Annotated in this window: 100 protein-coding genes (2 of these 100 only partly in view); 42 read left to right on the forward strand and 58 right to left on the reverse strand. The window is 68.7% G+C overall.

What is annotated here, in order from left to right; genetic code table 11:
• Together katG and O5M90_RS17145 are read right to left on the reverse strand one after the other, a co-directional pair.
• A protein-coding gene (katG, locus tag O5M90_RS17140; protein WP_269839694.1) for a catalase/peroxidase HPI crosses the window boundary here: on the reverse strand, window positions 1-766 show its 5' portion. Its footprint begins 1,385 nt before the window's first position; the window shows 766 of its 2,151 coding nt (coding positions 1-766); the start codon lies at window positions 764-766; its stop codon lies beyond the left edge, outside the window.
• 172 nt (window positions 767-938) lie between these two features.
• Entirely contained in the window at window positions 939-1,859 is a 921-nt protein-coding gene (locus O5M90_RS17145; RefSeq protein ID WP_137944289.1) for a LysR substrate-binding domain-containing protein, read from the reverse strand.
• Between the two features lie 35 nt (window positions 1,860-1,894).
• Between O5M90_RS17145 and panB the strand changes: the two genes are divergently transcribed.
• Window positions 1,895-2,785 carry a 3-methyl-2-oxobutanoate hydroxymethyltransferase gene (gene panB, locus O5M90_RS17150; protein WP_440402206.1) on the forward strand — a complete coding sequence of 297 codons (891 nt, stop codon included), beginning with the start codon at window positions 1,895-1,897 and terminating at the stop codon, window positions 2,783-2,785.
• Between the two features lie 9 nt (window positions 2,786-2,794).
• A complete protein-coding gene (gene panC / locus O5M90_RS17155) occupies window positions 2,795-3,622 on the forward strand; it encodes a pantoate--beta-alanine ligase (protein ID WP_269839696.1) in 828 nt (275 codons plus the stop codon).
• Window positions 3,623-3,649: 27 nt separating this feature from the next.
• Here panC and O5M90_RS17160 read toward each other — a convergent pair whose 3' ends face one another.
• From O5M90_RS17160 to O5M90_RS17170, 3 genes are all read right to left on the reverse strand, one after another.
• Complete coding sequence (locus tag O5M90_RS17160) at window positions 3,650-3,997, reverse strand: FKBP-type peptidyl-prolyl cis-trans isomerase (RefSeq protein ID WP_440402516.1); 348 nt, start codon at window positions 3,995-3,997, stop codon at window positions 3,650-3,652.
• Between the two features lie 225 nt (window positions 3,998-4,222).
• On the reverse strand, window positions 4,223-6,289 hold the full coding sequence (recG, locus tag O5M90_RS17165; protein ID WP_269839697.1) for an ATP-dependent DNA helicase RecG: 2,067 nt from the start codon (window positions 6,287-6,289) through the stop codon (window positions 4,223-4,225).
• 71 nt (window positions 6,290-6,360) lie between these two features.
• Complete coding sequence (locus tag O5M90_RS17170) at window positions 6,361-6,783, reverse strand: YbaY family lipoprotein (RefSeq protein ID WP_269839698.1); 423 nt, start codon at window positions 6,781-6,783, stop codon at window positions 6,361-6,363.
• Between the two features lie 101 nt (window positions 6,784-6,884).
• Here O5M90_RS17170 and O5M90_RS17175 point away from each other — a divergent pair, with 101 nt between their 5' ends.
• From O5M90_RS17175 to O5M90_RS17205, 7 genes are all read left to right on the forward strand, one after another.
• Window positions 6,885-8,033: an aminotransferase class V-fold PLP-dependent enzyme gene (locus O5M90_RS17175; protein WP_269839699.1), complete on the forward strand. Its 1,149-nt coding sequence runs from the start codon at window positions 6,885-6,887 to the stop codon at window positions 8,031-8,033.
• 119 nt (window positions 8,034-8,152) lie between these two features.
• The gene (locus O5M90_RS17180) at window positions 8,153-9,586 is read left to right on the forward strand and encodes a circularly permuted type 2 ATP-grasp protein (RefSeq protein WP_269839700.1); all 1,434 of its coding nucleotides are present in this window, start codon (window positions 8,153-8,155) and stop codon (window positions 9,584-9,586) included.
• A 3-nt stretch (window positions 9,587-9,589) separates the two neighbouring features.
• Window positions 9,590-10,528 (forward strand): alpha-E domain-containing protein, encoded by a 939-nt coding sequence (locus O5M90_RS17185; RefSeq protein WP_262972106.1) that lies wholly within the window; start codon window positions 9,590-9,592, stop codon window positions 10,526-10,528.
• A gap of 42 nt (window positions 10,529-10,570) precedes the next feature.
• Window positions 10,571-13,993, forward strand: coding sequence for a transglutaminase family protein (locus O5M90_RS17190; protein WP_269839701.1), 3,423 nt, complete (start codon window positions 10,571-10,573; stop codon window positions 13,991-13,993).
• Window positions 13,994-14,059: 66 nt separating this feature from the next.
• Window positions 14,060-16,699 (forward strand): circularly permuted type 2 ATP-grasp protein, encoded by a 2,640-nt coding sequence (locus tag O5M90_RS17195; protein WP_269839702.1) that lies wholly within the window; start codon window positions 14,060-14,062, stop codon window positions 16,697-16,699.
• Window positions 16,696-17,628, forward strand: coding sequence for a transglutaminase family protein (locus tag O5M90_RS17200; protein WP_269839703.1), 933 nt, complete (start codon window positions 16,696-16,698; stop codon window positions 17,626-17,628). Before O5M90_RS17195 ends, O5M90_RS17200 begins: the two co-directional genes overlap by 4 nt.
• Before the next feature lie 108 nt (window positions 17,629-17,736).
• Window positions 17,737-18,510 carry a substrate-binding periplasmic protein gene (locus O5M90_RS17205; protein ID WP_269839704.1) on the forward strand — a complete coding sequence of 258 codons (774 nt, stop codon included), beginning with the start codon at window positions 17,737-17,739 and terminating at the stop codon, window positions 18,508-18,510.
• On the opposite strand, the gene O5M90_RS17210 is transcribed toward O5M90_RS17205, so the two are convergent.
• A complete protein-coding gene (locus O5M90_RS17210) occupies window positions 18,489-19,409 on the reverse strand; it encodes a LysR substrate-binding domain-containing protein (protein ID WP_272645821.1) in 921 nt (306 codons plus the stop codon). The two genes, O5M90_RS17205 and O5M90_RS17210, sit on opposite strands and share 22 nt — an antisense overlap.
• A 143-nt stretch (window positions 19,410-19,552) precedes the next feature.
• Here O5M90_RS17210 and O5M90_RS17215 point away from each other — a divergent pair, with 143 nt between their 5' ends.
• The 4 genes from O5M90_RS17215 (at window position 19,553) to queA (ending at window position 21,874) form a co-directional block, all read left to right on the forward strand.
• Window positions 19,553-19,978: a DoxX family protein gene (locus O5M90_RS17215; RefSeq protein WP_269839705.1), complete on the forward strand. Its 426-nt coding sequence runs from the start codon at window positions 19,553-19,555 to the stop codon at window positions 19,976-19,978.
• Window positions 19,975-20,286: a hypothetical protein gene (locus tag O5M90_RS17220; RefSeq protein ID WP_137944274.1), complete on the forward strand. Its 312-nt coding sequence runs from the start codon at window positions 19,975-19,977 to the stop codon at window positions 20,284-20,286. Before O5M90_RS17215 ends, O5M90_RS17220 begins: the two co-directional genes overlap by 4 nt.
• A 219-nt stretch (window positions 20,287-20,505) precedes the next feature.
• Window positions 20,506-20,745 (forward strand): hypothetical protein, encoded by a 240-nt coding sequence (locus O5M90_RS17225; protein WP_137944273.1) that lies wholly within the window; start codon window positions 20,506-20,508, stop codon window positions 20,743-20,745.
• 85 nt (window positions 20,746-20,830) lie between these two features.
• The gene (gene queA, locus O5M90_RS17230) at window positions 20,831-21,874 is read left to right on the forward strand and encodes a tRNA preQ1(34) S-adenosylmethionine ribosyltransferase-isomerase QueA (RefSeq protein ID WP_269839706.1); all 1,044 of its coding nucleotides are present in this window, start codon (window positions 20,831-20,833) and stop codon (window positions 21,872-21,874) included.
• Between the two features lie 30 nt (window positions 21,875-21,904).
• On the opposite strand, the gene O5M90_RS17235 is transcribed toward queA, so the two are convergent.
• On the reverse strand, window positions 21,905-22,456 hold the full coding sequence (locus tag O5M90_RS17235; RefSeq protein WP_269839707.1) for a DUF5655 domain-containing protein: 552 nt from the start codon (window positions 22,454-22,456) through the stop codon (window positions 21,905-21,907).
• Window positions 22,457-22,765: 309 nt separating this feature from the next.
• Between O5M90_RS17235 and sigJ (O5M90_RS17240) the strand changes: the two genes are divergently transcribed.
• From sigJ (O5M90_RS17240) to O5M90_RS17255, 4 genes are all read left to right on the forward strand, one after another.
• Entirely contained in the window at window positions 22,766-23,698 is a 933-nt protein-coding gene (gene sigJ, locus O5M90_RS17240) for an RNA polymerase sigma factor SigJ (protein WP_269839708.1), read from the forward strand.
• Between the two features lie 69 nt (window positions 23,699-23,767).
• Complete coding sequence (locus O5M90_RS17245) at window positions 23,768-24,379, forward strand: hypothetical protein (protein ID WP_269839709.1); 612 nt, start codon at window positions 23,768-23,770, stop codon at window positions 24,377-24,379.
• Window positions 24,376-25,380: an RNA polymerase sigma factor SigJ gene (gene sigJ / locus O5M90_RS17250; RefSeq protein ID WP_269839710.1), complete on the forward strand. Its 1,005-nt coding sequence runs from the start codon at window positions 24,376-24,378 to the stop codon at window positions 25,378-25,380. The genes O5M90_RS17245 and sigJ (O5M90_RS17250) overlap by 4 nt, the downstream gene beginning before the upstream one ends.
• Window positions 25,381-25,430: 50 nt before the next feature.
• On the forward strand, window positions 25,431-25,913 hold the full coding sequence (locus O5M90_RS17255; RefSeq protein ID WP_269839711.1) for a carboxymuconolactone decarboxylase family protein: 483 nt from the start codon (window positions 25,431-25,433) through the stop codon (window positions 25,911-25,913).
• Between the two features lie 30 nt (window positions 25,914-25,943).
• On the opposite strand, the gene O5M90_RS17260 is transcribed toward O5M90_RS17255, so the two are convergent.
• The 5 genes from O5M90_RS17260 to O5M90_RS17280 all read right to left on the reverse strand — a co-directional run bounded on the left by O5M90_RS17260 (window position 25,944) and on the right by O5M90_RS17280 (window position 29,278).
• On the reverse strand, window positions 25,944-26,519 hold the full coding sequence (locus O5M90_RS17260; protein ID WP_269839712.1) for a YdeI/OmpD-associated family protein: 576 nt from the start codon (window positions 26,517-26,519) through the stop codon (window positions 25,944-25,946).
• Between the two features lies 1 nt (window position 26,520).
• Complete coding sequence (locus O5M90_RS17265; protein WP_269839713.1) at window positions 26,521-27,009, reverse strand: DUF1579 domain-containing protein; 489 nt, start codon at window positions 27,007-27,009, stop codon at window positions 26,521-26,523.
• Window positions 27,010-27,096: 87 nt separating this feature from the next.
• Window positions 27,097-27,675, reverse strand: coding sequence for a dihydrofolate reductase family protein (locus tag O5M90_RS17270; RefSeq protein WP_269839714.1), 579 nt, complete (start codon window positions 27,673-27,675; stop codon window positions 27,097-27,099).
• A gap of 95 nt (window positions 27,676-27,770) precedes the next feature.
• Window positions 27,771-28,811 (reverse strand): RNA polymerase subunit sigma-70, encoded by a 1,041-nt coding sequence (locus O5M90_RS17275; RefSeq protein ID WP_269839715.1) that lies wholly within the window; start codon window positions 28,809-28,811, stop codon window positions 27,771-27,773.
• Window positions 28,812-28,819: 8 nt separating this feature from the next.
• Window positions 28,820-29,278, reverse strand: coding sequence for a hypothetical protein (locus O5M90_RS17280; protein WP_269839716.1), 459 nt, complete (start codon window positions 29,276-29,278; stop codon window positions 28,820-28,822).
• Between the two features lie 309 nt (window positions 29,279-29,587).
• On the opposite strand from O5M90_RS17280, the gene O5M90_RS17285 reads away from it, so the two are divergent.
• On the forward strand, window positions 29,588-30,742 hold the full coding sequence (locus O5M90_RS17285) for a hypothetical protein (protein ID WP_269839717.1): 1,155 nt from the start codon (window positions 29,588-29,590) through the stop codon (window positions 30,740-30,742).
• A gap of 135 nt (window positions 30,743-30,877) precedes the next feature.
• On the opposite strand, the gene O5M90_RS17290 is transcribed toward O5M90_RS17285, so the two are convergent.
• The 4 genes from O5M90_RS17290 to O5M90_RS17305 all read right to left on the reverse strand — a co-directional run bounded on the left by O5M90_RS17290 (window position 30,878) and on the right by O5M90_RS17305 (window position 34,241).
• Entirely contained in the window at window positions 30,878-31,294 is a 417-nt protein-coding gene (locus tag O5M90_RS17290) for an excalibur calcium-binding domain-containing protein (protein WP_269839718.1), read from the reverse strand.
• Between the two features lie 148 nt (window positions 31,295-31,442).
• On the reverse strand, window positions 31,443-32,786 hold the full coding sequence (argG, locus tag O5M90_RS17295) for an argininosuccinate synthase (protein WP_137944263.1): 1,344 nt from the start codon (window positions 32,784-32,786) through the stop codon (window positions 31,443-31,445).
• A 36-nt stretch (window positions 32,787-32,822) separates the two neighbouring features.
• Window positions 32,823-33,431, reverse strand: coding sequence for an IMPACT family protein (locus O5M90_RS17300; RefSeq protein WP_269839720.1), 609 nt, complete (start codon window positions 33,429-33,431; stop codon window positions 32,823-32,825).
• Window positions 33,432-33,467: 36 nt separating this feature from the next.
• Entirely contained in the window at window positions 33,468-34,241 is a 774-nt protein-coding gene (locus O5M90_RS17305; RefSeq protein WP_269839721.1) for a substrate-binding periplasmic protein, read from the reverse strand.
• A 74-nt stretch (window positions 34,242-34,315) separates the two neighbouring features.
• Between O5M90_RS17305 and tgt the strand changes: the two genes are divergently transcribed.
• A complete protein-coding gene (gene tgt / locus O5M90_RS17310; RefSeq protein ID WP_262972084.1) occupies window positions 34,316-35,443 on the forward strand; it encodes a tRNA guanosine(34) transglycosylase Tgt in 1,128 nt (375 codons plus the stop codon).
• A 16-nt stretch (window positions 35,444-35,459) separates the two neighbouring features.
• Window positions 35,460-35,954, forward strand: coding sequence for a hypothetical protein (locus O5M90_RS17315; RefSeq protein WP_269839722.1), 495 nt, complete (start codon window positions 35,460-35,462; stop codon window positions 35,952-35,954).
• A 57-nt stretch (window positions 35,955-36,011) separates the two neighbouring features.
• Here the strand turns inward: O5M90_RS17315 and O5M90_RS17320 are convergent, their stop codons facing one another.
• The 3 genes from O5M90_RS17320 to O5M90_RS17330 form a co-directional block, all read right to left on the reverse strand.
• Window positions 36,012-36,707, reverse strand: coding sequence for a PEP-CTERM sorting domain-containing protein (locus tag O5M90_RS17320; RefSeq protein ID WP_269839723.1), 696 nt, complete (start codon window positions 36,705-36,707; stop codon window positions 36,012-36,014).
• 24 nt (window positions 36,708-36,731) lie between these two features.
• Entirely contained in the window at window positions 36,732-38,900 is a 2,169-nt protein-coding gene (locus O5M90_RS17325) for a PhoX family protein (RefSeq protein WP_269839724.1), read from the reverse strand.
• A gap of 144 nt (window positions 38,901-39,044) precedes the next feature.
• On the reverse strand, window positions 39,045-40,883 hold the full coding sequence (locus tag O5M90_RS17330; protein WP_269839725.1) for a S8 family serine peptidase: 1,839 nt from the start codon (window positions 40,881-40,883) through the stop codon (window positions 39,045-39,047).
• A gap of 195 nt (window positions 40,884-41,078) precedes the next feature.
• On the opposite strand from O5M90_RS17330, the gene O5M90_RS17335 reads away from it, so the two are divergent.
• From O5M90_RS17335 to O5M90_RS17395, 13 genes are all read left to right on the forward strand, one after another.
• Complete coding sequence (locus O5M90_RS17335; RefSeq protein ID WP_269839726.1) at window positions 41,079-42,773, forward strand: secretin N-terminal domain-containing protein; 1,695 nt, start codon at window positions 41,079-41,081, stop codon at window positions 42,771-42,773.
• A gap of 178 nt (window positions 42,774-42,951) precedes the next feature.
• Window positions 42,952-43,815 carry a LuxR C-terminal-related transcriptional regulator gene (locus O5M90_RS17340; protein ID WP_269839727.1) on the forward strand — a complete coding sequence of 288 codons (864 nt, stop codon included), beginning with the start codon at window positions 42,952-42,954 and terminating at the stop codon, window positions 43,813-43,815.
• 282 nt (window positions 43,816-44,097) lie between these two features.
• Complete coding sequence (locus tag O5M90_RS17345) at window positions 44,098-44,844, forward strand: PEP-CTERM sorting domain-containing protein (protein WP_262972077.1); 747 nt, start codon at window positions 44,098-44,100, stop codon at window positions 44,842-44,844.
• A gap of 134 nt (window positions 44,845-44,978) precedes the next feature.
• Entirely contained in the window at window positions 44,979-46,403 is a 1,425-nt protein-coding gene (locus O5M90_RS17350; protein ID WP_262972076.1) for a hypothetical protein, read from the forward strand.
• Window positions 46,404-46,556: 153 nt separating this feature from the next.
• A complete protein-coding gene (locus O5M90_RS17355) occupies window positions 46,557-47,720 on the forward strand; it encodes a PEP-CTERM sorting domain-containing protein (RefSeq protein ID WP_269839728.1) in 1,164 nt (387 codons plus the stop codon).
• A gap of 155 nt (window positions 47,721-47,875) precedes the next feature.
• Window positions 47,876-49,582, forward strand: coding sequence for a ShlB/FhaC/HecB family hemolysin secretion/activation protein (locus O5M90_RS17360; protein ID WP_269839729.1), 1,707 nt, complete (start codon window positions 47,876-47,878; stop codon window positions 49,580-49,582).
• A 35-nt stretch (window positions 49,583-49,617) separates the two neighbouring features.
• Window positions 49,618-61,011: a filamentous hemagglutinin family protein gene (locus O5M90_RS17365; protein ID WP_269839730.1), complete on the forward strand. Its 11,394-nt coding sequence runs from the start codon at window positions 49,618-49,620 to the stop codon at window positions 61,009-61,011.
• A 44-nt stretch (window positions 61,012-61,055) separates the two neighbouring features.
• On the forward strand, window positions 61,056-62,747 hold the full coding sequence (locus O5M90_RS17370) for a DUF2341 domain-containing protein (protein ID WP_269839731.1): 1,692 nt from the start codon (window positions 61,056-61,058) through the stop codon (window positions 62,745-62,747).
• Window positions 62,748-62,749: 2 nt separating this feature from the next.
• Window positions 62,750-63,160 (forward strand): ExbD/TolR family protein, encoded by a 411-nt coding sequence (locus O5M90_RS17375; RefSeq protein WP_269839732.1) that lies wholly within the window; start codon window positions 62,750-62,752, stop codon window positions 63,158-63,160.
• 19 nt (window positions 63,161-63,179) lie between these two features.
• Complete coding sequence (locus O5M90_RS17380) at window positions 63,180-63,581, forward strand: ExbD/TolR family protein (RefSeq protein WP_269839733.1); 402 nt, start codon at window positions 63,180-63,182, stop codon at window positions 63,579-63,581.
• 11 nt (window positions 63,582-63,592) lie between these two features.
• A complete protein-coding gene (locus O5M90_RS17385; RefSeq protein ID WP_269839734.1) occupies window positions 63,593-64,306 on the forward strand; it encodes a TonB C-terminal domain-containing protein in 714 nt (237 codons plus the stop codon).
• Window positions 64,307-64,338: 32 nt separating this feature from the next.
• Window positions 64,339-66,000, forward strand: a complete 1,662-nt coding sequence (locus O5M90_RS17390) for a putative porin (protein WP_269839735.1) — start codon at window positions 64,339-64,341, stop codon at window positions 65,998-66,000.
• Between the two features lie 11 nt (window positions 66,001-66,011).
• Window positions 66,012-66,641 (forward strand): hypothetical protein, encoded by a 630-nt coding sequence (locus O5M90_RS17395; RefSeq protein WP_269839736.1) that lies wholly within the window; start codon window positions 66,012-66,014, stop codon window positions 66,639-66,641.
• Window positions 66,642-66,662: 21 nt separating this feature from the next.
• Here O5M90_RS17395 and O5M90_RS17400 read toward each other — a convergent pair whose 3' ends face one another.
• Genes O5M90_RS17400 through O5M90_RS17420 form a run of 5 tightly spaced genes read right to left on the reverse strand, consistent with a single transcriptional unit; the run spans window position 66,663 to window position 71,590 of the window.
• Window positions 66,663-68,552, reverse strand: a complete 1,890-nt coding sequence (locus O5M90_RS17400) for an MFS transporter (protein WP_269839737.1) — start codon at window positions 68,550-68,552, stop codon at window positions 66,663-66,665.
• A gap of 27 nt (window positions 68,553-68,579) precedes the next feature.
• Window positions 68,580-69,386, reverse strand: coding sequence for a DUF2145 domain-containing protein (locus O5M90_RS17405; protein WP_269839738.1), 807 nt, complete (start codon window positions 69,384-69,386; stop codon window positions 68,580-68,582).
• A complete protein-coding gene (locus O5M90_RS17410; protein WP_137945074.1) occupies window positions 69,383-69,787 on the reverse strand; it encodes a hypothetical protein in 405 nt (134 codons plus the stop codon). Before O5M90_RS17410 ends, O5M90_RS17405 begins: the two co-directional genes overlap by 4 nt.
• 9 nt (window positions 69,788-69,796) lie before the next feature.
• Window positions 69,797-70,252 carry a YiaA/YiaB family inner membrane protein gene (locus tag O5M90_RS17415; RefSeq protein ID WP_269839739.1) on the reverse strand — a complete coding sequence of 152 codons (456 nt, stop codon included), beginning with the start codon at window positions 70,250-70,252 and terminating at the stop codon, window positions 69,797-69,799.
• A gap of 60 nt (window positions 70,253-70,312) precedes the next feature.
• A complete protein-coding gene (locus tag O5M90_RS17420) occupies window positions 70,313-71,590 on the reverse strand; it encodes an amidohydrolase family protein (protein WP_269839740.1) in 1,278 nt (425 codons plus the stop codon).
• 102 nt (window positions 71,591-71,692) lie between these two features.
• Between O5M90_RS17420 and O5M90_RS17425 the strand changes: the two genes are divergently transcribed.
• Together O5M90_RS17425 and O5M90_RS17430 are read left to right on the forward strand one after the other, a co-directional pair.
• Window positions 71,693-72,445 carry a helix-turn-helix domain-containing protein gene (locus tag O5M90_RS17425; protein ID WP_269839741.1) on the forward strand — a complete coding sequence of 251 codons (753 nt, stop codon included), beginning with the start codon at window positions 71,693-71,695 and terminating at the stop codon, window positions 72,443-72,445.
• Between the two features lie 189 nt (window positions 72,446-72,634).
• Entirely contained in the window at window positions 72,635-73,951 is a 1,317-nt protein-coding gene (locus O5M90_RS17430) for a reverse transcriptase family protein (RefSeq protein ID WP_269839742.1), read from the forward strand.
• A 173-nt stretch (window positions 73,952-74,124) separates the two neighbouring features.
• Here O5M90_RS17430 and O5M90_RS17435 read toward each other — a convergent pair whose 3' ends face one another.
• The 25 genes from O5M90_RS17435 to O5M90_RS17555 all read right to left on the reverse strand — a co-directional run bounded on the left by O5M90_RS17435 (window position 74,125) and on the right by O5M90_RS17555 (window position 96,458).
• Entirely contained in the window at window positions 74,125-74,445 is a 321-nt protein-coding gene (locus tag O5M90_RS17435) for a hypothetical protein (RefSeq protein ID WP_269839743.1), read from the reverse strand.
• Between the two features lie 55 nt (window positions 74,446-74,500).
• Complete coding sequence (locus O5M90_RS17440) at window positions 74,501-75,007, reverse strand: hypothetical protein (protein ID WP_269839744.1); 507 nt, start codon at window positions 75,005-75,007, stop codon at window positions 74,501-74,503.
• A 123-nt stretch (window positions 75,008-75,130) separates the two neighbouring features.
• A complete protein-coding gene (locus tag O5M90_RS17445) occupies window positions 75,131-75,607 on the reverse strand; it encodes a hypothetical protein (RefSeq protein ID WP_269839745.1) in 477 nt (158 codons plus the stop codon).
• 23 nt (window positions 75,608-75,630) lie between these two features.
• Window positions 75,631-75,999, reverse strand: coding sequence for a type II toxin-antitoxin system HicB family antitoxin (locus O5M90_RS17450; protein WP_269839746.1), 369 nt, complete (start codon window positions 75,997-75,999; stop codon window positions 75,631-75,633).
• A gap of 94 nt (window positions 76,000-76,093) precedes the next feature.
• On the reverse strand, window positions 76,094-76,762 hold the full coding sequence (locus O5M90_RS17455) for a CAAX prenyl protease-related protein (protein WP_269839747.1): 669 nt from the start codon (window positions 76,760-76,762) through the stop codon (window positions 76,094-76,096).
• Window positions 76,763-76,796: 34 nt separating this feature from the next.
• Entirely contained in the window at window positions 76,797-77,552 is a 756-nt protein-coding gene (locus O5M90_RS17460; RefSeq protein ID WP_269839748.1) for an SDR family oxidoreductase, read from the reverse strand.
• The gene (locus tag O5M90_RS17465) at window positions 77,549-79,168 is read right to left on the reverse strand and encodes a GGDEF domain-containing protein (RefSeq protein ID WP_137945081.1); all 1,620 of its coding nucleotides are present in this window, start codon (window positions 79,166-79,168) and stop codon (window positions 77,549-77,551) included. The genes O5M90_RS17460 and O5M90_RS17465 overlap by 4 nt, the downstream gene beginning before the upstream one ends.
• Before the next feature lie 84 nt (window positions 79,169-79,252).
• Window positions 79,253-80,119 (reverse strand): formate dehydrogenase accessory sulfurtransferase FdhD, encoded by an 867-nt coding sequence (locus O5M90_RS17470; RefSeq protein ID WP_269839749.1) that lies wholly within the window; start codon window positions 80,117-80,119, stop codon window positions 79,253-79,255.
• Window positions 80,116-80,721 carry a molybdenum cofactor guanylyltransferase MobA gene (gene mobA / locus O5M90_RS17475; RefSeq protein ID WP_269839750.1) on the reverse strand — a complete coding sequence of 202 codons (606 nt, stop codon included), beginning with the start codon at window positions 80,719-80,721 and terminating at the stop codon, window positions 80,116-80,118. The genes O5M90_RS17470 and mobA overlap by 4 nt, the downstream gene beginning before the upstream one ends.
• Window positions 80,722-80,748: 27 nt before the next feature.
• Window positions 80,749-81,588 carry a substrate-binding domain-containing protein gene (locus O5M90_RS17480; protein WP_440402213.1) on the reverse strand — a complete coding sequence of 280 codons (840 nt, stop codon included), beginning with the start codon at window positions 81,586-81,588 and terminating at the stop codon, window positions 80,749-80,751.
• Complete coding sequence (locus O5M90_RS17485; protein WP_269839751.1) at window positions 81,576-82,283, reverse strand: ABC transporter ATP-binding protein; 708 nt, start codon at window positions 82,281-82,283, stop codon at window positions 81,576-81,578. Before O5M90_RS17485 ends, O5M90_RS17480 begins: the two co-directional genes overlap by 13 nt.
• Entirely contained in the window at window positions 82,280-82,993 is a 714-nt protein-coding gene (locus tag O5M90_RS17490) for an ABC transporter permease (protein ID WP_137945086.1), read from the reverse strand. The genes O5M90_RS17485 and O5M90_RS17490 overlap by 4 nt, the downstream gene beginning before the upstream one ends.
• Entirely contained in the window at window positions 82,990-84,060 is a 1,071-nt protein-coding gene (locus O5M90_RS17495; RefSeq protein WP_269839752.1) for a DUF6352 family protein, read from the reverse strand. The genes O5M90_RS17490 and O5M90_RS17495 overlap by 4 nt, the downstream gene beginning before the upstream one ends.
• Window positions 84,061-84,113: 53 nt before the next feature.
• Complete coding sequence (locus O5M90_RS17500) at window positions 84,114-84,506, reverse strand: hypothetical protein (protein WP_269839753.1); 393 nt, start codon at window positions 84,504-84,506, stop codon at window positions 84,114-84,116.
• 24 nt (window positions 84,507-84,530) lie between these two features.
• Window positions 84,531-85,682 (reverse strand): formate dehydrogenase subunit gamma, encoded by a 1,152-nt coding sequence (locus O5M90_RS17505; RefSeq protein ID WP_440402215.1) that lies wholly within the window; start codon window positions 85,680-85,682, stop codon window positions 84,531-84,533.
• Window positions 85,683-85,701: 19 nt separating this feature from the next.
• Complete coding sequence (locus tag O5M90_RS17510; protein ID WP_269839754.1) at window positions 85,702-85,932, reverse strand: hypothetical protein; 231 nt, start codon at window positions 85,930-85,932, stop codon at window positions 85,702-85,704.
• The gene (gene fdh3B / locus O5M90_RS17515) at window positions 85,929-86,549 is read right to left on the reverse strand and encodes a formate dehydrogenase FDH3 subunit beta (RefSeq protein ID WP_262972051.1); all 621 of its coding nucleotides are present in this window, start codon (window positions 86,547-86,549) and stop codon (window positions 85,929-85,931) included. Before fdh3B ends, O5M90_RS17510 begins: the two co-directional genes overlap by 4 nt.
• Window positions 86,550-86,567: 18 nt before the next feature.
• Window positions 86,568-89,525, reverse strand: a complete 2,958-nt coding sequence (locus tag O5M90_RS17520; RefSeq protein ID WP_262972050.1) for a formate dehydrogenase subunit alpha — start codon at window positions 89,523-89,525, stop codon at window positions 86,568-86,570.
• A 51-nt stretch (window positions 89,526-89,576) separates the two neighbouring features.
• Complete coding sequence (locus O5M90_RS17525) at window positions 89,577-89,813, reverse strand: formate dehydrogenase (RefSeq protein ID WP_137945093.1); 237 nt, start codon at window positions 89,811-89,813, stop codon at window positions 89,577-89,579.
• 155 nt (window positions 89,814-89,968) lie between these two features.
• Entirely contained in the window at window positions 89,969-90,598 is a 630-nt protein-coding gene (locus O5M90_RS17530) for a TorD/DmsD family molecular chaperone (protein ID WP_137945094.1), read from the reverse strand.
• On the reverse strand, window positions 90,595-92,742 hold the full coding sequence (locus tag O5M90_RS17535; protein ID WP_269839755.1) for a 4Fe-4S dicluster domain-containing protein: 2,148 nt from the start codon (window positions 92,740-92,742) through the stop codon (window positions 90,595-90,597). Before O5M90_RS17535 ends, O5M90_RS17530 begins: the two co-directional genes overlap by 4 nt.
• Window positions 92,666-93,223 (reverse strand): DUF3306 domain-containing protein, encoded by a 558-nt coding sequence (locus tag O5M90_RS17540; RefSeq protein WP_269839756.1) that lies wholly within the window; start codon window positions 93,221-93,223, stop codon window positions 92,666-92,668. The genes O5M90_RS17535 and O5M90_RS17540 overlap by 77 nt, the downstream gene beginning before the upstream one ends.
• Window positions 93,223-93,741 carry a DUF3305 domain-containing protein gene (locus O5M90_RS17545; RefSeq protein WP_269839757.1) on the reverse strand — a complete coding sequence of 173 codons (519 nt, stop codon included), beginning with the start codon at window positions 93,739-93,741 and terminating at the stop codon, window positions 93,223-93,225. Before O5M90_RS17545 ends, O5M90_RS17540 begins: the two co-directional genes overlap by 1 nt.
• Before the next feature lie 18 nt (window positions 93,742-93,759).
• Window positions 93,760-94,851 carry an iron-sulfur cluster carrier protein ApbC gene (apbC, locus tag O5M90_RS17550; RefSeq protein WP_262972045.1) on the reverse strand — a complete coding sequence of 364 codons (1,092 nt, stop codon included), beginning with the start codon at window positions 94,849-94,851 and terminating at the stop codon, window positions 93,760-93,762.
• Between the two features lie 86 nt (window positions 94,852-94,937).
• Entirely contained in the window at window positions 94,938-96,458 is a 1,521-nt protein-coding gene (locus tag O5M90_RS17555) for a CoA-acylating methylmalonate-semialdehyde dehydrogenase (protein WP_269839758.1), read from the reverse strand.
• 94 nt (window positions 96,459-96,552) lie between these two features.
• Between O5M90_RS17555 and O5M90_RS17560 the strand changes: the two genes are divergently transcribed.
• Window positions 96,553-97,494 carry a LysR family transcriptional regulator gene (locus O5M90_RS17560; RefSeq protein ID WP_269839759.1) on the forward strand — a complete coding sequence of 314 codons (942 nt, stop codon included), beginning with the start codon at window positions 96,553-96,555 and terminating at the stop codon, window positions 97,492-97,494.
• 147 nt (window positions 97,495-97,641) lie between these two features.
• On the opposite strand, the gene O5M90_RS17565 is transcribed toward O5M90_RS17560, so the two are convergent.
• Window positions 97,642-98,202 carry a flavodoxin family protein gene (locus O5M90_RS17565; RefSeq protein WP_269839760.1) on the reverse strand — a complete coding sequence of 187 codons (561 nt, stop codon included), beginning with the start codon at window positions 98,200-98,202 and terminating at the stop codon, window positions 97,642-97,644.
• Between the two features lie 41 nt (window positions 98,203-98,243).
• On the opposite strand from O5M90_RS17565, the gene O5M90_RS17570 reads away from it, so the two are divergent.
• The gene (locus O5M90_RS17570; RefSeq protein WP_269839761.1) at window positions 98,244-98,996 is read left to right on the forward strand and encodes a YecA/YgfB family protein; all 753 of its coding nucleotides are present in this window, start codon (window positions 98,244-98,246) and stop codon (window positions 98,994-98,996) included.
• 3 nt (window positions 98,997-98,999) lie between these two features.
• On the opposite strand, the gene O5M90_RS17575 is transcribed toward O5M90_RS17570, so the two are convergent.
• Both O5M90_RS17575 and O5M90_RS17580 read right to left on the reverse strand, forming a co-directional pair.
• On the reverse strand, window positions 99,000-100,307 hold the full coding sequence (locus O5M90_RS17575; RefSeq protein WP_137945101.1) for an Hsp70 family protein: 1,308 nt from the start codon (window positions 100,305-100,307) through the stop codon (window positions 99,000-99,002).
• Window positions 100,308-100,367: 60 nt separating this feature from the next.
• A complete protein-coding gene (locus tag O5M90_RS17580; protein ID WP_137945102.1) occupies window positions 100,368-101,681 on the reverse strand; it encodes a D-amino acid dehydrogenase in 1,314 nt (437 codons plus the stop codon).
• Window positions 101,682-101,836: 155 nt separating this feature from the next.
• Here O5M90_RS17580 and O5M90_RS17585 point away from each other — a divergent pair, with 155 nt between their 5' ends.
• Window positions 101,837-102,769: a LysR family transcriptional regulator ArgP gene (locus O5M90_RS17585; RefSeq protein WP_137945103.1), complete on the forward strand. Its 933-nt coding sequence runs from the start codon at window positions 101,837-101,839 to the stop codon at window positions 102,767-102,769.
• Here the strand turns inward: O5M90_RS17585 and O5M90_RS17590 are convergent.
• Window positions 102,766-102,930: a hypothetical protein gene (locus tag O5M90_RS17590; protein WP_269839762.1), complete on the reverse strand. Its 165-nt coding sequence runs from the start codon at window positions 102,928-102,930 to the stop codon at window positions 102,766-102,768. The two genes, O5M90_RS17585 and O5M90_RS17590, sit on opposite strands and share 4 nt — an antisense overlap.
• A 291-nt stretch (window positions 102,931-103,221) precedes the next feature.
• On the opposite strand from O5M90_RS17590, the gene O5M90_RS17595 reads away from it, so the two are divergent.
• Entirely contained in the window at window positions 103,222-103,446 is a 225-nt protein-coding gene (locus O5M90_RS17595) for a hypothetical protein (protein ID WP_137945104.1), read from the forward strand.
• A 19-nt stretch (window positions 103,447-103,465) separates the two neighbouring features.
• Here O5M90_RS17595 and O5M90_RS17600 read toward each other — a convergent pair whose 3' ends face one another.
• The 4 genes from O5M90_RS17600 to O5M90_RS17615 form a co-directional block, all read right to left on the reverse strand.
• A complete protein-coding gene (locus tag O5M90_RS17600) occupies window positions 103,466-103,888 on the reverse strand; it encodes a universal stress protein (protein ID WP_269839763.1) in 423 nt (140 codons plus the stop codon).
• A gap of 74 nt (window positions 103,889-103,962) precedes the next feature.
• A complete protein-coding gene (locus O5M90_RS17605) occupies window positions 103,963-104,742 on the reverse strand; it encodes a metallophosphoesterase (protein WP_269839764.1) in 780 nt (259 codons plus the stop codon).
• Between the two features lie 4 nt (window positions 104,743-104,746).
• Window positions 104,747-105,523, reverse strand: coding sequence for a YecA/YgfB family protein (locus O5M90_RS17610; protein ID WP_269839765.1), 777 nt, complete (start codon window positions 105,521-105,523; stop codon window positions 104,747-104,749).
• Window positions 105,520-106,461 carry a LysR family transcriptional regulator gene (locus tag O5M90_RS17615; RefSeq protein ID WP_262972036.1) on the reverse strand — a complete coding sequence of 314 codons (942 nt, stop codon included), beginning with the start codon at window positions 106,459-106,461 and terminating at the stop codon, window positions 105,520-105,522. The genes O5M90_RS17610 and O5M90_RS17615 overlap by 4 nt, the downstream gene beginning before the upstream one ends.
• 131 nt (window positions 106,462-106,592) lie before the next feature.
• Between O5M90_RS17615 and O5M90_RS17620 the strand changes: the two genes are divergently transcribed.
• Window positions 106,593-106,832: a hypothetical protein gene (locus O5M90_RS17620; RefSeq protein ID WP_137945109.1), complete on the forward strand. Its 240-nt coding sequence runs from the start codon at window positions 106,593-106,595 to the stop codon at window positions 106,830-106,832.
• An 80-nt stretch (window positions 106,833-106,912) separates the two neighbouring features.
• Here the strand turns inward: O5M90_RS17620 and O5M90_RS17625 are convergent, their stop codons facing one another.
• A complete protein-coding gene (locus O5M90_RS17625) occupies window positions 106,913-108,781 on the reverse strand; it encodes a phosphoenolpyruvate carboxykinase (GTP) (RefSeq protein WP_269839766.1) in 1,869 nt (622 codons plus the stop codon).
• Window positions 108,782-109,118: 337 nt separating this feature from the next.
• Here O5M90_RS17625 and O5M90_RS17630 point away from each other — a divergent pair, with 337 nt between their 5' ends.
• Both O5M90_RS17630 and O5M90_RS17635 read left to right on the forward strand, forming a co-directional pair.
• Window positions 109,119-110,762, forward strand: a complete 1,644-nt coding sequence (locus tag O5M90_RS17630; protein WP_269839767.1) for an MCP four helix bundle domain-containing protein — start codon at window positions 109,119-109,121, stop codon at window positions 110,760-110,762.
• A protein-coding gene (locus O5M90_RS17635; protein ID WP_137945112.1) for an MOSC domain-containing protein crosses the window boundary here: on the forward strand, window positions 110,759-111,024 show its beginning. Its footprint extends 310 nt past the window's final position; the window shows 266 of its 576 coding nt (coding positions 1-266); it begins with the start codon at window positions 110,759-110,761; its stop codon lies beyond the right edge, outside the window. Before O5M90_RS17630 ends, O5M90_RS17635 begins: the two co-directional genes overlap by 4 nt.

Consider the following 111,024-nt stretch of genomic DNA (forward strand, 5'->3'; position numbering starts at 1 on the left):
CGCCGGCGATCAGCGCGACGATCTCCTCGTCGTCCATCGCCATGCGGTAGAAGGTGGCGCGGATGTCCTTGGCGGCGGCCATGTAATCGCCGCTGGCATTGGGGCCCTCGGGGTTCACATAGATCAGGCCCATATGGGTGGCGCCGAGGTTGGCGTCCAGCTCGCGATCACCGTGGAAGCGCTTGTCGGTGGCCAGCCAGGTGCTCTCGGCGCCCCAGTTGACGTCCATGTCCGGTTCCCAGACATCGGCGCGGCCGCCGGCGAAGCCGAAGGTGCGAAAGCCCATCGACTCCAGCGCCACATTGCCGGCCAGGATGAAGAGGTCGGCCCAGGAGATCTTCTGGCCGTACTTCTGCTTGATCGGCCACAGCAGGCGGCGCGACTTGTCGATATTGACGTTGTCGGGCCAGGAGTTCAGCGGGGCGAAGCGCTGCTGGCCGCGGCCGCCGCCGCCGCGGCCGTCGAGCGTGCGGTAGGTGCCGGCCGAGTGCCAGGCCATGCGAATCATCTGCGGGCCGTAGTGGCCGAAATCGGCCGGCCACCAGTCCTGGCTGTCGGTCATCAGCTTGACCAGATCGGCCTTCAGCGCCTTGTAGTCGAGCTTCTTGAATTCTTCGGCGTAGTTGAAGGTTTCGCCCAGCGGGTCGGACTTGCTGGAATGCTGGTTCAGCAGATCGACGCGCAGCTGGTTGGGCCACCAGTCCTTGTTCGTCGTGCCGCCGCCGGCAGCATGGTGGAAGGGGCACTTGTTCGCTTCACTGGTCATGGCTTATCTCCTCGGGTGTGGCCAGCCGTGGCTGGAATGGAAGGGAGAAGACTAAATTTCGGCTACCAATAGATCAATTTGTTTGAATCAAAGTCGGCGATAGCTAAAACAAACTTCTCCAGGCGATACCCATGTTCGCCGGACGGCGCGGCCGCTTCAAGCCCCTTTAGAGTCAGGACAGCCGTGTCACCCCGTCCAGCGCGCAGTCATAAATCGCATTGCGCAGCGCCGCGATGGCCTCGTAGCGGGTGAAGGTGCGGCGCCAGGCCAGCACGACGCGGCGGCTCGGCACCGGGTCGGCGAAGGGGACGAAGCGCAGATGGGTCTGCGGCTCCTTGGGCACGCTCAGGCCCGGCACCACGGTGACCCCCATGCCCGAGGCCACCATATGCTTGATGGTCTCCAGCGAGCTGCCCTCGAAGCTCTTGCGTATGCCCTCGGCATCGCTGGAGAAGCGCGCGAACTCGGGGCAGACCTCCAGCACATGGTCGCGAAAGCAGTGGCCGGTGCCCAGCAGCAGCATGGTCTCGCTCTTGAGCTCCTGCGAGCTGATCGAGGGGCGCTGGGCAAAGGGGTGACTGGCCGGCACGGCGATCACAAAGGGCTCGTCGTAGAGCGGCGCGATCGCCAGGCCGGTGTCGGGAAAGGGCTCGGCCATGATGGCGCAGTCGAGTTCGCCGGTGCGCAGCATTTCCAAGAGCTTGACGGTGAAGTTCTCCTGCAGCATTAGCGGCATCTGCGGGTAGTGCGCGATCACGCTCTTGACCAGCTGGGGCAGCAGATAGGGGCCTATCGTGTAGATCAGCCCCAGGCGCAGCGCGCCGGCCAGCGGGTCCTTGCCACGCTTGGCGATCTCCTTGATTGCGCTGGCCTGCTCGATCACCGACTGGGCCTGGCGCACGATGTCCTCGCCCAGCGGCGTCACCGTGACCTCGGCGGCGCCGCGCTCGAAGATCTTGACGTCCAGCTCCTCCTCCAGCTTCTTGATCGCGACGCTCAGCGTCGGCTGGGACACATGGCAAGCCTCGGCGGCGCGGCCGAAATGCCGTTCGCGGGCGACCGCGACGATGTAGCGCAGCTCGGTCAGGGTCATTGTTTTCTCCTATCAAGGGCGAAGCCTACATTGCCTTGACCGGTTCTGTGGAGATGGCCGACCCCGCTACACTGCGCCCGCCTGCGCCCTGCGGGCATTCGCCAATCGCACAAACCATGAGTACCGAGCGCAAACCCCTGAGCCTGCCCCGCCTCCAGCAGATGCACGCCGACGGCGAGAAGATCGCGATGCTGACCTGCTATGACGCGGCTTTTGCGAGCCTGCTGGACGGCGCCGGCGTGGACATCCTCCTGATCGGCGACTCGCTGGGCAATGTGCTGCAGGGCCGCGGCTCGACCGCACCGGTCAGCCTGGAGGACATGGTCTACCACACCACCTGTGTGCGGCGTGGCGTCAAGACGGCCTGGGTGCTGGCCGATCTGCCTTTCGACAGCTACCACGCGTCAAAGGAAGAGGCCTGGAAGAGCGCCGCCGCCCTGGTCAAGGCCGGTGCTCAGATGGTCAAGCTGGAGGGCGGCGGCTGGACGGTGGAGACGGTGCGTTTTCTCAGCGAGCGCGGCATTCCGGTCTGCGCCCATCTGGGTTTCACGCCGCAGACCGTCAACGCGCTGGGCGGTTTCAAGGTGCAGGGGCGCGACGAGGCCGGCGCCGCGCGCATCAAGCGCGAGTCGCAGGAACTGGTCGAGGCCGGCGCGGCCATGCTGCTCTACGAGATGGTGCCGGCCACGCTGGCCGCCGAGATCACGGCCGCCTCGCCCGTGCCGGTGATAGGCATCGGTGCCGGCGTCGGCTGTTCGGGCCAGGTGCTGGTGCTGCACGATATGCTGGACGTCACGCCGGGCCGTCGGCCCCGCTTCGTCAAGAACTTCATGGCCGGCGCGGCCTCGATCCAGGACGCGGTGGGCCGCTATGTGGCCGAGGTCAAGGCGCAGACCTTTCCCGACAACCAACTCCACAGCTATTGATTGAGCGCGATGCAAGTCATTCACACCATCGCGGAGCTGCGCCAGGCGCTGGTCGGCCGCCCCAACGCCTTTGTCCCGACGATGGGCAATCTGCATGAGGGCCATCTGTCCCTGGTGCGCCAGGCCAAGGCGGCCTCGCAGGACGGCCCGGTGGTGGCCAGCATCTTCGTCAACCGCCTGCAGTTCGCGCCGCACGAGGACTTCGACCGCTACCCGCGCACCTTGGCGCGCGATGCCGAGCTGCTCGAAAGCGCTGGTTGCGACTATGTGTTTGCGCCCGACGAGGCCGAGCTCTACCCCGAGCCGCAGGGCTACAAGGTGCAGCCGCCGGCAGAGCTGGCCGACATCCTCGAAGGCCATTTCCGCCCCGGCTTCTTCACCGGCGTCTGCACCGTCGTGGCCAAGCTGTTCAACATCGTGCAGCCGCGCTGGGCGGTGTTCGGCAAGAAGGACTATCAGCAGCTGATGGTGCTGCGCCGCATGGTGGCCCAGCTGGCCCTGCCCATCGAGATCCTGGCCGGCGAGACCACGCGCAGCGAACAGGGCCTGGCCCTGTCCTCACGCAACGGTTATCTCAGCGAGGCCGAACGCGAGGAGGCCTTGCGCCTGAGCCGCACGCTGAAGGCCATGATCGCGCGCTGGCAGGGCGGCGAGCGCGATGTCGCCGCCATCGAGGCCGAGGCGATGGCGACGCTACAGGCAGCCGGCTGGGCGCCCGACTATCTGGTGCTGCGCCGCCGCGTCGATCTGGGTGCGCCGGCCGAAGGGCAGCCGCTGGTGGCGTTGGCAGCCGCCCGGCTGGGGCAGACGAGGTTGATCGACAACCTGGAGTTCTGACCGCCCCCGGCGGCGTTTGCGTGCTTCTTACTGGACGCCCACCAGTTCGACTTCAAAGATCAGCGCGGCATTGGACGGAATGGCCGTGCCGGAGCCGTTGGCGCCATAGCCCAGCGATGCCGGCAGCAGCAAGGTGCGTTTACCGCCCACCTTCATGCCGTTGAAGCCTTGATCCCAGCCCTTGATGACGGCGCCCGCGCCCAGTGTGAAGACAAATGGCGTCTTGCCCACCGAGCTGTCGAACTGCGTGCCCTTCTGGTTGGCGGTGACGCGCTTGTCATAAAGCCAGCCGGTGTAGTGCACGGTCAGCTTCTTGCCGGCGGTGGCCTCGATGCCGGTGCCCACCGTGGTGTCGGTGGTTTTCAGCGCGGTGATGGCGGAGGAGCCGGACACTTCGGCCCAGCTGCCGACAGGTTCGCCGGCGTCGCCGCCACCACCACCACAGGCACTCAGGCCCAGCAGGGTGGCAAAGCTCAGCGCGAGAACCGGGCGACGGGAGAGCACAGATTTCATGATCGTGGGGGTGTTTGAAAGTGGCCGGAGTGTAGCGAGGTCGTTTGTAGAGAAATCACCCAGCAATATTTATTTACCTGAGCGCACTCAGGCCTTCAGAAACTCCGCCTTCGAGCCCAGCCAGCGCTCCACCTGCCGGCTCGCCGCCTCCGGGTGGCGGTCCAGCAGCTGGGGCGCCAGTTCGCGCGCCGCCTTCAAGAGCGGCGCGTCCTCCTGCAGATCGGCGAAGCGCAGGAGCTCGGCGCCGCTCTGGCGCGCGCCCATGAACTCGCCTGGGCCGCGGATGTCGAGGTCGCGGCGCGCGATCTCGAAGCCGTCATTGGTCTCGGCCATCGCGCGCAGCCGGTCCTTGCCCGTGGGCGACAGCGGGCCGGTGTAGAGCAGCACGCAGACGCTGGCCACCGCGCCCCGGCCGACGCGGCCGCGCAGCTGGTGCAGCTGGCTCAGGCCGAAACGCTCGGCATGCTCGATCACCATCAGGCTGGCGTTGGGCACATCGACACCGACCTCGATCACCGTGGTCGCCACCAGCACGCTCATCTGCCCGGCGCTGAACTGCGCCATCACCGCCGCCTTCTCGCTAGGTGCCATGCGGCCGTGCAGCAGGCCCACGACCTTGCCCTCCAGCGCGGCGCTCAGCTCGGCATGGGTCTCGGTCGCGTTCTTCAGGTCCAGCGTCTCCGACTCCTCGATCAGCGGGCAGACCCAGTAGACCTGGGCCCCCTTGGCCACCTCGTCGCGGATCTTGGCGATCACGTTGTCACGCTTGCTGTCGGCGAACACCTTGGTGACGATGGGTGTGCGGCCGGGCGGCAGCTCGTCGATGGTGGAGACATCGAGGTCGGCGAAGTAAGTCATCGCCAGCGTGCGCGGTATAGGTGTCGCGCTCATCATCAAGAGGTGCGGCTCCAGTGCCTGCGAGGCCAGCTTTTTGCGCAAGGCTAATCGCTGCGCGACGCCGAAGCGGTGCTGCTCGTCGATGATGGCCAGGCCCAATTTCTTGAACTGCACCTTGTCCTCGATCACCGCATGGGTGCCTATCACCAGCTGGGCTTCTCCGGACGCCGCCGCATCCAGCATCTTCTGCCGCGCCTTGCCCTTGACGCTGCCGGTCAGCCAGGCGACCTTCAGGCCCAGCGGTTCCAGCCAGCCGAGCAGTTTCTTGAAATGCTGTTCGGCCAGGATCTCGGTCGGCGCCATCAGCGCGCACTGCCAGCCGGCGTCGATGGCCACCGCCGCCGCCAGCGCGGCCACCACGGTCTTGCCCGAGCCGACATCGCCCTGCAGCAGGCGGTGCATCGGGGCGGGGCGTGCCAGGTCTTGCGCGATCTCCTCGCCGACGCGCTGCTGCGCGCCGGTCAGGCCAAAGGGCAGGGTGGCCAGCAGCCGCTCATGCAGACCGCCGCGCGCGGCCCGCAGTGCCGGGGCTCTCAGCCGGGCCCGCTCGCGCTGGGCGCGCTGCTGGCTCAGCTGCTGAGCCAGCAGCTCCTCGAACTTCAGTCGCTGCCAGGCCGGGTGGCTGTGGTCTTCCAGCGTGCTCAGGCTCGCGGCCGGTGGCGGGTGATGCAGAAAGTCCAGCGCCTCGCGCAGGCTGGGCAGCCGGGCCGGCACCGTGCCGGGCGGCAGCAGCTCCTCCAGCGCGGCCCGCTTCAGGCCCGAAGCCACGGCCTTGCGCAGATAGACCTGGGGCAGGCTGGCGCTGCTGGGGTAGACGGGGGTCAGGCTTTGCGCCAGCGGGGTGTCCTCGCTGACCGCCTTGAAGCTCGGGTGCACCATCTCGCGCCCGAAGAAGCCGCCACGCAGCTCGCCGCGCACCCGCAGCCGGTTGCCCTCGGCCATGGTCTTCTGATGCGAGGGGTAGAAGTGGATGAAGCGCAGAAGCAGCCATTCGCCGCTGTCATCTGCCATCTTCACCAGCAGCGAACGCCGCCCGCGCAGTTCGACCCGGCACTCGATCACCACCCCCTCGCACTGCACCGTCTCGCCCTCGCGCGCCTCGGCGATCGGCGTGATGCGGGTCTCGTCCTCGTAGCGATGCGGCAGATGCAGCGCCAGGTCGATATCGCGCACGAGGCCCAGCTTCTCCATGGCCTTTTGCGGGGCGGATTTGGGCTTGGATGCGCTGGTGGGGGTGGCGGGGCTGGCCTCGGGCATGGGCGGGATTCTGCCTTGCGGCATCCGCCACCGCAGTGGGGCGCGGATGACAGGCCTGGGCCTGCCCGCGCCTACGGCCGCGCCGGCTCCACCCGCTTGAGCAACAGCTCGACCTGCTGCACGCCGCTGTCGCCAAGCACCGGGTGGGCGGTGTCGGTGATGAACAGCAGCTGCTCATTGAGCCGGATCGAGGCGCTGACGATGTAGCGGTGGCGGGCCTGGATGCGGGCCGGGTCATAGGCAATCGAGAAACTCAGCGGCACGCGCGGGTCGACGACGCGCGTGCTGCCCACCGTCACGGACGGTGCGTCGGCCAGCGACACATCGAGCAGCCTGGCCTCGAACACGGCGCCCGGGGGCAGCATCATGCGCTCGCGATAGGTGGCAGTGCCGCCGACGGAGGCGCTGGCGCCGCCGCCCGACGCGCAGCCGGACAACAGCAAAGCTGCACCCAACAGGGGCAGCATATGGCGCAAAAGGATTCTGGGGGACATGGGGGAACTCCCGGTGTTTACGCAGGATGAATGAGCCTAGCAGAGCGCCGGTTGCTCGGTGATAAGCTGGCCTGCCCATCCGTATGCTGCGAGGACATGCCATGCCCGGATTGCTCCCCGACGTCGACCCCGACGGTCTGCTCGAATACTCGGTGGTGTTCACCGACCGTGCGGTGAACCATATGTCGCAGAAGTTCCAGCGCGTGATGCGGGACATCTCCGCTGTGCTGAAGGAGGTCTATCGCGCCCGCTCGGCCATCGTCGTGCCGGGCAGCGGCACTTTCGGCATGGAGGCGGTAGCGCGTCAGTTCGCCAGCGGCCGCAAGACCCTGGTGATACGCAATGGCTGGTTCAGCTACCGCTGGACCCAGATCTTCGAGATGGGCAAGATCCCGGCCGAACAGCGGGTGCTGAAGGCAAGACCTGTCACCAGCGCGCGGCAGGCGGCGTTTGCGCCGGCGCCGATCGAGGAGGTGGTGGCGACGATACGCACCGAGCGGCCCGAGATCGTGTTCGCGCCCCATGTCGAGACCGCCGCCGGCCTGCTGCTGCCCGACAGCTATCTGCGCGCGGTGGCCGAGGCGGCCCATGAGGTCGGCGCGCTCTTCGTGCTGGACTGCATCGCCTCGGGCGCGCTTTGGGTGGACATGGCCGCCACCGGCGTCGATGTGCTGATCAGCGCGCCGCAAAAGGGCTGGAGCGGCTCGCCCTGCTGTGCTTTCGTGATGCTCAGCGAACGGGCGCGGGCGAAGATCGATGGCACGACCAGCAGCAGCTTCGCGGCCGATCTGAAGAAATGGCTGCAGATCATGGAGACTTACGAGGGCGGCGGTCATGCTTATCACGCCACCTTGCCGACCGATGCGCTGACCCGCACCCGGGACGTGATGCTGGAGACGCGTGAGTACGGCTTCGAGCGCCTGCGCAGCGAGCAACTGGAACTGGGCCAGCGGGTGCGCGCGCTCTTGCAGTCCAAGGGCTTGCGCAGCGTCGCGGCCGAAGGCTTCCAGGCCCCGGGCGTGGTGGTCAGCTTCACCGACCACGAGGGCCTGCACAGCGGCAAGGCCTTTCTGGCCGAAGGCGTCCAGAGCGCCGCTGGCGTGCCGCTGCAGTGCGACGAGGGCCCGGACTTCAAGACCTTCCGCATCGGCTTGTTCGGCCTGGACAAGCTGCACCAGCCCGATCGCACGGTGGCCAGTCTCGGCGCAGCGCTGGAGCGCATCCTTGGTGCCAGTGCGGCTGCCGCCTGACTGACCGGGCGCGCCCCGCCCTGGTGCATCGACGGCGCGCCGCAGCGGCTCTTGGTGCATCGCCCCTGGCTCAAAGCTGGTGCGCTTATTGCTCTGTATCCCGGGAGAGGAGAGCCTCGATGAGATCCGGTTTCGATGAGATGCATGGCGGCGACGCCCGGGCGCGCCCGCAGTACCAGGCCTATGAACGCTGGCTGGCCCAGCAGCCGGTCGAGACCATGTATGCGCGGCGCGAGGAAGCGGAGCTGATCTTCCGCCGTGTCGGCATCACCTTCGCGGTCTACGGTGACAAGGATGGCGGCGAGGGCACCGAGCGCCTGATCCCCTTCGATCTGATCCCGCGCGTGATCCCGGCCCATGAGTGGCGCGAGCTCGAAGCCGGCCTGCGCCAGCGCGTCACCGCGCTGAACCGCTTCATCCGCGATGTCTATCACGAGCAGGCCATCCTGAAGGCCGGCATCGTGCCGGCCGAACAGATCCTGCGCAATGCGCAGTTCCGGCCCGAGATGATGGGCGTGGCGGTGCCCAAGAACATCTACTCGCACATCGCCGGCGTCGACATCGTGCGGGCCGCCAACCCGGATGGCTCGGGCAGCTACTACGTGCTCGAAGACAATCTGCGCGTGCCCTCCGGCGTGTCCTACATGCTGGAAAACCGCAAGATGATGATGCGGCTGTTTCCCGAGCTGTTCTCGCAGCACCGCATCGCGCCGGTCGCCCATTACCCGGACCTGCTGCTGGAGACCCTGCGCAGCGTGGCGCCGCAGGGCGTGGTCGATCCCACCGTGGTCGTGCTGACGCCGGGCATGTACAACTCGGCCTATTTCGAGCATGCCTTCCTGGCCCAGCAGATGGGCGTCGAGCTGGTGCAGGGCCAGGACCTGTTCGTCGACAAGGACTGCGTCTTCATGCGCACGACGCGCGGGCCGAAGCGGGTCGATGTGATCTACCGCCGGCTCGATGACGACTTCCTCGACCCCCAGGTCTTCCGCGCCGACTCCACGCTGGGCTGCCCGGGCCTGATCGCCGCCTACAAGGCCGGCAATGTGACCCTGTCCAATGCGGTGGGCACCGGCATCGCCGACGACAAGTCCATCTACCCCTATGTGCCCAAGATGGTCGAGTTCTACCTGGGCGAGAAGCCCATCCTGAACAATGTGCCCACCCATCTGTGCCGCGACAAGGACGACCTGTCCTATGTGCTGGACCATCTGGGCGAGCTGGTCGTCAAGGAGGTGCATGGCGCCGGCGGCTACGGCATGCTGGTCGGCCCGGCCGCCACGCAGCAGGAGATTGCCGACTTCCGCGCCCAGCTGCTGGCCAAGCCGTCCAACTACATCGCCCAGCCGACCCTGAGCCTGTCCACCTGCCCGACCTTTGTCGACTCGGGCATAGCGCCCCGTCATATTGATCTGCGACCCTTTGTGCTGTCGGGCAGCACGGTGCAGATGGTGCCGGGTGGCCTGACCCGGGTGGCGCTGAAGGAGGGCTCGCTGGTGGTCAACAGCAGCCAGGGCGGTGGCACCAAGGACACCTGGGTCCTGGAGGACTGAGCAATGCTGTCAAGAACCGCCGATCATCTGTTCTGGCTGGCCCGCTATATGGAGCGGGCCGAGAACACCGCGCGCATGCTGGACGTCAACTACCAGACCTCGCTGCTGCCGCAATCGCCCGAGGTGGCCGAGCAGGGCTGGCGCGCTCTCTTGTCAATCTCGGAGCTCACCCAGGACTACCAGGACCGCTATGGCGAGATCGACGCCAAGCGGGTCAAGGACTTCATCGTGCGCGACGAGCGCAACCCCTCGTCCATCATCAGCTGCCTGCGTGCGGCTCGCGAGAACGCCCGCGCGGTGCGAGGCGCGCTGACCACCGAGGCCTGGGAGACCACCAACCAGACCTGGCTGGAGTTCAAGCGCCTGATCGCCGATGGTCTCTTGCTGCGCGATCCCTCGGCGCTGTTCGAGTGGGTCAAGTTCCGCTCGCATCTGTCGCGCGGGGTCACGGTCGGCACGATGCTGCAGGATGAGGCCTTCAACTTTCTGCGCATCGGCTCCTTTCTGGAGCGGGCCGACAACACGGCCCGGCTGCTGGACGTCAAGTTCCAGGCGCCCGAGGGCGGCGCCGGCAGCAGCGCCTACGATTTCTATCACTGGTCGGCCATCCTGCGCTCGGTCTCGGCCTTCGAGATCTACCGCAAGGTCTACAGCAATGTGATCCAGCCCGAGAAGGTGGCCGAGCTGCTGATACTGCGCAGCAATATGCCCCGCTCGCTGGCCCATTGCCTGTCGCGACTGGTCGACAACCTCGACCGGGTCGCCAACGAACACTCCGGCGAGACCCAGCGCCAGGCCGGGCGACTGCACGCCGAGCTGGCCTATGGCCGCATCGACGAGATCCTGGCCGGCGGCATGCACGAGTTTCTTGATCAGTTCCTGAACCGCGTCGGCGAACTGGGTGCGGGCATCAGCCGCGACTTCCTGATGCCGGCGGCCTGACCGGCGCCTCGGACCCCCACATAAAGCCTCAAAGGAATCGCCTTGTCCATCCACGTCGCGCTCAAGCATGTCACGCATTACCGCTATGACCGGCGCATCAGCCTGGGCCCCCAGGTCGTGCGCCTGCGTCCGGCGCCGCACAGCCGCACGCCCATCCTCTCGTACTCGCTGCGGGTCGAGCCCGAGGGCCATTTCATCAACTGGCAGCAAGACCCCTTCGCCAACTATCTGGCGCGCCTGGTGTTCCCGGAGCAGACCCGCGAGTTCAAGGTCACGGTCGATCTGGTGGCCGAGATGTCGGTGTTCAACCCCTTCGACTTCTTCCTCGAACCCCATGCCAAGCACTTCCCCTTCACTTACGAAGCGGAGCAGCGCGCCGAGCTGGCGCCCTATCTGATCGCCGATGAAGCCACGCCTCTGGTCGCGGCCTATCTGGCCGGGATCGACCGGGAGCCGCTGCCGACCATCGACTTTTTGGTGATGCTGAACCAGCGCCTGCAGCAGGACATCTCCTACCTGATACGCATGGAGCCCGGCGTGCAGACGCCCGAGGAGACGCTGGCCAAGGCCTCCGGTTCCTGCCGCGACTCGGGCTGGCTGATGGTGCAGCTGATGCGCCATCTGGGCCTGGCTGCGCGCTTCGTCTCCGGCTATCTGATCCAGCTGGCCCCCGACCAGAAGGCGCTCGACGGCCCCAGCGGCACCGAGGTCGACTTCACCGATCTGCATGCCTGGTGCGAGGTCTTCCTGCCCGGCGCCGGCTGGGTGGGCCTGGATCCCACATCCGGACTGTTCGCCGGCGAGGGTCATATCCCGCTGGCCTGCACGCCCCAGCCCTCCAGCGCCGCGCCGATCAGCGGCGCGGTGGACAAGTGCGAGGTCGAGTTCGGCCATGAGATGAGCGTCACCCGCATCTGGGAGTCGCCGCGCGTTACCAAGCCCTATACCGAAGAACAGTGGACCGAGGTGCTGCAGCTCGGCGAGCAGGTCGATGCGGATCTGCTGGCCGGCGATGTGCGCCTGACCATGGGCGGCGAGCCCACCTTTGTCTCGGTCGACGACCGTGACGGCGCCGAATGGAATATCGACGCGTTGGGCCCGACCAAGCGCAGCTACGCCCAGGCCCTGCTGCAGCGCCTGCGCGCCGAATACGGGCAGGGCGGCTTTCTTCATTTCGGCCAGGGCAAGTGGTACCCGGGCGAGCAGCTGCCGCGCTGGGCGCTGTCCATCTTCTGGCGTGCCGACGGTGAGCCCTGCTGGCAAGACCCGACCCTGATCGCCGACGAGCGCGATCCGCACGCCTACACCAGCGCCGATGCCCAGCGCTTCATGCAGGGCCTGACGGCGCGCCTGGGCCTGGATGAAGGCTTCGTCCAGCCCGGCTACGAGGACACCTGGTATTACCTGTGGCGTGAGCGCCGCCTGCCGGTCAATGTCGACCCCTTCGAGTCCAGGCTCGACGACGAGATGGGGCGCAGCCGGCTGCGTCGCGTCTTCGCCCAGGGCCTGGACCATGTGGTCGGCTATGTGCTGCCGATCAAGAAGGGCGATGCACCCGGCCTGGCCGGCGCGCCCTGGGTCAGCGGCCCCTGGTTCTTCCGCGACGAGCGCATGTATCTGTTCCCCGGCGACTCGCCGATGGGCTACCGCCTGCCGCTGGATTCGCTGCCCTGGGTCAGCGAGGCGGAGTTCCCCTTCCATATCGAGCAGGACCCGTTCGCGCCGCGCGACGCCTTGCCGGCGGCTGCCCAGCTGCGCGCGCAGACACCGACCTTCCCGGCCTGGCCGGCACCGGGCCATGGGCTGCCGCCGGCCGCGCCAACCGCATCTGCCGCCTCAGGCAGCGCCGTGCCGCTGAGCCAGCGCCCCGAGCGCTTCCAGAGCGCCCACTGGATCACCCGCAGCGCGCTGTGCGTCGAGGTGCGCGACCCACGTCGCGCCAGCGGCCCGAAGGCGGAGAAGGTCGGCCAGGCCAGCGGCGTGCTCTATGTCTTCATGCCGCCGCTGCAAAAACTGGAGGACTATCTGGAGCTGCTGGCCGCGGTCGAGGCCACGGCCGCCGCGCAGCGCGTCAAGATCGTGCTGGAGGGCTATCCGCCGCCGCGCGACCCGCGCCTGAAGATGCTGCAGGTCACACCCGACCCCGGCGTCATCGAGGTCAACATCCATCCCGCCCACAACTGGGGCGAGCTGGTCGCGCACACCGAATTCCTCTACGACGCGGCCTGGAAGACCCGGCTCTCGACCGAGAAGTTCATGCTCGATGGCCGCCACACCGGCACCGGCGGCGGCAACCATTTCGTGATGGGCGGCGCCACGCCGGCCGACTCGCCCTTTCTGCGCCGGCCCGATCTGCTGGCCTCCTTGCTGGCCTACTGGCACAACCATCCAAGCCTGAGCTATCTGTTCTCGGGCATGTTCATCGGCCCGACCAGCCAGGCCCCGCGCGTCGACGAGGCCCGCAACGACCAGCTGCGCGAGCTCGAGATCGCGCTGGGCGAGATCGAGCGCAGCAAGGCGGTCTATGGCGATGCGATGCCGCCCTGGCTGGTGGACCGCTCGCTGCGCAATGTGCTGGTCGATGTGACCGGCAACACCCATCGCAGCGAGTTCTGCATCGACAAGCTCTACTCGCCCGACAGCTCGACCGGCCGCCTGGGTCTGCTGGAGCTGCGCGCCTTCGAGATGCCGCCGCATGCGCGCATGAGCATCGTCCAGCAGCTGCTGCTGCGCGCGCTGGTGGCGCGCTTCTGGAAGGAACCCTACCGCGCGCCGCTGGTGCGCTGGGGCACCGAGCTGCATGACCGCTTCCTGCTCCCCAGTTTCGTCAAGATGGATTTCGACGACGTCATCGAGGATATGGGTCTGGCCGGCTACGGCTTCGATGCGCAGTGGTTCGCGCCGCATTACGAGTTCCGCTTCCCCAAGGCCGGCGAGATCAGCGTGGCCGGCGTGCATCTGGAGATGCGCAATGCGCTGGAGCCCTGGCATGTGATGGGCGAGGAGGGCTCGGCCGGTGGCACGGTGCGCTATGTCGACTCCTCGCTGGAGCGCATCGAGGTCAAGGTGACGGGCCTGGTCGAGCCGCGCCACCGCGTCACCGTCAACGGCATCACGCTGCCGCTGCAGCCCACCGGCCGGGTCGGCGAGTATGTGGCCGGCGTGCGCTACCGAGCCTGGCACCCGCCCTCGGCCCTGCATCCGACCATCGGCGTCCATGTGCCGCTGACCTTCGATCTGGTCGACACCTGGATGAAACGCTCGCTGGGCGGCGGCCAGTACCACGTTGCGCACCCGGGCGGCCTCAGCTACGAGACCCTGCCGGTCAACAGCTACGAGGCCGAGAGCCGGCGCCTGTCGCGCTTCTCGGTGCTGGGCCACACGCCCGGCACGGTGGACGCCCGGCCGCCGCAGCGCAGCCTGGAATTCCCGTTCACGCTGGACCTGCGCCGGGTCGGTCGCTGAGCATGACGACACCCGAATGGGCGGCCCCCGCTGCCAGGCGGGCCGCCCACAGGGCATGATGTGCACATGTCCTCCAGTCTTTTCAGCGCCCGGGCGCAGCAATCCAGCCTGCTGCCCGAGGACGAACTCCTCCCCGATGCGGTCGCCCTGGCCGCTGCCGCCGCCTTGCGCGGCAAACCCGGCCACCATGACGAGCTGCGTGGCCGCCTGAGCGCCGCCGGCAATGGCGCGGCGGAGATGGCGCCGCTGTGGCAGCGCTTCTTCCAGGCCACCGGCGTGGCCGGCTGGCAGGATCTGGAGGCCCGCGCCGCCCGCGTGCAGCGCCGCGTCCAGGAGGATGGGGCCACTTACAACGTCTATAGCGAGGGCATGTCGGGCGAGACCTCGGCCCGGGTCTGGCCGCTGGAGCTGCTGCCGATGCTGGTCGATGCCGACGAGTGGCAGGGCATCGAGCGCGGCGTGATCCAGCGCGCCCATCTGCTCAACAAGACCCTGGCCGATGTCTATGGCGAGCGCCGCCTGCTCGACGCCGGCCTGCTGCCGCCCTCGCTGGTGTTCGCCCATCCGCAGTACCTGCGCCCCATGCACGGCTGCCAGCCGCCCGGCGGCGTGCACCTGCATGTGGTGGCCTTCGATCTGGCGCGCTGCGAGGACGGTCTGTGGTGGGTGGTGGGCCAGCGCACGCAGGCGCCGTCGGGGCTGGGCTATATGCTGGAAAACCGGCTGATCATCGCCCAGCAGTTCCCGGAGGCCTTCCGCGAGCTCTCGGTGCAGCGCGTCGGCGCCAGCTTCCAGGCCCTGCTGCAGGGGCTGATGCGGCTGTCGCCCGAGGGCGAGCGCTCGCGCGTCGCGTTGCTGACGCCGGGCCCGCACAACGAAACCTATTTCGAGCACGCCTTCCTGGCCCGCTATCTGGGCATCAGCCTGGTCGAGGGCGGTGACCTGACGGTGCGCGACAACCGCGTGTTCCTGAAGACGCTGCACGGGCTGGAGCCGGTCCATGTGCTCTTGCGCCGGGTTGACGACGACTACCTGGACCCGCTGGAACTGCGCTCCGATTCGACGCTGGGCGTGCCGGGCCTGCTGCAGGCGCTGCGCGCCGGGGGCGTGGTGCTGGCCAATGCGCCAGGCTCGGGCTGGCTGGAGAGCCCCGGCCTGGCCGGCTTCTGGCCAGCCGTGGCCCGCGAGCTGCTGGGCGAGGAGCTGCTGCTGCCGGCCACCACGGCCTGGTGGTGCGGCGAGGACGCCGCCTGGCGCGCCCACGAGGACCAGCTCGATGACTATGTGGTCGCGCCGACCTTTCCGGCCAGCGAGACCACCCAAGGCTTCGCGCCCAAGGCGGTGGCCGCGCTGAGCGCCAGCGAGCGCGCCGCACTGCGGGCCCGCATCGCCGCCGATCCGGCCGCCCATACCCTGCAGGCGCGGCTGCGGCCCTCGGAAACCCCGGTCTGGCGTGACGGCCACCTGCAGCCGCGCGATGCGGTGCTGCGTGTTTTCGCGGTGGCCGACGGGGCCGGCAGCTGGCATGTGATGCCCGGCGCGCTGACCCGGGTGGCGAGCCGGCGCGACGGCGGCGCCGATCCCTGGCTGTCGATGCGCAATGGCAGCGCCAGCGCCGACACCTGGGTGCGCACCGAGGACGAGATCGACACCACCAGTCTGCTGCCCAAGCCCCTGACCGCGGCCGACCTGACCGGCGCGCACTGGACCGTCACCAGCCGCTCGGCCGAGAACCTGTTCTGGCTGGGCCGCTACACCGAGCGGGCCGAGAACAGCGTGCGCCTGGCCAAGCTGAGCCTGGAGGCCCTGGCCACCGCCGCGCGCGACGACCGCGCCGCCGAGCTGCTGCCGCTGCTCGACGAGCTGGCGCGCCGCCATGGCCTGGTCGGCGATAGCGTGCCGGCGGCCGAGCAGGCGCCGCGCGTCTTCGAGCGCTCGCTGCTGCATGCGCTGGCCGACACCAAGGCCTCGACCAGCGTGGCCTGGAACCTGCGCGCCCTGCAGTCCTGCGGCCAGACCCTGCGCGAGCGCCTGTCGACCGAGCACTGGAAACTGATCCATGAGGTCGGCGACCACTTCAGCCAGCATATGAAGGCGGTGCTGGACAAGGGCGCGGCCGACCCGCGCGCCGATGCGCTGGGCCTGCTGGCGCGCGCCGCCACCCATCTGGCCGCGATCACCGGCGCCCAGACCGACCGCATGACGCGCGACGACGGCTGGCGCCTGCTCAGCGTCGGCCGCCAGGTCGAGCGCCTGGACTTTCTCGCCCATGCGCTGGCCGCCGGCTTCGAGCGCGGCCTGCAGCGCAGCGATGAGGGTTTCATGCTCCTGCTGGGCCTGTTCGATTCGACGATGACTTACCGCGCCAAGTTCCAGGCCCGTCGCGAGGTGCCGCCGCTGCTGCATCTGCTGGTGCAAGACACCGACAACCCGCGCTCGCTGGCCTGGGTCGCACGCACGCTGCGTGGCCGCTTCGTCAAGCTGGCGCGCCATGAGCTGGGCTGGGCCGCCGAGGTCGTCGCGCCGCTGCCGCAGCCCGACGAATGGCTGCTGGAGCGCCTGTGCACGCCCGATGCCGCCGGCGCCTACCCCGAGCTGGTGGCCCAGCTGCAGGGCTGCAGCGAGCAGGCGCAGGCGCTGTCGGTGGCGCTGGGCCGCAAGCTGTTCTCTCATGTGGGCACGCACGACCAGCGGGTGTGGCAATGAGCGCGCCCAGCACCGCTGCGATCGCCGCCCCCGAGCGCTGGCTGCGGGTCCAGCACGACACCGTCTACGACTACGACTCGCCGGTCGAGCTGGCCCATCACCTGGCCTGCCTGAGCCCGCGCAGCACGGCGCAGCAACAGGTGCGCGGCTGGCGGCTAACGGTGGAGCCGGCGCCCGATGGCTGGCCGGCTGCGGAGGTGCCGCCCGAGCTGTTCAGCACCGACCCCTGGGGCAATGCGCGCCTGGTGTTCAGCCATGCCCAGGTACATGAGCGGTTGGCGGTCTGCAGCGGCTTCGAAGTGGGACTGAGCGCGCCGCCGCCCATCGATCCGCTGGCCAGCCCGGCCTGGGAAGCGGTGGCCGAGTCGCTGCGCTACCACGCCGGCGCGGTGCGCAGCGAGGCGGTGGAGTTCACGCTGGCCTCGGAATTCGTGCCGCGCGACGCCGCGCTGGCCGCCTTCGGCCGCCAGGCCTTCAGGCCCGGCCGGCCGCTGGCCGAGGGCGCGCTGGCGCTGATGCAGCTGATCTACCGCCAGTTCGCCTACAAGCCGCTGGCCACCCATGTCGGCACCCGTGCGACCGAGGCGCTGGCGCTCAAGCGCGGCGTCTGCCAGGATTTTGCCCATGTGATGATTGGCGCCTGCCGCTCGCTGGGCCTGGCGGCCCGCTATGTGAGCGGCTATCTGCTGACCCGCGCGCCCGAGGGCAAGACCAAGCTGGTCGGCGCCGACGCCTCGCATGCCTGGGCGGCCGTCTGGTGCCCCGAGCAGGGCTGGCTGGCGCTGGACCCGACCAACAACATCCCCGTGGGCCTGGACCATGTGACGCTGGCCTGGGGCCGCGACTACGCCGATGTCGCGCCGCTGCGCGGCGTGATCCGCGGCGGCCAGGCGCACCCCAAGGTGGCGGTGACGGTCGAGCCCTTGTGAGCCGGTTCGTGGCATCGGTCCGCTTCCGGCGCTTTGATGTGGCGCGCTGACCGCGAGCTTTCATCAACTTCCGCTACGCTTGCCGCACAAATCGTTGGGGATTGTGTGATGAGTAGTTCGCGTCGGGACGGCCTGCGGCAGATCGCGGCGCTGGCACTGACGGCCGGTGCGGCGTTGCTGCCGCCTGCGGCACGCAGTGCGCCGCCGCATGCCCGCCTGGTGGCCACCGAGTTTCCGCCCTATACCTCGGCCACCCTGCCCGGGGGCGGCATCGCCTGCGCGATCACCCGCGCGGCGCTGGAGCGCTCGGGCTGGACCATGAGCCTGGCGTTCCGGCCCTGGGCGCGGGCGCTGTCGGAATTTCGCCAGGGCCTGCACGACGGCGTGATCGGCACCTGGCACAGCGCCGAGCGGGCCGCCACGATGCACTTCCCGCGTGACCTGGGCCTGATCAACCGGATCGGCTTCATGGCGCGCGCCGGCAGCGGCCTGAAGGTCGACGAGCTCTCGCAGCTGGCCGGCCTGCGCGTCGGCACGGTGCTGGGCTATGCCAATCCCGAGCGTTTCGAGCGCGCGCGGCTGACGGTGGACCCGGCCGTCGACGACCTGGCCAATCTGCGCAAGCTGCTGGCCGGCCGGGTCGAGCTGGCCCTGATCGACAAGGGCGTGGCCTTCCATCTGCTCGACACCGAGTTGCGCGAGCAGGCCGCCCGCCTGGTCTGGCTGGAGCCGGCGCTCAGCGAGGTGCCGCTGTACACGGTGTTCGCCAGGGGCCGCACGGAAACCGAGCGCATGGCGGCGGCCTTCGATACCGGCCTGGCCCAGCTGCAGAGCGGCGGCCGCATCGCCGAGCTTCTGCGTCAGGGCGCGCGCTGGCAGTGAGACGCCGCGTCGCTGGCATCGCGCAGCAACGCATCGCGCACCCAGGCCACGGCCTCGTCCGGTTCGTCCTTGCACATCAGGAAGTAGGGGTGGGGCGCGTCCAGGGCCGGGCCGGGGATGGGCACCAGGCTGCCCTGGCGCAGCGCGTCGCCGCACAGATAGTCCGGCAGCAGCGCCACGCCGGCGCCCAGCAGGCAGGCCGAGGCCGCCAGATGGGCGAGATTGAAGCGCAGGCCGGGCAGCGCGGCCGGCACCGCGACGCCGGCCTGCTCGAACCACTCGGCAAAGCCCGGTGAGGGCCAGCCCCGGTCTTCGGCGCTGAGGTGCAGCAGCGGCAGCGCCGCGACATCGGCCGGCCGCAGGTCCTGGGCGCGGCCGATCAGCGACGGGGCCGCATAGGCGCGAAACTGGCCGGTCAGCAGCGGCAGCTGGCTGTGGCCGGGCAGATCGTCGCGCCGGAAGTAGATGCCGATATCGGCGTTCATGCCGCCGCTGGCGCGGTGCAGCGCGGCGATCAGGCGGATCTCGACTTCGGGGCGCTGGCGGCTCAGCGCCGCCACGCGCGGCGTCAGCCACAGGGCGGCGACGCTGAACTGGGTGCGAATCCTGACCACCGGCCGCTGCTGATGATCACGCACCGCGCAGCTGGTGCTGACCAGGCGCTCGAAGGCGTCGCGGATGCGCAGCGCGTAGTCGCTGCCGGCGGCCGTCAGCAGCACGCCATTGGCGCTGCGCCGGAACAGCGACAGGCCCAGCCACTGCTCCAGCTGCTTGATCTGGTGGCTGACCGCGGCGGGCGTGACATGCAGCTCGCTGGCCGCGCGCGCGAAGCTCATATGCCGGGCGGCGGCCTCGAAGGCGCGCAGCGCCGGCAGCGGGGGGAGGCGTTGAGGGTTCATAGCTCGGTGCTCGATCGCTGGTGGCCAGGCCAAATGAAATTAAGCCTGAGCATCAAGAAGTTCCGTTTGCTCCCATGAGACCCTGCTTGAGATGATGCAAAAGCTGTCACACAGGCATAGAACCAGTATCCCATCGCCACCCCATGCCCCAGCTTCCGCTCCGTCACGAACAACGCCAGGCCCTGGCCTGGACCCTGCTGCGCTTCACGCTGGCGGGGCTGATCGCGGCGCATGGGCTGGCCCGGGCCTGGTTCGGCGCGGTCCAGCCCTTCGGCCTCTGGCTGCAGGGGCAGGGCTGGCCGGGCGGCATGGCGCTGGCCATAGGCATCACCGGTCTGGAGATCGTCGGCCCCGTGCTGCTGGTGCTGGGCCGCTGGGTGCCGCCGCTGTGCCTGGTGCTGGCCGGCCTTTACGCCATGGGTATTGCACTGGTGCATGCGCAGGCGGGCTGGTTCGTCGTGGGCCTGGGTCGCAACGGTTCGGAGTACTCGGTGCTGCTGATCGTCTGCCTGCTTGCGCTCGCCTTGCAGCATCCACCCTCATCAAACAGGACGTCTCCGAACCCATGAAAACAACACGCCTCGCACGCTCACTGACACTCGCCGCCGGCGCCACCCTTCTGCTGCTGCAGATGGCCGGCTGCTCAACGGTCGCCGGCAGCACCAATATGCTCAGCGACGAACGCGTCATCGCCGAATCGGCTGGCACCCTGGGCCTGGCACCGGCCGATCTGAAGCTGCAGTCGCGCACCACCTCGGGCACCAACACCTATGCCATCCTGCGCGGCCGCGATGGCAAGGAATACAGCTGCACCATCAACGGCGGCAACCTGCTGTCCTTCGGCATGACCAATCCGCCGGCCTGCCAGCGCAAATAGCCCTTTGTTGCGGCGCACAAAAATGGCCGCTCCCTGCCGCCCTTGCGAGCGCCTTGCGTCAAGCCGGTGCGCAAAAGCCTGCCGTCATGGCTGTTTCGGGCCTGAATCCGGGGGTAACCGGCCTGGCATGAGATATGCAATCCGCTATCGGTAGAAACCATCTGTTTGTTCTACCGGGAGGTATCTATGCGAGCGTTGGCAGTTCGGAAACTGATCGTCATGGCGGCCCTCACGATGGCCGGCGCTGCATGGGCGGCGGCCGGGGACACGGCCTTGGTGTCCACCACGGGACTCGAATCCCCGCAGTCTTTCACGGCGCAGAGCCGCGTTGACAACAACAAGGCCGGCGCACAGTCCGCCGCCGAGGCTCGGGCTGAGCAGGAGTCGCCGAACTATGCGCTGGCGCTGGCCGGGCTTGGGGCGGTGGGCTTTCTGCTGGGGCGTCGCCGGGGCCAGTAGGGCGGTGGCCCGAGGGGAGGGGCGGCCATGTGACAATCCGGCCCCCAGCGTTTGGCACGGGTCTGTCCGGCCCTCAACCCCCCTTATGTCCACTCCCGCCCGCTACACGGTCGCCGACTTCGATTTCGAGCTGCCGCCCGAGCTGATCGCCCAGCACCCCGCCGCCGAGCGCAGCGCCTCGCGCCTGCTCGATGGTCGTGCGGCCGCCCCGGTGGACCGCGTGTTCCGCGAGCTGCCCGAGTTGCTGAACCCCGGCGATCTGCTGGTCTTCAACAACACCAAGGTGATCAAGGCGCGGCTGTATGGCGCCAAGAGCAGCGGCGGTGCGGTCGAGGCCCTGATCGAGCGGGTGCTGCCGGGCACGCTGGAGGTCTGGGCCCATCTGCGCGCCAGCAAAAGCCCCAAGCCCGGCGCCGTCGTGCGCTTTGCCGATGCCTTCGATGCCGAGGTGCTGGGCCGCTGCGGCCCGGACAACGGGCTCTTTCATCTGCGCTTCCCCGCAGATCCCTTCGCGCTGCTCGATGCCCACGGCCATGTGCCGCTGCCGCCCTATATCGAGCATGGCGACAGCGCCGACGATGTGCGCCGCTACCAGACCGTCTTCGCCAAGGAGCCCGGCGCAGTGGCCGCGCCGACGGCGGCCCTGCATTTCGACGAAGCCCTGCTGGCGCGGCTGGCCGAGCGCGGCGTGGCCACCGCCCATGTGACCCTGCATGTGGGCGCCGGCACCTTCCAGCCGGTGCGGGTCGACAACCTGGCCGAGCACAAGATGCACAGCGAATGGTTCCAGGTTTTGCCCGAGACGGTGGCGGCCATCGCGCGCTGCAAGGCCGCCGGCGGCCAGGTCGTCGCGGTCGGCACGACCACCCTGCGGGCGCTGGAGTCGGCGGCCCAGGGCGGCGTGCTGCAGGCCGGTGCGCGCGAGACCGAGATCTTCATCACGCCGGGCTTCGAGTTCCGCGTCGTCGACCGCCTGGTGACCAACTTTCACCTGCCCAAGAGCACCTTGATGATGCTGGTCTCGGCCTTTGCCGGCTATGAGCCCATCATGGCGCTGTACCGGCATGCGATCGCGCAGAGGTATCGCTTTTTCAGCTACGGCGATGCGATGCTGCTGCGTCGCTCCTGAGCTGTTTCATCCCGCTGGCCGAGCGAGGTCTCAGGCGGCGGCGTCAAAGGCCGCGCGCAGCCAGCCCAGCAGGTCGGCGTCGATCTCGTCTGGCCGGCCCAGCCGGGTGGTGTACTGACACATGCCGCCCGGCGGCATGGGCTTGAGTCTGGCGTGCGCCGGCAGCTGCTTGATATTGAGGCCCAGTTCCAGCAGGTCCTTGGTGGCCGGGCCCAGGGTGGCGAACTGCTTTTTGCGGCGCAGGCTGACATTGGCCTTTTTCGGCGCGATCTCGAAACTGCCGAAGGCCTCAATGGCGGTGATCAAGCTCTCATGCAGGGACCGCAGATGGGCCTTGGGCCCGGCATAGATCGCGTCGAGCGGGTCACCGACGGCCGGGGCCAGGTCTTGCGAGACCAGGGTGACGACGGTGTTGGCATCGCCATAGCCCAGCCCCAGCGTCTGCATCAGCATGCTGCGCTTCTCGCCATGCTTGGCCAGCCCGCTGGCGGCGATCAGCTGTCGAAAGCTCTCCAGATTGTGACCGGTCCTGGCCTCGATATTGCGCATCTGGGTTTGCGTCGCGGTGTCGGGATCGCTCATCGGACTCTCCTGTGACGGGTCTTGGCCGGCTCGCTCCAGCGTTTCCAGCGGGCAAGGGCCTGGCTCGGAAGCCACTACAAAGGACAGCCCATCAAGTCGGCCAGCATCGTTGCCGATGCCCTTGTCTGCCTCGATGCTCATCTATTGGCGGATGGAGTGTCAAGCGATCCACGCGTGGCGATCAACAATCGCCGATGTCACAAAGCGCGAGGCCATATCGTCCTGCGTTTGTCATCCACCCATATAGCAAAGGCAGGGCAGAGCCATGCAGACCACTTCGACGATCCCCGCTTGCCGGATGCGGCGCGCATGACGACGCCGGCCGAACGCGCGCTGCGCTATGACCGCGACCATGCGCGCAGCTTGCGTGCCTTGGCCTACCGCATGCTCGGCTCGCGGGCCGAGGCCGAGGACATCGTGCAGGAGGCCTGGCTGCGCTGGGCCGAGGTGGACGAAAGCGCGGTTCAGCATGCCGGCGCCTATCTGTCACGCCTGGTCACCAATCTGTGCCTGGACAAGCTGGGTTCGGCCGCCGCGCGGCGCGAGCGCTATGTCGGCGTCTGGCTGCCCGAGCCGCTGCTGGATGAGGAGGCCGGCTGGTCGCCCAGCCCCGAGAGCCAGGCCGAGTTCGCCCAGGATGTGTCGGTGGCCTTCATGCTGACCCTGGAGCGGCTGTCGCCGCTGGAGCGCGCGGCCTTTTTGCTGCACGAGGTCTTTGATCTCGATTTCGACGAGATCGCCCGGCGCCTGGAGCGCAGCCCGGCCGCCTGCCGCCAGCTGGCCAGCCGGGCGCGCAAGCATGTGAGTGCCGACTACGCACGCCGCGAGGTCGAGCAGGAGGAGCGCGATCGCCTGTTCGGCGCTTTCAGCGAGGCGCTGCGCAGCTTCGATGTCGAGGCGCTGGCCCGGGTGCTGACCGAGGATGCGGTGCTGCTGTCCGATGGTGGCGGCAAGGTCAATGCCGTGCCTTATCCGCTGCACGGTGCCGCCCTGATCGCCAAGACCTTCATCGGCTTTGCCCGGCTGCCCGGCAGCCGCGACTGGCGCCTTCAGCCGGCGCGCATCAACGGCCTGCCGGGCTGCCTGATCATCGACGGCGCCAGCGGCCGGCTGGTGCAGACGGTGGCGCTGGCACCCTCGGCCACCGAGCCGGGCCGCATCGGTGCGATCTATATCCAGCGCAATCCGGACAAGCTGCGGGGCGTGGTGGCGGCGTTGCAGCGGCAGGCATCCGGGGGCTGAGGGCGCGCTTGTCGAATTCCGCAGCGCGGCCTCGTCTTGAGGGTGTCAACCCGAAAAGGAGCCGCCTGCATGCCTTCGATAAGTGATCCCCTGGTCCTGCCGCTGCGCCGTGGCGGGCTGCTTGCCGCGCTGCTGCGCCCGCTGCTGATGCGGCGCATCGCCGCCTTCGAGCGCCGCTACCACTACGACATGGGCTATGCCCGGCTGCTGTATGACGCCAGCCCGCGCGCCTTCTGGCAGCTGGCTCGGCTGTTCGGCATGGCCGGTGGCGCGCCGACGCTGAGCCCGGCGATGCTGGTGGCCGCCAAGTTTGCCGCCACCCGACGCGAGGATTGCGGCCCCTGTGCCCAGCTGGTGCTGGACCTGGCGCTGGAGGCCGGTGTACCGGCTGCGGCCTTGCGTGCGCTGATCGCCGGCGAGGTGGCTGCGATGCCCGAGGACATGGGCCTGGCCTGGTGCTATGCCGAGGCCGCGCTGGCCCGCGGGCCGGAGCTGGACCGGCATGCGCAGCGCCTGGCCGAGCGCCACGGCCCGGGCGTCGTGGCCGAGGTCGCGCTGGTGCTGAGCGTGGCACGCTGCTTCCCGACACTGAAGTACGCGCTGGGCCATGGCCACAGCTGCCAGCGCCTGCGCGTCGGGGCCGACAATGCGGCGCAGCAAGAGGAGGCGAGGACACGATGAGTACCCCAGGGCAGCCGGCCGACTCCGAGGACGGCGGCACGCCGGACCGCAGCGCGGCCGCGCGGGCCTGGCGCTTCGACCGCGAGCAGGCGCGCTCGCTGCGCGCGCTGGCCTACCGCATGCTGGGCTCGCGCGCCGAGGCCGAGGACATCGTCCAGGAGGCCTGGCTGCGGTGGGCCGAGGTCGATGAGGGCCAGATCCGGCACGCCGGCGCCTTCTTGTCGCGCCTGGTCACCAATCTCTGCCTGGACCGGCTGCGCAGCGCGGCGCTGCGGCGCGAGCTTTATGTCGGAACCTGGCTGCCCGAGCCGCTGGTGGACTCGCTGCAGGACTGGCAGCCCGACCCGCAGAGCCAGGCCGAGTATGCCCAGGAGCTGTCGCTGGCCTTTTTGCTGGCGCTGGAGCGGCTGACGCCGCTGGAGCGTGCCGCCTTTGTGCTGCACGACGTGTTCGGGATGGAGATCGAGCGGGTGGCCGAGCACCTGTCGCGCAGCGTCGCGGCCAGCCGCCAGCTCTCGCTGCGGGCACGCGCCCATGTGAAGGCCGGCCATGCGCGGGTGACGCTGGCCGAGTCGGAGCGCCAGCGCCTGCTGCAGGCCTTTCTGGGCGCGCTGGCCAGCGGTGATGTGCAGGCGCTGGCCCGGGTGCTGAGCGAGGACGCGGTGCTGCTGGCCGATGGTGGCGGCAAGGTCCAGGCCGTGCCCTCTCCGCTGCAGGGCGGTGCGCGCATCGCCAAGGCCCTGGTGGGCTTTGCCCAGCTGGTGGATCTGGGCCAGATGCGACTGCAGCTGGCGCCCGTCAACGGTCTGCCGGGCTATGTGCTGTTCGATGCCCAGGGCCGCCCGATCCAGAGCGTGGCGCTGGTGCCGCAGGCCGGTGGTCGGGTGTGCGAGGTCTATGTGCAGCTCAACCCCGACAAGCTGCGCCATCTTGTGCTGCCGGACGCGCTGAGGGCCATTTCGGCGCGCGATGTCACAAGCGCCCTGGTCGCGTCGTCTTGAGGGTGTGATCACCAATTGATCCATTCTCAACCACGCAAGGAAAGACGATCATGAGCCCACGCATCAACTACATGCAGCAATCCCCCGCACTGTTCAAGAAGTTCCTCGACTTCAGCATGGCCATCGCCAAGGACGGCGTGATCGAGGAGGGCCTGTCCTATCTGGTGGACATTCGCGCCTCCCAGCTCAACGGCTGTGCCTTCTGCCTGGACATGCATATCAAGCAGGCCAAGATCCACGGCGAGCGCGAGCTGCGCCTGCACCATGTGGCGATCTGGCGCGAGTCGGCGCTGTTCAGCCCGCGCGAGCGCGCCGCGCTGGCCTGGACCGAGGCCCTGACCCAGTTGGCCCCCGAGGGCGTGTCCGACGTGGTCTATACCGAGGTGCGCGAGCAGTTCAGCGAGAAGGAACTCAGCGACCTGACCTTCCGCGTGATGGCCATCAACGGCTGGAACCGCGCCAATGTGGCCTTCCGCAATGTGCCCGGCTCGCAGGACAAGGCCTTCGGGCTGGACAAGGCCGGGCTGGCCTGAGCGGGCCGGCAGCGAGCTTTCCTCGCCGGCTCACCAGCCCAGCTGTTCGCCGCGCTCGCAGGCCGCGATCAACTTGGCGAGGCGGGCCGCGCGGGTTGGGTCCTTCTTGGCGCTGCAGACCCAGTGCAGCAGCCGCTTGCGGTAGCTCGGCGGCGTTTTGCCCTCGAAGAAGTCCCAGGCTGCGGCGGCGCGACGAAACTCGCGCAGCTCGGCGGGCCGCAGCTCGGCGGTCTCGGCCTGCTCGTGCGAATAGATGGCCGAGCGCTCGGCGCTGCGCAGCGCAAAGGCCGCCAGCCCGGCCGGCCTCATGCGGCCCTCGGCCTGCAGCCGTGCGACCTTGTCGATATTGACCTGGCTCCAGATCGAGCCGGGCCGGCGCGGCGTGAAGCGGATCTGGTAGTGCGCGTCGTCGATGCGCTTGCGCACCCCGTCGATCCAGCCGAAGCACAGCGCCTCGTCGACCGACTCGGGCCAGCGCAGGCCGGCCACGCCCGTGCCGACCTTGCGAAAGCCCACCAGCAGCTCGGTGGCGGTCTCGGCATGGGCTTCCAGCCAGGCGCGCCAGGCCAGCGCATCGGGGAAGAACTGCGGGGCGGCGGTGCTCATCTCAGGCAGTGTCGGTGGGGGCGGGGCTGAAGTCCATGGTCCAGTTGGTTTCCCAGGTCTGGCCGGCATCGGCCGAGAAGGCCTGCTCCCAGCGCGGCAGCCCCGAGGCCGGCACCGACCAGAGGAAGCGCACCCGGATCGGCCGACCGTCCAGTGCGTCGTCGGCGAAGAAGCTGCCGACGCCCTCGGCGAAGCGGCCGACCACAGGCACATCCAGCCCCTGCGGTCGGCGGGCGTCCAGCCACCAGATCGACCATTGCCCGCTGGCCGGATCGAAGGAGCGCAAGGCCGCAGCCCGGTACTCGCCCTCCGGCAGGGCCAGCAGGTTGTCCTCGATATTGCCGAAGCCGCCGAGGATTTTCCGCGTGCTCGAGCTGCCGCTGAATTCCTGCCACTCGCTGCAGCCCGCCAGGCGCTCTCTCAGGCGGCGATGGCGAACGGCCCAGCGGCCGATGATGAAATCGAAGTCGGCGGCGCTGGGCTGGCTCATGGTCGGATGCCTGCTAAATCGGGAACCGCAGTGTGCATGGGGCTACGGACAGCGTTGTGGCAGCAGGCTCAGACCGCGCCGCGCTGCCTAGCAGGCGTAGCGCAGGCGCAGGGTGTCCGAGCCGTCGAGCCGGCGCGCATCGAGCAGGCGCAGCGGTGCCGGCAGGCCCGTGCGCAAGGCCGGCAGCCCTTCGCCCAGCAGCGCCGGGCCGATCAGCAGGTTCAGCTCGTCGACCAGACCCCGGGCCAGCAGATCGCTGGCCAGCAGCGGGCTGCCGTAGATCAGCAAATCTTGCGCGGCGCTGGCTTTCAGGGCCTGGATGCGCGCATGCGCCTGGGCGCGCCGCACGATCTCCGTCTCCGGCCAGGGCCCGGAATCCTCCGGCGCCAGCCCGTCGCTGACGACCAGCTTGCCCATCGGCGCGATCAGGCGGGCGATCTCGCGCACCGCCGGCGAGAGCTCGGGGTCCTGTGGGTTCTGCTGCGGCCAGAAGTCGCGGAACAGCGCGAAGGTGGTCGCGCCGAACAGCAGTGTGCCGGCATGGCGCATCAGTTCGAGGTTGTGGGTATCGAAGGCCGCATCCATAGGCAGGGCGTCGAGGACGCCGCCGGGCCCGGCGCAGTAGCCGTCGAGGGAGCAGAGGGTGCTGATGATGAGCTTGGCCATGAGGTTTCTTTCCTTCTCCAGGGAGGTTTGCTTGAGCCACGGCCCCGAGGGATTCGGGGCGTGTCAGCTCTTGAGAGACAAACCCTCGGCCGAACTCATCGCTCCTGCTCGACAAAAAGTTCGGCGGCCAGGCCGAAGCGCCGCTGCAGCGCCGGGTCTAGAAAGCTGTGCAGGCCCGCGATGAGGCCGCCGCGCAGATGCAACAGCAGGATCCCGCCGAGGCGGAAGTGGGAGTCGCCGGCCGATTTCATATAGCAGGCGTAGCCCGGCTGGCCGTTGGCGCGCAGCGGCAGCAAGCGCCACGGCGTCTCGAACACCCGCTCGGCCAGAAAGCGCTGCACGAAGTGCCGGCCCTCGAACCAGGCCGGCAGCGGCGGCATCGTGAAGCGCACATCGTCGGTCAGCAAGGCCACCAGCCCGTCCACATGTCGGGCCTCCCAGGCCTGCACGAAGGCCGCGAGCAGGCGATTCAGATCCGCTGTGCCTAGCGCCTGCTGCTCGGCCGCCTGAGACACCGCCGGCAGCCGCTGCCGCAGCGACTTCTGCGCCCGCTGCAGCGCGCTGTTCACCGCGGCGACGCTGCCGCCCAGCATCGCGGCCGTCTCGGCCGCCGAATACTCCAGCACCTCGCGCAGCAGCAGCACGGCGCGCTGGGTGGCGGGCAGGTGCTGCAGCGCGGCGACGAAGGCGAGCGCGACCTGCTCGCGCCGCTGCAGCCGCAGGACCGGGTCGGCCTGATCCGCCCCCTCTTGCTCTTCATCCAGCAGCGGCTCCAGCCAGACCGGCCCGAGCACCATCTCGCCCAGTTCGGCGGTGGTCTCGAACGGCCGGCCGTAATCGGGCGAGGTGAGACGGCGCCGGCGCTGCTGCGCGAGCAGGCGCAGACAGGCGTGGGTGGCGATCTGGTACAGCCAGGTGGCCAGCGCGCTGCGGCCCTCGAACGAGGCCAGCCCGCGCCAGGCCGCCAGCAGGGCGTCCTGCAGCGCATCGTCCGCATCATGGGGCGATCCCAGCATGCGGTAGCAATGGGTGTGGAGGCGCCGCCGGTGCGGCGCGATCAGCGCGTCGAACGCGCCGGCATCACCGCCGCGCGCCCGCGCGAGCAGTTCCTCGGACGTGGCGGTCGGCGGGTGCATGCAGGCCCTCAGTCGTCGATGCCGCAGCCGACCGGCTGCCCGGCCTGGAAGTGCACCTTCCAAACGGCCTCGCTGTCACCGTTCGTGAAGGTGATGGTGTAGACGCCCTCGGCCAGATGGTGGCCGTAGGACTCCAGGCCCTGGACCCGGAAGGCCTGCGGGTCGGCCAGCCAGTCATCGATGTCCATGTTCTTGCACAGATAGTCCTGGGCGAGCGGCGTCAGCTGCCAGAACTCCCGGTATGGCGGTCGCAGCAGATCGAGCATCGCTTCGGCCGGGTAGGTCCCGGCCGAGCCGGCGCCGAGATGCAGGCGTGCCGCGCTGCCGGCCTCGGGCCGCGCGATCTCGCCCACCCAGCCCTCGGCGTCCTCGTCCCAACGCAGCAGGCCCAGCGTCGGATCGAGCAGCGGCGCCAGCGGTTCTTCGGCGGGCCGGTGCCCGAACAAGCGATTCAGCAAACCCGTCATGCTCGTCCTCCTCAAGGTGTGACCCTCGCGACGGACAGTATGGCCACCTGCGGCATGGCAAGGAATCACCCTTTGGGGTTGTTGCATCGAAGAGTCGGGGTCAGGTCTTGAGCGAGGATGCGGCGACAACCTGGCCTGGTGCTGGCGCTCCATCACACCGAAGTTTCTTGTGAAATGGGAGGCCTGACCCTCTTCCCGGAAAATGCGAAAACCCGGTCTGGTCTGCAGATCCAAACCTCAGCCAGCTGCCAGTCCTTCAAGCCTGCCCATGAGTTTCCTGTCAACACCGAGGCCTAGCGAGTGCAAGCAATGAAGCAGTGGCCACTCGCCGGCCCTGGCCGGCCTCTTCAGGCGCTGTTGTCTGGCGCGCTCCTCTGTGTGCTCCTCAGCGCCTGCGGCAACGGCAGCCTTGCAAGAAAACCCGAAGCCGACCGAGGAGATGCCGCACCATTCGACCATGCGTCCATTCATGTGGTGGGCCGTGTCAGGCAGCATCGCGATGCGGTCGAGTACAGCTGGCCGGGCATCTATTTTGAAGGGCGCTTCGCCGGGTCAGCGATCGGCCTCAAGTTTGCCGACAGCGGCAGTCATTTCAATATTGAAATCGACGGCCAGCACAAGGAAGTGATCTCTGAGCCTGGCAACCGGACCGTCTGGGTGCAAGGCCTCGGCGGCGGCGAGCATCGCATCAAGGTGTTCAAGCGAAATGAGTCGGCCCATGCCAGCGGACGCTTTTTCGGCTTCGAAGTTCGACCTGGCGACAAGCTGCTGCCTGCTCCAGGACCTCGTGCGGAGCAGATGGTCTTTATTGGCGACTCCCTGACGCTCGGCTATGGCAACGAATCGATCAAAAGAGACTGCACCGATGCGGAGGTTTCAGCCTCTACCAACAGCGCCTTGTCCTTTGCCGGCTTGACCGCCAAACACTATGACGCCGAGCTCCACCTCAATGCCTACGCCGGTCTTGGCCTGGTGAGGAACTATGCAGACGGGTTCCCGGGCACCGACTACCGGACCTATGCCGGCAGAACCATCCTCCACGATCCCCTGAGTGTGTGGGTCAAGCCCGAACACTGGAATCCGAGCGTGGTGGTGGTGACGCTCGGGGGGCCCGACTTTGCATCCATCGATGACAGCAAGCGATGGAATATGGGGACGCTGGCGCCGAAGTTCGAAGAGGCCTATGTTGACTTCCTGAGTGCACTCAGAAGCCAATACGGAAGCCATGCATTGTTCGTGCTCGGCGTTCCTGAAACGGCCGATCCTCGCCTGCGGGACAGCGTGCGCGAAGTCATGGCCCGTCACAAGCTGGCGGGATATTCACGAGTCGACTACTTCGGCATTGACATGGCGGCCCTCGATGTCCAGGGCTGTCATTGGCATGCCTCCCTGCAAGATCACCGGGCAATTTCCAAGTGGCTGATCAAGGTCATTGACCGCTGGCGCCCGAAAGCATCCCACTAGGCTGGTCTGCGCGCTGGGATTCAAGTTGGGGGCCGGTGGGGCGGTAGGGGGCGGTGCAGTAGTGATCAGCTGCAGGTCACCCAGTTGCAAGAGCCTAGGCATTCTGGGAAATGGCAGGCCCGACCCTTAGCTTGCTCAACGGCATACATCGAGCTCGCAGGGCATGCCGTCCCTGTCGCCATCCATCTTCACCCCAGGGCAATGGGCCAGAAAGTACTTGGCCTCGGCGCAGGACTTCATCTGCGAGCAATGCTGCCTACCATCGCATCGGAAGCCGGTGAGGGCGGCTGGCGACGCGGGTGCGCTGGTGGTCGTGGCAAGCGGCGTGCTTGTCTTCGTTGCAGCAGCAGCGCGGCGCTGCTTCTCTTGGGCATTGAGTTCCTCCACCGTCGGCGGCCTGCGCACCTGGCCTGTGGGACAAGGTCCTTGCTGGTAGCTGACCTGGCCGTCAATCACGCATTTGTTGGCTGGGGCGGCGAGGGAGTGGCTGGTGGCGAATAGCAGCAAGGCCATCGTCGCGCCAAGGCGCGCAAGGAGGGTGTGATGATGCATGGTCTGTGGGCGCAACGGTGGGCGTACATGCTGCTTGGGTTGCGCTCAGTATGCCGCCACGCACGCCAGGCCTAGGGCTCGCCTGGATCTCAGACGCAAACGGCCGCCCACAGGCGGCCGTCGTTCATTGCAGGGTGCGAACTGAAATTCAGTCCTTCCCGCCCCCCGTCAGCAGCTTCACGCTGCCTTCGCTCTGGCTGCCCAGCAGCCCGGTGGCGCTGTAGATGCCCAGCTTCTGGCGGGTGTCGATGATGTCCAGATTGCGCATGGTCAGCTGGCCGATGCGGTCGGCCGGGGTGAAGGCGGCGTCTTCGACCTTTTCCATCGACAGGCGCTCGGGCGCATAGGTCAGGTTGGGGCTGACGGTGTCCATGATGCTGTAGTCGTTGCCGCGGCGCAGCTCCAAGGTCACCTCGCCGGTGATGGCGCGGGCCACCCAGCGCTGGGCGGTTTCGCGCAGCATCAGGCATTGCGGGTCGAACCAGCGGCCCTGGTACAGCAGGCGGCCCAGCTTCATGCCGTTCATGCGGTACTGCTCGATGGTGTCCTCGTTGTGGATGCCGGTCACCAGGCGCTCGTAGGCGATGTGCAGCAAGGCCATGCCGGGGGCTTCGTAGATGCCGCGGCTTTTCGCTTCGATGATGCGGTTCTCGATCTGGTCGCACATGCCCAGGCCGTGGCGGCCGCCGATCACGTTGGCCTCGGCGAACAGCTCCACCGCGTTGGCGAAGGTGCGGCCGTTCAGCGCGACGGGCACGCCTTCCTCGAAGCGCACGGTCACGGTCTCGGCCTTGACGACCACGTCCTCGCGCCAGAAGGCCACGCCCATGATGGGCTTGACGATGTTCATGCCGGCGTTCAGGAACTCCAGGTCCTTGGCCTCATGGGTGGCGCCCAGCATGTTGCTGTCCGTGCTGTAGGCCTTCTCGACGCTCATCTTGTAGTCGAAGCCGTGGGCGATCAGGTACTCGCTCATCTCCTTGCGGCCGCCCAACTCGTCGATGAAGCTCTGGTCCAGCCAGGGCTTGTAGATCTTCAGCGCCGGGTTGGCCAGCAGGCCGTAGCGGTAGAAGCGCTCGATATCATTGCCCTTGTAGGTCGAGCCATCGCCCCAGATGTTGACGCCGTCGTCGCGCATCGCCACCACCAGTGCGGTGCCGGTCACGGCACGGCCCAGCGGGGTGGTGTTGAAGTAGGTGGCGCCGCCGCTCTTGATATGGAAGGCGCCGCACTGGATCGCGGCAATGCCCTCGGCCACCAGCTGCGCGCGGCAGTCGATCAGGCGGGCGATTTCGGCACCGTAGGCCAGGGCCTTGCGCGGGATCTCGTCGTAGTCGCTCTCGTCGGGCTGGCCCAGATTGGCCGTGTAGGCGCAGGGCACGGCGCCCTTGCCGCGCATCCAGTGCACGGCGGCGCTGGTGTCCAGGCCTCCGGAGAAGGCGATACCGACGCGGTCGCCGGCGGGGATCTTTTGCAGGATGGTTGCGGACACGATCAGACTTCTCGCGCTAAAGGAGGAGCCAGTATTCTAGGTGGCCGGGGCCTCGCCCTCGGGCGCCAGCCAGCCGATGCGGCCCTGGCCCGATTCACCCAGCCGCGCGACCAGCGCCGCCGCCGCGTCTTCGGCCAGGCTGAACTGCAGCTCCACCTGGCTGCCATGGCGCATCTCCAGCAGCTGCGCGCCGGCGGCCTCGAGCTCGCGGCGCAGCAGGCCTTCCATCGCATAGGGCAGGGTGCAGCGCAGCGTTTTCAGCTTGAGCAGCGGCACCTTGTCGGCCTTCAGCAGGGCCTGCGCAACCGCATCGGTATAGGCCCGCACCAAGCCGCCGGCGCCCAGCTTGACGCCGCCCCAGTAGCGCACCACGGTGGCCAGCACGGCGTCCAGGTCCTGGTGGCGCAGCACCTCCAGCATCGGCCGCCCGGCAGTGCCGCCGGGTTCGCCGTCGTCATGGGCGGCGCTCTGGCCACCGGCCAGCAGGGCCCAGCAGACGTGAACGGCACCCGGGTGCCGTTCACGAAGTTCTGCGACCTTCGCCAGCGCCAGCGCCCGGTCCGCGCAGGGCTCGACCCTGCCGATGAAGCGGCTCTTCTTGATGATCAGTTCGCTGTCGACGGGGTGGGCGAGGCTGGAGGGCATGGCGGCATTGTCCCCGCCCGTCCGTTCGGCGATCGATCAGGGCTTGCCGGCCAGCAGCTCGCCCAGATGGCGGCGCTTGAGCGCGGCCAGGCTGCCGTCGCGCTGCATCTCCAGCAGGGTCTGGCGCAGCAGCGCGCGGTCGGCCGCCGAGACGCGCTCGCGCGACAAGGCCAAGGCGCCGACCGTGTGCTCCTGCGGCGCATAGGGCAGGGCGGCAAAGGCGGCAAAGGCGCGGTCGTTGCGGCGCGCGGCGGCCAGGCTGTTGGCGCCCAGAATCATCGCGTCGGCGCGCTGGGCCTTGAAGGCGCGCATCGCGCTGGGCTGGTCGGGCGCCTCGACGACGCGGCCCTGGGCGCGCAGCGTGTCGACCCAGGCCTGCAGGCTCGGCGTGTGCACATAGCCGCGCACCACCAGCAGCTTGCGCCCGGCATCGGCCGAGAAGGCCGTGGTGCTGCCCAGTCGGTCGGCCAGCTCGGGTTGCAGCAGCACATACTGGCGCGACTCGATATAGGGCAGGAACTCGACCAGGCGCTCGCGCTCGGGCGTGGGCAGGGCCGAGACGGTGGCGTCGAGCTGGCCCTCGGCCAGCTGGGCCCAGATCCGCACCCGGGATTCGAGCCGCGTCTCGAAGCGGCAGCCGCTGCGCCGCGCCAGCTCCTCGACCAGATCCTTGTCCAGCCCCTCCCAGCGACCGTTCTCGCCGCGGTAGTACAGCGCGCCGTACTCGTAGAAGCCCAGGGTGTAAGGGCCGCAGGCCAGCACCGAAGGCAGGGCCAGCAGCAGCGTCATCGCCAGGAACAGGGTTCGCATAGGTCTGGTCTCGTTGGGCCGACTCCCTGGCTGGCAGTCTAGGCCCGCGCCCGTGCTGCGACAATCGCCCCATCATGCTGAAGTTCGACCTGCTCAAGACCGAAGGCCGCGCCCGCCGCGGCACGCTCACCCTCAACCATGGTGTGGTGCAAACCCCCATCTTCATGCCGGTGGGCACCTATGGCACGGTGAAGGGCGTGATGCCGCGCTCGCTCGAAGAGATGGGCGCGCAAATCATCCTCGGCAACACCTTCCATCTGTGGATGCGGCCGGGCCTGGACATCATGAAGCAGTTCGGTGGCCTGCATCAGTTCGAGAGCTGGAACAAGCCCATCCTGACCGACAGCGGCGGCTTCCAGGTCTGGAGCCTGGGCGAGATGCGCAAGATCAGCGAGGAGGGTGTCAAGTTCGCCTCGCCGGTCAATGGCGACAAGCTGTTCCTGACGCCCGAGATCTCGATGCAGATCCAGACGATTCTAAACAGCGACATCGTGATGCAGTTCGACGAGTGCACGCCCTACGAAAGCAAGGGCCACATCACCACCGAGCTGGAAGCCCGCAAGAGCATGGAGATGAGCCTGCGCTGGGCCAAACGCTGCCAGGACGAGTTCGCCAAGCTGGAGAACCCGAACGCGCTGTTCGGCATCGTGCAGGGCGGCATGTTCGAAGGCCTGCGCGATGAATCGCTGGCCGGCCTGGCCGCGCTGGATCTACCCGGCTATGCGATCGGCGGCCTGTCGGTCGGCGAGCCGAAGGCCGATATGCAGCGCGTGCTGGCCCATATCGGTCATCAGCTGCCGGCCGAGAAGCCGCGCTATCTGATGGGCGTGGGCACGCCCGAGGATCTGGTCGAGGGCGTCAGCCAGGGCATCGATATGTTCGACTGCGTGATGCCCACCCGCAATGCGCGCAACGGCCATCTGTTCACCCGCTTCGGCGATCTGCGCCTGCGCAATGCCCGCTACAAGACCGACGCCGCTCCGGTCGACGCGACCTGCTCCTGCTACTGCTGCGCCAACTTCAGCCGTGCCTATCTGCATCACCTGGACCGCTGCGGCGAGATGCTGGGCCCGATGCTGACCAGCGTGCACAACCTGCACTACTACCTGAACCTGATGAAGGAAGTGCGCGAGTCGCTGGACGCGGGCAACTTCGCGGGCTTCCAGAAGAAGTTCGCCGAGGACAGGGCGCGCGGGGTCTGAGACCGGCGCCGAGGCCATGTTCATCAAGGCCTTGATCGCGCCGCTGCGCTGGCTGGTCCGGCTGCTGCTGGCTCTGGCCATCCTGTTCGAGGAATGGGGCTGGGCACCGCTGCTGCGCGCGATGGCGGCGCTGGGCCGGCTGCCGCTGCTGCGGCAGATCGAGGCGGGCATAACGCGGCTGCGGCCCTATCCCGCCCTGCTGGTTTTCCTGCTGCCCAGCCTGCTGCTGATCCCGGTCAAGCTCGTGGCGCTGTGGCTCATCGGGCGTGGCGAGGCGCTGCTGGGGCTGGCGGTGATCGTGGTGGCCAAGCTGCTGGGCACGGCGGTGCTGGCCCGGCTGTTCCATCTGACCGAGCCGGCACTGCAAAGCCTGCCCTGGTTCGCGCGGCTGTATGCGCGCTGGGCGGCCTGGAAAGAGGGGCTGTTGCTGTGGGTGCGGGCCAGCCCGGTCTGGCGCTGGGCGCGGGCCTTCAAGCGGCGGCTGCGCCGGGCGTGGCGGCTCGGGCACTGACACCAACAAAAAAGCCCCGAGGCGAACCCCGGGGCCTGCGCGATCAGTTTTGAGTTCTTACTCGGCGCGGCGGCGGCGCACCAGCAGGCCGACGACACCCAGGCCGGCCAGCAGCAGCGCATAGCTCTCGGGCTCGGGCACGGCGGTCGTGAAGCTCAGGTTGTCCAGCACGATGCCGTTGCCGGCGACGCCGAAGCCGTAGATGTCGGCGGCGGCGCGCTGGAAGCCGAGGAAGCGGCCCTCGTTATAGCCGTCCCAGTCGGTGTCGACGGACACATTGAAGGACTCCAGCACATTGCCGCTCTGGCCATAGGCCAGCACGGTGAAGTTGTTGCTGATGCCGTCGATCTGGAACTGGTTCAGATAGGCGCCGACGCCGGCCACGCCGCTGCCGAAGCGAAAGCCCAGCTCGCCGCTGTTGCCGATGAAGCCGCTGGCGATGAAGTTGCCGTTGCCGGTGGGCGTGTCGACCAGGCCGTCGACCGGGTTGCCGCGGGCGCCCCAGAGACCGTTCTCGCCGAGGTCGCGGGCATTGGCACCGAGCTCGGTGAAGGGCGCCGAGGTGAACAGCACGGACGCGCCGACTTCGGCGCCGACGTCCTCGGGGCCGGTGCCGATCAGGCCGTCATAGCTGTTGAAGGTGATGACCTTGCTGTCGACCAGGCCGGCGTTGGTGTCGATGCGGGCCGCATGGGCGGGCAGCAGGGCCAGCAGGGCCAGCGCGGCGGCGGCCAGGGGGGTGTGTTGACGCATGAAAGTTCTCCTTGGAAGCTGGAATCAGGAACCGACGATGCCGCCGTCGTTCTTGGTGATCACGACCACGCCCGAGCGCGGGCGGCCGAAGGGCAGCGGGGTGACGCCGTCCGAGGCCAGGCCCCACTGGCTGGCGGGCCAGCGCGAATAGAGCTCGGGGTTGCTGGCCGGCGCGTCCTCGCCCGGATGCTGGATGCCGACGAACAGGGTCTTGCCGTCCGGCGTCATCGCGATGCCGGTGACTTCGGCGTTCGGCGGTGCGGTCAGGAAGCGGCGGGTGGCGCCGCTGTTGGGGTCGACGCAGACCATGCAGTTGGCACCGATATTGACCCAGTCGCCGGCGGCATTGCCGGCCTGGTCGGTCTGCACCCAGAGGCGGCCGAATGGGTCGAACCACAGACCGTCCGGCGCGCCGTAGTCGGCGCTGCCCTGCGGGTCGTCGACGATGGTGCCCTTGTAGTCGTTGGTGCCGGACGGATGCGGGCTCTTGCTGGTCTTGCTGTCGCCGTTCTGCACGAACAGGTTCCAGTCGAAGCCGGTGGCCAGCACGCTGTCGCCGTCCTCGGTCCAGCGGATGATGTGGCCGTAGAGGTTGTTGGCGCGCGGGTTGGCGGCATCCGGGGCCGGGCGGGCGGCGCCGGCGGCGGTGCTGCCGTCGGCCGCGTTGTTCGACACCGGGCTGGCGCCGCGGCGGTTGTTATTGGTCAGCGTGCAGTAGACCTCGATCTTCTGGAAGCCGCCGATGCGCGGGCGGGCGCCGGTCCACTCGGGGCGGTCCATCATCGTCGCGCCGACCGCGTCGGCGGCCATGCGGGTCTTGATCAGGATCTTGGCCAGCACCTCGGCATCGTCGGCGCCCTGGAAGTGCGGGTTGTCGCGCAGTGCCTGGCCGTTGACACCGATGGTGCTCGGCAGCAGCGCGATCCACTGGCCGCGCAGCGTGGCGTCGAAGCGGGCCACATAGAGCACGCCCTGGTCCAGCAGATCGCGGTTGGCCGCGCGGTTCTTCGGGTCGTACTTGCCGGCGCTGACGAATTTGTAGATGTACTCGTTGCGCTCGTCGTCGCCCATATAGACGGCCAGATGGCCGTTCTTGTCGACCACGTACTGGGCGCTCTCATGCTTGAAGCGACCCAGCGCGGTGCGCTTGACCGGCACGCTCTTCGGATCGTAGGGATCGATCTCGACCACCCAGCCGAACAGATTGGGCTCCTTGGGGTTCAGCGCCAGATCGAAGCGCGGGTCCTGCTTGTCCCAGGCATAGCCGAAGCCGGCGGCGACCACGCCGTAGCGGTTGTTGATAGCGGCCTGCTCGCCACCGGGCATCGCGCCGGCGGTGCCGAAGTTGCCGTTGAAGTTTTCTTCGCAGGTCAGGTAGGTGCCCCAGGGCGTGATGCCGTTGGCGCAGTTGTTGATCGTGCCGTAGGCAATGCGGCCGTCGCTGAGTTGGCCGCTCGGCACGGTCTCGGTCGGCTTGATCAGGTACTCGTTGGACTTCAGCAGCGCATGGCCGGCGGCCGGGCCGGAGATGCGCATCTTGCTGTTGGCCGTCAGGCGGCGGCCGTAGGGCGAGTTCTTCACCACCATCCAGCGGCCGTTGCGACGGCGCGCCTCCAGGATGGAGACGCCGTGCGCGGCCTGCGACTTGCGCACATGCTCGATGCTGGCGCCGGGCACGCCTTGCGGGGTCAGGATTTGCTCATGCGTGTATTCGTTGTTGGCGCACAGCAAGCCGCGGTCGCTGACCGGCTTGCCGTCGGCGCCGGCGAAGGGCATGAAGGCCATGCCGTCGGTGTGCTCGCCGTACTGGCGCTCCTGGTCGGCGGCGCTGTTGCTGGCGTCACCGGCGAAGGCCGGGCCGCCGGCCACGATCGCGTCGCCCCATGCGACGAACAGCTCGGCGCTGTAGCCGGCCGGTACGGTGACGCGGTCGGCCACCGGCGCCACCATCGCGGGCACGCTCTCGAAGCCGATGCCCGGGAAGCCCAGGCCAGGCGCCACCGGTGCGGCCTGCACCGTGGCGGTCAGGCCCGACAGCGTCAGGCCGCCGGCCGCGCTCAGCGCGGTGGCGCTGACCGAACCCTTGACGAACAGGCGCCGGCTGTCGTCGACGGCATCGATGACCTCGTGGATGGATGCATTGCCGGACGGGTTGAGCGTCTCGTCGTTGCGCGGATGGTTGATGCCCTTCATGCGTAGCTCCTGCCTGGTAGGTGGGGGTGTCGGGCCGCCCAACGCGGCCTGCAACAGCCCACTATGCGAGGCGCCAGCGACGCGCTAATGACGCGGCAGAGCCGTTCGGCTCATGCGCTCACCCCCTTGCATGCGGGGTCGGACTCAGCGCTTGGGGGTGCCGTCTTGCTCGCGCCGCCGCCGTGCCAGGCCCAGCGCTGGCAGGCTCAGCGACAGAGCCAGCAGCCACAGCGGCGAGCTTGCACCGCCACCGCCGCCACCTTCAGGTGCCGGCGCCGGCGCCGGCGCCGGAGTGGGCGTTGGCGTCGGAGTAGGGCTCGGCGTCGGTGTCGGCGTGGGGGTCGGTGTTGGCGTTGGCTCCGGAATCGGCTTGCTGCCTTGCAGCGCGCCGCAGCTGTCCAGCGCGGCGCCGCTGAGGCTGGCCGGCGTGCGGGTCGGGGCGGTGTAGCTGGCTGGCGCCTGGGCATAGCGCAGCGCCTGCTCGGCGTCGAGCAGGCCGGCGCCGCAGCTGCTGGTGCTGCAAGTGCAGCGGCTCGGATTGGCAGCGCTGCAGGCGCCCAGCGCGGCGGCCACGGCATGCGGGCGGGCGCTGATCTTCAGGCCGGCCTCGACCTGGGCCAGGGTCAGCGCCGGATTGGCGGCCCACATCAGCGCGGCCGTGCCGGCCACCTGGGGCGCGGCGAAGCTGCTGCCGCTGACGGCGCCATAGCCCCAGCCGCCGGCTTGCACAGCGGTCGTGCCCTTGTTGGTTGTCGAGGCGATGCCGCTGTCGGCCAGCAGGCTGTCGCAGGTCTTGCCGCTGTCGGCGTCGCCGCCGGTGGTGGCCAGCTGGATCTCGCTGCCGAAGTTCGAGTAGTAGGCCTTGAAGCCCTGGCGGTTGACCGCCGCCACGCCGAACACCCCGGCGCAGTTGGCCGGCCGGCCCACCGCGCTGCGCAGATTGCCGGCCGCCGCGACGATCATCACGCCACGGCTGCGCAGCTCGGTAATGGTGTCGCTGTAGAGCTTGGCGGCGGCGGCCACATCGGCATTGGCGTCATTGACATTGCAGGAGTACAGGCCGGCGAAGCCGATCACCAGGATCTTGGCCGGCGTCGGGTTGGCCGGCACGCCCGCCACCGGCAGGCCGGCGGCCCAGCGCATGCCGTCCACCATATCGGGCACGGCGGCACCGCATTTGCCCGACACCCGCACCGGCAGGATGCGGGCGTTCCAGTTGATGCCGGCCACGCCGGCGGCGTTGTTGGTCACCGCGCCGAGCTGGCCGGCCACCAGGGTACCGTGCCAGCTGCTTTTCGGGTTGACGATGCAGCCATCCCACAGCGTCGGGTTGGCATTGAACTCGGCCTGGGTCAGCGCGTCGCCCGTATCGTCGGCGCTGTTGCTGCGGCCGACGCCGTTGTTCGCGTACTCGGCCTTGCTGACGAAGTTGTAGCCGGGCAGGGTGTTGGCCTGCAGGTCCGGATGGGCCGTCAGGCCCGAGTCCAGCACCGCGATCACCGGGTCGGTGCTGCCCTTGCTGATGTCCCAGGCCTTGGGGAAGCCGGCCAGGCCGGCGCTGCCGGCCGTCGCGGGATCGCCCAGCCACCATTGCTCGCTGGCGAACAGGGTGTCGTTGGGCACCGCCGCGCGCTGCTCGCGCATCTGGCCCAGCACGGCCTCGACCTCGGGCTCGCGGCGCAGCGCCGCCGTCAGCCGGGCGAGCTGGGCCGCGTCGAGTCCACCGCGGCTCTCCAGCACCCACCAGCCCGAGCCCAGCGGCCGGACCTGGTGCAGGCCGTGCGCGCGCAAGAGCGCGGGTGCCGGCTGCGGCGCATGCAGCTTGACGACCAGCTCGCGCGCCAGCGGCGCGGCCAGGGCTTGCTGGGCGCGCTGCGGCGCCAGCGCGCCGCTGAGCATCGCGACGGCGGCCGCCGCGATCAGCGTGGGAACAAGGCGGGGCGCGATGGCGCGCAGCGAAGAGGGGAGGTGTCGGGTCAGCATGGACGACACCCTATTGCGCTGGCGTGAACAGCGCGTGACAGGACGGCGTCGCGGCGAAGCGTTGGTGGCCTGTCATCGCAACGTCACCGGCGGCGCCCAGCATGCGCAGTTTCGGCGAATGCCCCCAGCCCCGTGCGCTCCAGACCTCTTGTGCTGCCCTCATGCCTGCGCCGGGCCTGTCTCGCGCTGCTGCTGATGTGCGCCGTTCTGGCCTGGGCCGCACCGGCCGCGCAGCAAGGCCTGGCGCTGAACTTCCGCGACACCCGGCTGGGCGCCGTCTTCGAGACCCTGTCGCGCCACAGCGGTCTGAACTTCGTGTTCGATCAGGAGGTGCGCAGCGACACCCGGCTGTCGCTGTCGCTGCGCCATGCCAGCGTCGACGAGGCCCTGCGCCTGATCCTCGCGTTGCAGCAGCTGGAGCAGAAGTGGCTGACGCCCAACACGGTGCTGATCTACCCGGCCACGCCGGCCAAGCGGCGCGAGCATCAGGAGCTGCAGACCCGCAGCTTCTATCTAAACAGCGCCGATCCCAAGCAGGTGCAGGCCTTGCTGCGCGGCCTGCTCAAGACCCGCGATCTGGTGGTCGACGAGCGCCTCAACCTGGTGATGATGCGCGACACGCCGGAGACGGTGGCGCTGGCCGAGCAGCTGATCGCCGGCCTGGACCGGCCCGACGCCGAGCTGCTGGTGGAGCTGGAGCTGCTCGAGGTCGCCAGCAGCCAGAGCAGCGAGCTGGGCATAGACTGGCCCAGCTCGCTGCAGCGCGGCCTGGCCGGCGATGTCAGCCGGGTGCCCTGGGGAGCCGGCCGTGAGCTGCTCAGCAGCATCGCCAACCCGGCGCTGGTGGCCCGGCTGCGCGGCAATCGCGAGCTGGCGACCCTGATCGCGAAACCGCAACTGCGCCTGCGCAACCGCGACAAGTCCCGTATCGAGCTGGGCGGCAAGCTGCCGGTGTTCGGTAGCAGCGCCAGCCCGGACATCGGCGTGACGACCAATATCAGCTACCAGGACATCGGGCTGAAGCTGGCGCTGCAGCCGCAGGTGCAGTCCGATGGCGAGGTCGTGCTCAAGCTCGATCTGGAGCTCAGCTACCTGCTGGCCGAGGTTCGCTCCGGCGGCAACCCGCCGGCCACCGCCTACCGCATCGGCCAGCGCAGCACCAGCACCGTCGTGCGTCTGCGCGATGGCGAGACCCAGTTGCTGGCCGGCCTGATCGGCGACAGCGAGCGCCAGACGGCGCGCGGCCTGCCCGGGCTCTCCGGTCTGCCGGTGCTGGGGCGTCTGTTCGGCGTCGGCGAGGACAGCCGCAGCAAGTCCGACATCGTGCTCTTGATCACGCCGCGGCTGCTGCGGCTGGCGCCGCTGTCCGGCCCCGAGTTGCTGCGCCTGGCCAGTGGGCGCGATGCCGATCCGGGCGCCGCGAGCCTGCGGCTGCGGCGCGGCGTGGTGGCGGCCTCGGGTGCGCCGTCCGGTGGCGGCGCCGAGCTGGTGCCGGAGACTGCTGCTGAGGCGAGCGCGGACGGCAACGGGGTCGATAGCGAGGCCGACAGTGAGGCCGTCGCCGAGCTGCAGACCAGTGGCAGCGCGGCGGTCGGCGAGACCCTGTCGGTGTCGCTGCACAACAAGTCCTTCCATCTGCTGCGTGGCGAGTTGCGCTACGACCTGAGCTTGTTCGCGCCCGCCGAGGGCGGCGCGGCGGCCAACACCGGCAGCGTCGCGTTCGAGCTGCCGCCGCAGGGGCAACTCTCGCTGCCGCTGCGCGTGCACTCGGGTGCGGCCGGCGTCAGCTCGACGATCGAGGTGCTCAATCTGCGCGGCCGCAATGCCGCCGGCGATGCGCTGCCGGCGCGCGTGGAGGGCGACGGTCAGGTCGAGATCCGGGCCGAATGAAGCGGGAGTGAGGCGTTCGGCCCATGCCGGCGCCTGCGCCATGAGCCGAACGGCCTATCTGCCGGCATTCCCTTCAACAGATGGTCATCAGCGCTCTTTACATTGCGCAACATTCAGAGCCGCGGGCCCAGAAAGCGGGCCCGTGGTCTGCCCTGTTGTCAACCGCGTCCCTGTCCCCATGAACAACCATGACCCGAGCGACATCCCGATGTCGCAGGAGAGTCTGAAGGCCGAGGCCTTGATGCGTGCGGCTGATTCTGCGCTGGAGGTGAGGCGGCGCTATCAGTTCTTTGTCTGGATGCAGAGCCATCTGCAGCCGCTGCTGCCGCATCAGCTGGCCATCTGCGGCGCCTACCAGCGCGCGGCGCGCGAGCTGGTGTTCGATGTCTTCAACACCGTGCCGCTGCCCGAGCCGCTACTCACCGAGCTGACCCGCAGCGGCAGCGCGCTGATGCAGCGCCTGCAGCTGATGTGGCTGCAGGCGCGCGGCCGGCCGGTCTGCACCAGCGTCGATGCCGAGGGTGGCGCGACGCCCGATGCGCTGGCCCTGGTCGAGGCCGGCGTCGGCGATGTGCTGCTGCACGGCCTGTCGCGGCCGCAGCGGCCCAGCGAGATCGAGGGCTTCTATGTGTTCGCCCGCGTCGGTGCCCCGGCCACGCCGGCACAGTGCCGCCATCTGGAGCTGCTGCTGCCGCATATCCACGCCACCTGGCAGCGGGTGCAGTACGTCGAGCACGACCTCAGCCCGCTGCCCTCATCGATGATGACGCCGCGCAGCAGCCACCCGACCGGCATCACCGAGCGCGAGCGCCAGATCCTGAGCTGGCTGCGCGAGGGCAAGAACAACCAGCAGATCGGCGAGGGTCTGGGCATCAGCGCGCTGACGGTGAAGAACCATGTGCAGAAGATCCTGCGCAAGCTCAATGCCAGCAACCGCGCCCAGGCCGTGGCCTGCGCGATGACGCTGAATCTGCTGGACCACCGGCCACCCCAGGGTTTTCCCATGCTCGAACCGGCCAACCATAGTCCGAAAGGGCTGTGAACTGCATCACGTTTCCCGTAACGCCTGTCACCTTGGGCTGCGAAAGTGCGAGCTGTCGAAAGGACAGATAGTCGTTCTTTAAGCCAGGGTCAGCCCCAGCGACCCGACGCCCAAGGCCGCCTCCCGGCGCAGCGCTCCCACGCTGCGCCCCGGCAGCGGCAACCCAGGCGCAGCTGCGGATAGAGGGAGGAGTTCGCCACGGGCTCCGCTTATCCAGGCATCAGTGAACCAACGAGCACAACTCATCAACTGCCTTCTTCTTTTTCCAATCGGAGAAAACACATGAAATTCAAGACGATCGCCCTGGCCGCCCTGCTGGCCACCACCGGCTCCGCCTTCGCCGAGATCCAGACCGGCCAGACCGGCACTTTCGGCGAAGCCGAACTGGTGTTCATCGCCACCAACGCCAAGGGCTCCTTCATCAAGGACCTGGGCATCACCGCCAACGCCTTCCAGGCCAATGGCAACTTCAATATTTCGGTGCAAGGCGCCGAGTGGGACAAGTTCGTCGGCTTCGGTGGCAGCGACACCAAGTGGACCGTGCTGGCCGCCAACCCGATCGGCTTCGGCTTTGAGCCGGGCGAGATCAATCTGTTCACGACGGTTGGCGCTGGCCAGGCTGCCAACGGCATCAACAACCAACTGTTCAACGATGCCGTGAACAATCTGGCCACGGCCTTTGCCATCAGCGACGACATCTCGACCAACGCCGGCAATGGCGTGGCCAACATCGAACTGGCGCAGGCCTCCGGCACCGACGGCTATCTGGATGGCTACGTCAATCTGGCCGGTTTCTACAAGCAAGTCGGTTTGGTCGGTGAAAGCCTGACGATGTCCTACCTGACCTCGTCCAGCGCCGATTCCACCGCTCTGGTTCTGGCCTCGTCCTACGCAAACGCCAGCACCCAGGTGACTTTCAACGGCACGAACATCGCCGCCGTCACCGCCGTGCCCGAGCCGAGCACCTATGCCCTGCTGTTGGCCGGCCTGTGCGCCGTCGGCTTCATGGTCCGTCGCCGTCAGTCCTGAGCCGGCCTGACCGCTCAGTAAGAAGCAGACAAGCAAGTACGCAAGCGAGTCCTCGTTCCCGGCGCCCATCTTCTGTGGTGGGTGGCGTGGGCGGAGCTCTGTCCGAATTCCTCATTTTTGGAAGTAAACCCATCATGAAGATCCGCAACACCGTCATCGCCCTGGCCTCGCTGGCCGCCCTGGGCTCGGCCCACGCCCTGACCCCCGCCGAGATCGTTGCCGAGCGCAATGCCGGCACGCTGAAGGAAGTCCGCATCGCCGGCGCCTCGGCCCTGCGCCTGGCCCTGGGTGGCTATCTGCAGGAAGTTGCCAACCCGGCCACCCTGGACGTGTTCTTCAACGACGCTACCGGCGCCAACCACCGCGCCTACTCCTTCCGCCTGGCTGTCCAGGTCGGCAACTGGCCCGCCGGCACCGCCGTACTGGTGACCAAGCGCGACGCTGGCGGCTCCGGCCAAGGCGTGGGCCCCATCATCACCGCTGATGCGACCCAGGCTCATATGCTGGTCGACGCGTCCTGCGCCGCCACCGCCAAGGCCTCGCCGGCCACCGACATCCAGACGCCTACCTTCACCTGCGCGGGTACCGCTCCCGCACTGGCCGACGCTGGCCTGTCCGACGTCGAGCCGGCCCTGCTGGAAGCCAATATCAACGCCGGTGCCGGCCGCGCTGTCGACAACCTCGATTCGGCCGGCTTTGTGCAGAACGTGTTCGGCGTGGCCGTCAACAAGAAGCTTTACCTGGCCCTGCAAAAGGCCCAGGGTCTGGTCGATTCGAGCGCCGCCGCCATCGACGAAGACGCTGCCAAGCAGCCCAGCATCCCCACCACCTTTGTGCGCGGCGCCTTGACCGGCCAGCTGCTCGGCAGCAACGCCCAGAAGAAGGGTTGGAATCTGCTGATCCCGGCCTCGGTCGAAGCGAACATCAACAACAAGAAGATCAACGTCTGCCGCCGCACCGCCGGCTCGGGCACACAGGCTGCGTCCAACGCCTTCTTCGCCAACAACCCCTGCGGTGGCACTGCGGCTTACACGCCGACGGGTGCTGGTGGCGGCGCAGTCTCCGCGACTGGTGCGCTGACCGTGGTTGCCGGTGCCAGCACCGGCAACGTCGAGACCTGTCTGGGCACGACGGCCGAAGGAGCCGCCGGCGGCGCCTTTGCGCTGGGTGTGATCGGCCGCGAGAACAACCCGCGCGCCAATGGTGGTGACAAGGGCTATCGCTTCGTCAAGCTCAGCGGCGTCGCCCCGGAGCGCGAGAACGTGATCAACGGCAGCTACGAGTTCGTCACCGAGTCCACGATGCAGTGGGCCAAGACCGGCGCCAACGCTCCGACCGGCGACAAGCTGGAGTTCCTGAAGACCCTGCGCGCCAATATCGGCAAGGCCAGCGTGTTGGCCCAGCTGGACCCGGACCTGCAAGCCGGCCTGGTAGCAACACCCGACACGATTCCGGCCGGCACCGCCTGGGCCGATCTGCCGGAATCGGTGCGCAGCTTTACCGCTCACACCGCCCGCACCGCTGCCAAGACTTGCACTCCGGTGCGCATGTTCAAGTAAGCCGGGCCTAGCCTTGAGAAAGATTGCCGGTGGCTAGCTCAGCCAGCGGCAGCCGGGTCCGGGGAGACAGGTCTCCCCGGACTTATTTACTAAGTTGTCATGTGGTTCCCTGGGAGGAGCCGCAGTAGATCGAACTGGATTGAGGATCGAGTCATGAAGCTGTATGCAGAGTTCCCGGTGATCATGCGTCACATGGCTTTGACAGCGTTTGCTGCGCTGACTCTGGGCGGTACGGCTCAGGCGGCCATCCGTGGGGGCGCCGACGGTATTGACCCAGCTTTTTCCTCGTTTCCCGAGCTTTTCCTGGTGATCTACGACCCGGTCGCCGAGGTCTCATACACCAAGGATCTGGGGCTGTCGGCCAAGGCCTATGTCGAGGACCAGGATCAGAAAGACAATTTCTTCACCTATGCGCAACAGGATGCGGGCTACCAGAAGTTTTTCGACCCGCTGAACAGCGACCCCAACTTCCAGACCTTTTCAGCGGTCTCGACCGACAAGGCCAATCAGCGCTGGGCCGTGTATGGTTTCGGCGCGCCGGGTTTCGGGTTCGAGCCCGGCGAGATTTTCGCGTTCAGCACCCTGCGGCATGAAACTGCGGCGGGAGTTATCAATCCGCACTGGGGATTGCTGAAGGGAATGGGCAATAAGAACTTCAATGATGACGTTCAAACCCCGCTCGGCACTCTCAAGTTGAAATCGTTTAACGAGGCTTGGGGCCTGGGGAGCACAGCCAACGGCACCAATCCGAACAACAGTCACTACAAACCGGGGGTAATTGCTGCTGATCTGGTGGAGGCCGACTATCTGGTCAATGGCTCCAGTGTCGATTTCAAGGGCTTCCCGGGCTATTTTGGCCAAGAGGGCCCCACACCGGGTGGACTGGACAATGGGCTCTGGAACGGTAACGGTGCCGATTCGATGAATCGGGTCGGTAGCTCGTCATGGTTTTACTACATGACGTCATCCAACGCCGACGGCTTAGACAAAATCCTCGTCGACGAATTTGACAACGCCGGCCACGATGGCTACTGGGGCCTGGCGATTAACGGTAACGGCGAGTACATCCTCAGCTTCACGATGGAAGCGGCGGTGACCCAGGTCAGCACGGTGCTGGGCATGCAGCGCCGCGCGCGCACGGACTTTGCCGCCGGCGTCGGCGGCATTCGCTTCATCGCCGCGCCGCTGGGCGAGTTCACCGGCTGGACGCCGGGTGGCAGCCCCTTGGTGTCGGCCGTGCCCGAGCCATCCAGCTGGCTGATGCTAGCCCTGGGCTTGGCGGCTTTGGGCTGGCGCGCGCGGCGCAACAGCCGCTGAGTCGCCGCCCCGCAAGTCCTTGCCAAAGACACGCCGCCCCACTGGGCGGCGTGTGCACTTTTATTCCGGAGATTTGTCATTCGCCTCGCCCGACATGAGCCGTTCGGCCCATGCCGGGTCACCACCGTTTCACCGGTCACCGGGACACTGAGTTCATGGAAAATTTCACGTTCCGCGCCTGCGGTCAGGTGCGGCTTCCCCTGTCTTTGCTGCTGCTTGCGGCGACGCTGTCGGCCATGCCCGCGCAGGCCCAGCCGAGCGCGCCACCGGCCGCCGATGCCACCGCCGCTGCGGGCGATGCTGCTGCCCCGCGCTTTGACATCCTCGAGTTCCAGATCGAGGGCAACACCCGGCTCTCCGATGTGCAGATCGAGGCGGCGGTGCTGCCCTTTCTGGGCGAGGGCCGCAGCATGGTGGATGTCGACGGCGCGCGCGCCGCGCTGGAGAAGGTCTATCAGGGGGCCGGCTATCTGACTGTGTTCGTCGATGTGCCGGAGCAGCGCGTCGAGGGCGGGGTGGTGCGGCTGGCGGTGCTGGAGGGTCGGGTCGAGCGGCTGGCGGTGACCGGCTCGCGCTACTACGCCCAGGGCCGCATCCGCACCGCGGTCAGCGAGCTGGCGGCCGGTCAGGTGCCCAACTTCAATATCGTGCAGCAGCAGCTGGCCTCGGTCAGCCGTGGCGAGGAGCGGCGCGTGCAGCCGGTGCTGCGGCCGGGCCGCCAGCCGGGCACGGTGGAGGCGGAGCTAAAGGTGGAGGACAAGCTGCCGCTGTCGGGCAGCATCGAGCTTAGCAATGCGGCCTCGGCCGACACTGATCCGCTGCGCGCCGCCGTCCATCTGCGCTACGACAACCTGCTGCAACGCGACCACTCGATCGCGCTGACCCTGATGGGCGCGCCTATGGCCAGCCGCGAGTCGCGCGTTGCCGTGCTGAACTACACCGTGCCGCTGGCCGGCGGCGATGCGCTGACCTTCACCGCGGTGAACTCCAGCAGCGATGTCGACAGCCTGGGCGGCGTCAATGTGCTGGGCAAGGGCACGACTGTGGGCCTGCGTTACAGCGTCTCGCGCGCGCTGGCTGAGTCGGTGCACAGCCTCAGCCTGGGCCTGGACTTCAAGGACCTGAAGGAGAACGTCAGCCTGGGCCGCGGCGCGGGAGCCGCCGCGCTGAGCGCCAACCCGCTGCGCTATATGCCGCTGCAGGCCGCCTACAACGGCACATGGTTCGGCCCCACCTCGCAGCACAACCTCAGCCTCACCGCAACCCTGGGCCTGCGCCGCCTGCTCTACCGCGAGATCGACTGCCAGCTGGCCGACGGCACCCTCGCGCGCGACGACCAGTTCGCCTGCAAGCGCCGCGGTGCCGATGGCGGCTTCTCGACGCTGAAGCTGGACTGGCGCGGCCAGCAGCGTCTCGGCCCTGTCGAGCTGGCGGCGCGCTTCGGCGCCCAGCTGGCCACCCAGCAGCTGCCGAGCTCGGAGCAGTTCTCGCTGGGCGGTGCCGACACGGTGCGCGGCTACTACGACGGCGTGGCCGCCGGCGATTTCGGCTGGCTGGGCTCGCTGGAGCTGCGCAGCCGCAATTACGCGCCGGCCCTGCTGCGCAGCTTCGAGGGCGCGAACCTGCCGCCCTTCAGCGAGCTGGGCCTGCATCTGTTCGCCGACGCCGCCGCCGTCAGCCTGATCGACCCCGAACCGGGTCAGCAGCGCCGTGTGCCGCTGCTGTCCAGCGGCCTGGGTCTGCGCCTGGCGCTGAGCACCGGCCTGTCCCTCAACCTCGACTGGGGCCGCCGCCACCGCGATCTGCCCACCCGCCGCGCCCCGCAGGACCACCTGCATCTGCGCGCCGCGCTGCGCTTCTGAGCCGCGCCCCCAACGCCTGACCGAAGTCCCAAGCCATGGCCCCGATCCTCCGCCTCACCGTCCGCCCCCATCGTCTCAGCCGCGTCAGCCGCCGGAGCCGCTGGTTGCTGCACCCGCTGGTGGCGGCCCTGGCCCTGGCCTTGCCGCTGCAGTCGCCCGCGCAGACACCGCCACCGGTCTCGGCTGTGCCCAAGCCGGCGCTAGGCTGGCGGGTCTATGGCCAGGGGCCGCACAGCGCGCCGCAAACCACCGCGAATGGCCGTGGCGGCCAGGACATGCGCATCCAGCAAGACAGCGCCCGCGCGATCTACAACTGGGCCAGCTTCGATATCGGCGCCGAAAGCTCGGTGACCTTCGACATGGCCAAGGCCGGCGCCAGCGCACTGAACCGGGTCGATGGCACGGCGCCCAGCCAGATCTTCGGCAAGCTCAGCGCCACCAATGGCGGCGAGGTGCTGATCTACAACCGCAACGGCATCCTGTTCGGCCGGGGCGCCAGCGTCGATGTCGGCAATCTGGTCGCGACCACGCTCAAGCCCAGGGACGAGGACTACAAGAACGGCTTTGTCGCCAACATCACTGGCGCCGAGTCCGCCTTCCGCTTCGATGCGGCGGACGGGGGTGATTTCAGCAAGAGCTTTGTGCGCGTCGACGCAGGCGCCGAGATCAAGACCGCCGAGGGCGGCCGCATCTTCCTGTTCGCGCGCAAGGTCGAGAACGCCGGCACGCTCAGCGCGCCGGGTGGCCAGGTGGTGCTGGGCGCTGGCGCCGAGGTGTTCTACAAGCTGCCGACCGCCGAGCCGCTCTATGCCGCCGAGAACAACAAGGACGTGCCGGCGCTGCGCGGCCTGCTGGTCGAGGTCGGGCGCCACACGCTGGGCAGCGCGGGCGATGGCCAGGTCAAGAACGAGGCCAGCGGGGTGATCAACACCCCGCGCGGCAACACCACGCTGGTGGGCATGGCGGTCAACCAGTCGGGCCGCATCAGCGCCAGCACCAGCGTCGCGCAGAACGGTTCGGTGCTGCTGCTGGCCCAGGGCGGCGCGGCGACGCTGGGCATCTCGCCGTCCGACGAGCGCTACAAGCGTGCCCAGGTCAGCGGCGAGCTGGTGCTGGATGCCGGCAGCCGCATCGAGATCGCGGCGGCCGACCAGGGCGCCGACGGCAAGGCCCTGAGCGCCGACGACAACGCCGGCTTCGTCAACTCGCGGCTGGATCTGGCCGGCAAGAACATCACGCTGGCGCGCGGCGCCAGCATCGTCGCGCCGGCTGCCCAGGCCAGCCTGCGTGCGCTGGCCAAGCCCGACTATCGCGCCGACCTGCTGACGGACAAGGTCTTCAAGCCCGAGGGCGGCCGCATCCAGATCGATGCCGGCGCCAGCATCGACCTCTCGGGCACCCGCAACACCGAGCTCAGCGTGGCGCGGCATTTCGTCACCACCGAGCTGCTGGGCAGCAATGACCTGAAGGACGCGCCGCTGCAGAAGGACGGCCTGCTCTACCGCAACAAGGTCACGCTGGACACGCGCCAGGACTCGCTGATCCTGGGCAGCCTGGACAGCTATCGCCGCAGCCTGCAGCGCAGCGCCAGCGAGCGCATGGCCCACGGCGGCAGCCTGAAGCTGCTGGCCGGTGGCGCGGTGCTGGCCCATGCCGAGTCGCGGCTGGCGGTCGACGGCGGCCTGCTGCGTTATCTGGAGGCCGAGGTGCGCCCGACCCAGCTCTTCAGCGCCAGCGGCAAGGGCTACAGCCTCAACAACGCGCCCAGCGAGCTGCTCTACAGCGCTATCACCAATGCCGGCACCAACAAGGCCCGCTACGACCGCTGGGGGCCGATGGTCAATTACGGCACGGTGCTGCCGGCGCGCCAGGAGGCCGGCTATACCGAAGGCGGCCGCGGCGGCAGCCTGGCGGTGGTGGCACCCGATGTGCTGCTGGATGGCGCGCTGTCGGGCCAGACCACGCTGGGCCGGCGCCAGCGCATCGGCCTCGATGCGCTGCCGGCCGGCGCCAGCCTGGGCATAGGCGCCGCCCGCCACGGGGCCGATTTCGGCGCCAACGCCTATGCCGGCGCGGTGCTGAAGGATTTCCGCATCGGCGCCGATATCGCGCCGCTGGACGAGGCGCAGTGGCAGCGGCTGCGGCGCAGCAGCGAGGCCGCGCTGGGTCGAAGCTCGGGCCTGGCCGCAAACCGGCTGCTGGGCTCGGGCTTCCAGCACATCACGATCGCCGCCGAGGGCGCGATCAGCAGCACGGCGGCGCTTGATCTGCCAGCGCTGGGCAGCCTGCAGCTGCTGTCGCGCGAGGGCCGCGTCAGCGTCGACGCCGACATCCGCAGCGCCTCCGGCAGCCTGAGCCTTCGCAGCTTCGAGAACGAGGTCGCGGTCGCGGCCGGCGTCAGGCTCGATGTGGCCGGCCAGTGGAGCAATGCCGCGCTGGACCCCGAGGCTTCCGCGCTGACGCTCAAGGGCGGCACGCTGCTGGTCTCCGGTGGCGCCGGCGTGAGCCTGGGTGCGGCCAGCCGGCTCGATGTCTCGGGCGGCGCGCTGCTGGCCGGGGTCAATGGCCTGGCCGGCTGCGCGGCCGGCCAGATCTGCGGCGGCGCCGCCGGATCGATCACGCTGAGCACCGGCAGCAGCACCTTCACCGCCGATGTCGCCGCGCGCCGGCTCTTGCTGGGCGGCGAGCTGCGCGGCTACTCGATGAGCCAGGGCGGCCATCTGAGCCTGACGGCACCGGGCCTGCGCATCGGCAGCGCGCCCACCATCGCCGCGCCGGGCACGCTGGAATTGGGCCCCGAGTTCTTCGGCCAGGGCGGCTTCGGCCGCTTCAGTCTGGACGGCCGTCAGGCCCTGGAGCTGACCGCCGGCACCCGGCTGGCGCCGACCCAGCAGCTCTGGCATGCCGACGCGGCGGCGCGCAAGGCGCCCAGCGGCAGCGCGATGGACGCTCTGATGAGCCTGGCCGCGCCGCGCCAGGGCCTGCCCAAGGCCATCGAGCTGAGCCTGGCCTCCAGCGGCCTGGGCGGCAACCGGCCCGAGGGCCGGCTCAGCGTGGCCGAGGGCGCCCGCATCGTGCTGGAGCCCGGCGCCAAGCTGAGCCTGTCGGCCGCCACAGCCCTGGCCATGGACGGCGAGTTGCTGGCACCCGGCGGCCAGCTCAGCCTGGCCGTCAAGGCCGCCGACGCCTCCCAGATTCCGCACTATCTGTGGCTGGGCGCCAAGAGCCGTATCGATGTGGCCGGCCAGCGCCAGCTGCAGGCCAGCAACGATGGCCTGCCGCAGGGGCGGTTGCTGGGCGGCGGCTCGGTCAGCCTGAGCGCCAGCGGCGACAACGTCCATGGCACCAGCCTGGTCTGGCAGCGCGGCGCGGTGATCGACATCAGCGGCGCCAGCGGCGCGCTGCTGAGCAAGGTGCAAAGCCAGGGCGGCAGCGAGCAGCGGCTTCGCCAGCTGGCCAGCAGCGCCGGCTCGCTGAGCATCAGCGGCAACCAGGACATCGTGCTGGAAGGCACGCTGCGGGCTCAGGCCGGCGGCGCGGGCCAGGGCGGCGGCACGCTGTCGCTGAGCCTGGTGCCCGGCTTTGTGACGCCAAACATCCAGGGCTTGCCGGCGCTGCGCCGGCTGGAGCTGGTCGGTGTCGAGGAGCGCCGCAGCGACGCGCTGCGCGCCGAGCTGCTGCCGGCGCCGACCGGCCTGAGCGGCCGGGCCTCGCTGTCGACCGTGCTGCTGCAGGGCAGCGGCCTGGCCGAGCTGCACCTGAGCGCGCAGGAAGGCATCGCGATCGCCGATGGCGTGAACCTCGATCTGGCCCGCGGCCTCCGGCTCGACACGCCGGTGCTGCGGATGCAGGACCGGGCCCGGGCGCGGCTGGCCGCGCCGCTGCTGCAGTGGCAGAACAAGCAGCCGCTCGTCAGTCCGGCCAGCGGCAATGATGTGCGCCCGCTGCCGACGGCCCAGGCCGGCCATGCCGGGCTGAGCCTGACGGCCGGCGAGCTGATGGTGCTGGACGGCAAGCTGGTGACCCAGGGTCTGGGCCGCCTGAACCTGAGCAGCGGCGGCGATCTGCGCCTGCAGGGCACGGCCAGCGGCAGCGGCTACCAGGGCAGCCTGGCGACCGCCGCCGATACCTGGCTGACGGCGCGCCAGCTCTTCCCGGCCAGCGACACGGTATTCGGCATCGATGCCGGCAGCCATCTGCTGGCGTTCGCCAGCAGCCCCGGCGGGGTACCGGCCCTGCCCTGGAGCGCTGGCGGCAGCCTGAAGCTCAAGGCCGCCGACATCGTGCAGGGCGGGCGGCTGCGCGCGCCGGCCGGCCTGATCGAGTTCCAGGCCACGGGGCAGCTGAGCCTGAGCGCCGGCAGCGAGACCTCGGTCAGCGCAGCCGGTCGCGAGCTGCTGTTCGGGACCTGGACGGGCGAGCGCTGGGCGAGCCCGGGCGGCGCCGTGCTGGGCGCGGCGCCAGCCAAGGCCATCTTGCTGAATGCGGCGGCGGTCGATGTGGCGCCGGGCGCGCTGCTGGACCTCGGCGGCGGCGGCAAGCTCAGCGCCTGGCAGTTCGTGGCCGGCCCGGGTGGCTCACGCGATGTGTTCACCGGGCTGGACGGCGCCTATGCCATCGTGCCGGGCGTGCTGAGCTCAGGCACTCAGGTGCTGGCTGGCGAGGGCGGTCCGGCGCTGGGGCGCCAGATCACGATAGGCGAGGGCGCACCGGTGCCGGCCGGCACCTACACCCTGCTGCCGGCCCGCTATGCGGTGCTGGACGGTGCATGGCTGCTGCGCCCTGCCGGTGCCGGCGCGATGGCGCTGGGCCTGGGTGTCAGCGTGGCGCGCGATGACGGCAGCCTGCTGCTGGGCGCACGGTTGGGCCTGGCCGGCAGCGCCGAGCAGGACGCCCGGACCAGCACCTGGCAGCTGCTCAGCGCGGCGCAGGCGCGCAAATACAGCGAGATCCGGCTGGCCGATGCCGACCAGTTCTTCCCGGCGCTGGCCGCTGGCCAGGACCGCGGCCGGCCGGCCATGTTGCGCGATGCCGGCAGCCTGGTGGTCGCGACCCAGCAGGCCCAGATCCGTGGCCTGACCCGCTTCGACGCGGGCCGGAGTGACAAGGGTGAGCAGGGCCTGGCCGGCAGCGCCTATTTCGGCGCCGATCGTATCCAGATCGGCGGCCCGGCCCAGGCCGGCGTCCTGCACCTGGACTCGGCCCAACTCTCGGCGCTGGGCGCCCAGCATCTGGTGATCGGCGCGATACCAAAGAACCTGGCCGCGCCCGAGCAGCTGGAGCTGCGCAGCAGCACTCTGGAGCTGGCGCCCGGGGCCGCGCCGTTGAAGGCGCAGAGCCTGCTGCTGGCGGCCACCGAGCGCCTCACGCTGGGCGAGGGCACGCGCCTGGAGGCGGCGCCGGTCGATGCGCAGGCGCCGAGCCGCCAATGGCAGCTGCAGGGCGACGGTGCGGCGCTGCTGGTCTCCGGCGATGCCGAGGCCGGCCTGGTGCGCAGCGGCGCCCAGCGCCAGCGCGGCGATCTGAGCATAGGCGCCGGCAGCGTGCTGGGCGCGGCCGGCGGCAGCCTGCTGCTGGACGCGACCGGCCGCAGCACGCTGGCCGCCGATGCGAAGCTGCAGGCGGACAGCATTGCGCTGGGTGTATCGCGGCTGCAGATCGGTGGCAGCGCATTGCTGCAGGACGACAGCACTTTGCTGAGTGCCGAGCTGCTGGCCCAGCTGGGCGGGGCCGAGCGCCTGCTGCTGCGCAGCTATGCGGGCTTTGATTTCCTGGCCGGCGCCAGCCTGGGCGCTCCGGGGCTTGCGCGGCTGAGCCTGGATGGTCCGGGCCTGCGGGTGCTGGGCGAGGGCCTGGCCAGCGTCAGCGCCGCGCGCATCGATATCGGCAACAGCACCGGGCTGAGTGCCGGCGAAGCGCCGGCCGCCGGTCGCCTGCGGCTGGCCGCCAGCGGCTCGGGCGAGGGCCAGGGCGAGATCCACCTGCGCGACGGCAGCCAGCGCTGGCAGCTCGGCGGGGCCGAGCTGCGCGCCGAGCGGGCGCTGCTGTTCAGCGGTCGCAGCCAGCTGAGCCTGGACAGTGCCGATCTGCAAGTCTTCACGCCGGTGCTGAAGGCCGCGCGGCCCGAGGGCGATGGCCCGGCCGGCAGTGCCGAGCTGGACTGGCGCATCGGCGGCGCGTTGAGCCTGCAAACCACGGCGGCGCAGCCGGCGGCGACCGGCGCGGCCGATGCGCTGACGGCGGCGCGCGTCTCGCTGAGCGCGCAGCGCCTGGCCATCGACACCACGCTGGACCTGCCGGCCGCCCAGCTGGCGCTGCGCGCCACCGGCGCCGCTGCTGACCTGGTGTTCGGCAGCCGGGCCCGTGTCAGCGTGGCCGGCCGCAGCGACAAGATCGGCAACACGTTGCGCGCCGATATCGCGGCCGGCCGCCTCAGCGCCATCAGCGAGCGTGGCGATCTGCGCCTGCTGGCCGGCGGCCAGCTCGATGTCTCGGCCGCCGGCGACGGCGATGCCGGCAGCCTCAGCCTGGTCGCGGCCGAGGGCGCACTGCGGCTGCAGGGTCGCTTGCTGGCCGCAGCGGCCAGCGCCGAGCGCGGCGCCAGTCTGCAGCTGGACAGCCGCGATGCGCTGGACCTGGCCGGCGTGGCTGGCCTGATCGCGCAAGCCGGCCCGCAGGCCTTCACGCAAAGCATCGAGGTCCGCAACCGTCAGGGCGACCAGCAGTTGGAGGCAGGCACGAGCTTGCGCGCCGCCGCGCTGACCCTGAGCAGCGATGCCGGCAGCCTCAGCGTGGCCGGCCGGCTCGATGCCTCGGCCGCCCAGGGCGGCGAAATCCGCCTGAACGCGCGCGGCGATCTCGTGCTGGCCGATGGCGCCCAGCTGCTGGCGCGCAGCCAGCAGGCCGACGGCGCAGGCAAGGTCTGGCTCAACAGCGAGCAAGGAACCCTGAAGTTGCAGGCCGGCAGCCTGATCGATCTGTCCGGCCCCGATGCCGCCCCGGCCGCCGGGCTGGTGCAGCTGCGCGCCGCGCGCGAAGGCCAGGACGTACGCATCGCCGCCATCGACGCCAGCCTGCGCGGCGTGGCCCGCCTCGATGTCGAGGCGGTCAAGGTCTACACGGGGGTGAACGAGCTGGTCGATGGCCTGACGCCGGTGCCTACGCCCACACCGACACCCACACCCACACCCACACCCACACCCACACCCACACCGACACCGACACCGACACCGACACCGACACCGACACCGACACCGACACCGACACCGACACCGACACCTACGCCGACACCTACGCCTACGCCTACGCCTACGCCTACGCCTACGCCCACGCCCACGCCCACACCCACGCCCACACCGACGAACCCGTCGCCGGGCAATGGTGAAACCACGCCGGGCACGCCGCCGCCTGCGCCACCAACGGGGCCCAAGCCTACGCCGACGCCTACGCCCGCGCCGACAAATCCGTCGCCGGGCAATGGCGAAACCACGCCTGGCACGCCACCGCCCGCGCCACCGACTTTGCTGGCCGCGACGATGGCCAAGGCCGCTGCGCTGACTCAGGCCCTTGCCGGCCAGCCGTCGACCGGCAATGGCGACACGACCGGCACTACACCGCCGCCCGCGCCGTCCACGGGCACGACACCGACGCCCACACCGACACCCACGCCCGCGCCCACGCCCACGCCCACGCCTGCCGGCAAGCCGCTGGGCCTGGCGCGCGTGCTGGTCGACAACGCCGAGTTCATGGGCGAGCGCCAGCAGACGGCCGAGGCCATCACGGCCCGGCTGTCGCGTGGCCAAGCCGGTCTGCAGGACCTGCTGCGCGTGCGCGCCGGTGTCGAGGTGCGTGCCGACGGCGATCTGACGGTCAGCAAGAGCTGGCAGATGCCGGTGTTGACGAAGGCGCAGGCCGAGCGGGCGCCGTATGCGGCCGAGGCGGCGCTGACCCTGCGCGCCGCCGGCAATCTGCTGCTCAAGAGCGGGCTCAGCACCGGCTTCAGGCCCTCGCCGAATGACGAGAGCCAGCTGATCGGCACTTCTACACTGGCCGGCGATATCCGGCTGGTGGCCGGGGCCGATCTGGCCAGCGCCGATCTGCGCGCGGTGCTGGGCCTGGAGCGCCTGGCCGAGGACAAGGGCTCGGTGCTGATCGGGGCCGACCGCCGGCCCGGCCAGTCGGTCGCCCCCGAGGTTGCGTTGCGCAGCACCGTCGGCAGCCTGGAGCTGATGGCCGGTCGCGACATTCGTCTGCTTAATGGCAGCGCCAAGCTCTACACGACCGGCACGCCGGTGGGTGTGGTGGCCGACGCCGAGCCGCCCATCGATGAAGGCGACGGTTCTGCCGAGACCTGGAGCCAGGCAAGTCTGCGGCGACCGGCCCTCTTGGTGCGGACCGCCAGCGCCGATCAACCCTCGCCCGGCAATGGCGACAACAGCACCGGCACGACGCCACCGCCTGGCGCGCCAACGAAACCCGGCGAGAAACCGCCGACGCCGCCGACACCCACGCCGCCGCCCACGCCGACGCCTGAACCTGAGCCCGAGCCGGAAGAACCCGGCGGCCCCGACCCGGTGCCGACCACCATCCACACGCCGGCGCTGGACGCGCTGGCCAACGATCTGGATGGCAGCGGCATGAGCCCCTTCACCAGCGGCGGTGGTCGCATTACGCTGAAGGCCGGCCGCGATGTGGTGGGCGTGGCCAACAACACGGACCAGCGTTCGGTCAGCGACTGGTTGTGGCGCGCCTCGGCCAGCGAGGTGCCCATCGCCTGGTTCAGCCGGGTCGACCGCTTCGCCCAGGGCATTGCCAGCTTCGGCGGCGGTGATATCTCGGTGCAGGCCGGCCGGGATCTGCATCAGCTGCATGCGGCAGCGGCCAGCAGTGGCCTGGCGATGGCGCCCGTCACGGCTGACACCGCTGCCGCGAGCGGTCGTAGTGCTGAAAACGGCGGCAGCAACGGGCTCGCCGTGTTCGGCGGCGGCGCGCTGCGCGCCAGCGCCGGGCGCGACCTGATCAGCGGCCAGCTGATGGCGACAAAAGGCCGGCTCGATGTGCGCGCCGGCGGCGCGATCCGCAACGAGGCCGAGGCCAATGTCAATTTCGATCCGGGCCTGCAACTGCTGTTCCAGGATGCGGCCGTGCGGGTCCAGTCCGGCCAGGACCTGCAGCTCGCCAGCGTGCGCAATCTGGCCCATGCGTTTGCGGCTGCGGCCAACACCTTGGGACGAAACCTCTCGCTGCCCGGCCTCGATGCGCGCGCCAGCCTGCTGCTGCAGAGCGCGGCCGGCAGCATCGCCTATGCGGGCGCCGCGCAGGTCACGCGCGACGGCGAGGCGATCCCCTTGGACCAGATGAGCGCGGTGCTGCCCATCGATCTGCGCCTGCTGGCGCCGCAGGGCTCGATTCAGGCCAACAATATCCGGCAATGGAGCGACAGCGCCGATCCGGCCGCTGCCCGCACCTGGCTGGGCGCCGACGAATCGCTGACCCTGTCCCATATCGAGCTGCTGGCGCTGGGCAATGCGCCGCTGCCCTTCGGCTTGCGCCCCAGCAAGCCCTTCATGGATGCCCAGCGCCTGGGCGTGATCGATGCGGACGGCCAGCTGCGGCCGGACCAGAGCCCGCGCGAACCGGCCCAGTTCGTGGCCCAGCGCGGCGATCTGCTGATCAGTACTGCGATGCATTCGGCGCGCCCGCTGGAGTTCCGCGCCGGCCGCGATCTGCGCGTGGACGGCAGCCTGACGGTGCAGCACCAGAGCCCCGCCGATGATCGGCCGCAGGAGCAGACCCTGCTGCGCGCCGGCCGCGACATCCGCTTCGGTGGCGCCGTCTCCGGCGTCGATCTGGCCGGCCCCGGCCAGCTGCTGCTGCTGGCCGGCCGCGATGTGGACCTGGGCCCCGGCACGGGCCTGGTGGCGCGCGGCAACCTGTCCAATAGCGTGCTGCTGCCCGAGCAGGGCGCCGGCATCACCGTGCTGGCAGGCCTGGCCGACAGCGGCGAGGACTATGCCCAGGCGGTGCGCCAGGGCTTCCATGTGCTCAGCGTGTCCGGCCTGCAGGGCAAGCTGGGCCAGACCTATGGCCTGCTGGGCGGCGCCACACCCGGCTTCGAGCGGCTGGCGCCTGCGGCCCAGATCGAGGCGCTGCGCGAGCTGTTCGGCAGCGCGAAGGTCGACGGCTGGCTGGCTGCCCATCTGCGCGCGCTGCCGGCGCGGCCCGAGGTGGGCGAGCAACGGCTGCGCGTCGCGGCCCTGCTGGGCAAGCCGGCGGGCGATGCGGCGGTGGACGAAGCGCTGAAAAGCTATGCCGACTCGCGCCAGCCGGCCTGGTCGGCGCTGACGCCGGCACAGGCGCTGCCGCTGCTGGCGCAGCTGGGCGCCGAGCAGCAAAGTCTGGCGGTGCTGCGCCTGATGCTGGCGGGCCTGGCGGCCCAGCCGGCACCGGCGCGCGCCGCCAGCCTGGCCGCGCTATCGGACGCCAAGCAGCTGCAGGCGCTGGCCGCCTATGTGAAGAGCGCCAGCGGCGCGACGGTGTCGCCCGGGCAGGCGGCCGCAGCCTTCGAGGCGCTGAGCGTCGAGCGCCAGATCCCCTGGTTGAACCGCCAACTGGTCGACGAGCTGCGCCGCAGCGGCCGGGCCGCCTCGCAGCTGGATGGCGATGCGCGCTGGGCCGGCTATGGCCCGGCCTATCTGGCCATCGACCTGCTGTTCCCCGGCGAGCGGCCCGCCGGCCGGCTGCGCATGCCGACCAGCCAGATCAAGACCCTGCAGGCGGCCGACATCACGGTGCTGGTGCCCGGCGGCGGCGCCAATGCCGGTGATATTGCCGGCCAGACCGGGTTCAAGAAGGCCAGCGATCTGGGCATCGTCACGGTCAGCGGCGGCGACATCAGCGCCGTCGTGCGCGACGATTTCGAGGTCAATGCCTCGCGTGTCTTCACGCTGGGCCAAGGCGATCTGCTGATGTGGTCCTCGACCGGCAACATCGATGCCGGCCGCGGCGCCAAGACCGTCACCGGCGCACCACCGCCGGTGCTGCGCCTGCTGGAGAACGGTAGCCTGGTGCTGGACGCCTCGGGCTCCTTCAGCGGCAGCGGCATCGCGGTGCTGGGCACGGGCAGCGATCTGGACCTGTATGCGCCGACCGGCGAGATCAATGCCGGCGAGGCCGGCATCCGTTCCAAGGGCAATGCCTTCCTCGGCGCCGAACGTCTGGTCAATGCCAATGACATCAATGTCGCCGGCAGCCGCAGCGGCACGGTGGCCGAGGCTCCGCTGAGCGTGCCGATCACGGTGCCGGTCAACGACGCGCTGGCGCCGGCCACGGCCAGCGGCACCGAGTCGGCCCGCGACGACGACGAACGCAAGCGCCGCCGCACCCGGCGCAATCTGCTGCTCGAGTTCCTCGGCTTCGGCAACAGCTGAACAACAAACACCCACGAAACCACCGTTCCCGGATCAAGATCATCATGCGCAACGCACTCATCGCCCTTGCCTTCGCCGCTGCCACGCTGCCCGGCGCCGCCCACGCCTGGTGGAGCGAGGACTGGAGCCAACGCACCCGTGTCACGCTGGACACCACGGCCAAGGGCCAGGAGACCCAGCAGGCCGCTGCGGCCGTCAGCGTCGCGCTGCGCCTGCACTCGGGCAACTTCGACTTCGTCGCGGCCAAGGAGGACGGCTCGGACCTGCGCGTGCTGGCCGCCGATGACAAGACGCCGCTGAAGTTCAGCGTCGAGCGCTTCGACAGCGTCAACGAGCTGGCCCTGCTGTGGGTGCAGCTGCCCAGCGTGCTGCCTGGCAGCGACAAGAACGTCTTCCATGTCTATGCCGGCAACGCCAAGGCCACGGTGGAGGCCAGCCGTGCGGCCGGCTTCGACGCCGCGACACTGGCGGCCCTGCATTTCGACAACGCCGAGGGCACCGACCATCTCGGGCGCATCAAGGCCGAGGCGCCGCTGGCACTGGAGCCCAATGGCCTGCTGGGCGCCAGCGTGCGCCTGGACGGCCGGCCGCAGCGCTGGGCGCTTGACGATGGCCTGGTCAAGAGCGTGGCCGGTGGCGCGCTGACCCTGTCGCTGTGGGTCAAGCTGGACGATGTCGCCGGTGCCCGCCTGCTGCAATGGGGTGGCCTGAGCCTGGCTGTGCAGGACGGCAAGCTGCAGGCCCGGCTGGGCACGGCGGAGCTGGGCGGCGGCGCCGTCGCGGCCGGCCGTTGGACCCATCTGGCGCTGCGCCTCGACCAGGGCCAGGCGGCGCTGTTTGTCGGCGGCGCCGAGGTGGCCAAGGCCCCGGCCGCGCAGCCGACCCTGGGCGGCGCGCTGCAGCTGGGCGAGGGCGCCCGTGGCCTGGCCGATGAGCTGCAGATCGCCACCGTCGCGCGCAGCGATGTGTGGCTGGCGCTGGCGGCGGCGATCCAGGGCGGCGAGGGCAAGCTGCTGAGCAGCCTGCGCGAGAGCGCCGGCGAGGCGGCGGCCGAGGGCGAGGAGCATGGCTATATCGGTGTGCTGGTCAAGAACCTGACCGTCGACGCCTGGGTGGTCATCATCATCCTGGGCGTGATGTTCGTGGTCGCGGCCTGGGTGATGGTGGACAAGAGCCTGCTGGTGGGCCGCGCCGACAAGGACAACCGCCAGTTCCTGCAGCGCTTCCGCGCCGCCAACGAAGACCTGCTGAAGCTCGATACCGGCGCCATCCATCCGAACTCGCCGCTGTACCGGCTCTACCAGGCCGGCGTGCGCGAGCTGGCCAAACGCCGCGTCGGCCAGGCCGATGCCCCGCCGCTGAGCGGCGCCTCGCTGGACGCGGTCAAGGCCGCGGTCGACGCCGACTTCGTGCGCGAGAGCCACAAGCTCAACGCCAAGATGGTGCTGCTGACGATCGCGATCTCGGGCGGCCCCTTCCTGGGCCTGCTGGGCACGGTGGTCGGCGTGATGATCACCTTCGCGGCGATCGCGGCGGCCGGTGATGTCAACGTCAACGCGATCGCGCCCGGCATCGCCGCGGCCCTGCTGGCCACGGTGGCCGGTCTGGGCGTCGCGATCCCGGCGCTGTTCGGCTACAACTACCTGGCTGCCCGCATCAAGAACCTGTCCTCGGACATGCAGATCTTTGTGGACGAGTTCATCACCCGCGTCGCGGAACTCTACGGCGCGCGCTGACCATGTCTGCCGACATCAAGGACGACAACCAGCCCTACGACGACATCAACATCACGCCGATGCTGGACCTGGCCTATGTGCTGCTGGTGACCTTCATCATCATGACCACCGCTTCGGTGCAGGGCGTCAAGGTCAACAGTCCGCAGACGCAGGCGGCCAGCAGCCTGGCCAAGCCGCAGACCCGGGCCGTCACGATCACCGCCGACGGCGCGGTCTATCTCGATGCTTATCCGGTCAGCATGGATCAGCTGCGTGACACATTGGCCCAGTACAAACAGGCCAACCCGGCGCTGCCGGTTGTGCTGAAGGCCGATGCGGCCGCCCAGTACGAGAAGGTGATGCAGGTGCTGGAAGTGGCCAAGCAGCTCGACATCACCGAGATCGGCCTGGTCACCAAGCGCGCCGTGCCCTGAACGAGCAGAAGGCTTCCCCATGCAAGTCAATACCGATGCCAAGCCTTACGACACCATCAATGTCACGCCCATGCTGGACCTGGCCTATGTGCTGCTGGTCGTGTTCATCCTGATGACCACCGCCTCGGTGCAGGGCCTGTCGATCACGATGCCCAAACCGTCCAACAAGCCCAGCACCGAAAAGCATGAGTTGCTGATCGTGCAGGTGATGCCCGATGGCGCGGTGCTGCTCAACGGCGCCGGTCTGAGCCTGGACGAGCTGGAGGGCCGGCTCGACGAGGCCAAGGCGCGCGACCCGCAGATGTCGGTCGCGATCAAAGGCGATGCGCGCACCCAGTACGCCAATGTGGTGGCCATCGTCGACCTGTGCAACAAGCTGCAGGTCAATATGGGGCTGATCACGGCCCGTATCGGCAGCTGAGGACGGCCATCATGAGTGGATTGGCCGAAGACCATCTGAACGACAAGCCGGGCCGGACCTGGGCGCTGCGCGCCGCTGCGGCCCTGGGTCTGCTGCTGCTGGCGGCCGGCGTCTACTGGCTGGCCGACAACCTGAAGGGCGGGCCGGAGAAGCCGCGCCGCCAGGTCGCCAAGATCAGCATCCTGCCCGACACGCCGCCGCCCCCGCCGCCGCCGCCCAAGGAGGAAAGGAAGCCCGAGCCGCCGAAGGACGAGCCCAAGCAGCTGATGCGCGATGAGGCTCCCAAGCCGCAGGACGTGCCCAAGCCGGCCGATGCACCGCTGAAGATGGAGGGCGCAGCCGGCGATGGCCCCAGCGCCTTCGCGGCCGGCAGCGTCAGCCGCGAGTACCAGGGTGGTCCCACCGGCGGTGGCCCGACCGGCGGCGGCACGGTGGTGGATCGCGCCCAGGAACGTTTCTATGCCAACGCGGCCCGCCAGCTGCTGCGCGACGAGATCGAGCGCCATCTGCGCGGCGAGGGCGAGCAGATGAATGCCAGCTTTGCGATCTGGCTCAGGCCCGACGGTGCGATCGAGCGCTTCGAGCTGCAGCCCAGCGGCGACGCCGCTGCCGATGCGGCGCTGCAGGCCGCGCTGTCCGAGACCTCGCGCGCGCTCAAGCTACCGCCGCCACCGGCGCTGCGCCAGCCGATGCGCTTCAGGCTCAGCGTCAAACCCCAGGCCTGACGGTCTGGCTCAGATTCACTTTTCTTTCAGCCATGAAGCTCAACCTCCTCACCACCACCCTGGCCGCCGCCGCCCTGATCGCGCTGCCCGCTCAGGCTCATGCCGATGAAAAACAGGAGCTGGCCCAGCTGCGCGCCACCACGCTGGCCCTGATCGATGCCCTGGTCGGCCAGGGCCTGCTGTCGCGCGAGCGCGCCGACGCCATCGTGCGCCAGGCCCAGCAGGCCGGCAGCCAGGCCGCCGCCGCGCCTGCCGCCGGCACGCCGGCGCCCAAGGTCGTGCGCGTGCCCTATGTGCCGGAGACGGTGCGCCAGCAGATCCGCGAGGAGATCAAGACCGAGGTGCTGGCCCAGGCGCGCAGCGAGCGCTGGGGCGAGCCCGGTGCGCTGCCCGAGTGGCTGGGCCGGGTCAGCATCGAGGGCGATCTGCGGGTGCGCAGCCAGACCGAGATGTTCGACGACGGCAATGTGCCGGCCAGCGTGTTCCGCAGCCAGACCGAGTCGCCGGCCTGGGCGCCGGACCTGGCGACCACCCAGCGCAATCGCGAGCGCCTGACCCTGCGCGCCCGGCTGGGCGTCAACGCCCAGCTGTCCGACCAGGTCACGACGGGCCTGCGCCTGTCGACCGGCACGACCAGTGGGCCGACCTCCAGCTCGCAGACCCTGGGCACGCAGTTCAACAAGGCCGGCCTGGTGCTGGACCGGGCCTGGCTGCGCTGGCGCCCGCCGGTGGGCATGCAGGGCCTGAGCGCCGAGTTCGGCCGCATGGCCAACCCCTTCTACAGCAGCGACCTGAGCTGGGCCGACGACCTGTCCTTTGACGGCGCGGCACTCAAGCTCAGCCATGAGACCGACAGCCGCCGCCAGTTCTTCGCGACGGCGGGCGTGTTCCCGCTGGAGGAGCTGAGCCTGAGCGGGCGCGACAAGTGGCTGCTGGGTGCGCAGCTGGGGGCCGAGCTGCCGCTGGCCGAGGGCATCCGCGCCAAGCTGGGCCTGGCGGCTTACGAGTTCCGCCATGTGGCCGGCGAGCGCGAGACCGAGCCGCCGCCGGCCGGACCGCTGGTCGGCACCCTGCCCTATTTCAGCAGCCAGTACCCGAGCACGCTGCGCCTGAAGGGCAATACGCTGATCAATCTGAACGACCCCAGCAGCACGGCCGCGCCGACCTGGGGCCTGGCCTCGCGCTTCAGGCCGGTCAATCTGACCGGCTCGCTGAGCTTCAGCCAGCTGGCGCCGGTGATGGTGGATCTGAGCCTTGACTGGATCAAGAACACCGGCTTCGATCTGGCCGACATCCGAGCCCGCGCCAAGGCCGGCACGGCCATGGACGGTCTGCGCGAGATGACCACGGCTTGGCAGGGCCGCATCGGCCTGGGCCACCGCTCGCTGGCCCGGCGCGGCGACTGGCAGGCCCATATGGCTTATCGCAAGGTCGAGCGCGACGCCTGGATCGACGGCTTCACCGACACCACCTGGCATCTGGGCGGCACCAATTACAAGGGCTGGTCGCTGGGCGGCAACTATGCGCTGGACAAGCGCTTCGCACTGGGTCTGCGCTGGACCAGCACGCGCAATCTCGACGATGGTGTGCGCTTCCTCGCGGTGCCTGGCGATCCGAGCTCGCTCAGCGGCACGCTCAGCAGCGCGCCGCTGCGCATCGATGTGTTCCAGCTCGACCTGAGCGGGCGTTTCTGAGGAGTCTCACCATGAAGCACGTCATCACGGGATCGCTGCTGCTGAGCCTGCTGGCCGCGCCCTGCTGGGCCCAGGAGGCCGGCACGCGCGAGCGCGAGGCCTTGCGCCGCGCACAGAGCGCCTTGCGCGACGCGCAGCGCCAGCAGACCACGCTGCAGGCCGAGAAGGCGACGTTGGAACGCGAGCGTGCGCAGCTGGCGGCGGCGGCCGAGGCCGCCAGCGCCAAGCAGCGCAGCAGCGCCGGGCGGCTGGAGGCCCGTGAGCAAGAGCTTCACGCCCTGCGCGGCGAACTGGCCGCGCTGCGCCAGCGCCTGCAGCAGACCGAGCAATCGGCCCAGGCTCGCGAGCAAGGCCTGCAGCAGGAGCTGCTGGCGCAGCGCCGGCTGGTGGCCGAGCGCGGCCAGACCGTGCAGGCGCTGAGCCAGTTGCTGGAGCGCAGCACCTCGGCCCTGGTCGATTCCGAGGCCAAGAACCGCCAGCTGTATGTGATCGGCGAGGATCTGGTGCAGCGCTATCTGAGCCGCTCGCCCACCGATGTGACCTCGCTCAGCGAGCCGCTGCTAGGCCTTGCGGCGATACGCTTCGAGAACGTGGCCGAGGAGTTGCGGGCCCAGCTGGCCCAGCATCGCGTGCTGCGCTGAGGACTGGGCCGCAACCGGTCTTCAAGCCACCAGCAGCGCCCCGACCCGCTCGCGCAGCCCCTCGGGGCTGACCTCGCGCGCCGCCAGCGGCGCGCCGGCCACCAGGCCGACGCGGCTGTAGAAGCCGCGTCGGAAGGGGCGCACCATCGCCTCGCCCTGCTCGACCCGCGAGAAGAAGGAGCCCCACAGGTTCTGCAGCGCCAGCGGCACCACCGGGATGTCGCGGCCCTCCAGGATCTTCATCACGCCGCCCTTGAAGGGCTGCAGGCGGCCGTCGCGGGTGATGCCGCCCTCGGGGAAGATGCACAGCAGTTCGCCGTCGTCGAGCACCGCGCGCGCCTGCTCGAAGGCCTGTTCGTAGGTGGCCGGGTCGTCCTTCTGCGGCGCCACAGGAATGGCCTTGGCCAGGCGGAACAGCCAGCCCAGCACCGGGATGCGGAAGATGCGGTGGTCCATCAGGAAACGGATCGGGCGCGGGCTGGCGGCCATCAGCAGCACCGCGTCGACAAAGCTCACATGGTTGCAGACCAGGAGCGCCGGGCCCTGGGTCGGGATGTGCTCGTCGCCGCTGATCTTGAAGCGGTAGATCAGGCGCGAGGAAATGAAGGCGACGAAGCGCAAGAGGTACTCGGGCACCAGCATGAAGATGTAGAAGGCCACCACCGCATTGGCCAGGCCCACGACCAGGAACAGCTCGGGGATGCTCAGCCCGGCGCCCAGCAGCGCGCCGGCCAGCAGCGAGCTGGCGATCATGAACAGCGCGTTGAGGATGTTGTTGGCCGCGATGATGCGGGCGCGGTGCGTGGGCTGCGCGCGTAGCTGTATCAGCGCATACATCGGCACGCTGTAGAGCCCGGCGAACAGCGCCAGCAGGCACAGGTCGGCCAGCACGCGCCAGTGCGCGGCCTGGGCCATGAACTCACCGAGGCTCAGCGCCGCAGCCACCGGCGGCAGGCCGCGCGAGGCGAAGTACAGATCGACCGCGAACACGCTCATGCCGATCGCGCCCAGCGGCACCAGGCCGATCTCGACATGGCGGCGCGACAGCAGCTCGCACAGCAGCGAGCCGGTGCCTATGCCCACCGAGAACACCACCAGCAGCAGCGACGCGACCTGCTCGTTGCCGTGCAGCACCTCCTTGGCGAAGGCCGGGAAGTTGGCCAGGAACACGGCACCGAAGAACCACATCCAGGAGATGCCCAGCAGCGAGCGGAACACCGCCAGCTGCCCGTGCGCCAGGCGCAGATTGCGCCAGGTCTCGCTGACCGGGTTCCAGTTGATGATGAGGCCCGGGTCGGTGGCCGGGCAGGGCGGGATGGCCTGCGCCGTCAGCCGGCCCAGCAGAGCCAGCGCGAAGCAGGCGAGGGCCACATGCTGCGCGCCGATTTCGGGTGTGGCGATCAACAGGCCTCCGGCCACATTGCCGAGCAGGATGGCGACAAAGGTCCCCATCTCCACCATGCCGTTGCCGCCGGTCAGCTCGCGTTCATTGAGCTGCTGCGGCAGATAGGCGTACTTGACCGGACCGAACAGCGTGGAGTGCAGGCCCAGCAGGAAGACGCAGGCCAGCAGCACGGGCACCTGGCTGGCGTAAAACCCCCAGGCGGCCAGCGCCATGATGGCGATCTCGAGCGTCTTGATGAAGCGGATCAGCCGCGTCTTGTCATGCTTGTCGGCCAGCTGGCCGCTGGTGGCCGAGAACAGCACAAAGGGCAGGATGAAGAGCGCGCCTATGACCAGGCCGGCCTGGGCCGGCGGCAGCCAGCCGAGCTGCAGCTGGTAGGTGACCAGCACGGTGAAGGCGAACTTGAACAGATTGTCATTGGCCGCGCCAAGGAACTGGGTCCAGAAGAAGGGCGCGAAGCGGCGCTGCGCCAATAGGGCGAACTGGCCGCCATGGGGTTCCGACATGCTGCTCTCCTCCAGTTCTTTTTCTGGTCACTGTTTGACCAGCTCGGCCGGCTCGCCCAGGCCCGCGCGGGGCAGCCAGGCAAACATCGAATCGGCCGTGATGGTTTCGATGCGCCCGGCAAAACGCTGGGCGCTCGGATGATCGTCGAACTCTACATTGGCCATGCCCACCCGCGCCCCCAGCCGGGTCGCGGTGGACAGGCGCAGCAGCCCGGGCTGGTAGGCCTGCGCGCGCAGCCAGGCCTGGGCCTGGGCCCTGGTTCCAGCCCCTCCGGCCCCGTCGGCCGCCATCGCCAGCGTCTCCAGCACCCATTGATTGCTCTGCTGGTATTTGTCGCCCCAGGCGTAGGAGACCATGCTGTAGCGCGGCTCGTGCAAGCGGCGCAGGCGGGTGTTGTCACGCAGCACCGGCAGCAGCGCCGACTGCAGCGCCGGGCTCAGCCGGGCATAGGCGGCGTCGTAGCGATGCGGCCGGTCCAGGAAGAACTCGCCCAGGCCCTGGCGGAACAGATCGGCGCGGGCCGTGCCGCAGTGATTGAGCTTGTGCAGCACGCGCCAGACCGGCTGCGAACCCGTCGCATCGCCGTTCTTGTCACGGTAGGCGAAACCCAGATGCGACCACAGCAGCCCATGCTTGCTGAGGTCCTGGCCGGCCCGGGCCAGCAGCACGACCTGGGCACCGCTGGCCTCCAGCTGGCGGGCGGTGGCCTCGGCCAGGTTCATGCCGCGCTCGATCTGCTGCGCGCTCAGCGGCTTGTCCTCGCAGGGGCGGCCGGCCTGGGCGGCGCCCGCAGCGAGGGCCAGCAGCAGGCAGGCGACGGTCTTGCTGTTCATCGTGTCAGCTGCTCGTTGTGCAGCAGGGCCGTGCCGATGGCGTTGGGCACGAAGGCGATCGCCTCGCCGGCGGCCGACAGCACATAGCCGCTGCCGATCACGGTGATGACGACGGCCGTGCCCAGTACCGCGCTGGCTTGGCCGGCGAAGCGCACGCTGGCGCGGGCGCCGTCCGAGGCGCGCTCCAGCACCCAGACCGAGCCCTGGGCGCTGGCTTCCACCGCCACCACCGTCAGCGCGACGCCGGCCGACAGCAGCATCACCGGCGCCGCCACCGAGACCGCCACCGGCAGCATCGACAGCGCGCTGGCCTCGGAGGCGGTGGACTGGGCCTGGGCGGCCGGCACTTGCAGCAGCACCAGGCTCAGCAGCAGCGAGGGAACGTAGAGCTTGCTTTTCATCATGAGTCCTTATTCGGCAACCAGGGTTTCGCGGCGGCCCTGGGCGCGGGCCTGCTGCAAATCGGCCTCGTGCGCATCGCGCAGCATCTTGGCCAGCGTGAACACGCTCGAGATCAGGAACAGCCAGCTGACCAGCAGAAAGGCCTTCCAGACCGGCTGTATCTCCATGCGCCACAGGCCCCAGCCGGTCAGCGCCATCGCGAGCACGAAGCCGCCCCAAACGACCAGCTTCCACATTGGCGTGTCGACCGTCTTGCCTTCGTTGTCGCGCACGAACTTGGCCAGTGCGAAAGCGGTGCTGAGGCAGAACACATAGCCCATCACCATGAAGGCGCGGTCCAGATCATCACCGGGCAGCCAGGCCAGGCCGATCGCGCAGAGGCTGACGGCGATGCCGAAGGAGATCCAGACCTGGTAGGTCCAGGCCTTGCTATCGCGGTGTATCGATGTGTGCGGGTGTTGCATGGAGCGGGCTCCTGTTGAGAAGTGGCGCGATGATGGCCGAGAAGGCGTTTTTCAAGGGTTTCATTTGTTGCCGGTAGCGCCTAGCGCTACCGGCGGTATGAAGCTATGCACGAAATGGTGGCGCGTGTGGAAGACCTCCGCGCGCAAGCCCTGACCCTGCCAGCGCAGCGTCTTCTTCAGCAGCAGGTCGAACAGCAGCGGGTTGTGCTCGCGCACTTGCTCCAGCAGCGGCCGCTGCGCCTCATCCAGCAGGCCGGCGCGCACCAGGCCGGAGAGCCGGTACAACGGGCCGACGCCGGGCAGCGGATAGTCCGAGCCATGCAGCAGACGGCCATGCCAGTCCTGGCGCGCCAGCACCGTGCGCCAGACCTCGGGTCGGCGGTTGAACTGGAACAGCGCCGAGACATCGCCCAGCAGCAGCGCCTCCCAGGCCGGCTCATCCATCAGCCGGGCAAACAGCGAGAAGGCCGGCACCAGGCGCGGCCTGCTCATGTCCAGGTCCAGCGCATCGCCCAGCGAGGCGCAGTGGGCGGCGATCACGCGCACGCCCTGCGCCAGCGGCGCGCGCAGCAGCAGCGGATTGCCCAGGTCCTCGCGGCCGGCGCCGGGCACGGCTTTCTCCTCGCCGCAATGCACGATCAGCGGCAGCCGGGCGGCGGCCAGGCGGGCGTAGAAGGGACGCAGCCGCGCGTCGCGCAGATCGATATTCATGCTGCTGGGCAGCCACTTCAGGGCGACGGCGCCGCCGGCGATGGCCGCGTCCAGCCGGGCCAGTGCGTCCTCGCGGTAGGGGTGGATGGACGCGACCCAGGCGAAGCGCTGCGGCGTGCGCTCGGCCACCTCGCGGGCATAGCGGTCGGGCACATGGAAGGTGGTCCAGTCGGGCTCGGCGCGGCCTTGCTCGGTATGGGCCTCGTCGAAGGCATAGAGCAGCCAGCGCGCGCCCTCCGGAAAATCGGCCGTCAGCGCCTGCAGGCGCTGCAGATAGGCCCGGTCCACGCTGGGCACATCGGGCGATACGCAGGCGCCGTCCATGATGACGCGCCGGCGCAGGCTCTCGACCGGATGCCACCACTGATGCATGGCCGGGTGGATGCGGCAGCCGCTGCCGGCATCGCCATTGCCCAGCAGATGGCAGTGCACGTCCCAGAGCTGGGCCGGGTCCAGGTCTTGCCACAGCTGTTGCAGCAGCGGGTGTCGGCGCAGCGCGGCCGGCAGGCTGCCGCGGCAGGGGTTGCGCAGGTAGGCGGCCTGGGCCGGATCAGCCAGGCTGGTGAACAGGCCGGCGATGGCGGCAGCGCCGCAGCACAGCAGGTGTTGGCGTCGTGTTTGTTGCATGGCCTGATGCTGGCCGGCCGCGTGATGTTTGGCGCCGGATTGCTGCGGCCGTGGCGCGGCCTGCCGCTGCCGGTAGCGTTTTGCGCTACCGTTGCGCCCATCATGTCCAGCACCCAGACCCTCATCGAAGTCATCAAGGCCGAGCTCAAGAGCCAGGGCCTCAGCTACGCCGATATGGCGCGCGAACTCGGGCTCTCGGAGTCCAGCGTCAAGCGCATGCTGGCGCCGGGCGGCGAGATGCCGCTGTCACGCGTCGACGAGATCTGCCGGGTGCTGAAGACCGACTTCGCCGAGCTGACGCGGGCGCTGGCCGAGCGCCAGCCGCTGCGCATGGAGCTGACCCTGGCACAGGAAAAAGCCGTGGTGGCCGATCCCAAGCTGCTCTTGATGGCGATCTGCTGCCTGAGCCAGTGGACGGCCGAGCAGATCCTGTCCAGTTACCGGCTCAGCGAGGCCGAGGTCACCCGCTATCTGGCCGAGCTGGACCGCCTGGGCGTGATCGAGCTGAAGCCGCTGAACCGCTACAAGCTGCGCCTGGCCAAGACCTTCCGCTGGCGCCCGCACGGGCCGGTGATGAGCTTCTTCCGTGACGAGGTGGCCAGCGACTTTTTCTCGGGCGGCTTCGACGGCGAGGCTGAACTCTTGATGCTGGTCCATGGCCGCCTGGGACATGGCATGGCGCGCGAACTGGTCGAGCGGCTGCAGCGCGTGGCCCAGGACTTCGCCCGCCAGCATCTGCTCGACCAGAAACTGCCCGACGCCGAGAAGCGCCAGTACACGCTGGTGATGGGCATGCGCTCCTGGCTGTTCGAGCATTTCAAGCATCTGCAGCGCAATCCGGTGCGGCCGCCATAATCCGCACGCGGCCGCCCCCAAGTTCATCGCGACACACCAAGCCTTGTGCCTGGTTGGCGCGCCAAGGGGCACCCCCTTGGTCCTCACTCTTGTTTGACCCATCCGGGGCATGAGCGGCGCGGCGATACTCGCCGGACTGCTCATGCATCACCCGCAGGTTGGGTGGCGGCCGCACCTTTTCTACCTTCGATGTCCAAGCTCCGCAGACTCAGTGCGCTGGCCCTGGCGCGTGCCATGCTGGCCGAACCGGACCGCGCCGCGCCGGCCCTGCGTGCGCGCATGGCACGCTGCCTGGCCGCCGATCCGGCCTGGCTGGCGCCGCTGTCCGAGCGTTGCGCAGCGCAGATGGCGACGCCGAAGCTCTCCGTGCGCCGCCTGGCCGTGCTGATCGCCACCGATCCCGACTTCGAGCCGAGCCCGCCGCGCCACTACCTGCTCAGCGTCGCTCAAGAGCAGGCATCACCACCGCCGCCTGCCCTGGCCCACTGCGCGCTGCCGGCCCTGCCGCACAGCGCGGCGCTGGCCGAGTTCCTGGGCATCAGCGATGCCGGGCTGTGGCGGCTGAGCCGGCCCAGCGCCTGGCAGCGCCGCGAGCCCCTGGCCGAGCAGCACTACCGCTGCCGGCTGCTGGCCAAGCGCAGCGGCGGCTGGCGTTTGCTGGAGGTGCCCGAGCCTTATCTGATGGCCCTGCAGCGCCGCGTGCTGGCCGGCTTGCTGGACCGGCTGCCGCCGCATCCGGCCGCCTGCGGTTTCGCGCCGGGGCGCTCGGTGCTTGACCATGCGCGCGCGCACGAGGGCCAGGCCGTGGTGCTGAACTTCGATCTGCAGGACTTCTTCGCCAGCGTGCGGGCTTCGCGCGTGCAGGCCCTGTTCGCCACGCTGGGCTATCCGGACGAGGTGGCCCGGCTGCTGAGCGCGCTGTGCTGCAGCGCCACGCCCGAGCCGGTGCTGAGCCGGCTGCGCCGCGAAGGTGGGCTGAGCTGGCTGCAGTGCCAGCGCCTGCGCGATGCCCATCTGCCGCAGGGCGCGCCGAGCTCGCCCGCGCTGGCCAATCTCTGCGCCTTCGGTCTGGACCGCCGCCTGGCCGGCCTGGCCCATGCCTTGGGCGCGTGCTACAGCCGCTATGCCGACGACCTCGTGCTCTCCGGCCCGGCCTCGCTGCAGGCGGCCTGGCCGCGTATCGAGGCCTGGGTGGGCCGCATCGCCATCGAGCAGGGCTTTGCGCTGAACCATCGCAAGACCCGCTGCCAGGCCCAGAGCCGGCGCCAGAGCGTCTGCAACATCGTCGTGAACCAGCGCAGCAATCTGTCGCGCGCCGAGTTCGACCGCCTGAAGGCCCAGCTGCACGGCTGTGTGCGCCATGGCCCGGCCTCGCAGAACCGCGAAGGCCATGCCGACTGGCAGGCCCATCTGCGCGGCCGCCTGGCCTGGGCGACCCAGCTCAATGCGCACAAGGCGCGGCGGCTGTGGCGGCTTTATGAGCAGATTGATTGGACGGCGACGTAGTCAGTCCGCCGATGTTGAAGATCGTCCGGCAGGGGCGGGCAATGTTGGATCTGGTTCTCGCTGCGTTGTTGCTGCCTAGAACACAGGTCTTGAAGGTCAGAAGTCCACGCGGGGTCAGAGTTTGCTATCTAGGCTAGTCGTCGGCGCTAGCGGGAAGTCGCTTGCAAACACGTTCACAACAACACACTCCAGCACTCTGAAATCGCGGACTCGCCAGCAAGACCTGCAGCAATGAACATTGCAAGCGCAATCGCAATGCCGAAGTAGAACGCCGCAACTGCACGCCGGCCCAACTGGACCAGGATCACGTCGTTCACTAACTTGTACTCGCCAGCCAGTAAATAGAGCTGGGCTGCTGCAAGCGTTCGATCAGCGTCTTCGGTGATCACTTTTCGTTGGCCGAGTTCGACCCAAACCGATGGATGCTCTTGCCGGAGGCGCCGCATGAACCGGGTTTGGACAAAGGCGTTGTAGCCGAACGCGACTGCGAACAAGGTCGCAAGGGCCAGGAATGCGAGTGTCGATGCGGAGCACATTTTTTTAGGACTGTTAGGCAACGCGAGTAGCTGACACAAGGGGAACCAGTTCCTGCTGATAGTGACGAGTGAATGGAACGCCATTGAATGTGTGTGTGCAACATGGGCATTTCGGCACCAAGGTGTCCGGCCCCGCCGAGGGGTCAACCATCCGCAAGATGCCATCGGCATCGACCTTGAGGCCGCTGAAGTAGCTGGCCTCGCCAGTACGAACAAATGCTTGTGCATCGGCTTCGCGCAATGCGACTAGCCAGAAGATTGGCGCGTTCCGGTCGAGTCGGGCGACGGCTTCACTGTAGACCTCATCCCATTTGCATCCGGCGCGAGACAGCAAGAAACGAAACAGGGGCGTGTAATCGAGCCCTCTACGCACGCCCTTATGCATGCCGAGCGTTTCGACGATCCCATCGCCAGCACTGATTCGATGCCGAACGTCTCGAAAATCACCACCGAAATTGTGATGAACACCCCGCGCTGTCGTGTTGACCTTGCGGTACAGCGGCTGTTTGGCTTTGTGCATGAAGTGCCTAGGCTTGTTGCGCTGCTGGTACGTACCCGGGCTCATGCCGGATCGCGCCGTGGCTGGGCTTGTCGGCTAAGAGCATGGATAACAGGTCTTGAGGGTGAGGAGTTCTCAGTGGGGTCAGTTCTTGCTCTTGTCGCGAAGGTTGTAGAGCATCCCGCCGGACGGCGCACTGTCGTCACGAACACCGGGCCGCAAAGCCACGCGAATCTCCCCATTGTTCAACTTCACCGTCGAATGCCTGAGCTTGGCGGACTTCGCTTCAACGTATTCGATATGCAACGCCGTCGGGCTGACCCATTTCAGGTTCACGCCAGCGGCTGAATCGTTGCGTGCCGCTCCATAGAGAGAAGCGAGCTCTATCTCGTTTTCGGCGGCTTGCCCTCGTACAAGCACGACCTCATACCCGAATGACGTCGTCGCCCCACCGTTCACTTCGTACAAAACGGCCGTTGCCTCACGATCTGGCGACTGCAGGCGCGCGACCTCATCGCGACTCGGCTCGAACGCGGAATGCAATGACCAAAGCAACGCGGTCAGGCCGACGACGAACGCCAGTGTTACGCCGAGGAGAAGTCGAAGCAGAAAGCGGAGCACCGTTGCAAGGCCAGCGCTGGTTGTCAGCCGTCGCTGCGCGCCGCAACCCGTGTAGTCGGCTTCCTGGCGGCTTTGCCAAGCGCTCGTTCCGCCCACTTGTTGAGGCTGGTCCCGCTGCGTGCGGCGGCCTTCAGTGCGGCCGCGTGTACCTCGGGTGCAATGCGCAGCATGACTTTGCCGCTGGCGGGTTTTTCTGGCGCCGAACCCAACGCTTTGGAGGCGGCGAGATAGTCTTCGATGGCAGCGTGAAAGTTGGTTTCGAACTCCGTCACGGACTCGCCATGGAAGGAGATGATGTCGTCAATGCCCAGGACTCGCCCAACGATGATCCTGTCTTCCGGATCGAAGACCATGCTCGCCGTGTAGCCCTTGTAGTGCATGGCATTGGTCATGGTTTGATCTCCATTCTCGCGAGGAACTCCCGGACGACCGCTACCCTGTAGTGCAGTGCCTCCTTGCCAGGGTGAGGCATGCTGCTAGCGTCCCTCACCAAAACTCCCAGCGCCCGCTCATCACCACCCAGACACCCAGCGCGCCATTGGTCACCGCGTGCGCGATCACGGCGGTCCAGAGCTTGCCGGTGCGTACATAGAGCCAGGCATAGGCCAGGCCGGCGATGATGGCGGCCAGCCAGAGGGTGTGGGCCAGCATGAAGACAAAGGTCGACAGCACGATGGCCTTGAGTCCGGCGCGGCGTGGGTCGACGGTCTGGAACTGCGGGCTGGCGATCCAGCGCATCAGGAAGCTGCGCCAGAACAGCTCTTCCATCAGCGGCACGACCAGGGCCGCGCCTATCCAGCGCATCACGACCAAAGGCCAGATCAGCGCTCCGGCGGCGTCCAGCGGCACGAAGGTGGCGGTCGGCTCGCTCAGCTGCATCCAGGGCGCGTCCAGCCGTATCCACAGCGCGAACACGATCAGGCCGACGGCCAGGCTCAGCAGCGTCTCGCGGGTGTCCGGCAGGTTCTGGCGGGCCAGCTCGCCGTAGTCGCGCCAGTACCAGATCAGCAGGCCGCCGACCAGCAGCACGCTGAGGCCGTAGACCCAGCGCAGATCGAAATTGACGCTCTCGGGCAGCAGGCCGCGCAGGGCCAGCAAGGCCATGAAGACGGCGAACGGGACGGTACGGGCGAGGGTGGCCGGGCTCAGGGTCATGTCTTGCGGGCGCGGAAGGAAATGTGCGCCGAGCTTAACGCCCTCCTGCGACATCCAGTGTGGCACCGACCGTGTAGCTGGCCGCATCGGACAGGAGCCAGACGATGGCCTCGGCGATCTCGTCGGCGCGGCCCAGCCGCCCGATCGGGATGCCGGCCGCGGCGGCCGCCAGGCCGTCGACGGTGCCGCTGTCGGCATGGATCTCGGTGGCGATGATGCCGGGGCGCACGCCGTTGACGCGGATGCCCTCGCCGATCAGCTCGCGCGCCAGCCCGACGGTCAGGCTGTCGACGGCGCCCTTGCTGGCCGCGTAGTCGACATAGACGCCCGGCGAGCCCAGCTGGGCGGCGCGCGACGAGAGGTTGACGATGGCGCCGCCGGGCCCGCCATGGCGGGTGCTCATGCGCTTGACGGCTTCGCGGGCGCACAGCAGGCTGCCGATCACATTGACGCCGAGCAGGCGCTGCCAGCGCGCCATGCCCATCTCGTCCAGGCGCGCGGCCGGGGCGACGATGCCGGCATTGTTGACCAGGCCGCTCAGCCGGCCCAGCTCGGCATCGATGCGCGCGAACATCGCCAGCACTTGGGCCTCATCGGCCACATCGGCCTGCACGCTGATGACCCGCCGGCCCAGCGCGCGCAGCTCGTCGGCCAGGGCCTCGGCCGCGCCGGCGTCGCGCGCATAGCCCAGGGCCAGGTCATGCCCCTGGGCCGCGCAGAGCCGGGCGGTGGCGGCGCCGATACCGCGCCCGGCGCCGGTGATCAGGGTGATGCGGCGCGCCGGAGTCAAGCCAGGGCCACCCGGTTGCGCCCCAGATGCTTGGCGCGGTACATCGCGCTGTCGGCGCGGGCGATCAGCAGGTCGGTGGCATAGGGCGGGGCGCTGGCCAGGCCTATGCTCAGCGTGACCTCCAGCCCCGGGGCCAGGTCTTGCCAGGGATAGGTCTCGACGCGGTGACGCAGGCGCTCGCAGACCTCGAAGGCGCGGTCGGGCACGGTATCGGGGAAGACCACCAGGAACTCCTCGCCGCCGTAGCGCAGGAGCAGATCGCTGCCGCGCGTGTTGTCCTCCAGCATGCGCGAGAGGGTCTGCAGCACCCGGTCACCGACCGCATGGCCATGTTGGTCGTTGACGTCCTTGAAACGGTCGGCGTCGATCAGCGCCAGGGTCAGCGGCTGCCCCAGGCGCTCGGCCTCGCGCAGCAGCGGCGGCATGCGCGACTCCATGCAGCGCCGGTTGCCCAGGCCGGTCAGCGGGTCGCGCTGCACATGCTCTTCCAGCTCGGCGGCTCGCGCCTCATGCTTGCTGGCCTGGGCGCGGGCCTGCTCGGCCTCCAGCCGGGTCACGAAAAAGCGCGACTGCGCCATCAGCTGGGCGATCGCGCGGCGCCGCTCGATGCCCTGGTAGGCTTCCAGCTGCTGCAGCGCCAGCTCGTTCAGGCCCAGCGTCTTGGCGGCGCGGTAGAGCGCATGGTGGGCGCGCAGCGCGGTGGCGGCGGGCGCCTTGTCGCCGGTTTCCTGCAGCAGCAGGCGCAGATCATCGCGGGCGGCCTGCGGCTCGCCGCGCAGCAGCGCCAGCTCGGCCAGCGAGCAACGCAGCCGCCAGGCCTGGGCCTGGAAGCCCAGGCGGCGCGCCTCGTCCAGGGTCTGGGTCAGCAAGGCCTCGGCCTCGTCGACCTGGCCGGAATGCAGCAAGGCCTCACCCAGATTGCCCTCGGTCATCACCAGTGGGAAGGGGTCGCCAAAGGCCTGGGCATGGGGTCGCACCTCGCGCGCATAGCGCAGCGCCCGCTCCAGCGCGCTGGCGCAGGCGGCATCGTTGCCGCTGTCGCGCAGCAGATAGAAGGCGCCGAGCGCGACGCCGCAGAGATTGTTCAGCGTGACGACGCGCTCGTAGGGGCTGGTGTGCTCGCGCACCAGGGCGGCCGCCTCGCTCATCAGGCGCTCGGCCTGCCAGGGGTCGCCCATGCGCTCGAAGGTGGCGCCGAGTGCGTTCAGCGCCAGCGCGATCTGGCTGACCTCGCCAAGCTCCTGGGCCACCGCGCAGCCCTCGTTGGCGCTGCGCATCGCGATATCGAAATCGCCGGTCTCGAAGCCGCCCAAGGTCATCCAGCGCAGCAGCTCGCACAGCGCCTCGCTGGGCCCCTGGGCGCGCAGCAGCGGCAGCAGTGCATCGCCGGCGCGTATCAGCGCGCCGAGCGCGCCGCGTCGGTACAGGAAGAAGGCGCGCAGGCGCCCGGCCTCGATCTGCTCGGCCAGAAAACCCTGCGACGAGGCCAGCTCCCAGGCGCGCTGGGCCTGGGCCAGCCCTTCATCGAGCTGTGAGGCTTGCTGGGCCGCGCGTGCGCTGGCCAGGTGTTGCGCCAGCTGGTCGACCAGCACCTCGCTGCTGACTGCTTCTTGCATGGAGGCTACGCTTTGTCACAAAACGTTGAGGGTAGCCGATCTGTGGCGCGGCGCGTTGTGCGGAGTCAACAGTGCGGGCGTGGTTCAGGCGCCCAGATCCACCGTCTCGCGGGCCGGCTCGGGCTGGCTGTCGAAGCGCTCGAAGCCGCTGTAGCAGATGAAGTGGCGGTTCTTGGCGCGGCCGATCAGCGTCAGGCCCAGCTGCATGGCCAGCGCATGGCCCATCTGCGTGATGCCGTTGCGCGAGACGATGATGGGCACGCCCATCTGGGCCGACTTCATCACCATCTCGCTGGTCAACCGGCCGGTGGTGTAGAAGCACTTGTCGCCGCCGCCGTCCGCGCCGTGCATGCCGTTCATCCACATCCAGCCGGCGATATTGTCGATCGCGTTGTGGCGGCCCACGTCCTCGCGATGCACCAGCAGCTCGGCCCCGCGGAACAGCGCGCAGCCGTGCACCGAGCCGGCCTTTTTGTAGACGCTGTCCAGGCGGCGCATCTGGTCCAGCATCTCGTAGAGCGCGGCCTGGCTGAGCCGGGCGCTCTGCGCACCGGGCAGCTGCACCGACTCGACATCGGCCATCAGCGCGCCGAACACCGTGCCCTGGCCGCAGCCGGTGGTGACGGTGCGCTGCGCGGTCTTGGCTTCGATGTCGGCGATGCCGGCACGGGTGCGCACGGCCGCCGCGCCGACCTCCCAGTCCACCGTGATCGACTCGATCTCGCCGACATCGGCCACCAGGCGCTGGTTGCGCAGATAGCCCAGCACCAGCAGCTCCGGCGCCAGGCCCAGCGTCATCAAGGTGACCAGCTCGCGCTTGTCGACGAAGACGGTCAGCGGCCGCTCGGCCGGGATGCTCATGGTCTTGCGGCGGCCGAACTCGTCCAGCACCTCGACCTCGTGGGTCAGCACGGCGCTGCAGCTCGTCAGGCGGGGCAGGGACGGATTCATGACAGGGGCTTCTGCAATTGCTGCAATTCTTCGCGCGTGTTGGCGTTGGCAAAGGCCTGTTCGTCCTCGAACAGCACCTCGACGCAGCGATGCTGGGCCGTCCACTTGTCGATCTTGCGCTGGCCGCTCTGCGTGAAGCGCACCAGGCTCTCGATCAGCTCGGTCTTCATCAGGCAGAACACCGGCTGCACCTGCCGGCTGCCGTCGGGCCCCGGGGTTGCGGCCATCGCGATCTCGGCGTCCTCGGCGTCCAGCGCCTGCGCCAGGCGGGCGACCAGATCCTCGGGGAAGAGCGGCGAATCGCAGGGCACGGTGACCATATAGGGCGTCTCGCAGTGCTCGAGCCCGGTCAGCACCCCGGCCAGCGGGCCGGCATAGTCGGGCAGCGAGTCGGGCCAGACCGGCGCGCCCATCGCTTCATAGGCGCCCAGATTGCGATTGGCGTTGATCAGCAGCTCGCCGACCTGGGGGCCGAGGCGCAGCAGCGCATGCAGGGCCAGCGGCACGCCCTGGTGGGCCTGCAAGCCCTTGTCGACGCCGCCCATGCGGCTGCCGCGGCCGCCGGCCAGTATCAGTCCGGTGATGTCTTTGCTGTCAATCATGGCGCCAGTGTGCCTGTTCTGCGCGCCTCAACGCTTGGCGTCCGGAAAGAACAGCTGCTCGCCACCGATCTTGTAGCTGGCGATCGTGGCCTGGCCCTCGTCCGACACCACCCAGTCGGAGAAGGCCTGGGCCAGCGCGGTCTTGGTGTGCGGGTGCTTGGCGGGGTTCACGACGATCACGCCATAGGGGTTGAAGAGTCGCTTGTCGCCCTCCAGCACGATGGCCAGATTGCCGCGGTTCTTGAACGACAGCCAGGTGCCACGGTCGCTCAGCGAATAGGCGTCGCTGCTGGACGCGATATTCAGCGCCGGGCCCATGCCGCAGCCGCACTCGCGGTAGTCCATGCTCAGCGCGGCTGTCTTGGCGGCCGGGTTGGCGATGCCGGCGGCCTTCCAGTAGCGCAGCTCGGCCGCGTGGGTGCCGCTCTTGTCGCCGCGCGAGACGAAGGTGGACTTGCTGGCTGCCAGCGTGGCAAGGGCCGCCGCGATGTCCTGGCCGGCCACACCGGCCGGGTTGGCCTTGGGGCCGACCAGCACGAAATCGTTGTACATCACCGGCCGGCGCGCTAGGCCGAAGCCATCGGCGACGAACTTCTCCTCGGCCGCGACATCGTGCACGAACAGCACATCGGCATCGCCGCGCCGGCCCATGTCCAGCGCCTGGCCGGTGCCCAGCGCGACCACGCGCACTTCGATGCCGCTGGCGCGCTTGAAGGCCGGCAGCAGATGGGCGAACAGGCCCGACTGCTCGGTGCTGGTGGTCGAGGCCATCACGATGACCTTGTCCTGGGCCCAGGCGCTCAGGGAACTGACCGCCAGCAGGCAGGCGAGGGCACTGCGGCGGCCCATGGTCTTCACAAATCCCATCTCAACTCTCCCTTGAGAAAAAGTCCGGTGCGGTCATCCGCGTGGTCGCTGAAAAAGTCGGCGGTGGCCTGGTCGGCCAGCAGGCGGCCGTGATCCAGGTAGACGACGCGGTTGGCCAGGCGCTTGGCCTGGCCCAGATTGTGGGTGCTCATCAACAGCGTCATGCCCTCGGCGCGGAAGCTGGCCAGCAGCGCCTCGACCTCTTTCTTGCCCGTCGGGTCGAGGTTGGCGGTGGGCTCGTCGAGGAAGAGGATGTCGGGCCGGGCGGCCCAGGCCCGCGCCAGTGCCAGGCGCTGTTGCTGGCCGCCCGAGAGTGCGCGGGCCGGCCGTTCGCGCAGCTCCAGCAGGCCGGCCCGCGCCAGCGCCTCGCGGGCCCGCGAGGCGCGTTCGGCTGCCGGCACGCCGGCCAGCCACAGCGCCACGCGCAGATTGTTCCAGACCGACAGACGCAGGATGAAGGGGCGCTGGAACACCATCACCTGGGCCGGCGCCGGGCTGGCCACGCTGCGCATGCCACTGTGGGGCACCATGCCGTGCAGGGCCTGCAGCAGCGTGGTCTTGCCCGAGCCGTTGGCGCCGATCAGCGCGATGAAGTCGCCGCGCTGCACCTGCAGATTGACGCCTTGCAGCGCCATGAGCCGGCCATAGCTGACGCCCAGGTCCTGCAGACGCAGCAGCGTGTTGTTGTCGCTCATCGCGCCACCACCCCCGAGGGGCCCTGCACGCGGCGCAAGGTCGCGATGCCGACATTGATCACACCGACGATGGCCAGCAGCACCAGGCCCAGGGCCAGCGCCAGCGGCAGATCGCCCTTGCTGGTTTCCAGCGCGATCGTGGTCGTGATCACGCGGGTGACGCCGTCGATATTGCCGCCGACGATCATCACCGCGCCGACCTCGGAGATGGCGCGGCCGAAGGCGGTCAGCAGCACCGTGGCCACGGCCCAGCGCTCGTTGAGCAGCAGCAGCAGGCCGGTCGTGAAACCGCCGGCGCCCATCGAGCGCAGCTGTTCGCCGCCATCGCGCAGCGCATCGCTGACCAGCTGCTGTGACAGCGCGGCCACCACCGGCACGACCAGGATGGTCTGCGCGATCACCATCGCGCCGGGCGTGAACAGCAGGCCCCAGCTGCCCAGCGGGCCGCTGCGCGACAGCAGCAGATAGACGACCAGACCGACCACCACCGAGGGCAGGGCCAGCAAGGTGTTCAGCAGGGTCAGCAGCAGGCGCCGGCCCGGCATCCGGGTGACCGCCAGCCAGGCGCCCGCCGCCAGGCCGAAGCCGGCGGCGAAGGCGCAGGCCAGGCCGCTGACCGACAGCGACAGGCCCACCGTGCGCAGCAGCACTGGGTCGGCCTGCAATACCAGGTTCAGCGCGGTCTGGATGCTTTCGCTGAATGCACTCATTGAAGCAGCGAGCTGGCCAGCGGCAGATTGAGCAGCAGGTTCTGCGGCTTCAGGCGCAGCGTGTGATCGGCCGTCATCGCCAGGCCCAGATAGACCGGCTTGCCTGTGACATCGGCGCGCATCTCGGCCGGGTCGGCGAAGTCCAGCCGGAACAGGCTGATCAGGCGGCGCTGCCGCTCGGCATCGACCTCGGTGCCCGCATACAGATCGTTCAGCAGGCTCATCGCCTCGACGTCCAGCCCGACATGCCAGCGCCAGGCCTCGTCGTCGATGCGCTGCAGCGGCGTGATCGTGACCCGCAGCCCCAGCAAATGGGCCAGCCAGCGCTCCAGCACGGAGGCCAGCGCTTTCAGGCCCGAGTGGGCATGCACCAGCTTGATCGCCAGGCCGTGGCCCAGCTCATTGCTGATCTCGTGGGTCAGGTCCAGCGCAAAGCGGTGGCGTTCGCCATCGGTCCAGTAGTCGGCGGCGTTGTCGGTGTTCAGCACCTGCACCACTGTGGTCGGCAGCGGGGCTTGACTCTGCCGCAGCAGGCGGCCGATATCGCCGAGGCCGGCGGTTTCCTGCAGCAGATCCACGGTGGCGAGGTCGGCCGAGATCAGCCGCCCTTCCAGCAGACTCAGGCGTTGCGGGCGGAACAGCAGTTCGGCGGCGCGGGCCTCGAAGGCGTCGTGGCTGTCGTCCAGCAGATGGCGGACGATGGCCTGCACGATCAGGTCCACGAACAGCGGCGGCACCGTGATGCGGCCGGCGCGCATCAGCGCCAGGTAATAGGCCTCCAGCGTGCCTGCGGCCAGCAGGGCGTCGCGAAAGCTCAGGAACAGCCGGTAGTTGTCGCGCGCGTCCTGATCGGCGAGCGCGGCGAGCTGCGCCTCGCTGACGGATTGCAAAGGCGCGTCGGCGAGGGCCTGGTGCAGCGCGATCTCGGCCGGGCAGGACTCCTCGACCAGGGCCAACTGCGGCAGCTCGATGACGAGGCGGCGCAGCCAGGCCTCGCTAGGGCACAACCAGCCGCGTGGGTCGCGTGTCAGCAGGGCATAGCCGCTGGCGGGCCAGAAATTTTGCATGGGCAGGACAGGGCAGGGCGCTCGCGGCGCCACTGCCGGAGCGCTTTTCTCTCTTACTTCTTCGTCTGACCCTGCTGCTCGGCCGCGGTGGCCTTGCCGCTGGGCGGTGCAACCGCAGTCTTGGCCGGCGAGTGGGCGCCGGCGGCCTCCAGCGGCGGTGCCGAGGCGGCGACCGGCGGCACGAAGGCGCCGGGATCGGCGCAGGCGGGCGTGTCCACCGGCGCGGCGGCGGTGCGGCCCTCGGCCTTCGCGGTCTTGCGGTAGTGCTCGGCCACGCGGTTCATCGACTGGCACAGCTGGTAGCCGCCGACCTTGTCGTTCCAGGCGTTCTTGGCGGCCGTGACAGCGGCCGCGGCCTTGGCCTCGTCGCTGGGGGCGGGCAGCTTGGCCCAGGCCGAGCCGGCGGCCAGCAGGGCCAGGGCCAGAGTCGTGGTGAGTGCGCGCATGGCTTGTCGTCCTCGTGTGTCTTGTCAGTGCTGGGCAGCGACGCCATCCACCGGCTTGGCTGGCTGCGTGCGCTGCGCGGGGATCTTGCCGGCCTTGATGTCATCAAACCAGAGCTCGTGGTGCTCGCGCGCCCAAGCCTCGTCGACATAGCCGGTCTTCATCGCCTTGTAGGCGTCCTTCATGCCCAGCGTGCCCATATAGATGTGGCCCAGGAACAGCGCCATCATCAACACGGCCGCGACCGCATGGATCATGTGCGCGATCTGCATATCGCCGCGGGTATAGAGCAGGCCGGGGATCAGCATGTCCAGCACCAGACCGGAGCCGACGACGATGGCGCCGAGGAAGAACACGCCACCCCAGAACACCACTTTCTCGCCGGCATTGAAGCGTTCGGACGGCACCTCATGGCCGCCGAACATGCCGCCGGCCCGGCGCAGCCAGGTCCAGTCGTGGCGGGTCGGCAGGTTGTCGCGCACAAAGGTCAGGAACACGATGATCAGCGACACCGCGAACAGCGGGCCGGCGAAGTTGTGTGCGGTCTTCAGCGCGTAAGTCAGCCAGCCGAACAAGGTGGCGCCGATGATGGGCAAGAGGAAGAACTTGCCGAAGGCCATCACGATGCCGGAGATCGCCAGCACGCTGAAGGCAATCGCATTGCTCCAGTGCGCGGCGCGCTCGAAGTAGGTGAAGCGTTCGATCTTGCGGCCGGTATCGGGCGCGTGGCCACCCATCGGACCCTTGGCGAAGTAGAACAACGCCAGCGCCAGCACCGCGATGCCCAGCAGCGCGCCGCCGTAAGGAATGATCCAGTTGTTGCGCACCTGGCGCCAGGCCTCGCCGGCCGTGGTCAGGCGCGAGCCCGGGTACTGCACGAACTCCTGGATCAGCACGCCCTTCTCGACGCCGGGCAGATTGCTGATGCCTTTCTCGACGCCCGACTCGCGCACGCCGCGCCAGAACGGCGCGTTATTGCCGGGCTGGCTCTTGGCACGCAGCGCATTGCTTTCGTCGGCCTGCGGCAGCGCGGGAGCGACGAAGCCGGCCGGGGCTGAGGCCGCGGCCGCGGCGGCCGGGTCGGTCGCGGTCTGGGCCAGGGCGCCGGTCGAGAGCAGCACGGCCATGCCCAGCCCCGCGGCCGCCTTGACCCATGAGCGGGTGAACGGATATTGCATCGCGGCTCTCCGGTGGTGCTCAGCGCACGTAGTCGTTCTGCGCCTGATTGCGCTTGTGGATCTGGTTTTCCCAGGCCGTCTTGTCGCCGGGCTTGAAGCCCGCTGCCGCGAAACCGGGATTGGCCGCCTCGGAGGTGGCCCAGGCCGGAGCGTCGATCTTGCGGGCCGAGGCGTCCTGGGTCTGGGCGCGTTCGCAGCCGGCCAGGGCCAGCAGGCACAGGGTCGCGGCGATCAGCAGGCCGCCCCTCATTTGCGCACCTCGCCGGCTGCCGCGCCCTGCGTGGGCTTGCCGTAGGCGGTGCCCCAGCCCCAGACCTCGCTGCCCTTGCCGCGCTGCAGCACGCGGCTGCGGAAGATGTCGGCCACGACGTCGCCATCGCCGCCCAGCAGGGCCTTGGTCGAGCACATCTCGGCGCAGGCCGGCAGCTTGCCTTCGGAGAGGCGGTTGCGGCCGTACTTCTCGTTCTCGGCGGCACTGCCATGTTCCTCAGGGCCGCCGGCGCAGAAGGTGCACTTGTCCATCTTGCCGCGCAGGCCGAAGGCGCCATTGCTGGGGAACTGCGGCGCGCCGAAGGGGCAGGCGTAGGAGCAGTAGCCGCAGCCGATGCAGATGTCCTTGTCGTGCAGCACCACGCCTTCGTCGGTGCGGTAGAAACAGTTGACCGGGCAGACGGCCATGCAGGGCGCGTCGGAGCAGTGCATGCAGGCGACCGAGATGCTGCGCTCGCCGGCCACGCCGTCGTTGAGCGTGACGACGCGGCGGCGGTTCACGCCCCAGGGCACATCATGCTCGGCCTTGCAGGCGGTGACGCAGCCGTTGCACTCGATGCAACGCTCGGCGTCGCAGATGAATTTCATTCTTGCCATGGAAGTCTCCGGGGCTTGTTAGGCAGTGGCTTTCTGGACCTGGCAGACCGTGGTCTTGGTCTCCTGCATCATGGTCACGCTGTCGTAGCCATAGGTGGTCGCGGTGTTGATGGCCTCGCCACGCACGATGGGCGCCGCGCCCTCGGGGTAGTACTTGAGCAGATCGACACCCTGCCAGCGGCCCGAGAAGTGGAAGGGCAGCCAGACGGTCTCGCGGTCCACCCGCTCGGTCACCAGGGCCTTGACGGTCAGCTTGGCGCCGGTCGGGGTCGTGACCCAGACGTCCTCGCCGTTGCGGATGCCGCGGTCGTTTGCGGTGGCCGGGTTGATCTCGACGAACATCTCCTGCTGCAACTCGGCCAGCCAGGGGTTGGCGCGGGTTTCCTCGCCGCCACCCTCGTACTCGACCAGGCGGCCCGAGCTCATGATCAGCGGGAAGGTCTTGCCGATGTCCTTGTTCTTCTCCTGCACGCTCTTGTAGAGCGTCGGCAGGCGCCAGAAGGCCTTCTTGTCGTCGTGGGTCGGGTATTTGGCGACCAGGTCCGGGCGGGTCGAGTACAGCGGCTCGCGGTGCTGCGGGATCGGATCGGGGAAGTTCCAGACCACGGCGCGCGCCTTGGCATTGCCGAAGGGGTGGCAGCCGTGCGCCATCGCGACGCGCTGGATGCCGCCGGACAGGTCGGTCTTCCAATTCTTGCCCTCGGCGGCCTTCTGCTCGGCCTCGCTCAGGTCGGCCCACCAGCCCAGCTTCTTCAGCAGCAGATGGTCGAACTCGGGGTAGCCGGTGGTGATCTCGGCGCCCTTGGAGTGCGAGCCGTCCTCGGCCAGCAGGCTGACGCCCTCGCGCTCGACGCCGAAATTGGCGCGGAAGTTGCCGCCGCCCTCCATCACATGCCGGGAGGTGTCGTAGAGATTGGGCGAGCCGGGGTGCTTGAGTTCGGCCGTGCCGTAGCAGGGCCAGGGCAGGCCGAAATAGTCGCCGTCGAGCTTGTAGCCGGTTTCCTTGTCGATGCCACCCTTGGCCTTGAGCGTCTTCACGTCGAAGACATTCATATTGCGCATATGCGCTTTCAGGCGCTCCGGGCTCTGGCCGGTGTAGCCGATGGTCCAGACGCTGCGGTTGATTTCCTTCAGGATGGACTCGACCTCGGGCTCGTCCATGCCGCCCTTGCCCTTGACCAGCTTGTGGCTCTTGACCAGCTCCTTGTCGAAGCCCAGCTTCTGGGCCAGCTGGTACATGATCATGTGATCGGTGCGCGATTCCCACAGCGGCTCGATGACCTTCTCGCGCCATTGCAGCGAGCGGTTCGACGCGGTGCAGGAGCCGCTGGTCTCGAACTGGGTGCAGGCGGGCAGCAGATAGACCGCCCGGTTCGGGTTCAGTTCCTCGCCAGGCATCGCCGCCATCGCGGCGGTGGCCGAGGGGAAGGGATCGACGACGACCAGCAGGTCGAGCTTGTCCATCGCCTTCTTCATCTCCAGGCCGCGGGTCTGCGAGTTCGGCGCGTGGCCCCAGAAGAACAGGCCGCGCAGATTGCTGTCCTGGTCGATCAGTTCGTTCTTCTCCAGCACACCGTCGATCCAGCGCGAGACGGTCATGCCGGGCTTGGTCATCATGCCCGGCGCGTACTGTTTCTTGATCCACTCGAAATCGAGGTCCCAGACCTTGGCGAAGTGCTTCCACGAGCCCTCGGCCAGGCCGTAATAGCCGGGCAGCGAGTCGGGATTCGGGCCCACGTCGGTGGCGCCCTGCACATTGTCGTGGCCACGGAAGATATTGGTGCCGCCGCCGCTGACGCCGACATTGCCCAGCGCCAGCTGCAGGATGCAGGAGGCGCGCACGACGGCATTGCCGGTGGTGTGCTGGGTCTGGCCCATGCACCAGACGATGGTGCTGGGGCGGTTGTCGGCCAGGGTCTTGGCGGTCTTGTAGACCGTCGCCTCATCGACGCCGCAAGCTTCGAACACCTTGTCCGGCGTCCACTTGCTCATGATCTCCTCGCGCACCTTCTCCATGCCGTAGACGCGGTCCTGGATGTAGCGCTTGTCTTCCCAGCCGTTCTTGAAGATGTGATAGACCAGACCGAAGACGAAGGGGATGTCCGAGCCGGAGCGAATGCGCACATAGTCGTCGGCCTTGGCCGCCGTGCGGGTGAAGCGCGGGTCGACGACGATCATCTTGCAGCCGGTTTCCTTGGCATGCAGCATGTGCAGCATCGACACCGGGTGGGCTTCGGCCGCGTTCGAGCCGATGTACATCGCCGCGCGCGAGTTGCGCATGTCGTTGTACGAATTGGTCATCGCGCCGTAGCCCCAGGTGTTCGCGACGCCGGCCACCGTGGTGGAGTGGCAGATGCGCGCCTGGTGGTCGCAGTTATTGGTGCCCCAGAGGCTGACCCATTTGCGCAGCAGATAGGCCTGCTCGTTGTTGTGCTTGCTGGAGCCGACGACGAAGATCGAATCCGGGCCGCTTTGCTTCTTCAGATCGAGCATCTTGGCGCTGATCTCGTTGAGCGCCACGTCCCAAGTGATCTTCTCGTATTTGCCATTGACCAGCTTCATCGGCGTGCGCAGCCGGTGCTCGCCATGGCCGTGCTCGCGCAGCGCCGCGCCCTTGGCGCAATGGGCGCCGAGGTTGATCGGCGAATCGAACACCGGCTCCTGGCGCACCCAGACGCCGTTCTCGACCACGGCGTCTACCGCACAGCCCACCGAGCAGTGGCCGCAGACGGTGCGCTTGACTTCCACCTTGCGCTCGGCGCCGGCGGCCGGTGCATCGGCCGCATGGGCCTTTTTCTGCACCAGGCTCAGCTGGGTGGCGGCAAGACCTGCCCCCACACCGAGGCCGGAACGGCGCAGAAAGACGCGGCGGTCCATGGTCGGGATCGCACGGGCGACGCCGCGCGACAGACTGTTGACAAGACCTGAGGCGGCCGGGCTACCCGCCTGGGCCGAGGATTTGCGCGTGAGCAGCATGATGTCTCCAGAGGGCCTGGGGCCCGTCAATGCAGTGGCCGGGGCCGACGATCAGGAACGGGCGGTTTCGTAGTAACGCAGCACATGCGGCGTCACTTGATAGCCGCTGCCGGTCTCGGCCAGCGTCTTGGCGACTTCGGCCACCACCGGGGCGGCGGGCGCCGTGCCGGTCAGGGTCTTGGCCGCGAGCAGGGCTGCGCCTGCGGCACCCGCGCCAAGCAGAACGCCGCGACGTTGCAGCGAGGATTCGGTCGGGCTCGAGGGTTCACCAACGGTCTTGTTTTTCATACTTTCATGCTCCGAGAAAGTGTGGGCCCGTTTTTAGGCAGCGGACCAGGTGCCGACTCGTCCCCTAAATGTAGGACTCGGCGGGGCGCAGGGTACTAGGGAAATTACGTTGTCGCTGGCGCGGTTGTGGATTCCGACCGACACCATCGGACATCTCAGGCCTCCAGCAGATCAAAGCCCTGGCCCTCCACCGCGCAGAAGTCGCGTGTGAAGCCGGCCAGGGCGCGGTAGAAGTCGGCGCGTGGATGTGCGATCACCGTATCGCAGAGGTTGTCGACCCAGGGGCGCAGATGGCTGTTGAAGAAGCGCTGCTGGGTCGCGAGATTGCTGACCGCTAGATCCTCGCCGGCGATCAGGTAACGCATCACCTCGCAGAGGCTGGCGATATGGTCCTCGGTCTCCAGCACGGCTTCGGCCCGCTCCAGGCCCAGCCGTGCCAGGTCGGTGCGCAGATCGGCCAGCGGCTTCTGGTTCAGATAGCCGGCGATGAACCAGCTGCCATACAGAAAGATCTCGGGCTTGCCGACGCCGCCGAACAGCGCGCCGTACTCGGCCTCGATCTCGACCTGCGACAGCCGTCGCGACACGGCTACCAGCTCGGACCAACTGGTTTCCAGGAAGCCGCCGGCGCTGGGCGCCTCGGTCACCGCGACTCTCAGCTGTTCATACAGCTCGGTCGACGGCGGCGCGTAGAAGAGGCTGGCCAGCAGCCCATAGACCTCGGCGCGGGCCAGCTCCTCGCTGTCGTCCGGCGTGCTCCAGTTCATCGCGGCGGCGCTGCTCATAGATCGGTGATCCTCACTTCATTCGGGTTGCTGTGCATATCGATCACGCGGCAGTCGGCGCACATCTTCAGGCGCTGGGCGCCGGCGCCCTGGAACATCGCATGGCCACCGAGCTTGGCGATCATCAGCTGCACGGCGTTCGGGGTCGAGAAGGGTTTGGCGCAGCGCACGCAGCAGAAGGGCTCGACCTCATTGAGCACGCGCTGCTCCTTGCGCGCCTTGCCGCCGTCCGCCAGCCACAGGCGCGGCTCCAAGCTGATGGCCTGCTCGGGGCAGGTGCCGGCGCACAGCCCGCACTGCACGCAGTTCTTCTCGATAAAGCGCAGCTGCAGCTTGTCGGGGTTGTCGGCCAGCGCGGCCTCGGGGCAGGCGCTGACGCAGCTCAGACACATGGTGCAGCGGTCGGCATCGACGATCAGGCTACCCAGCGGGCTGGCCGGCGCCGGCAGCGCGATCACTTCCGGCGGCGCGGCGGACTGGGCCAGCAGATGCTCGATCGCCAGTTCCAGGCTGGCGCGCTTGTCGGCCTGGACGCTGAAGCTGGCGGGCTTGGCGACGGTCTGCGCGGGCGCGGCCTGCAGCGCGGCGTCCAGCTGGGCCGCCTCGCTGGCCGAGATCAGGGCCAGGTGTTGCCCCTGCAGACCCAGGCCGTGCAGGATGGTCTGGGCCACGGCCATCTGGGCCTGCACGGCGGCGCGGTAGGCCGGTGCCTCCTCCTCGGTCATCAGCACCCAGACCTGGCTGGCGCCATAGGCGATGGCCGAGAGCCACAGCTCGATGCCGCTGGACGCGGTATGCCAGACCTCCATCGGCAGCACGCGTGCCGGCACGCCGCGCACGGTCTTGCTGGTGCGCGCGCTGCGACCCAGCTCGCCGATCAGCTTCGCTCCGCCGCCCTGGCTGTGCAGCAGCAGCGCGGCGTTGCGGCCGCCGGCGCGGGCATAGGTGCTGAGCATCGTCCGGATGCGCTTGCCCATCTCGTCGGGCCGCGGCGTCGCATAGCTGAGCGCGCCGCTGGGGCAGACCGTGGTGCAGGCACCGCAGCCCACGCACAGATGCGGCTCGACGATGATGCCGGCCAGCGCAGCGCCGCCGCCCTTGCTGCTCTTGCCCTTCAGCGAGGCGTCGCTGCGGATCGCCTGGGCCGAACACACGTCGATGCAGGCCGTGCAGCCGATTTGCTCGTTGCGGCTGTGGGCACAGAGCTTTTGCTTGTAGTTGAAGAACTTGGGCTTCTCGAACTCGCCGATGGCCTCGCGCAGCTGCAGCACGGCGGCCATCAGGCTCTTGTCATCGGCTGCATGAAAGTAGCCCTGCGGCGGTTGGTGCAGCGCGATCTGCGGCCGGGCGCCGAGGTCCAGCACCAGGTCGAAGTTCTCGCTGAATTGCTGCACCGCACGATCGAAATTGATCGCGCCGGCCGCCTCGCAGACCTTGACGCAGTCGCGATGGCTGCCGCACTTGCCCATATCGACCTGGTAGCTGAAGTCGATCGCGCCCTCGGGACAGGCGTCGATGCAGGCATTGCAGCGGGTGCACAGATCCAGATCGATGGCATTGCCGCTCTGCCAGCTGACCTCGAAGGCACCCAGCCAGCCGCTGATGCCGGTGATGTCGCCGGCATGCACGGCCATCGTGCGCGGTTGCGGCAGCGTGCCCGGTCCCTGCAGCAGCAGGCTGACCTCCAGCTTGTCGGCCAGCATCTCGGCCGCGCGCGCGGCGCGCTCGGTCGGGCCTATCACCAGCACCCGGCCCTGGGAGCGGTAGCTGACCGTGGTGACCGGCTCGGGCTCGGGCAGCTGGGCCACGGCCAGCAGCGCGGCAAATTTCGGGCCGGCGTCCTTGGCGTCCTTGGACCAGCCGCCGGTCTCGCGGATATTGACGAAGCGGATCGGCCGCTCGGTCAGGCCCGGCGCGCCGGCGGTCTGCTCGTTGAGGTCCAGGAACAGGCGGCTTTCCTGGGTGCAGGCCACCAGCAGGTCCTCGCCGCTCTTGGCCGCGCGCTGGAAGGCACCGGCCTCGCGCCGGCACAGCGTCGTGTGCAGGGTTTCTAGCCCCGCGCCGGCCTCAGTCCCGAGCGCCTGGATCAGCTGCCGGCTGTCCAGGGGCATGGTCTTGTTGCAGTCGCAGATCAGGGTGGTCATGGCTGGCGGTGGCTAGGGCTTCGGGGGCAGGGATCGTTGCAGTCGTCTCGACCTGTGCGGTTTCCACGTTTTCTTCTTGCTTCTCGTGGTCGAACAAGCCGAGGAATTGCGACTGGTTCATCATCCGCAGCATGGCCGGCGGAATCGGATCGGGCTGGCTGTAGTCGTCGATATAGGTGTCCAGCCCGTCCATCACATTGAAGTGTGGGTCGGAGAACAGTTTCTTCATCGCCGCGCGCTTGACGTCCTCATCGACACCGCGCGCGACGAAGGGCGAGAAGTCGGATTCGTGGCGCAGCTGGGCGACATCGTCGAGCGTCAGCGCGGGCTTCTCGGGCTCGGCGGCGGGAGCCGGTTCGACGGGAGGTTCGGGCGTCGGCTCGGGAGCGACGATCACCTCCGCCGCCCGTGCCTCCTCCTTGCGCCGCGACCAGCGCGAGAAGAAGCCGGTGGCCGCTTGCTGTTGCGTTGGGTCGGCCATCAGCCGCGCTCCCCGGGCGAGACGAAGGATTGCGGGCGGCGGCGCTTCTTGGGCTCGGGCCGGTAGTGCTGATCGGTATAGGCCTGCAGCCAGTCACGCACATCGTCCGGCAGCGGCACATTGTCGACCCGCTCCTGCGCATCCAGCCAGCGGCCGGCCTCGGTATAGGACAGGCTGACGGTCTCGGCCCAGGCCCGCGAGGGGTCTTCGTCATCGACGCGCCAGACCACGAACCAGACCGGCGCGCCCGAACTGAGGTTCAGGTAATAGCCCTCGGCCTCGTCGGGGAAGAGTTCGAGCGTGAAGTTCGGAAACAGGCAGCGTTGCAGTTTGCCGTCATCGCGCAGCACGCGCGGCACCGTGCCGAAGGCCTCTTCATGCTCGACCACATCGACGAGCCGGTAGCGCCAGTCCTCCCATTGATTGGGCGCGGCCTCGCGCTCCATCACGACGGCCACGCGCAAGGCCGGACGCGGCGCGGGCCTGTTGTCGTCGGCGGGGACTGCTGGCTGGCTCATCGCTGGCTGGCTCACCACTCAGGTGGTCTTGGAGATCGAGATGCTGGGGAACTTGGCCGAGTAGTCCTTGGCCTGGCGTGCGATCTTGACGGCCATCTGGCGCGCCACACTCTTGTAGAGCGCGGCGATCTCGCCGTCCGGGTCGCTGACGACGCTGGGCCGGCCGCTGTCGGCCTGCACGCGGATCGACAGGTTCAGCGGCAGGGCGCCCAGATAGTCCATCTTGTACTGGGCGGCCATGCGCTTGCCACCGTCCTCGCCGAAGATGTGTTCCACATGGCCGCAGTTCTCGCAGACATGCACGGCCATGTTCTCGACCAGGCCCAGCAGCGGCACGCCGACCTTCTCGAACATCTTGACGCCCTTCTTGGCGTCCAGCAACGCGATGTCCTGCGGCGTCGTGACGATCACCGCGCCGGTCAGCGGCACGCGCTGACTCAGGGTCAGCTGGATGTCGCCGGTGCCCGGCGGCATGTCGATGATCAGGTAGTCGAGGTCGGCCCAGTTGGTCTGGCGCAGCAGCTGCTCCAGTGCCTGGGTGGCCATGGGGCCGCGCCAGATCATCGCCTCATCGTTGTCGACCAGGAAGCCGATCGACATGACCTGCACGCCGTAGTTCTCCATCGGCTCCATGGACTTGCCGTCCACCGACTCGGGCCGGCCGCTGATGCCCATCATCATCGGCTGGCTGGGCCCATAGATGTCGGCATCGAGAATGCCGACGCGCGCGCCCTCGGCGGCCAGCGCCAGCGCCAGGTTCACCGCGGTCGTGCTCTTGCCGACGCCGCCCTTGCCGGAGGCCACGGCGACGATGTTCTTGACCTTGGGCAGCAGCTGCACGCCGCGCTGCACCGCGTGGGCGACGATCTTGCTGGACAGGCTGGCGTGGACGTTCTCGACGCCGGTCACGCCGCGCACGGCGGCGGTCAGTGCCTTGCGCAAGGCCGGGATCTGGCTCTTGGCGGGGTAGCCGAGTTCGATCTCGAAGGCGACGTCGCCGCCGTCGATGCGCAGGTTCTTCAGCTGCTTGGCCGAGACGAAATCCTGGCCGGTGTTCGGGTCGATGACGGTCTGGACGGCGTCGAGGATCGACTGTTCGCTGAGGGACATGGCTGAGGGGCTTGTTCTGTGGGAGCCCCTAAGTCTATCCCTAGGCCAAAGGCCCGGTATTGCGCTGTGCCCTTAGTCGCTGGCGGTCACTTGCTGGTAGGCATCACGAACTCGGCGCCCTTGGCAATGCTGGAGCTCCAGCGCTGCATCACGCTCTTTTGCTTGGTGTAGAAGCGCACGCCTTCCTCGCCATAGGCATGCATATCGCCGAACAGGCTCTTCTTCCAGCCACCGAAGCCATGCCAGGCCATAGGCACCGGGATCGGCACATTGATGCCCACCATGCCCACCTGAATGCGGCGGGCGAACTCGCGCGCCACATTGCCGTCGCTGGTGTAGCAGGCCACGCCGTTGCCGTACTCGTGATCATTGACCAGCTGCACCGCCTCGGCGAAGTCCTTGGCGCGCACGCAGACCAGCACCGGGCCGAAGATCTCTTCCTTGTAGATGCGCATCGCGGGCGTCACATGGTCGAACAGCGTGCCGCCGGTGAAGAAGCCGCCCTCGAAGCCGGCGACCTTGTGGCCACGGCCGTCGACCACCAGCGTCGCGCCTTCCTCGACGCCGGTGGCGATGTAGTTCTCGATGCGGTCGCGCGCCTCGCGGCTCACGATAGGCCCCATCTCGGCATCGAGCTCCATGCCGTTCTTGATCTTCAGCGCCTTCGCGCGCTCGGCCAGCTTGGGGATGATCTTGTCGGCCACATCGCCGACCAGCACAGCCACCGAGATCGCCATGCAGCGCTCGCCGGCCGAGCCGTAGGCCGCGCCGATCAGGCCGTCGACCGCCTGCTCGATGTCGGCATCGGGCATCACCACCATATGGTTTTTCGCGCCGCCCAGGGCCTGGACGCGCTTGCCGTTCGCGGCGCCGGTCTGATAGATGTACTGGGCAATCGGCGTCGAGCCGACGAAGCTCAGCGCCCGCACGTCGGGATGGTTCAGGAGCGCGTCGACCACCACCTTGTCGCCCTGCACGACGTTGAAGATGCCGTCCGGTAGGCCGGCCTGCTTGAACAGGTCGGCGATGAAGAGGCTGGGCGAGGGGTCGCGCTCGCTGGGCTTCAGGATGAAGGCGTTGCCGGTCACGATGGCCAGCGGTGCCATCCACATCGGCACCATGAAGGGGAAGTTGAAGGGCGTGATACCGGCCACCACGCCCAAGGGCTGGCGCATGGTCCAGTTGTCCATGCCGGTCGAGACCTGCTCGGTGTAATCGCCCTTGAGCAGTTGGGTGGCGCCGCAGGCGAACTCGACGATGTCGATGCCGCGCGCCACCTCGCCCTGGGCGTCGGTGAAGACCTTGCCGTGCTCGGCGGTGATCATCGCGGCCAGCGCGTCCTTGTGCTGGTTCAGCAGCTCCAGGAATTTGAACATCACGCGGGCGCGGCGCAGCGGCGGCGCATCGGCCCAGGCCGGGAAGGCGGCCTTGGCGACGGCCACGGCCTTGTCGACATCGGCCGCGCTGCCCAGCTGCAGCTGGCGCGCCACCACGCCGGTGGCCGGGTTGTAGACCGGCTGGTTGCGGCCTGCGGTGGCTTCGGCTGCTGCGCCGCCGATGTAGTGGGTGATGTCCTTGCTGCTGCTGAAGGCGACGGGGGCGGCCATGGCGGTCTCCTGGTTTGGAATTGGGCCAGTCTAGGCTTGGTGTTCCTCGCTGCCAATGCAGGAGCGCTGATTTGATTGTTCGATAATCTGAACAATGAGCACCACCAAACCCGAGCTTCGCAACGAGCTGCTATGGGGCCAGCTGCATGCGCTGACCGTGATCGCCCAAGTGGGCAGCTTCACCAAGGCGGCGCAGCGGCTGTCGCTGTCCAAGGCCGCGATCAGCCAGCGCATCGCTGATCTGGAGCGCGCCATGGGGGTGCAGCTGGTCGCGCGCACGACCCGCTCGGTGCGCCTGTCCGAGGCCGGGCAGCGGTTGGTCGAGGAGACCGAAGCCAGCTTCGCGCAGATCACCCGCAGCCTGGCCGAGGCCCGGGACGCGGCTGGCCAGCCGCGCGGGCTCTTGCGCATCACCGCCCCGGTGGCGCTGGGGCGCCAGCATGTGGCGCCGCAGCTGGAGAGCTTTTTCCGGCTCTATCCGGAGATCCGCATCGAGCTGGACCTGTCGGACCGGCTGGTGCCCCTCGCCCAGGAGGGCTTCGATCTGGCGATCCGCCACACCAGCGCGCCGCCCGACACCCATGTGGCCGTCAAGCTCTGCGCCTCGCGGGCGCTGCTGCTGGCCAGCACCAGTTATCTGAAGAAGCAGGGCGAACCCGGCCATCCGACCGAGCTGGCCCAGCATGCCTGCCTGCCCTATCTGCGGCCCGGCCCGGCCGTGTGGCTGTTCGAGCGCGCCGGCGAGCGGCTCAAGGTGCCGGTGCAGGGGCCGCTGCGCGCCGGCAATAGCGAGATCCTGCGCGATGCGGTGCTGTCGGGCCTGGGCATCGCGTTGCTGCCCGACTTCAGCGCCGCGCCGGCGCTGCGCGCCGGCCGGCTCAAGGAGATCCTGCCCGACTGGCGGCCGGCCGGCTTCTTCGGCGACGGCATCTACGCGATCCACCCCTGGAGCAGCACGACGCCGAGGCCGGTGCGCCTGTTCACCGAGCATCTGAAGAAAGCCCTGGGCCAGGGCTTCGAGACGGCGGCCGCCTGAGCGCGCCCCCAAAAAAGACGCCCACCCGGGGTTGCCGGGCGGGCGTTGCAAGTCCTTGAGTCAAGGACGTCGTTGGGACGTTCGCCGGCGCCATCCGCGCCGGGCATGGATGCAATGTAGAGGGGTGGCCCTCAGCGATCTATCCCACTATTTGGGGAGAGCGCTGAAAAATGCGGCGGCTCTCGCCCAGGCCTCGGCGTCCTGCTGCACGGTGTTCGGAGGCCCGCCCTTGCCCCACAGCTCACCCTGCCAGTCCATCGCCATGAAATCGGCGCATAGGCGGGTGCTATCGATGGTCGGCTGGGCCTTGGCGCGGTCGCCGCTGGTGGTGATCAGCCACAGGCGCTTGCCGGCCATGCGCGGTTTGAAGTCAAGGCCCGGCACCCGCATCCAGGCGCTCCAGTGATCGAGATAGAGCTTGACGGTGGCCGGCAGGCTGTACCAGTAGACCGGGGCCACCAGCACCAGATCGGTGGCTTCCAGCGTGGCATCAAGCAGCAGCCGGGCGTCGCCCTCGGGCATCGGATAAGTGCCGAGGTCATGTCTATGGTCGGCAAAGGGCGGCAGCATGAGCCGGGCCAGGTGTTCCCAGCGCTGCTGCGCCTTGGCGGGTAGGCCGGCGGCGGCGTGGCGGGCCAGGGCTTCGGTATTGCCCAGCACACCGGCTTGGCGGGTGCTGGCGACGAGAAAGAGGGCGTTGATGCTCATACAGCGGATGATACGGAGGCCTGAGCAGGGACAATAGCGCCATGAGCACCTCCCCCAAGCGTCCGCCGAGTCGTCCGCCCGCCCGCCCGCTGGCCCGTTCACAAGCGGGCGCGCGCCAGCGCCCCGCCGCAGCGCCGGCCGTGGCGCCCAAGGCCGCGCCGCAGCCGCTCAGCGAGGCCGAGATGGAGCGCCTGCAGGCCCTGCTGGACAGCGTGCCGGCGCCGCTGGAGCCGCTGGACATCAGCATGCTGGATGGCTATCTGGTCGGCGTGCTGCTGCAGCCCAAGGCCGTGCAGGCTTTTCAGTGGATGCCTTATGTGCTGGACGGCGAGGGCCGGCCCGCGCCGCAGGGCTTCGACAGCCGGGAACTGATGGCCCTGGCCAAGCGCCGCCACCAGGAACTCAACCGCGCCATCGCCGAGCGCCAGTGGTTCGATCCCTGGGTGTTCGAGCTGGAGGATGAGGCCGAACCTTCCGAAGTCGTGTTCCCCTGGGTGGCCGGCTTTGCACTGGCAACCGATGTGTTCCCCGAGCTGATGCGCCAGGATGCCAGCGAGCTGCTCGAGCCGCTGGCCGCGCTGTTCATGCATCTGGACCCGGATGATCTGGAAGACGCCGACGATCTGCTGGAAGAGATCGAGACGCTGGAGCCGCCCAGTGATCTGGAGGAGGCTGTCGAGGGCTTGGTCAGCGCCTGCTTGCTGCTGGCTGACGTGACCCGGCCGCAGCCCCGGCCCGAGGCTGCGCGGCGCCCGCCCGCGCGACGCGGCCCGCCGACTCGCGGGCGCTATTGACCCTCAGCGAGTGAACAACCGGGCCGCATGCAGGCCCAGGCCGGTGGCGACCGAGGCAAAACGGTCGCCGCGCACCGCCGCTGCCGCCGGGAAGCCGGCCGAGATGCGGTCTGCCAACAGGCGCAGGCCGGTCGAGCCGCCGGTGAAATAGAGCGCGTCGATCTGCTCGGGCTTCAGCCCGGCCTGGGCCACGGTTTCATGGCCGGCCTGGACGATGCGGTTGATGTCGGCGTCCAGCGATTCGACGGCCACCTTTTCGCTCAGAGGCACGCTCAGGCCGCGCTCGACCAGGCTCAGGTCGATCTCGGTGTCGCCGCCGCCGGAAACGGCGATCTTGGCGCCCTCGGCGCGCGCCGCCAGTTCATGGCCCAGATGGTCCTCGATCACCGTCATCAGGCGCTGGTGATGGACCGGGTTGCCGTAGAAGCTCTTCATCGCGCGCAGCTCGGAGACGCGGCCGGGGCTGTAGACGGTGTTGATCAGATGCCAGGTGGCGAGGTCGAAGTAGACGCCGCTGGGCACCTCGCGGGCCGGCGAGCCCGCGCGCTCGGGGCCGTGCGAGCGGTAGCCCAGCTCGCGCAGGATGCTGGCCAGCTCGATATGGCGGTCGAAGTCGGTGCCGGCGATGTGCACGCCGTGGTTGGCCAGGATGTCATCGCGGCGGTCCAGGCGACGCATGCGCTCGGGGCCGACCCGCACGATGGAGAAGTCCGAGGTGCCGCCGCCGATGTCGGCCACCAGCACGATGCGCTCGTCACTGATCTGGCTCTCGTAGTCGAAGGCTGCGGCGATGGGCTCGAACTGGAAATGCACATCGTTGAAGCCCACCGCATGGGCGGCGGCCTCCAGCGAGGCCTGGGCGGCGGCGTCCCGCGCCGGCTCGCCGTCGACGAAGAACACCGGGCGGCCCAGCACCAGGTGGTTCAGGGGCGCCGCAGCGCCTGCCGCCAGCGCCGAGTTGCGCAGGCGCTTCAGATAGCCGGCCAGGATGTCCGCGTACTTGACGCCGCGGCCGCCGCCGACATCGGTGGTCTGGTCGATCAGGCCCGAGCCGAGGATGCTCTTCATCGAGCGCATCAACCGGCCCTCGGCGCCCTCCACATAGGCGGCCACGGCGGCGCGGCCGAAGGCGCGCGGCGGGCCGTCGGCATCATGCCGGCCTTCGACGAAATAGAACACCGCCGTCGGCATGGTCTGGTGGCCGGGCTCCAGCTCGACCAGGCGCATGCCGGGGCCATCGGCGCGGGGAATCGCGATGGCCGAGTTGGAGGTGCCGAAGTCAATGGCGCAGAACGTGGCAGGCGAACTCATGGAGATCCGGCATCAGGAGAGGGGGCGCGGATTGTAGCGAGCCCCGTTCGGATCGACTATTCAGGCCGGCGCCATGCTCCGGATCGGCTTGGCCGGCAGGGCGTCGCCATAGAAGGCGAAATCCATCTCCGGCGCACGGCCGGCCATCAGCTCGGCCAGCGCATGGCCTGAGCCGGCGCCATGGGTCCAGCCCAGAGTGCCATGGCCGGCATTGAGCCAGAGATTGCTCGCCTTCTTGCTGCGGCCGATGTAGGGGATGTTGGTCGGCGTGCTGGGGCGCAGGCCGGTCCAGTAATTGGGTTCGCTGGTGTCGGCCACGCCGGGGAACAGCTCCTCGTAGCGCTTGACCAGCGAGGCGCAGCGGGCCCGCGAGGTGGGGCTGTCCAGGCTGGTGTCGAAGCCGGCCAGCTCGGCGGTGCCGGCGATGCGGATATGGTCGCCCAGGCGGGAGATCGCGATCTTGCGGCCGTCGTCGAGCAGGCTGACGACGCTGGCCTGCTCGGGCTTCTTCAGCCGCAAGGTGGCCGAGTAGCCCTTGGCCGGGTAGATGGCCAGGTACTCACCCAGCGGCTTCAGCAGCGCCGGCGTGTACGAGGCCATCGCGGCGACATAGGCGTCGGCCTTCAGCGCGAGTTTCTTGCCGGTTTCCCGCGAGGCGACCTGGGCGCCCGTGATCTGGCCGCCGCTGTGTTCCAGCGCCAGCACATCGTGATTCCACAGAAAGGTGGCGCCGCGCTCGGCGCACAGCTGGGCCAGCTTTTGCGTGAAGACCCGGGCATCGCCCGACTCGTCGCTGGGCGTGAAGGTGCCGCCGTGGATATGGGGACCGAAGGCGGCCAGGGCCGGCTCGACCTTCAGCACCTCGTCGCGGTTCAGCACGCGGCGGTCGACGCCATGGCGGCGCATGATCTCGGCACCGACCGCGCCGGCCTCGAAGTCCGCCTGGCTGGAGAAGAAGTGCAGGATGCCGCGCTCCAGGCGCTCGTACTCGATGCCCGTCTGCGCGACCAGGGTCTTCAGCGAGGCATGGCTGTAGCGGCCCAGCTGCACCAGCTGCTCGACATTGCGCTCGAAGGCCGAGGTCGTGCACTGGGTCAGGAAGCTCAGGCCCCAGCGCCACTGCGCCGGGTCCATGCGCGGGCGGAACAGCAGCGGTGAGTCCTCGCGCAACAGCCATTTGGCCACCTTGAAGGGCGCGCCGGCATTGGCCCAGGGCTCGCAGAAGCTGACCGAGATCTGCGCGCCGTTGGCAAAGCTGGTCTCCAGCGCCGCATCGGGCTGCCGATCAACCACCGTGACCTCATGGCCCTGCTCCAGCAGATACCAGGCGGTGCTGACGCCAATAATGCCCGCGCCCAACACGACGATTTTCATAACGGCTCCATCAAGAATTGCAGACCCAGACCGCCCGAGGACTTTGTCGCAGCCATGGCGGTTGCCGACGCAGCTGCAGCGTGGCCGGATTGTCGGCACGGTCTCCGTATTCATGAAGGTACATTCATATTTGTCGGAGTACATTAAGAGAACTTATGAAAGACCTCGACTCCGCCGGCCTTGATTGCCTGGCCGCGCTGGCCGATGAACGCAGCTTCGAGCGCGCCGCCCAGCGCCTGGCGATCACGCAGAGCGCGGTCTCGCAGCGCCTGCGCAGCCTGGAAGCCCAGGTCGGCCAGCTGCTGGTGGTGCGTTCGCGGCCGCTGCGGCTGACCGAGGGCGGCAAGGTGCTGCTGCGCTTTGCACGCCAGCTGCAGGCGCTGCGCAGCGATGTGGTGCGCGAGCTGGGCGCGCGCGCCGCGCCGCATGAGCGCGTGGCGATCGCGATCAATGCCGACAGCCTGGCCACCTGGGTGCTGCCGGCGCTGGAGCCGGTGGTGCAGCAGGGGCTGCGCGAGGGCTATGGGCTGGAGCTGGTGGTCGACGATCAGGACTTCACCCATGACTGGCTGCGCCAGGGCGAGGTGCTGGGCTGCGTCAGCACGGTCCGCCAGGCGCTGCGCGGCTGTACGGTGCAGCCGCTGGGGGTGATGCGCTATGTCGCGGTGGCCAGCCCGGACTTCATGCGCGAGCAGCTGCCGAGCGGGCTGACGGCCGGCAACTTCGCCCAGACGCCTTTCCTGGTGTTCAACCGCAAGGATGACACCCAGGTGCTCTGGGTGGCCAAGGCTTTTGGTGTGCGTGCGCCGCGCCTGCGCGAACGCTATGTGCCGTCCAGCGAGGCCTATGTGCGGGCCGTGGGCATGGGATGGGGGGTCGGTGTTGCGCCCGAGCTACAGGTGCGGCCGCTGATCGCCAGCGGCGAGTTGGTCTGTCTGAGGCCCGAGATCAGTGTCGACGTGACGCTGTACTGGCACCAATGGAAGCTGGTGTCGGAGCTGGTGGCCGCGCCGACCCGGGTGGCCCTGCTGGACCAGATCGGCCAGGCGCTGGCCCTGGGGGCCAAGAAGTCGCTGGGCTCGGCTTAGCGCTCGGGCTCGATGTGCAGGGCGTCGGCGTTGACACTCACGCCGGCAACGAAGCGGGGGCGCTGCTGGGTGCTGTCGGTGATGGCGGCCAGCCACAAGGTGCTCAGCACGACGGCGCCGACAATGGCCCGGCTGAGCCAGGTGAGGACTTCAAAGTTCATCGGATCTTTTTGTTGGCGCACGGACGGGCTTGTCTGTGCGAGGGGCGCAGCTTAAGCCGCAGCCAGGGTCGCAGCCATCCTCCCCAAGTGGGATGGCGCAACACCGATCAAATCGGTCATGCAGTAAGCCCGATGACGCGGCGCGGCACTGCATCGGATTGTTGCCAAATGTGATTGCGTGCGGTTTTCCCAACTACCTGGGCTTTTCCACCCACTTTGGGGATTCTTCTGCCGGCGCAGCGGCGCACACTGGATGCAGCCCCTCAGCCACGAACACTTGCGAGGTTCGATATGCGATTCACCCCAGCTTTGCGATTTTTCCGCAAGAGTTCAGCCGCCAGCGACGCACATGACCCGGCCGATCTCGGCACGGCTTTCGGCATGGAAGCGAGCCTCGAGGGCGACGAGGGCTACGCGAGCAGCCAGCCGCCACCCTATGAGCTGGAGTCGGAACGCGCCGCCCGGGCCGCGCTGGAGTCACCGCTGGCCTGGCTGAGCCGGCGCAGCGGTCACTGAGTTCTTTCTCGCCCGCCGGTCAGCGCACCAGCAGCACCGGCGCGGTGCAATGCGCCATCACCTTGGTGGCGACCGAGCCCATCACCAGATTGCCCAGGCTGCTGTGGCCATGTGAGCCCAGCATCAGCAGGTCGAACTTGCCCTTGTTGGCCAGCGAGGCGATCACATCGGCGGCCGGACCGACCTTGCTGACGAATTCGGCCTGGATCTTCTGTTTGCCAAAGAAGCTGCGGATGGTCTTCAAGACCTTCTCGGCCTCGTCGTCGTAGTAGCTTTTGAGCACGTCCTTGTCCAGCACGGCGGCCGCGCGCGGCGGCACTGCCGGCACGGCATGGACCACGGTGTACTGGTGCGCGCTGCCCAGCCATTCGTCGTGGGCGGCCAGATAGGCCAGCATGCGCTTGGTATAGGTACTGCCGTCGACCGCGACCAAGATTTTCATAGCCTCTGCTCCTGTGTTGTTGAGGTTGTCGGCACAGTCTGGCACAAGAGCTGGCCCCCACGGCTTGATTCTCGTCAAGCCGGCTGGTCGAAGACCTCGATCAGGCGCTGGCCGTCATGGCCGTCGGCCTCACCTTTGCGCGCGTGGCCGCGGGCATTGCACAGCACGCGACAGCCGTTCAACCGATAGTCATGCCGGCAATGCAGATGGCCATGCAGCCACAGCCGTGCGCCGCCCAGCAGCGCTTCGTCATCGTTGCAGAAACTGGCGGTGCCGGGTTGGCGGCCGTAGCGCGGGTCGGCGCTCTGGATGCTGGGCGCGAAATGGGTGATCACGACGGTGGCGTCCCAGCTCGGGCCCTGCTCGCCGAGCGCGAGTTGCTGGGCCAGCCAGTCGCGGCAGCGCAGGGCTTCGTCACGGACCGCGGCGGCGTCGAAGGGGTGGCCGTTGCGCGTGGCCGCCATCACGCGCTGGAAATAGCCGGCCGCCCGCATCGCGCGCTCGCGCTGGGCCGAACCGAACAGGTCGAAGTCGCTCCAGCGCGTGCTGCCGACAAAGCGCACGCGCCGACCTTCACCATCGTTGATCACCAGGCTGGCGTCGTCCAGCATCAGGAAACCGAGTTCGCGGGCCAGCGCGTGCAGGCCGGTGCGTGCGCTGTCGACATCGCGGCCGTCGTACTCATGATTGCCGGGCACGAACAGCACCGGCACCGGCCAGTCGCGGAACAACGCCAGGCCTCGCCAAGTGCTGTCGACATCGCCGGCCAGCACCAGCAGCTCGGCACCGGGGGCCGGGTGGGGTTGGTAGCTCTCGGTCTCCAGGTGGAGGTCCGAGATCAGCTGCAGCCGCATCGCGCTAGTTGGAGCCGTGGCAGACCTTGTACTTGCGCCCCGAGCCGCAAGGGCAGGGGTCGTTGCGGCCGACCTTGGGGCCTTCGCGCTTGAGCGTCTCGACCCGGTAGCGGTGCTCCTGGGTCAGATCGCAGAGATCGGCCACCGTGACGACCAGCTCCTCGATCGCGTCGTCCAGGTCTTTCAGCGGATGCTCGCGGTCCAGGGTCGCGACGATCTCCTTCTCTTCCGGCGTCTCGGCTGGCAGATGGCGGTACAGGCGGGCCAGCGCGGCCATCACCGCATCGTCGGGCATATCGGCCAGCTCGGGGAAACACAGGCAGGCGTGCTGGAAGCCGGCCACCCAGGGCATCAGGGTGCGCGAGATCGGACTCATCTCGGCATAGGTGGCACGCGCCTCGGCCTGCTCGGCATCGTCGTCGGGCGAGGGGGCCTCGGGCGTGGCGTTCTCGTCCAGGTCCAGCACGACCGGGTCGAACCAGCCGTCCTCCACCATCGCGCGGTTCAGCGCGGTGTGGCGGCGCTCGACCAGCTCGCGGATGCGCGCCAGCCAGACCGGGTCGACCTCCTCGGGCAGCACGCCGCCGTCGTAGTCGAAGATATTGGGCAGCCACTCGTCGATCTCGATCAGGCGGGGCTGGACCAGCACGCCGCACAGATAGCCGTCCAGCATGGAGGCATCCAGTGCTTCCAGCGGGTCGGGGGTGGTGGCAAGCAGTTCGTCGAGTTCGGCGAACTCGGCGTCGCTCAGGTCGCGGGAGGAGGGGGCGGTGGGGCTCATGCGGCGATTGTCGCCGCTGTTGCCGCTTCCACCAGCCGCTCGCGCATCCAGCGCTGGGCGCTGCGTTCTTCGTTGCGCAAATGCCAAAGCATGTCCACATGGACCCGCGCCAGCGGCATCGGCAGCGGCCGCTCGACCAGGCGCTGCTTGTAGCCGGTGGCTTCGACGAAGGAGGCCGGCAGCACGGTCAGCAGATCGGACTGCGCGACGATGCGACCGGCGGTGAAGAACTGGTTGACCGTCAGCATGATGCGGCGGCTGCGCCCCAGCGCCGTCAGCGCCTCGTCGACAAAGCCATGGGGTCGGCCCGAGAAGCTGACCAGCAGATGGTGGGCGGCGCAGTAGCGGTCCAGGTCCAGCTCGAGCTCGGCCAACGGATGGTCGCGCCGCATCGCGCAGACATACTCGCTCTCGTACAGGCGGTGTTGGCGGATCGCGCTCATCACGCCCTGGGCCTGTAGCGCCGCGACGGCGCCGGGGAAGTAGCCCAGCGCGAAGTCCGCCTCGCCCTGCTCCAGCAGCGAGCGCGGGTCGCGCGTGGTCAGCGGCAGCACATGGATATTGGCCAGGGCCTGGAGGCGCTCCAGCTCGGCCACCAGCGGCGGCAGCACCAGCGCGGCGGTGGCGTCGGCCATCGCGATCCGGAAGGTCTGCTCCTGCTGGTCGGGCTGGTAGTCGCCCGGGTCCAGCACCAGGCGCAGCCGGTCCAGGGCGGCGCGCACCTCGGGCCACAAGCCCTCGGCCCGCGAGGTCGGCTTCATGCCGAAGGCCTGGCGCACGAACAGCTCCTCGCCCAGGGTCTCGCGCAGCCGCTTCAGCGCATGGCTGACGGCCGGCTGCGTCATCGCCAGGCGCTGGGCGGCGCGGGTCAGGCTGCGCTCCGCCATCACTGCGTCAAAGACCCGCAGCAGGTTGAGATCGAGGGTGCGGAAGTTCATCGCGGGCCAAAACGTGAGTTATGTCTTCTGTTTATATATCCAATGCCGAAGATTCATTGGATTCAAAACTAGGGTTTACCCCATAATCTCGTCATCGGCTCCAAAAGAGCTTCAACACAGAGAGTTAAGCCATGAGCGTCGCATCCCAAACCTTCGGTCTTCCCCTGCATCGCAACGTGCGTCACGGCGGTTCCTTCGCCTCGATCGGCGCCCGTCTGTGGCTGCGCATGATCGCCTCCGTCAAGGCCCAGCTGGCCCTCGCCGCCGAGCGCCGCGCCGAGCGCGAGCTGCTGGACCTGGCCGCCCAGTACGAGAGCAGCATGCCCTCGTTCGCCGCCGAGCTGCGCGCCGCCAACGCCCGCCGCCGCTGAAGTCCTGCCGGTCTTTTCGACCGGCTGGCACGCAAAAAAGCCCGCTTTCAGCGGGCTTTGTCTTTTCTGCAGGTTAGTGCTTACTCGGCGGCCAGACGTTGCTCGATCTTGGCCTTGGTGGCCGGCAACTCGGTCGGCAGGTGGTAGGCCAGTTGCTCAAACAGCTGCTCGTGCAGGCCCAGCTCGGTCTGCCAAGCGGCCTTGTCGATGCTGGTGACCTGCTCGAACTGGGCCGGGCTGAAGTCCAGGCCTTCCCAGTTCAGGTCCTGGTAGCTCGGCGTGATGCCGAACACATGCTCTTCGCCGTGCCCTTGGCCTTCGACGCGCTCCAGCATCCACTTCAGCACGCGCATGTTCTCGCCATAGCCGGGCCAGACGAACTTGCCGTCGGCGCCCTTGCGGAACCAGTTGACGCAGTAGATCTTGGGCAAAGTGGCGCCACTGGCCTGCAGTTTCTTGCCCAGATCCAGCCAGTGCTGGAAGTAGTCGGCCATGTTGTAGCCCATGAAGGGCAGCATCGCGAAGGGGTCGCGGCGCACCACGCCCTGCTGGCCGGCGGCGGCGGCGGTGGTCTCGGAACCCATGGTCGCCGCCATGTAGACGCCCTCGACCCAGTCGCGCGCCTCGGTCACCAGCGGCACGGTGGTAGAGCGGCGGCCGCCGAAGATGAAGGCATCGATGACCACGCCTTCGGGGTTGTCCCACTCGGGGTCCAGCGCCGGGTTGTTGGTCGCGGCCACGGTGAAGCGGGCGTTCGGGTGGGCGGCCTTGGCGCCGGTTTCCTTGGCGATCGCCGGGGTCCAGTCCTGGCCCTGCCAGTCGATCAGGTGCGCCGGCGGGGTCTCGCTCATGCCCTCCCACCAGACGTCGCCCTCATCGGTCAGCGCCACGTTGGTGAAGATCACATCGCGCTTCAGGCTGGCCATGCAGTTGAAGTTGGTCAGCTCGTTGGTGCCCGGGGCGACGCCGAAATAGCCGGCCTCGGGATTGATCGCGCGCAGCTTGCCGTCGGCACCGGGCTTGATCCAGGCGATGTCGTCGCCGATGGTCGTGACCTTCCAGCCGGCGAAGGCCTTGGGTGCGATCAGCATCGCGAAATTGGTCTTGCCGCAGGCGCTGGGGAAGGCGGCGGCGACATGGAACTTCTTGCCGTCGGGCTTGGTGACGCCCAGGATCAGCATGTGCTCGGCCAGCCAGCCTTGCTCCTTGCCCATGGTGGAGGCGATGCGCAGCGCAAAGCACTTCTTGCCCAGCAGCGCATTGCCGCCATAGCCCGAACCGTAAGACCAGATCTCGCGGGTCTCGGGGTAATGGACGATGTACTTGGTCTTGTTGCAGGGCCAGGACACATCGGCCTGGCCGGCTGCCAGCGGCGCGCCGACCGTATGCACGCAGGGGACGAACTCGCCGTTGTCGCCCAGCACGTCCAGCACCTTGCGACCCATGCGGGTCATGATGCGCATATTCACCGCCACATAGGGGCTGTCGGACAGCTCGACGCCGATGTGCGCGATCGGCGAGCCCAGCGGGCCCATGCTGAAGGGCACGACATAGAGGGTGCGGCCACGCATCGCGCCCTTGAACAGCGCAGCGTCGCCGGTCTGCAGCAGCGCGCGCATCTCGGCCGGGGCCATCCAGTTATTGGTCGGGCCGGCGTCGGCCTTGTCCGGCGTGCAGATATAGGTGCGGTCTTCGACGCGCGCCACATCGCTGGGGTCGGAGCAGGCCAGGAAGCTGTTGGGGCGCAGCTCGGGATTGAGTTTCTTGAAGGTACCGGCCTCGACCAGCTGCTGGCACAGGCGCTCGTACTCGGCTTGGCTGCCGTCGCACCAATAGACATCGCGCGCTTCGGTCAGCGCGGCGATCTCGGCCACCCAGGCGATCAGGCGCTGGTGCTTCACATAGGCGGGTACGTTCAAGCGCAGCCCTTCCATCAGAGGTTGGTTCATGTCGATCCCAATCAATTAAAAAGCAGAATTGGGACAGCCTCGATCACGGGGGTGATGCTTCGGGGCTGACCCAATGCCGCTTCCCGCCAGGGCGGTGATGGGCGCTCGGCAAGCCGAGGTGGCCATTGTCATCCCAATGTAACCACGCCGTAACCGCCATGCTTCAGGGGGTCATGCAAAACCCGTATGACCTGATGCACGCTTTGTTGGGGTTTGTCTGGGCCTTGCTTACCCTTGTTTCAAGCGCTGACAAGTCGGGCCTTGATCCAGAATCGGTGGCCGCTTTCCAACCGCACGGGCTCACTGTGTTCACGTCGATCCAATCCGCTGGCACGCCATGGCCGGCCTGAGTTTCAAGGCCAGGCTGGCCTTGGTGATGGCCTTGCTGCTGGGGCTGATGGCCTTGCTCGGGCTGGTGGCGCTGCTGCAGCTGCGTGGCGTGTCGCAGGCGCTGGAGTCGGTGTATGCGAACCGGCTGGTGCCGGTGCAGCAGCTGCGCAAGATCTCCCATGCGATGCTGGCCGAGGTGCCGGCCAGCGCGAACGGGCTGGTCGAGGGGCGGCTGGCGCCGACGCAGGCGGGCCTGCAAATCAAGAGCGCACAGTCGCAGGTGGAGCAGCTCTGGGCGGCTTACAAAAGCACGCTGCTGGTCGAGGAGGAGCTGCATCTGATCGCCCGCGCCGAGCCGCAGCTGCGCTATGCGAACGAAGCGCTGCGGCAGTTCGAGCGCCTGGTCGGCGCCGGCGATACGGCCGCGCTGCGCGCCTTCGCTGCGTTGAATCTGCGCCTGGCGCTGGAGCCGCTGGGCCAGACCCTGAGCGAGCTGATCGATCTGCAGCTGACCGTGGCGCGCCGCGAGGCCGATGCCAGCCAGGCCGGGTTCGAGCGGGCGCGCTGGAATCTGCTGGCGCTGATGACGGGCAGCGGCGGCCTGGCCGCCGCGTTGGCCGTCTGGGTCTGGTCGCAGCACCGGCGCGAGCAGCAAAGCGCGGCGGCCGCCGAGCAGCGCGTGCAGCAGTTCTATATCGCGCTGTCGCAGTGCAACCAGCTGATCGTGCGCGACCCCGCCTCGGACCAGCAGCTCTACCAGGACCTGTGCCGCATCTGCGTGGACACCGGCCACGCGGCGCTGGCGGCCGTCATCGTCAGCGGCGGCGAAGAGGCCTACCGCGCCTGTCTGCACGGGCAGGCCGAGCTGCTGACCGGCGTGCCCGAGCGCTGGCTGCTGGACTCGCCCTATGGCCAGACCTCGATCACCAGCCAGGTGATACGCAGCGGCAGCCATCTGATCAGCAACGAGGCGGGCCTGGATCCGCGCATGGCGCACTGGCATGACAGCGTGGTGGCGCGTGGTGGACGGGCGATTGCCGCCTTCCCGCTGCGCCGGGGCGGGATCACGGTTGGCGCGCTGCTGCTGTTTGCCGCCGAGCCCGGTTTCTTCGATGCGGCCCTGGTGCGCCTGCTCGACGAGATGGCCGGTGATGTCTCGTTCGCGCTGGACAATCTGGACCGCGAACAGGCGCGCCGCGAGGCGCTGCTGGCCGCGCGGCAGGAGCGCGATCTGTTCCAGCGCCTGTTCAACGCCTATTCGGTGACCGCCGCGCTGACGACGCTGGCCGACACCACCATCCTGGAGGTCAACGAGGTGCTGTGCCGCCGCTATGGCTACAGCCGCGCGCAGATGCTGGGGCGACGCATGTCGGAGCTGACCGACGTGGGGCTGGAACCGGCGGACCGCCAGCGCTACTACGAGCTGCTCAAGCGCGACGGCCGGGTGGAGAACCTGGAGGTGCGGGTGCGCGGCCGCGATGGTCAGCGCCTGCATGCCCTGCTCAGCGGCGAGCTGATCGATTACCAGGGCCAGACCTGCGTGCTGTCCACCAGTGTCGACATCACCGAGCTGCGCCAGGCCCAGCAGGCGGCGGCGCGGGCCGGCGACAATCAGCGTCCCATGTCCGACCCTCTTCCATCCGACGCATGAAGCTGCTCAGCATCAACACCGCCCCGGCTCAAGCCCTGCTCACCGCGCAGGGCAGCGTACTCAGCGGTATCCGCAAACAGCCACAGAGCGGCCCGGTCGCGGTGGCGCCGCTGGGCCTGGCCGGCGACGAGCAGGCCGACCTGAGCGTGCACGGCGGCCTGGCCAAGGCGGTCTATGCCTATCCGGTCGAGCACTACCCTTTCTGGCAGACCGTGCGGGCCCAGGCCAAGGTGGCCGGCTGGGACGAGGCCTTGGCGCCGGG

Origin of the sequence: Paucibacter sp. M5-1 (assembly GCF_027498415.2) — a bacterium.
Lineage (GTDB): Bacteria > Pseudomonadota > Gammaproteobacteria > Burkholderiales > Burkholderiaceae_C > Roseateles_E.

What these genes read in the sequence shown, in the direction of transcription:
- O5M90_RS17145 (WP_137944289.1), bottom strand. Translation starts at nt 1,859, where the DNA reads ATGACCCTGACCGAGCTGCGCTACATCGTCGCGGTCGCCCGCGAACGG.
- panC (WP_269839696.1), top strand. Translation starts at nt 2,795, where the DNA reads ATGCAAGTCATTCACACCATCGCGGAGCTGCGCCAGGCGCTGGTCGGC.
- recG (WP_269839697.1), bottom strand. Translation starts at nt 6,289, where the DNA reads ATGCCCGAGGCCAGCCCCGCCACCCCCACCAGCGCATCCAAGCCCAAA.
- O5M90_RS17170 (WP_269839698.1), bottom strand. Translation starts at nt 6,783, where the DNA reads ATGTCCCCCAGAATCCTTTTGCGCCATATGCTGCCCCTGTTGGGTGCA.
- O5M90_RS17175 (WP_269839699.1), top strand. Translation starts at nt 6,885, where the DNA reads ATGCCCGGATTGCTCCCCGACGTCGACCCCGACGGTCTGCTCGAATAC.
- O5M90_RS17180 (WP_269839700.1), top strand. Translation starts at nt 8,153, where the DNA reads ATGAGATCCGGTTTCGATGAGATGCATGGCGGCGACGCCCGGGCGCGC.
- O5M90_RS17185 (WP_262972106.1), top strand. Translation starts at nt 9,590, where the DNA reads ATGCTGTCAAGAACCGCCGATCATCTGTTCTGGCTGGCCCGCTATATG.
- O5M90_RS17195 (WP_269839702.1), top strand. Translation starts at nt 14,060, where the DNA reads ATGTCCTCCAGTCTTTTCAGCGCCCGGGCGCAGCAATCCAGCCTGCTG.
- O5M90_RS17200 (WP_269839703.1), top strand. Translation starts at nt 16,696, where the DNA reads ATGAGCGCGCCCAGCACCGCTGCGATCGCCGCCCCCGAGCGCTGGCTG.
- O5M90_RS17205 (WP_269839704.1), top strand. Translation starts at nt 17,737, where the DNA reads ATGAGTAGTTCGCGTCGGGACGGCCTGCGGCAGATCGCGGCGCTGGCA.
- O5M90_RS17210 (WP_272645821.1), bottom strand. Translation starts at nt 19,409, where the DNA reads ATGAACCCTCAACGCCTCCCCCCGCTGCCGGCGCTGCGCGCCTTCGAG.
- O5M90_RS17215 (WP_269839705.1), top strand. Translation starts at nt 19,553, where the DNA reads ATGCCCCAGCTTCCGCTCCGTCACGAACAACGCCAGGCCCTGGCCTGG.
- O5M90_RS17220 (WP_137944274.1), top strand. Translation starts at nt 19,975, where the DNA reads ATGAAAACAACACGCCTCGCACGCTCACTGACACTCGCCGCCGGCGCC.
- O5M90_RS17225 (WP_137944273.1), top strand. Translation starts at nt 20,506, where the DNA reads ATGGCGGCCCTCACGATGGCCGGCGCTGCATGGGCGGCGGCCGGGGAC.
- queA (WP_269839706.1), top strand. Translation starts at nt 20,831, where the DNA reads ATGTCCACTCCCGCCCGCTACACGGTCGCCGACTTCGATTTCGAGCTG.
- O5M90_RS17235 (WP_269839707.1), bottom strand. Translation starts at nt 22,456, where the DNA reads ATGAGCGATCCCGACACCGCGACGCAAACCCAGATGCGCAATATCGAG.
- sigJ (WP_269839708.1), top strand. Translation starts at nt 22,766, where the DNA reads ATGACGACGCCGGCCGAACGCGCGCTGCGCTATGACCGCGACCATGCG.
- O5M90_RS17245 (WP_269839709.1), top strand. Translation starts at nt 23,768, where the DNA reads ATGCCTTCGATAAGTGATCCCCTGGTCCTGCCGCTGCGCCGTGGCGGG.
- sigJ (WP_269839710.1), top strand. Translation starts at nt 24,376, where the DNA reads ATGAGTACCCCAGGGCAGCCGGCCGACTCCGAGGACGGCGGCACGCCG.
- O5M90_RS17255 (WP_269839711.1), top strand. Translation starts at nt 25,431, where the DNA reads ATGAGCCCACGCATCAACTACATGCAGCAATCCCCCGCACTGTTCAAG.
- O5M90_RS17260 (WP_269839712.1), bottom strand. Translation starts at nt 26,519, where the DNA reads ATGAGCACCGCCGCCCCGCAGTTCTTCCCCGATGCGCTGGCCTGGCGC.
- O5M90_RS17265 (WP_269839713.1), bottom strand. Translation starts at nt 27,009, where the DNA reads ATGAGCCAGCCCAGCGCCGCCGACTTCGATTTCATCATCGGCCGCTGG.
- O5M90_RS17270 (WP_269839714.1), bottom strand. Translation starts at nt 27,675, where the DNA reads ATGGCCAAGCTCATCATCAGCACCCTCTGCTCCCTCGACGGCTACTGC.
- O5M90_RS17275 (WP_269839715.1), bottom strand. Translation starts at nt 28,811, where the DNA reads ATGCACCCGCCGACCGCCACGTCCGAGGAACTGCTCGCGCGGGCGCGC.
- O5M90_RS17280 (WP_269839716.1), bottom strand. Translation starts at nt 29,278, where the DNA reads ATGACGGGTTTGCTGAATCGCTTGTTCGGGCACCGGCCCGCCGAAGAA.
- O5M90_RS17285 (WP_269839717.1), top strand. Translation starts at nt 29,588, where the DNA reads ATGAAGCAGTGGCCACTCGCCGGCCCTGGCCGGCCTCTTCAGGCGCTG.
- O5M90_RS17290 (WP_269839718.1), bottom strand. Translation starts at nt 31,294, where the DNA reads ATGCATCATCACACCCTCCTTGCGCGCCTTGGCGCGACGATGGCCTTG.
- O5M90_RS17300 (WP_269839720.1), bottom strand. Translation starts at nt 33,431, where the DNA reads ATGCCCTCCAGCCTCGCCCACCCCGTCGACAGCGAACTGATCATCAAG.
- O5M90_RS17305 (WP_269839721.1), bottom strand. Translation starts at nt 34,241, where the DNA reads ATGCGAACCCTGTTCCTGGCGATGACGCTGCTGCTGGCCCTGCCTTCG.
- tgt (WP_262972084.1), top strand. Translation starts at nt 34,316, where the DNA reads ATGCTGAAGTTCGACCTGCTCAAGACCGAAGGCCGCGCCCGCCGCGGC.
- O5M90_RS17315 (WP_269839722.1), top strand. Translation starts at nt 35,460, where the DNA reads ATGTTCATCAAGGCCTTGATCGCGCCGCTGCGCTGGCTGGTCCGGCTG.
- O5M90_RS17320 (WP_269839723.1), bottom strand. Translation starts at nt 36,707, where the DNA reads ATGCGTCAACACACCCCCCTGGCCGCCGCCGCGCTGGCCCTGCTGGCC.
- O5M90_RS17325 (WP_269839724.1), bottom strand. Translation starts at nt 38,900, where the DNA reads ATGAAGGGCATCAACCATCCGCGCAACGACGAGACGCTCAACCCGTCC.
- O5M90_RS17330 (WP_269839725.1), bottom strand. Translation starts at nt 40,883, where the DNA reads ATGCTGACCCGACACCTCCCCTCTTCGCTGCGCGCCATCGCGCCCCGC.
- O5M90_RS17335 (WP_269839726.1), top strand. Translation starts at nt 41,079, where the DNA reads ATGTGCGCCGTTCTGGCCTGGGCCGCACCGGCCGCGCAGCAAGGCCTG.
- O5M90_RS17340 (WP_269839727.1), top strand. Translation starts at nt 42,952, where the DNA reads ATGAACAACCATGACCCGAGCGACATCCCGATGTCGCAGGAGAGTCTG.
- O5M90_RS17345 (WP_262972077.1), top strand. Translation starts at nt 44,098, where the DNA reads ATGAAATTCAAGACGATCGCCCTGGCCGCCCTGCTGGCCACCACCGGC.
- O5M90_RS17350 (WP_262972076.1), top strand. Translation starts at nt 44,979, where the DNA reads ATGAAGATCCGCAACACCGTCATCGCCCTGGCCTCGCTGGCCGCCCTG.
- O5M90_RS17355 (WP_269839728.1), top strand. Translation starts at nt 46,557, where the DNA reads ATGAAGCTGTATGCAGAGTTCCCGGTGATCATGCGTCACATGGCTTTG.
- O5M90_RS17360 (WP_269839729.1), top strand. Translation starts at nt 47,876, where the DNA reads ATGGAAAATTTCACGTTCCGCGCCTGCGGTCAGGTGCGGCTTCCCCTG.
- O5M90_RS17365 (WP_269839730.1), top strand. Translation starts at nt 49,618, where the DNA reads ATGGCCCCGATCCTCCGCCTCACCGTCCGCCCCCATCGTCTCAGCCGC.
- O5M90_RS17370 (WP_269839731.1), top strand. Translation starts at nt 61,056, where the DNA reads ATGCGCAACGCACTCATCGCCCTTGCCTTCGCCGCTGCCACGCTGCCC.
- O5M90_RS17375 (WP_269839732.1), top strand. Translation starts at nt 62,750, where the DNA reads ATGTCTGCCGACATCAAGGACGACAACCAGCCCTACGACGACATCAAC.
- O5M90_RS17380 (WP_269839733.1), top strand. Translation starts at nt 63,180, where the DNA reads ATGCAAGTCAATACCGATGCCAAGCCTTACGACACCATCAATGTCACG.
- O5M90_RS17385 (WP_269839734.1), top strand. Translation starts at nt 63,593, where the DNA reads ATGAGTGGATTGGCCGAAGACCATCTGAACGACAAGCCGGGCCGGACC.
- O5M90_RS17390 (WP_269839735.1), top strand. Translation starts at nt 64,339, where the DNA reads ATGAAGCTCAACCTCCTCACCACCACCCTGGCCGCCGCCGCCCTGATC.
- O5M90_RS17395 (WP_269839736.1), top strand. Translation starts at nt 66,012, where the DNA reads ATGAAGCACGTCATCACGGGATCGCTGCTGCTGAGCCTGCTGGCCGCG.
- O5M90_RS17400 (WP_269839737.1), bottom strand. Translation starts at nt 68,552, where the DNA reads ATGTCGGAACCCCATGGCGGCCAGTTCGCCCTATTGGCGCAGCGCCGC.
- O5M90_RS17405 (WP_269839738.1), bottom strand. Translation starts at nt 69,386, where the DNA reads ATGAACAGCAAGACCGTCGCCTGCCTGCTGCTGGCCCTCGCTGCGGGC.
- O5M90_RS17410 (WP_137945074.1), bottom strand. Translation starts at nt 69,787, where the DNA reads ATGAAAAGCAAGCTCTACGTTCCCTCGCTGCTGCTGAGCCTGGTGCTG.
- O5M90_RS17415 (WP_269839739.1), bottom strand. Translation starts at nt 70,252, where the DNA reads ATGCAACACCCGCACACATCGATACACCGCGATAGCAAGGCCTGGACC.
- O5M90_RS17420 (WP_269839740.1), bottom strand. Translation starts at nt 71,590, where the DNA reads ATGCAACAAACACGACGCCAACACCTGCTGTGCTGCGGCGCTGCCGCC.
- O5M90_RS17425 (WP_269839741.1), top strand. Translation starts at nt 71,693, where the DNA reads ATGTCCAGCACCCAGACCCTCATCGAAGTCATCAAGGCCGAGCTCAAG.
- O5M90_RS17430 (WP_269839742.1), top strand. Translation starts at nt 72,635, where the DNA reads ATGTCCAAGCTCCGCAGACTCAGTGCGCTGGCCCTGGCGCGTGCCATG.
- O5M90_RS17440 (WP_269839744.1), bottom strand. Translation starts at nt 75,007, where the DNA reads ATGCACAAAGCCAAACAGCCGCTGTACCGCAAGGTCAACACGACAGCG.
- O5M90_RS17450 (WP_269839746.1), bottom strand. Translation starts at nt 75,999, where the DNA reads ATGACCAATGCCATGCACTACAAGGGCTACACGGCGAGCATGGTCTTC.
- O5M90_RS17455 (WP_269839747.1), bottom strand. Translation starts at nt 76,762, where the DNA reads ATGACCCTGAGCCCGGCCACCCTCGCCCGTACCGTCCCGTTCGCCGTC.
- O5M90_RS17465 (WP_137945081.1), bottom strand. Translation starts at nt 79,168, where the DNA reads ATGCAAGAAGCAGTCAGCAGCGAGGTGCTGGTCGACCAGCTGGCGCAA.
- O5M90_RS17470 (WP_269839749.1), bottom strand. Translation starts at nt 80,119, where the DNA reads ATGAATCCGTCCCTGCCCCGCCTGACGAGCTGCAGCGCCGTGCTGACC.
- mobA (WP_269839750.1), bottom strand. Translation starts at nt 80,721, where the DNA reads ATGATTGACAGCAAAGACATCACCGGACTGATACTGGCCGGCGGCCGC.
- O5M90_RS17480 (WP_440402213.1), bottom strand. Translation starts at nt 81,588, where the DNA reads ATGGGATTTGTGAAGACCATGGGCCGCCGCAGTGCCCTCGCCTGCCTG.
- O5M90_RS17485 (WP_269839751.1), bottom strand. Translation starts at nt 82,283, where the DNA reads ATGAGCGACAACAACACGCTGCTGCGTCTGCAGGACCTGGGCGTCAGC.
- O5M90_RS17490 (WP_137945086.1), bottom strand. Translation starts at nt 82,993, where the DNA reads ATGAGTGCATTCAGCGAAAGCATCCAGACCGCGCTGAACCTGGTATTG.
- O5M90_RS17495 (WP_269839752.1), bottom strand. Translation starts at nt 84,060, where the DNA reads ATGCAAAATTTCTGGCCCGCCAGCGGCTATGCCCTGCTGACACGCGAC.
- O5M90_RS17500 (WP_269839753.1), bottom strand. Translation starts at nt 84,506, where the DNA reads ATGCGCGCACTCACCACGACTCTGGCCCTGGCCCTGCTGGCCGCCGGC.
- O5M90_RS17505 (WP_440402215.1), bottom strand. Translation starts at nt 85,682, where the DNA reads ATGCAATATCCGTTCACCCGCTCATGGGTCAAGGCGGCCGCGGGGCTG.
- O5M90_RS17510 (WP_269839754.1), bottom strand. Translation starts at nt 85,932, where the DNA reads ATGAGGGGCGGCCTGCTGATCGCCGCGACCCTGTGCCTGCTGGCCCTG.
- fdh3B (WP_262972051.1), bottom strand. Translation starts at nt 86,549, where the DNA reads ATGGCAAGAATGAAATTCATCTGCGACGCCGAGCGTTGCATCGAGTGC.
- O5M90_RS17520 (WP_262972050.1), bottom strand. Translation starts at nt 89,525, where the DNA reads ATGCTGCTCACGCGCAAATCCTCGGCCCAGGCGGGTAGCCCGGCCGCC.
- O5M90_RS17525 (WP_137945093.1), bottom strand. Translation starts at nt 89,813, where the DNA reads ATGAAAAACAAGACCGTTGGTGAACCCTCGAGCCCGACCGAATCCTCG.
- O5M90_RS17530 (WP_137945094.1), bottom strand. Translation starts at nt 90,598, where the DNA reads ATGAGCAGCGCCGCCGCGATGAACTGGAGCACGCCGGACGACAGCGAG.
- O5M90_RS17535 (WP_269839755.1), bottom strand. Translation starts at nt 92,742, where the DNA reads ATGACCACCCTGATCTGCGACTGCAACAAGACCATGCCCCTGGACAGC.
- O5M90_RS17540 (WP_269839756.1), bottom strand. Translation starts at nt 93,223, where the DNA reads ATGGCCGACCCAACGCAACAGCAAGCGGCCACCGGCTTCTTCTCGCGC.
- O5M90_RS17545 (WP_269839757.1), bottom strand. Translation starts at nt 93,741, where the DNA reads ATGAGCCAGCCAGCAGTCCCCGCCGACGACAACAGGCCCGCGCCGCGT.
- apbC (WP_262972045.1), bottom strand. Translation starts at nt 94,851, where the DNA reads ATGTCCCTCAGCGAACAGTCGATCCTCGACGCCGTCCAGACCGTCATC.
- O5M90_RS17555 (WP_269839758.1), bottom strand. Translation starts at nt 96,458, where the DNA reads ATGGCCGCCCCCGTCGCCTTCAGCAGCAGCAAGGACATCACCCACTAC.
- O5M90_RS17560 (WP_269839759.1), top strand. Translation starts at nt 96,553, where the DNA reads ATGAGCACCACCAAACCCGAGCTTCGCAACGAGCTGCTATGGGGCCAG.
- O5M90_RS17565 (WP_269839760.1), bottom strand. Translation starts at nt 98,202, where the DNA reads ATGAGCATCAACGCCCTCTTTCTCGTCGCCAGCACCCGCCAAGCCGGT.
- O5M90_RS17570 (WP_269839761.1), top strand. Translation starts at nt 98,244, where the DNA reads ATGAGCACCTCCCCCAAGCGTCCGCCGAGTCGTCCGCCCGCCCGCCCG.
- O5M90_RS17575 (WP_137945101.1), bottom strand. Translation starts at nt 100,307, where the DNA reads ATGAGTTCGCCTGCCACGTTCTGCGCCATTGACTTCGGCACCTCCAAC.
- O5M90_RS17580 (WP_137945102.1), bottom strand. Translation starts at nt 101,681, where the DNA reads ATGAAAATCGTCGTGTTGGGCGCGGGCATTATTGGCGTCAGCACCGCC.
- O5M90_RS17585 (WP_137945103.1), top strand. Translation starts at nt 101,837, where the DNA reads ATGAAAGACCTCGACTCCGCCGGCCTTGATTGCCTGGCCGCGCTGGCC.
- O5M90_RS17590 (WP_269839762.1), bottom strand. Translation starts at nt 102,930, where the DNA reads ATGAACTTTGAAGTCCTCACCTGGCTCAGCCGGGCCATTGTCGGCGCC.
- O5M90_RS17595 (WP_137945104.1), top strand. Translation starts at nt 103,222, where the DNA reads ATGCGATTCACCCCAGCTTTGCGATTTTTCCGCAAGAGTTCAGCCGCC.
- O5M90_RS17600 (WP_269839763.1), bottom strand. Translation starts at nt 103,888, where the DNA reads ATGAAAATCTTGGTCGCGGTCGACGGCAGTACCTATACCAAGCGCATG.
- O5M90_RS17605 (WP_269839764.1), bottom strand. Translation starts at nt 104,742, where the DNA reads ATGCGGCTGCAGCTGATCTCGGACCTCCACCTGGAGACCGAGAGCTAC.
- O5M90_RS17610 (WP_269839765.1), bottom strand. Translation starts at nt 105,523, where the DNA reads ATGAGCCCCACCGCCCCCTCCTCCCGCGACCTGAGCGACGCCGAGTTC.
- O5M90_RS17615 (WP_262972036.1), bottom strand. Translation starts at nt 106,461, where the DNA reads ATGAACTTCCGCACCCTCGATCTCAACCTGCTGCGGGTCTTTGACGCA.
- O5M90_RS17620 (WP_137945109.1), top strand. Translation starts at nt 106,593, where the DNA reads ATGAGCGTCGCATCCCAAACCTTCGGTCTTCCCCTGCATCGCAACGTG.
- O5M90_RS17625 (WP_269839766.1), bottom strand. Translation starts at nt 108,781, where the DNA reads ATGAACCAACCTCTGATGGAAGGGCTGCGCTTGAACGTACCCGCCTAT.
- O5M90_RS17630 (WP_269839767.1), top strand. Translation starts at nt 109,119, where the DNA reads ATGGCCGGCCTGAGTTTCAAGGCCAGGCTGGCCTTGGTGATGGCCTTG.